We start from the raw sequence: 115,343 nt of genomic DNA, 5'->3' as shown, positions 1-115,343 counted from the left end.
ATACATACAAATAAGTGGTTTTTTTGAATTTAAAATTCTGAATTTTCTTTTAAGTTATTAGGGGGCAATGGGATGGTTAAATATTCGAAAATTTCTAAGTGGATTCTTGGTGTTGGATTAGTGACAATAACATGTAATGGTTTGCAAATTCAAGCAGAGACAAAAGAGCAAAATGTGAAGAACGTATTACAAATGGAGCCGGTAGGAATACAGAAATCTGTTGATGAATTGGCGCACCCTTCAAAAGTACAAGAAAATGCATCTTTTACAAAACGGTTAAAATTAGCGGATTTATCACAGCGCCCACTAGCACCAACCGATAATATTAAACCGTTAGCTGAAGAAAAAAAGTATTCAATGGCTGAGTTAAATCAATTAAATAATAAACAATTAACTGATCTTCTTGTGACAATTAAATGGTATCAAATTCCGGAATTATTTCAGTTTAATAGTGATAGTCTTAAATTCTATCAAGATGATAGCCGAATGCAAGCAATTATTAATAAACTAGCAGAACAAGGACAAGCTTATACGAAAGATGATTCAAAAGGGATTGAAACATTAGTAGAAGCTCTACGTGCAGCATTTTATTTAGGTTTTTACCATGATGAATTAAGCAAACTAAATGAGCGTAGCTACCATGATAAGTGTTTACCAGCTTTAAAAACAATTGCAAAAAATCCAAATTTCAAACTTGGTACATCAGAACAAAATAAAATAATTGCATCATATGGAAAATTAATTGGAAATGCATCAGCAGATGTTGAAACGGTTTTATATGCAGGTGAAATTTTTAAACAATATAACGATAATCTTGCAACTTTCATTGAAGACCGAACAAAAGGAGACGCTATATATGAGTTGATGAAGGGAATTGACTTTGATATTCAGACGGATATGTACACGACTGGAAAAGAGCCAAAAGATACGATGTGGTTTCGGAATATCGATAACTTTATTAATGAAGTAAATCGTTTTGCACTACTTGGTACAGTAACAAATAAAAACGGATGGTTAATTAATAATGGAATTTATTATGCTGGCCGATTGGGCAAGCTTCATAGCACGCCGACAAAAGGACAACAAGTTGTTACAGATGCAATGCGAATTTACCCATATTTAGGAGAGCAATACTTTGTTGCGGCAGAACAAATTACTACAAATTATGGAGGAATAGATGCGAATGGAAAAACTGTAAATTTAGATCAAATTCGAGAAGAAGGTAAAAAGAAATATTTACCGAAAACGTATACGTTTGATGATGGAGCAATTGTCTTTAAAGCTGGGGATAAAGTTAGCGAAGAGAAAATTAAACGTCTATACTGGGCGGCAAAAGAGGTGCGTTCTCAATTTTATCGTACAGTTGGTAGCGATAAACCACTTGAAAGTGGACATGCTGATGATGTGTTAACGATGGTTATTTATAATAGCCCAGATGAGTATCAATTTAATCGTCAACTGTACGGATATGAAACGAATAATGGTGGGATTTATATTGAAGGGACAGGAACTTTCTTTACATATGAACGTACACCAGAGCAAAGTATTTATAGTCTGGAAGAATTGTTCCGCCATGAATTTACGCACTACTTACAGGGAAGGTACGAAGTTCAGGGATTATGGGGCCAAGGGGAAATGTATCAAAATGAACGTTTAACATGGTTTGAAGAAGGGAATGCAGAGTTCTTTGCAGGTGCAACTCGATTAGATAGTGTAGTACCGCGAAAAAGTATAATTGGCGGGTTATCTAACGATCCTGCAAAACGTTATACAGCATCACAAACGTTAAATGCGAAATATGGAACGTGGGATTTTTATAATTATTCGTTTGCGCTGCAATCATATATGTATAATAAGCGCCCAGAAATGTTCGATAAAGTACATGATTTAATTCGCGCAAATGATGTTTCAAGTTACGATGCATACCGTGCTACATTAAGCAAAGATAATAAGTTAAATGAAGAATATCAATCTTATATGCAAATGCTTATTGATAATCGCGATAAGTATACGATTCCACAAGTATCAGATGAATATTTAACTCAACATGATCCAAAATCGCTTTCGGACGTTACTTCAGATATTACGAATGAAGCGAAATTAAAAGATGTGAAAGTAACAAAGAATAAATCACAATTCTTTAATACATTTACACTACAGGGAACATATACAGGAAGTGTGGCTAAAGGAGAAGTTGAGGACTGGAAAGTGATGAATGAAGCAACAAATGATATGTTGAAACGTCTTTCAGGAAAAGAGTGGACTGGATATAAAACATTGACTGCTTATTTTGTAAATTACCGTGTAAATAATGCTGGGCAATTTGAATATGATGTTGTGTTTAGCGGAGTGAATACGGAAGAAGGTACGGCTGTAGAAAAAGAACCAAATAATTCATTTGAAACAGCAAACCCACTATCTTTGAATATTTTGTTAAGAGGAACCTTGAGCGATCAAGATCAGGGGGATAAATTTGTTATTGATGTAAAGGATCAAAAAGATTTACAAATTTCTGTTACGAACGAACAAAATCTTGGACTGAACTGGGTATTATATTCTGAATCAGATTTAAATAATTATGTAGCTTATGCAACAAAACGTGATGGAAACAAATTGCTTGGAAATTATAATGCAAAGCCAGGGAAATATTACTTAAGTGTATATAAGTATGGTGGTGGAACAGGGAATTATACGGTACAAGTAAAATAGTTTACTATAGTTTGTTTTGAAAGGCTACTTATCGCATTTTTTAGCGAAATAAAGTATGTAATGTTAAACATTAAACTAAGCCAACATATCCCTGTTCTAATTATAGAACAGGGATATGTTGGCTTTATATTTTCAAATTAAATAACCTCATTGGATTTTGACAAGAAAATAATTAATATAGATTTGAATTCTCATTCGTAAAGCATGTTTTAATCTTCTTAATGCTCTTTCATTTTTGTCTCAATGCTTGTTTTCAAATCAGTTGATACTTGATTGAAATACCCCAAAACGATCTCCCTAATATCATCGGATATAACTTTCAAATCACTAGCTAAGTTTTCAGCGAGATGTTCTTTTTCTATTGGCTGTAACTTCGTATAAAATTCACCAGCCTGCGTAAAGTCATCCTGTTTCATTATAGAAGTTCTTTCAAGTTTACCTTCAACGTACCTTCCTTCACCGGTTGTAATTTGATTAGCAGGTGTCCAATCTTGCTGCTGGTTAATCGTTAATTTGCGAAATTCTGGACCAATTCTTCTTCTTTGTGAATCACTGTAAATGTTAGCGCGCCCTTGCAGCATTTTATCATCTGATAGTTCTGCACCATCCAGTAAATTAGAAGGAGAGAATGCGACCTTTTCTACTTGTTCCATAAAATTTTCAGGATTTTTATTTAATACCATTTTCCCGACTGGTATGAGAGGATACGTCTGTTCATCCCATACTTTTGTGTCATCTAAAGGATCATAAGAAAGATGCGCTTCATCTTTCGGATCCATGAGCTGGACGTATAAACCATACTCCACTGGTTTACCATTTTCAATTGCATCATATAAATCTTTCCCGCTATAATCAGGATTTTCGGCAGCTAGTTTAATTGCTTCTTTACTAGTAATGTACTGTACACCTTCAAACGGGTACCAATGATACTTTACATACTTTCGATTACCTTCCGCATTTCTCCATACATATGTATTAACACTATGTCCTGGAATGTGGCGAAGACTTTTGGCCGTACCATTATTAGAGTATAAACGGACAACAAAATGAATAGATTCAGGTGCTTTAGCGACAAAACTCCAAAATCTATTAGGGTCTATTAAGTTATTTTTAGGTGAAGGCAATAATGCTTGAATCGTTTCAGGGAAACGCATTGGATCACGGACAGAAAAAACAGGAATGTGATTACATAAAAGGTCAAAAATGCCTTCTTTTGAATAAAATTTTGTGGAAAAACCGCGTACATTTCTAGCAGTATCCGGTGTTCCTTTCGTACTAACAGCTAACGAAAATCGAACCATAACAGGAACTTTCTCATTAGAATTTTGTAAAAAACTTAATTTAGTATGTTCAGACATCGAATATATCGTTTGAAAATAACCGAACGCACCAAATCCTTTTACATGAACAGGTCTTTCTAAAATTTTTTCATGAATAAATTGTTGTAATGACTCATGCAGTACACTATCTTGCTCTAGTACAGGTCCACGTGAACCAACTGTTTGAGAGTGAAATTTAGCTGGTTCAGTAAGTTCTCGATGTTTATTAAAGTCTTCTTCTAATAATTCTTTCCTATGTTTATCATATTTTTCATTCATCGATATAGCCTCCAAATTTTTTCGTCGATTGTTACTAAATATGATTTTATAGTCTCGATTATGTATGACATACAAAGTTCAAAGCAGTAACATACCGCTAGATGAAAAAAACACATATGTAGTGGACCTGTTGAAATAGAAGAAATTATGGAAAAATGAATATCGGGAAGAGAAAGCACACGTTTTAATAAAAAATGTGGAAGAAAACCACTATTAAAATTTCAATCTTAAAACTTAATTTATAAACGATTATATAGAGAATAAACGTTAAAAAAGGAAAAATAACTAGGAGGAATTTAACATGTCGGATTGGTTTCAATTAGATAAAGAATATATGATGTCTACATATTGTCGGACAGAGGTTGCAATGGAAAGAGGAGAAGGATGTAAACTATATGATGTAGATGGTAAAGAGTATTTAGATTTATTTTCTGGCGTAGGAGTAAATGTACTAGGATACAATCATCCTAAAATTGTACAAACGACAATGGAGCAAGTTGTGAAATCGTTGCATTTACCGTTTCATTTCTTAAACCCAGTTGCAATTGAGTATGCAAAGAAATTAGTAGAGTGTACTTTAAAAAGCGGAAAAGTCTTTTTTACAAACTCTGGTACGGAAGCGACAGAAACGACATTAAAATTAATTGATAAATATAGATCTATTGCGAATGAAGAGCGTGACGGAGTAGTTGTGTTAAAAGATAGTTTTCACGGGAGGACGTTAGGGGCACTACATTTTACGAGACAAGAAAAGGTATATCAAAATTTCCCTAAAACATCTATTCCTGTATACGAAGTAGAGCGTGAGAATATAGACCAATTAGAGGAGACCATTATTAAAGAAAAACCAATTGCGATTATGCTAGAGCCTGTTTTAGGCAGTGGGGGAATTTATCCTTTATCAAGTAAATATTTGCATGGTGTTCAAAATTTATGTGAAAAATATAATGTACTTCTTGTCGTTGATGAAGTTCAAAGTGGTATGGGTCGAACGGGAAAACTATTTGCTTATCAAAATTTTAATATCACACCGGACATTATTCAAATTGGTAAAGGAGCAGGAGGTGGGATACCGCTAGGAGGGATTATTGTAGGTGAAAAGTTATGTGATGTATTTTCACCAGGAGATCACGGGACAACGTTTGCTCATTCATCAATGGGAACAGCTTTAGGTTTAACGGTATTAAATACATTACTTGATGATGGGTTAATGCAAGAAGCTTATGAAACGTCACTATATTTGAATGACAAACTGCAAGACATTCAGAAAGAAAATTCTTATTATATACAGGAAGTGCGTCATGCTGGCATGATGTTTGGAATTAGTCTGAATGATACGAATGAAAATGTGAAGAAATTACAGGTTGAGCTAATGAATAAAGGAATGTTAGTCGATGTAACAAAAGGGAATATTATTCGATTACTTCCGCCGTATATTATTACGAAAGAGGAAATTGACGCATTTATGAATCAGTTTATTATTTGTTTAGATAAAGTTGCTGCTGTAGTAAGTGCTTAAAAATTAAAGCTATATTTTATATAAAGTGCACTCTAATTGTTGGGGATAGTTTACAATTGGGGTGCATTTTTTATAGTTGAATTTTGTAAAATACAGTCGTTTGTATATGATAACGGAAAAATAGAAGGAATTTCGTTATATTTGAGTGGTGAAGAAAAGGGAAAGTAAGTATAAAGATAGTAGATAAAGCGGGTGGTTTAAATAACTAATGATAGAACGTTTTGAAAATAATAGCATACGAATATATAAATAATAAGAATGAGGTGATATATTGGAAAATAATGATATTCAATTTACTTCTTTACAAATGAGAACGGATAAATATGGTTGGGCTAGTATTCAATATACAAATAAAAAGCAGGCTATCTTATATACTCAAAATAGAGGAGTAGAATGGGATGTTGTCAATCCTCTTAATTCAATTGTATTATTTGGGTATCCGATAAACGCTCGAAGCTCTTGGGCATATGGTTTAACAAAAAAGAATGACGATTTATTGCCAGCTATATTTTATACAGTTAATAGAGGAGAAAGGTGGAGTGAGTTTATTTTACCGGTTGAAGAAGATTGGGAGAAATCGACTGATGTTCAAGTACAATTGCATGCTACGAATATGGATAGTATATGGATTGTATTATCTAGAAAGCTTGCATCAAATAAATTTGAACATAATTTATACTATTTGAAAACGAAAGGGAAAGTTTGGAAAGTAATAAAAAATATAAGTATTAGTGATAGTATTTCAGGGATAACATTTATAAACGATCTAATTGGGTTTATTTCATTACAAAAACATTATGAAACATCAACGGTATTTAAAACAATAAATGGTGGGGAAAGTTGGCATCCTATAAAAGATATTCCAAGTCTTGAAGGAATTAATAATGGGACTGCTATGGCTTATAAAGCAATCTATAAAAATAACTTATTAGTAATACCAACTAAAAAGAATGATGATGTATTTTTAATGAATTACTCATTTGATAAGGGGAATTCGTGGCATATTTCAAATAAAACAATAAATACTAGTAAAGTGGCTGTTTCGTTTTTAAGTTCCTATTATGGCTGGGTTATAAATAGTGAAAATGGAAGTGTGTATCAAATAATAAAAAAAGGAGCAAAATGGATTAAAGTATCAAGTAATCCATTGTTAAAAAATGTATTTTGTTTGCATTTTTTTAATCGGCGTAAAGGTTGGGCGTGTAATAAAAAAGAAATATTTACTACAAAAGATCGCGGTATAACATGGAAAAAGGTAGTATATAAAATTAATAATATTGATAAATTTATTTAAAAAAGTCCTAAAGAAATTAGGACTTTTTTTGTTTTTTATGGTGAGAGTTGTAACAAACAATGATAAGAGAAAGGAGGTAAGTGCAGAATTATATTTTTAAAAATAGACGTTTGTTTTCACACAGTATAATTCACTTTTGAATATGTTAATAAAGTAGCAAATTCATAGGAAATGGTAATACTTAATATTTTATGTCACATGATGTGTAAAGGGGGCGTGTAATGAAATCGTTAACGGTTATTATTTTGTACAGTGAAAGAGAGCAAATATTAGAAGAGTCAATTCAATCTATATGGAAGCTAAATCCTCTTGAAATTATAATTTTAGTTCCTAACGATAGAAGTAATTTGTATGAAATAGCAAAGAAACATAAATGTCATATTGTTTTTATGGACAAATATAATAAGCATTATGATGGATATGGAGCTTGTATAAAGGCAGCAAAAGGAGAAGTTTTATTATTTTTAGATGGCAATTTTTCGTTATCCACAAATGAAATGCAGAGATTTATTGAGCCAATTGTTACAAATCAAGCCGATGTAGTTTTAAATAAAATAGATAAATTGATAGAAATAGGTAAATGTCCAAATATGGATATTGTATGGAGAAAAATGTTAAATGAAATTTTAAGTCGACCAGATTTAAAAAGCAATTCAATACTTTCGTTACCATATGCGCTTACGAAGGAAGTAGTGGAAAATATCGGCTTTAATTATATGGAAGATATCGTTCTATCTCATATGAAGATTGTGAATCAAGGGTGGCGGATTAACGATCAATATGCAATCAATACGTTATCTAAAGATGAGACTATAGAGGAAGGAGGATATTTAATAAAAAAAGAGTTATCCAAAAATGAAAAAGAGAAAGTAGAAAGATATTTACGCGGTATAGCTAAATGGATAGAGAAAAAAGGAAGAAGAGTAGGGTTTACTGATGCAGGAAAAAGAAGAGATATTGTTCAAAAACTAGGTGAATGTAAGCGATACCCTTCCTATCATCAAGGGTGGGGAATGCATTCTTCAATTTATGATGGGAAGCAACTTTCTGTCATTATACCAGTACAAAATGAAGAAGAGACTATAGAACAAGTAATACTTGAGGCGAGAAAAATAGAACCACTAGAAATCATCGTCGTTGTAAATGGTTCGACAGATCAAACGGCTAATATTGCTAAAAGACTTGGTGTTACTATTATTGAATATAACGAACGACTTGGTCATAATGTTGGACGTGCTATTGGAGCGCTTGAAGCTACAGGAGATATTCTTTTATTTATTGATGGTGATTTTAGTGTTTCAGGAAGTAATTTGCATCATTTTACAAAAGCAGTTTCAGCTGGTGTAGACATAGCATTAAATGATTTGAATCCGATGTTACACCCTCCGTTTTATGTTGTAGACGTCGTAAAATATATGCTTAATTTAGCATATAATCGTCCAGAATTAAGCAATGGCTCATTAGTAGCAATTCCACATGCTATGAGTAGATCATGTTTAGATGCAATAGGCTGGGAAAGCTTACTATGCCCTAGTCTTGCACAAGTAAAAGCAATATTACAAGGGTATAGAGTAGAATGTGTACATTACGTTGATGTTGTAAAACCGAATAGAATTCGTTTAATGGAGAATGTAAGTCACAATGGGCATCCTCCGGCAGTATTAAGAATCATTGGTGATCACGTTGAAGCTCTCTCTTACTTGATAGAACAACTTGAAATGGATGGAAAGGGTGATTAAACTGTTAGACCAGTATAAAATAATTAACATTTCATATGAACAATTATGGCAAATGGATTTTCAAATTACAGAACCATTTATACTCAAGGTTGATTGGGATAAAGTAACGTATGAATTTTTAATTCGTATTAAGCCCGATGCTTCTAACACTATTGTTTTTGGATCCGGAGCAGGTGGGTTTCAAGAACAGCCAATTGGTCCACCTATTTTTCATCGACATTCTTGGATGGATGAATTTGAAGATACTGTTATATATTATAATGACCCTACGTTATATCTTGGAAAATTATCTTTAGGTTGGGGACAGGGAGAGTTAAATAGATTTTATTTACAAGATATAGCAAATATTTTAGAAATAGTATTTGTAAAGTTAAAAGTTGATTCGAAAAATGTGTTGTTTTATGGCAGTTCTGGGGGAGGATTTATGTCTTTAATTTTAGCTGGATTCGTTAAGGGCTCCACAGCTTTCATTAATAATCCTCAAACAAATTTATTAAAATGGATACCTGTACCAATAAATCTAGTTTTCGATTTGTCTTATCCAAATTTATCAAGAGAAGAAGTTGAAGAGAAATTTGGTGAAAGAATTAATGTTGTGAAATTTTTTAATCACATTAAATATGTACCGAATATTTATTTTTTGCAAAATTTCGCGTGTGAATTTGATGTGCAAAATCATTTGCTACCATTTATTTCCGAATTAGAGCAACTTGATAAAGACACGGAAGTAAATCAAATTATAATTGACTTATATTTTGATAAAAAAGCAGGGCATGCAGCTGTAGGGAAGAGTGAAACAATTGAATATATAAAAAAAGTAAAACCTAATCAGACTGTAAAAGAAGAACAAAAAGAAGTGGACCTATCAGTTGTTATAGTTTTAGGAGAAGAAAAATCAAAATTGAATCAAATTTTAAATAAAGTGCAGCATATAAAACCACTAGAAATTATTATTGTAGCTGATGATAGAATGAGTGCGATACAATCTATACCAACATTTGTTGAAAGTAACGTTGTTGTGATTGAGGAGAAAAGTAAATGGAAAGCACCAGTTCATGGGGCAAAAGTCGCCAATGGTGATGTAGTCTTATTTTTAAATGGAGAAGATGTTATTTTTTCGGTAGAATTAGAACGATTTATAGAACCGCTACTAAAAAAGGAACAGGATGTAATTTTAAATAATATAGACTCGGTTTGTTTTGAAAAGATGAGAGTAGAATGGCCAAGCATTGCTATGGTGTATAGAAAAATAGTAAACGATGTATTGGGGCGTATGGATTTAAAATATGATTCGATGTTATCTATGCCATATGCTATTACTAAAAAAGCAATTGAAGACATTGGATATGATATCTTGCAGAACCCTATTCTGTCCCAAGTAACTCTTATTGAGAAAGGGTGGCGACTACAATCCTCGTCAGCCATCACTAACACCTCCTTGAATAATATGCCTGCAAACAAAACCTCTTTCTATAAAAATGGATTAACTAAATTAGAAGTATATGAGATTAAAGAAAATATAAAAGCTTTGGAGAGTTGGTTACAACGAAAAGATGATAGAGGTAATTATACAGATGGAGGAAGAAAAAGAGAAATTATAGAGCAGTTAAAAAAACAAAAGAATTATTCACGTTTCCATAAAGGATGGGGAATGAATTCCTCTATTTATAATGGAAAACAGTTATCAATTATTATACCAGCACAAAATGAAGAATCAACGATTAAAGAAGTTATTCTTGAGGCAAGAAAAATTGAACCGAAAGAAATAATTGTTGTCATTAATGGGTCAACAGATCAAACAGAAGCAATTGCTAAGCAATCAGGGGCAACAGTAATTGTTTATAAAGAAAGATTAGGGCATGATGTAGGACGGGCAATTGGTGCACAAGAAGCGACAGGAGATATACTTCTCTTTATTGATGCTGATTTTGCTATTCCAGCAAAAGATCTTCATCCGTTAACACAAGCTGTTGCGGATGGTGTTGATATGGTTTTAAATGATTTAAATTTAAATCTTAGATTTCCTCTATATATTGTAAGTTTATATAAATATATGTTGAATATTGCTTGTAACCGTAAAGATTTAGGGGTAGGATCTACAATTGCTGTTCCCCATGCTATTAGTAGAAAATGTTTAGAGGGAATTGGCTGGGACACTCTTCACACAGCGTGTGTTGCACAAGTAAAGGCAATATTAGAAGGGTATAAAGTCGAATGTGTCCATTTTGTAGATGTAATGAAACCAAATCGTATTCGGCCACAAGAGCATTTTGCGACGATAGGACATCCACCAGCTGTATTGAGAATTACTGGGGATCATTTAGAAGGACTTTCATATTTATTGAAGAATAAGGATTTTAAAGATTTATTTTAAAAGGTAAATTTGTCTATTGAATGAGTAACTTAAACATTTCATTTATGCAACTTGACGATATTTAGTATTGCAATGAAACTAAAATCAAAAATTTTTATTATTTTTAGCTCAGGTACAAGTGAAGAGCATGTTTCACTGACTGATAGTAAATGAACAAGTAACTAAAAGGTAAAGGCTTCTTTATATATATGAAGAAGCTTTTATCTTTTTTATTTTAAGTATGGAAGGTAAAGAGTAAATAAAGTTGTAACGGTATTTTTATTTTTGGATAAATTGATATTAGATATAAGAAAGGAGGGAATATCTTGTCTTGCATCAATAAAAGTTGTTTTCATATTTCTTTAGAAACTAAAGTCAATCCAAATGGTGGGGCAGAAATATTCGTAAGGTGCAATGATGAATGTTTATCTAATTTTAATGTAATACCGTTTATTGCATGTGTTTCTATTTCAGTAAAGGATGATTTGAGTTTTTTAGTTGATTTAGATAGTTTAATAAAACGTTAATTTTCTATGCAGTTAATAATAAAATAACATCTAATTTATAAGACTTAGTAAGAGAGTCGTGTCCGAATTTAATTAACTGCATATATTGTTAAAAGAAAGGAGGGAGAGTTATGGCATGTACTACGAATAATGTTTGTTTAGATGTGTGTCTTAAAATTACAATTACCCCTGGTAGTGGAATTGATGCAGTAGTCGATTGTGGAGGCACATGTGGGACAAGTCCTACTATTGTAATTAGTCCTAGTGGATCAATTGTTATTACTTTACCATTAGTTGCATGTTTCTCAATTGCACTAAAAGATGATTTAAGTGTTGACTCTTCATTAACAAGCCTCTATTTTCAAACTTCTTAAGAAAGATACAGAAATGAAAAGCCTGCCTGCTACTTTTCTTTTGATCTAATGTAAAAATAAAAAAGATGGTTACAACCATCTTTTTTATTTTGCTATATATTTAAAATGAATTCATATATTATTTGGTGGTAAGAATATACAATTAAAAGCATTCAGTGTTTCTTTTTTGTTCGATGAGGTAAGAAATTGCTTCTATATGATCACCAATGATTTGTTGCGTTGCTAATGAAAGGTAGCCTTCCTGCGAGAAGTGTTTTTCTGGTCGAACTCGATTTATCTTGTCAACGTCGATAGAATGAACATTTTGTACATGCAATCCTGCTAAAATTGTTTTAACTTGACTTAAGGTTGGTGAAAGAAGAGAATCAAACCCAATTGTATCAATGCATTTTCGACTAAAAGCATGAGGGACAGCAGTTGTGGAGCCCATACCTAAATCTTTTCGATTACATGCTAAATTAACAACATGCTTACATGCAGTTACGATAGTATAAGGAACACGATACATGTAGTAGTGCTCTAATTTATTTAAAGCTAAATCGGTTCCATTTTGAACAGATTGTATAAATGGTAATAAATCAGAACTAGGAATTAAGAAATCACCATCAATAAATAATAATATATCACCTTTTGCAAAATATGCACCAACGGCACGTCCGGTATCAATGCCGAGTGCTTCTTTGTAAGTAATAACTGTTGCACCGCAATTCTTCGCCAATTCCTCTGTTTTATCTGTTGATCCATTAACAATAATGATGATTTCTAAAGGTTTTAATTTCTGCACCTCAAAAATGATAGATTCTATCGTTTTTTCTTCATTTTGAACAGGGATAATGATGGATAATTGTTTATTTCCATAAGTATTTGAATAAAACTCTTTACCTGTAATTATTTTGGATATAGCTCTTTGTTCGCCGTTTTGAAGTTCTAAAATAATATCCCGCCTTCGATTATTATCAGTATAGTTTCCTCTTGAATTTTGTAATATATTTACCCAATTTTCAATTGCTTCTAGGTGATAACGAATGAGTTGTTTTGAGGGGAAGGAGGGAATTTGCGGTATAGAAATTTTAAAATGATTGCTAATGCGAAATTTATTTTTAATAATTTTCATTTGTGCCAATATCGGATTTAATAAACTTTCTGGAGTAATTGCATCAAGAATCTCTTTTGTTATTGCATAGGGAGGAAATAATAGTGAGTTAACATGTAAATCTGGACGATGAAAAAAATGATTCGTAACTTGCTGCCAAATCATTTCTATAGTTGGCTTTTGCTTTTGATAAAAAAAGTCATTTAAATTGTTTAATACTATGTCAGCTGATTCGTCTAGTAATGGTTGAAGAAATTGTGTAAGTAAGGAAGATTGGATAATGTAATTTGCATCTAAAAATAAGAGGTACTTACCCTTTGCTTTTTTTGCACCAATTACATAACAATTATTTGATTCTGTCGGTTCTTCTAGTGTGATAATTTTACAATTGTAAGATTGTGCAATATCAATGGAATCATCGATACATCCGTTAATAGTAAGGATAATTTCTAAAGGCTGTAGTTGTTCACAGGCTTTCAAAATTTCAGGTAAAACTTTTATGTTATGCTGTATACGAATAATAATAGAAATCGGATTTTTACACATAAGTAGTCTCCTTTTGAATCAGAGGTAGTTATTAATAAGGTTAGATAAAATAGGAGATATATATTTTATTATATACGTAACGACTATTTAGTTTTATCAGACTTAGAATTTTCATTACTTGAATTGGAACCTTTATTTATTCCAGACGCGAGTAAATTATTGAGAACGCTCAGGTCTAATTGCATAGGGATTGAGTTTTTGGATGTAGTTTTCTCATTTTCTTTTTTTGTAGTTAATATAGTCTTTATATTTTTTATTTCTTTATATTGTTTTAAGGTAATGAAAAATCCAGAAATAATGAAGAGAAAAGAAACAGTAGCAAGTAAAAGCATTATTTCCAACATAAAATAGCCTCCTTTAAATCTATAATAATACTATAGTTGAATGTAATAAGACAAAATTCGAGCTAATGAGTTCACTTTTTAAATATATGCAAATCTTTAGTAAAAGTTACTAATTTCTAGGTTAAAGGAAGCAATTACAGAAACGTATAGATATAAATAAATTAAAATTTCATTTGTAGTGTAAAGGTATGTGTTATATAAGCTGAACGTCATTCTATAACAAGTTAAACAGGGTTTAATTTTATATAAAAAGAGCATTTAATTGGACAAATAATTAATTATGTGAAATAATAATAACAGATAAGGAGACGTTGCTTTTCCTTAAGTGCTTCGAATTAATTTTATTCAATAAGAGAAGGTGTGCTTAAAGAAGTTAAATTAAATAAGGAGCTGTTTTATTATATGCAACAAAATAATGATTTAAATTTTGAACCTCAAGACGTTAATATTGTTAATCCTAAACAAGCCAGGAAAGCAGTAATTGCTACTGGTATAGGGAACGCAATGGAGTGGTTTGACTTCGGATTATACGCGTATTTAGCGGTAATTTTAAGTCAATTATTCTTCTCTGGTGTTGATAATAGTGGATTGCAACTTGTACTTACATTCGGTACATTTGCAGCAGCCTTTCTCGTTCGACCAATCGGAGGTGTATTCTTTGGTAGAATAGGAGATAAGTACGGCCGAAAAATCGTGTTAAGTACTACTATTATTTTAATGGCACTTTCTACATTATTCATCGCATTACTACCAACCTATGAACAAATTGGTGTATGGGCACCAATACTACTTTTAGTTGCCCGAATGATTCAAGGCTTCTCTACAGGCGGCGAATATTCAGGAGCAATGGTTTATATCGCAGAATCTTCTCCAGATAAAAAGCGTGGTATACTCGGTAGTGGTCTTGAAATTGGAACACTCTCAGGTTACATTGCTGCATCGGTAATTGTTACCATTTTGACGTTATTGTTAACAGATGAGCAAATGCTCAGCTGGGGATGGCGTATTCCGTTCTTAATAGCTGCACCAATTGGTTTGGTCGGTTTATACTTACGCCGTCATCTAGATGAATCTCCAATCTTTGAAGAGATGGAAAAAGCACAAGAGGAATCTGAAGACAATGAACAATTTTCATTCATGGATATTATTAAATATCACAAAAAAGACTTCTTATTAAGCACAGTAATTGTCGCCTTCTTTAATATTACAAATTATATGATTCTTTCGTATATTCCTTCTTATCTAACTCAAGTACTTAAAGTCGAAGAAACAACAGGCTTATTAATTATTTCTATTACGATGGCACTTATGATTCCACTAGCACTATATTTCGGTAAATTAAGTGATAAAATTGGTAATAAACGCGTTGTGCAAATTGGTTTACTTGGTTTAACTGTATTTGCAATTCCAGCATTTTTACTAATAGGTAACGGACATATTGCAGCTATATTTGCAGGTATTTTCGTACTAGGTTTCTTCTTAAGTGTATATGAAGGAACATTACCTTCATTATTACCATCACTCTTTTTCACTGATGTACGTTATCGAGCACTTTCGATCTCATTTAATATTTCTGTATCGATATTCGGTGGAACAACACCGCTTGTATGTTCATACTTAGTTCATGCAACTGGTAACCCGCTCGCACCGGCATTTTATTTAGCAGGTGTAAGTATTATTGGATTAGTTGTATTTAGTGTACTATTCGTTACAACTTCAGGGCGTGCGCTAAAAGGTTCATATCCTACAGTAGAAACGAAAAAAGAAGCACACCAAATCGCTAAAGAAGACCCTGAAGAAACACTTTGGTGGCATGAAGAGTCATTAGAAATTGAAGCAGGGAAGAATGCTTCCATTTAAAAAGCAACGTAGAAGTACAAAAAGACTCCTATGAATATAGGAGTCTTTTTGTTACGTTATTTCTTTCATTTCTTCAAACTTTTTTGATATGCATAAAGCTTATGAATCTCTTCCTTAAATTCATGTAGAAGTACAGTGTTTGCACTATTTGAATAACGCACCGTATTATAAGTATCTATAATAATATCACTTTGAATATTTACATCTTCTTCATCGTTTATTCTTTCTAGCCAAGCCTCAACAGTTTCTCCCCGTTTTCTATTTAAAGGAGGGGTTAACTTACTCTCTAGCTTAAAAATTTCCTTCCGAATTTCGTTATGTGGCGGTTTATTTCGTTTAAAACGATTTTGGCTCATTCCTTCTTTATCAGTAATGATAGTAGATTCGAAGGCGGGCATATTTGGTAAACTTAAATGTTTTCGTTTTTTTACTATTTTCCAAACGACGTAAATAGCGATAGCTGTACAGACTATTATTGTAGTGCTATTTATGAGTATTGGATCAAAATCAGGAATTTTTTTTCCGTCTTCAATTTTTGGTTTTAAGAGATGTCCTTTATTTGCCCAAACATCTTCAGTATCTTTTAATTCCGCTGCTTTAATTAATGGCATTAAAGCATAGCCGAAGCCTAATGCGACTACTTCCGTTATAAAACCAAAAATAAGTCGAATGAAAGGAAATACTTGAACAATTAATATACTCATTAAGCCAATCGTAATGATAGAAGAAAAACGTAATAGTTGTTGTTTGCGATTTGCCCCGGTTAACCAAAATGTAATCATAAGATGCAAGGCTAACATTAATAGTTTCCACAACGGTGGAAAGGGTGCATAAAATATAGCTGAAACGACAAACCATACAATACCACCTAAAGATTTTTGAACTGGATATCCAGGTCCGACCACATGTACGATAAAGAAAAATAGTGGTAATATGATTGTGCCAAATAGAGAAAAAGGTAAAAATAAAGAGAAAAGAACGATTTGAAGAACTAAAAGTATTACAAATCCTGTTGTTTTTTTCTGCATAAATTTATGAATAAGAAATACTCCAATATAGCCTGTTGTTAAAAATATTGCAATACTAATTAGTTCATCTCTTTCTGTTAATAATGAAAGCAGAAGGAGCAGAATGAAATCATGAATGTGATATAGCCAAGTTTTCAACTGGTTCCACCATCCCTTCACTAGTAATGAGAAACGTTGGCTGCGAGAGAAGAGGGAGTTCATTTCTTTGTAAACCAATGTATATCATTGTAGACGATCGTTCTCTTTTTCTCTTTACATAATGAAGGAATCCTTGTTTCGGAAGTAACGTACTATCATCTGAAATACGGGCTAATTCTTCTAAAGCTTTTGCATATTGTGTTTGTCCTTCATTTAACGGTACATGTAATGCACCGCCTTCTGCTAATACACTAATAAACAATTCAAACGGAATGTGGTGCTTCGTTGCATACTGGAAAATGTATGTTCCATATGAAATAAGTTCTTCTACATTATCTTTCCAACCAAATCCACGATCGGCAGCTAAAGAAAGACAAATCGTCCAACTATAATTTTTTACAGGTTCATATTGCTTCGCCTGTAATTGTTGCATTTTAGCAGATGCCTTCCAATGAATAGAGCGGAAAGACTCACGCTCATATCGCTTTACACCGATAATAGATGTTTCATCATTGTAAAAAGAAAAATTCGTTCGATAAGATCCATTCAAAAGTTGCTGAAGTTCTTGCAAACCTGCTACTTCTTTAGGAGAAGGATACACAATAATTTCAGTCCTTAATTTATCAAAAACAGGTAAATGTACAGTTAATAGATGAAATGGATCTTTTAATACACATTCAAATTGTTCAATTTGAAACACACCACGCTTCGTGGCGGTTAATGTTACCCCCCATTTTTGTGCCGAATGTGCAGGTTGTGAAAATGGGAAAGAGAATAACGTTTTTGATATTTGTTCAATGCCTTGCTCTTTATGCGGTATAAGGGACGAATTTAAATGAAAGTAACAAACACCATTAACGATTGGTATGCTGGCTCCATTTTTTAAATGAATAAAAAACTGTCCAGATTCCTCAGGAAAAATCCGTGTAGTTTGTTTCTCATTTATGATTTGAAACTTCTTCTCTATGAAAGCGACATATTTATAAATAAAAATCGCAAATAAATAATAGAAGAAAAAGAGAAACATAAGCATTCGTTGCGGGAAAAAGAATGTGAAAAGTAATGCGATTGGAACGGTTAGTTGAATAATATGGAGTTGAAAAAATAAAGGCACAGTTACAACACGCTGTCCATTCATGCTTGTTCAATCTCCACAGGTACGTCAACTTCTTTTAAAATACTTTGCATAATATCATTCTTTGTCGTACGCAGGGCACCTTCCATTGATAAGACGATACGGTGATTCCAAACAGAAGGAACTAACAATTGTATATCTTCTGGTGTGCAATATTCTCTCCCGTGTAAAAAGGCTAAAGCTTGAACAGCACGTACTAAAGCTAATGTGGCACGTGGGCTTACACCGTTAGCGATATAATCATGATTTCTTGTAGCATGAGCAAGTTTAATAATGTAATGTTCTAACGGTTCCGAAACAAATATTTCTTTTACTCGTTTTTGAGCTTCTAAAATATCTTCTAATGAGATGACAGATGTGACACTTTCTAATGGTAAATCGTTCCGAAAACGTCGCATCATTTGTAACTCATCTTTAGGAGTTGGATGACCGATTGAAATCGTCATTAAAAAGCGATCAAGCTGTGCATCTGGAAGAGGGAAAGTCCCTTGTGATTCAATTGGGTTTTGCGTCGCAATAACAAAGAACGGTTTCGGAAGAGGAGTTGACTGCTTCTCCAGCGTCACTTGTCGTTCTTCCATCGCTTCTAACAAACTCGACTGCGTTCTCGGCATTGCACGGTTAATTTCATCTGCTAGCAAAATGTTTGTCATAACTGGTCCAATTCTTAATTCGAATTCGCTTGTTTTTGGGTTGAAGTATTCAATACCTGTTACATCACTTGGAAGTACATCAGGGGTAAATTGAACGCGAGAAAAACTACCACCAATACTTTTTGAAATGGTTTTCGCCAGTAACGTTTTCCCAGTACCAGGCACGTCTTCGAGTAGTACATGTCCATCAGCAAGAAGTGAAACGAGCAGTAGATCAATAACATTTTCTTTACCAACAAACACAGATCCGATGTTTTCTTTCAATTTATTTATCATATGTACCATTCCTTTCATTATAAAAGAGCTAATATTTCTATATTTTAACAAATTATTCAGAAAATTGGTATGATTTTTTAATTCAAAGAAATGGATATTTAATTATTAAATTACTCTTGCATATTTTGGAATATAATTATACAATATCGATATACGATGTATCGTGAGTCGATATATCATATATCGATGTATCGGAGGTAGTTATAATGAATGCGAAGGCGCAAAAATATATTCCGTTAACTGAGGCGACATATTACATATTATTGTCACTCGTGAAGCCGTTGCATGGCTACGGAATTATGCAAATGGTAGAAGAGATGACAAATGGGGAAGTAAAGCTCGGCCCTGGTACTTTATATGGAAATACGACGAAATTACTAAAAGAGAAGTTAATTGTTGAAGTTGCCTCTACAGACAGAAAGAAGTGCTATGAGTTAACGCCGTTTGGGAGAGAAGTGTTAGAGCTCGAGTATAACAGATTGCAGAGATCTGTAAGGAATGGAAATAGTATATTAGGGGAGTGAATGAGAGATGGAGACAAAGAAGATGTTCAAACCTTTTGCGATATGGAGCTTGGAAAAAGAAGAAGCTTTTTTAAGAAAAATGCATCAAAAGGGATGGGCTTTACAAAAGTATAATGTAATGTATACGTTTAAGAAAACTGAACCAAAAGATGTAGTATATAAAGCGGATTTTAGACTGGATTATAAAGATTCAAAAGAAAAACAAAAAGAATATATTGAAATATATGAAATGTGTGGATGGAAACATGTAACGAGTTTTGCGAAGTGGAATTATTTTTGTAAAGAAGTAGACGAGGAAAATGAGTTACCTGATATTTATTCAGACAAAGAAACGAAGATACAAAAATTTGTTGAATTGATACAGTTCGTTGCAATTATGTTTGTAATGTTAATTCCAGTGTTTTACTTATGTTTTCTTGGAGTATCAGAATCAGGATTATATAAAGGTATGGTTGGGTTTTTAGTTTGTATATATTTATATGCGTTTATTAATTTATTTAGGAAGATTAAAAAGTTAAAAAATGAAATATTGTAACAAAGATTGGGTTTATTAAAGAAGATGGTTGTAATTGAATGGAAATCATCTTCTTTAATTTCTATATATCCTTGTTTTGTTGGATATTTTTTATATAATAAAATATTGTATATTTAAGGCATAGAACTAACAGTTACAAAGATGATACCAGTAACAATACCTAAAAAAATCATAAATGAAGAAGTAATTAATAATAACGAACTAGCAATGAATATCACTTTATTAGATTTTTGTTTTTTATAAAGGAAATAAAGTAAAAGACCACAAATAGTAGAAAGTATCCATATAGCTAAACCGTAAGAACTCGAGATTTTCTTCCAATCGGAAATCCAAAAGTAAAAGATGATTATGTGACAAGTTAATAGTAGAAATGTTGATGGAAGCATTATCTTTTTATTTAAAATCATTTGTTTCACCTCCCTTATATAAATATTACTAAAATGGTGTGGAATTTAACATATAATAAGGAAGAAATACATTTTTAATTAACGTATTAAACGAAAAAATCCCTTATAGAAAAATCTATTTCTACAAGGGATAATCATATTTTTATTAGAAAGACTGATTTTGCGCAGGTTTAATAAATTGTTCAGGGTTTTCAACAAGTCCGCATACAGCACATTGGACACGGTATGTAGGTCCTTGATAAGCCATATGAAAAGCATTCATCGTTTCATTTGTGTATTCTTCTTCCACTTGACCAGTTTGTGGATTTATTTTGACTGGTTTTACTTGTTGCTCAAGAATATTAAAGCGAGTACGGTTCGTTTTACAACTTGGACATAGCATTGGTTCCATATGTATACACCTCCATTTGTATCATTTCTTAAAATCTTTAATTTTATGCAAGCAAAAAACTTTCTCAATATAAATAGGTGTTTAATGTATTTAAAATTCAGAAAAAATAAAATATAATAAAAGTACGAACTGGTTATGTCCAAACCAAATCTCCTGTTTTATGCCAATAAGCTGGGGGGCCGAGAAATCGGCCTCATTTTTTTTTGCTCATTACTACAAGGAACAAGGTTTTTATGAGACTTTTGTCGAAATTTTAGGGATAGATACAAAGGGGGATGTAAAATGAATTTGAAAATGAAGTACATCATTTTATATGTAGAAAAGTTTGAGGAATGTTTAAAGTTCTATAAAGATATTTTACAGTTACCTATAAAAGCAGAGCACGGCACATATATTGAATTTAATACTGGAACTACCATTTTAGCGATGAATACGCGGCAAGATGTGAAAGAATTAACAGGACTACCGCTTACAGAAGGTGAATTACAGTCTTCTCATTTCGAGTTAGGATTCGTTGTTGAGAATGTACAAGAAACGATTGAGCAATTTAGAGAGCAAGGTATTAAAATTTTAGTGGAGCCAATTGTAAAACCGTGGGGACAAACAATTGCCTACATTGCTGATCCAGATGGAAATTATATTGAAATTTGCAGTTCATTAGAATAGAGGGAGAAAGAGAGATGGGATTTCCGAAACTAGAAACAGAACGTTTATTCTTAAGAGAACTCACACTATTAGATGCAGAAACGATGTTCCAATATTTTTCGAAAGAATCAGTTATACGTTATTTCGGAATGGATTCTTTCCAAAATATTGAGCAAGCGAAAACAACGATTCAAACGTTCAAAAATCGTTATGAAGAGGGCAGTGTATTTCGCTGGGGAGTCGAGAAAAAAGGGACGGGCCAATTAATCGGAACGTGCGGATTTCATTTAATTAATAATCATCATAAACGAGCTGAAATTGGTTATGAATTAGATGATACATATTGGGGACAAGGATATGCATTGGAAGCATTACAAGCAATTTTAGCTTACGGATTTGAAATACTGCAACTAATAAGAATCGCAGCGATTGTATATGTAGAAAATAATGCTTCTCAAAAGTTATTAATAAAAGCAGGATTTCAAGAAGAAGGATTCCTTCGAAAACATATGATTCAAAATGGAGTTGCTCATGATACCATTTTATATTCTTTATTAAAAGAAGAGTGGAAGAAGTAATGAGTACAAACGAACTTATAACGATTATGAAGAAGCATAGGGAAAATAGATTCATTTTAGGTATAGATGGTTTAAGTCGATCTGGAAAAACAACATTCGTAGCCAATTTAAAAGAAAATATGAAACAAGAAGGCATTCCGTTTCGTATTTTCCATATTGATGATCATATAGTGGAGCGTAATAAACGATATCATACTGGATATGAAGAATGGTATGAGTATTATTATTTACAATGGGACATTGAATGGCTAAGGCGGAAATTTTTTCAAAAGCTACAACATGAAACAAAATTGAAATTACCTTTCTTTCATGAAGAAACAGATATATGTGAAATGGAAAAAGTACAGATTCCTATTGTAGGCGTAATTGTTATTGAAGGAGTTTTTCTGCAGCGAAAAGAATGGAGAGATTTCTTTCATTATATGGTCTATTTGGACTGTCCAAGAGAGACAAGGTTTCTACGTGAGAGTGAGGAGACACAGAAAAACCTTTCAAAATTTGAAAATAGGTATTGGAAAGCAGAGGATTATTACTTAGAAACGGAATTGCCGAGGGATAGGGCGGATTTAGTCATTGAATGATTTGAAAATAGAAGGTGAATAGAATGAATATTTTATGGGATTTTGATGGGACGTTATTTGATACGTATCCTGCATATACAATGATGCTTTCTGAAATATTAGGTGACTCAGTAGAAAAACAAGAAATATACAAAAACTTAAAAATATCATACTCTCATGCAATTCAGTATTATAATATTTCATGCGAGCAGGAAGAAAAGATTAAAGTTTTGAAGGAGAAATTCACGCCAAAAGATATGAAACCTTTTGCAGGTGTCGAAGAGGTTTTGAAATTTGCAAATAAAAATGTGATTATGACCCATAAACATAGGGAAGGGGTTATGGGCATTTTAAAATATTACGGCTGGGAAAAATACTTCGTAGATATGGTTACAATTGACGATGGCTTTCCTCGAAAGCCAAACTCTTTAGCTTATAATCATCTGCATAAAAAATACAATATTGATTTAGCTATTGGAGATAGAGAATTAGATTTATTACCTGCAAAAGAATTAGGTATTTCAACATGTATGTTTCAAGGTAATTGTGATGTAGCGGATTATTCTTTATCACATTACTCGGAGTTTTTTAAGGTAGTGAGTGATAGAGAGTTTTCTTTATAAAAAAAGTTATTAATAAAGACTGTATCTTTCATTTTAAAGGTACAGTCTTTATTTTTTAGAGCTATTATATACCAATTGCCGTGGATTAAAGAATGATTGTATATCTTTAGTAAAGAAATAGTCAGATTAGTTGTTAGATAGAAATAGACAGATAAAGTGATAGTGTCCGTTTTATCTGCTTTTTATCATAACCAAATTATGGTTATTCATGCTAATATAAACTCATAGCTATATAGAAGGGGTGGGATTAGTATGAAAACAGAAATAGTTCCTAAAAAGAAGTACAGTATAATAAGCTATATATCTTTACTCATCGGCATTTTGTGTTTTCTATTCGTTTTTATAACGCCAACAAGGATAGCGAATGCAGGTAATATAGTTGGAGATTATATTACAATTGCCCTGACAGGTGTAGGGATCATGCTTTCAATAATCACAATGACGAAAAAAACAGAGAAGAAGGGGATTGCTATTCTTTCATTAATACTGTCCTCATCATTTTTTATATTTTGGATCATAGCGATTATCCTATTGTTTACTGGTCAAATTAGTTTTGCGCCGTAATGTGTAATAAAAAGAGTCCTTCTCGTATGAAGGACTCTTTTTACTCGGTATCTTCAGGTTGATATTCTAAAATATCCCCCGGTTGGCATTCTAATGCTTTACATATTGCTTCTAAAGTTGAAAAACGGACTGCTTTTGCTTTTCCATTTTTCAAGATAGAAAGGTTAGCCATTGTAATTCCAACCTTCTCCGAAAGCTCTGTTACACTCATTTTTCTTTTCGCTAACATTACATCAATATTAATAATAATTGCCATATTATTCACCTCAGACCGTTAAATCATTTTCTGATTTTATATCTATAGCATCTTTTAATAGTCTTTGGAGAACGGCAGCAAAGACCGCGATTACCATTGAAGCAAAAATCATAATCATTCCGATAATAATAATGCCAGGGGCGTCATCTCTCTCTGCCACGAGATAGAAAAGTGGCATACTTAATACATATAATACACTAATTGCCAATGCGCTGTACTTAATATTTTTTAAAGCTTGAACAGATAACTCTGAGAATGCGTTATTTTTATCAATATAGTTTAAAAGCTTAAATGTTTGGTACAGTGCGAAGTAATAAGGTATTGCTGTTGCATATAAATTGATAAATACAAGATATTTAATATATGCAATATCTGGATATAATTCTGCAGCGAAAGCTCCTATTTTAGGGACTAAAAAAATGCACATAGCAAGAACGGGGATTCCGATCAGAATCACAACGGTCTTTAAAAAGAGTGTGGATCCTTGTTTCATAAAAAGCACCTCATTTATTTAATATCTTATTAATTTAACACGAAATTTATTGTTTAACAATAAATTTTTATTTATTTTGATCGAGGATTTATTGTTAAACAAGTAATTAATGAAAAGGATGTTAAATCTTTTTTATAAGATAGATGATACATACCGATATTTAATAAAGGAAAGAAAGGGAAAGTAACTATTGTTAGCTTTATGAGAATTGGGAACTAATAAAACATATGTAGGTTTTGGTATGGAAAAGGAAATAGTGTGTATTTAAAATGAATGCAAAGTTTATGGAGGAACAATCATGTTGAATTATGGTGTGAAGATGAAAAAGTTGCTATTAGTGGCAGCTATAATAGTAAGCGTATTAAGTACGGAAAGTATGATGAATTATCATGCGGCCAAAGCTAAGGTGAAAAAAATAGAACACCAGCCTAAAAATATAATTATGATGGTTATGGACGGAACGAGTTCAACGGCGACAACATTGGCTCGCTGGTATAAAGGGGCACCGCTTACGTTAGATCAAATTGTAACAGGAGGAGTTCGTACGTTTTCGGCGGAATCAGCTATTACAGACTCAGCGCCAGCAGCAACAGCATTAGCAACTGGAAATAAATCAAATTCAGGATATGTAGGTGTATTACCTTCTATTGTAAGTTCGCCTAGCTTAGAGCCAATAAAAGAAGAGGACAAGTTACGGCCGGTCGCAAACGTATTAGAGGGGGCAAAACGTACTGGTCGTGCAACTGGAATTGTTGCTACATCTGAAATTCAGCATGCTACTCCGGCGGGATTCTCGGCTCACCATGTCAATCGCAAGCAATTTGACGTAATTGCGAAGCAGCAAGTATATCAAAATATAGATGTCGTATTAGGCGGGGGAAAAGCAGCGCTGCTACCTATGCAAAGTAATGGAATCCGAAAAGATGGTGAAAATTTAGTGAAGGTGATTCAAGACAAAGGATACGATTTCGTTGAAACGAAAGATGCGTTATTGAACTCCAAATCTAATAAAATTTGGGGCTCTTTCTCACATCATGCTCTTGCGTTTGATATGGATCGTATAGCAACAAACCCAGAACAACCAACACTTTCTCAAATGACAGAAAAAGCAATTCAAACATTATCAAAAGATAAAGATGGCTTCTTTTTATTCATAGAAGGTAGTAAGCCTGATTGGGCAGCCCATGCTAATGATCCAATTGGGATGATTAGTGATGTATTGGCATTTGATGAAGCGGTAGCAAAGGCGTTACAATTTGCAAAGAAAGATGGGGATACGATGCTCATAGCTTTAACTGATCATGGTAACAGCGGTATCTCTATAGGGAATAGAAATACGACAAAAGGATACAATACTACACCGGTTTCTGCATACATTGATTCATTGAAAAAGGCGAAAATGACACTTGAAGGAACTATAAATAAACTGAAATCTGATTTATCAAATGTAGAAGATGTAGCTAAACTATACGGTTTGGATAATCTAACTCATGATGAAAAAGAAAAATTAAAAGCGGCAAAAAAGAAAATGGATGTAGGACGAATTCTTACTACATTATTGGCTAATCATGCAAATATCGGCTTTACGACAGGAGGACATACAGGTGAGGATGTATTTTTACATTCTTATGGACCTCAAAAACCAGAAGGCTTAATCCAAAATACAGACATTGCGAAGACGATGGCGAAAGCGATGGGCTTTAACTTAGAAGAAGTAACGAATAAAATATTTTTAGAGAGTGAACAAGCCTTTAAGAAAATCGGTGCAACTGTAACAGCCGACAAAACCGAAGGAGCAAACCCGTTACTCGTAGTAAAACGTAATAAAGTAGAAGCACAATTATTTGGTAACAAAAATATAATTCGTATCAATGGTAAAGGGTATGAATTAGGAAGTATTATTGTAGAGAGTAATGGAAAGTGCTATGTACCAGAAGAAGCAATTCAACTATTTGTAAAGCATTCTCGTTAAAAAATTGCCAACCAGTTAAGCTAACTGGTGGCAATTTTTTGTGTTTATTCTAAATATAAGGGTTCGGATTGTTTTGGAAAGTTTTCCAGATGAGACTTGTATAAATGTGAAAGGGGAGTTATATTTTTTCTTACATTAAAAAATTTCGTTTTGTAGAATAGAGAATTTATACATATAGTAAAGTCTAATGTGTTATCAATTAATATTTACGAAAAATATATTAATACTTTAGAATTTCTTTAATTTTCATTATTTTTTATTTAAGGTTATCCGTTATATTTATAATGTATTTATTTCAATTTATTGTATTTCAGCGCAGTTTTATATAATTATAAAGCAATCATCAAAATAAAATCTCCACTAGAGTAAATTTATTATTTTTTTTGCGAAAATTATTATGCAGCTAAGAAAACTGTAGTTTATTGAATTAGAAATATATTAGAATTTAGTTGAAGAAAGAGAGAGGGAATAAAATGAATATAGTGCACTTACGTCCTAAACAGCGGTCTAAGTATCGCATTATGCTAGGGAAGTGGTATTACTCTACAAAGAGGTACATTCAGTGGTTAGCAGACGGAAAAACATATGCAAAAAGGTTCCAACAAGAAAAGCTACCTTGTACAGCAATTCAGCACCAAACGATATTACTTCGTAAGCTCAAAGATGTAGATATGTGGTATCAACAGAATAAGGTTGTTAATTTGAAAATTGCTGTTAAAAAACTAAATGATATCGTCATTAGACCGGGAGAAACATTTTCTTACTGGCGTTTAATAGGTAAGCCAACGAAGAAAAAAGGGTATGTAGAAGGTATGGTATTACACTACGGATCTTTTCAAACAGGTATTGGAGGAGGTCTTTGTCAGCTTTCGAATTTAATATATTGGATGACTTTACATACACCACTGACAGTAACCGAACGATATCGTCATAGCTTTGATGTCTTTCCTGATTCTAGGCGAACTCAACCGTTTGGGAGTGGGGCGACTTGTTCCTATAACTATTTGGATTTACAAATTAAAAATGAAACGGACCAACCGTATCAACTTCACCTTTATATGACAGATGAACATTTAGTTGGTGAATGGAGAACAGTCTATCCGCAACTTTATCAATATGAAGTGTATGAGAAAGAACACTCAATTCAACCTGCATACTGGGGCGGTTATATACGACATAATGTGATTCAACGTAAAGTATATAATCTACAGAAACAGTTAATAGAAGATCAATATGTAACAGAGAATCACGCTATAATGATGTACGAACCACTATTAGCTTGTAATAATGAGAATAGTGAGTAATATGGTAACCCATAGATTAAATAGTATAGAGAATATTTAATTCTTATTTTTACTAAAAAAGTTCACTGTTATTTATAGGTGAGTTTGTTTTTCTATCGTATGTATTTCACCCTTCATAAAAAATATTTCTCAACATTTTATTTGTTGAAAAAGATTGAATATTCGTATTATAACGAATATTATGTTGTTATCGGCAAAAAACGATAATTTGCAGACACTGGGGAGGAAATACATTGAAAAAGAAAAAGAAATTAAAACCATTAGCGGTATTAACAACAGCAGCAGTACTAAGTAGTACGTTTGCTTTTGGAGGTCACGCAGCGCATGCTGAGACACCAACATCATCTCTACCAATAGATGAGCACTTAATACCGGAGGAGCGCTTGGCTGAAGCGCTAAAACAACGGGGGGTAATTGATCAATCTGCATCGCAAGCTGAGACGTCAAAGGCTGTCGAAAAATATGTTGAGAAAAAGAAAGGGGAAAACCCTGGGAAAGAAATTTTAACAGGAGATAGTCTTACGCAAGAAGCTTCTGATTTTATGAAAAAAGTAAAAGATGCAAAAATGAAGGAAAATGAACAGGCGCAGCAGCCTGAAGTAGGCCCAGTAGCTGGACAAGGTGCAGCATTGAACCCTGGGAAATTAAATGGAAAAGTACCTACTACATCAGCGAAGCAAGAAGAATACAATGGAGCTGTTCGAAAAGATAAAGTACTTGTTTTACTTGTAGAATTTAGCGATTTTAAGCATAACAATATTGATCAAGAGCCAGGATACATGTATTCTAAAGACTTTAATCGTGAACATTATCAAAAAATGTTATTTGGTGATGAACCATTTACTTTATTTGATGGATCGAAGATTAACACATTTAAGCAATATTATGAAGAACAATCTGGTGGTAGCTACACAGTTGATGGGACTGTAACAGAATGGCTTACTGTTCCAGGAAAAGCATCAGATTATGGTGCTGACGCGGGTACTGGGCATGATAACAAGGGGCCTTTAGGACCAAAAGATTTTGTGAAAGAAGCATTAAAAGCAGCGGTAGCAAAAGGAATCAATTTAGCAGACTATGACCAATTTGATCAATACGATCAAGATGGTGATGGAAATAAAAATGAGCCAGATGGCATTATTGATCATTTAATGGTTGTACATGCTGGCGTTGGTCAAGAAGCTGGCGGCGGTAAATTGAAAGATGATGCGATTTGGTCACATCGTTCAAAACTAGGTTCAAAACCATATGCAATTGATGGCACGAAATCTTCTGTTTCGAACTGGGGCGGAAAGATGGCTGCATATGATTATACAATCGAGCCTGAAGACGGGGCAGTTGGTGTGTTTGCACATGAGTATGGCCATGATTTAGGCTTACCAGATGAATATGATACAAAGTACTCAGGACAAGGTGAACCTGTTGAGTCATGGTCTATTATGAGTGGTGGTAGCTGGGCTGGAAAAATTGCAGGAACAGAGCCAACGAGTTTCTCACCACAAAATAAAGAATTTTTCCAAAAGAATATGAAGGGGAACTGGGCGAATATCCTTGAAGTAGATTATGACAAACTTAGCAAAGGAATCGGTGTTGCGACATATGTAGATCAAAGTACTACAAAATCTAAACGACCTGGAATCGTTCGTGTTAACTTGCCGGACAAAGATATAAAAAATATCGAATCAGCGTTTGGTAAGAAGTTCTATTACAGTACAAAAGGAAATGACATTCATACAACACTTGAGACACCAGTATTTGACTTAACAAATGCAAAGGATGCTAAGTTCGATTATAAGGCATTTTACGAACTTGAAGCGAAGTATGATTTCCTTGACGTATATGCGATTGCAGAAGATGGAACGAAGACACGCATTGATAGAATGGGCGAAAAAGATGTAAAAGGCGGCGCGGATACAACTGATGGTAAGTGGGTTGATAAATCATACGATTTAAGCCAATTCAAAGGAAAAAAAGTAAAACTGCAATTTGAGTACTTAACAGATATTGCAGTAGCTTATAAAGGGTTTGCGTTAGATAATGCAGCATTAACTGTAGATGGAAAAGTTGTTTTCTCTGATGATGCAGAAGGTCAGCCAGCAATGACGTTAAAAGGCTTTACTGTGTCTAACGGATTTGAACAGAAAAAACATAATTACTATGTAGAGTGGAGAAATTACGCTGGTTCTGACACTGCGTTACAACATGCACGTGGCCCAGTATTTAATACAGGAATGGTTGTATGGTATGCGGATCAAAGCTTTACAGATAACTGGGTAGGCGTTCATCCAGGTGAAGGGTTCTTAGGAGTAGTAGATTCTCATCCAGAGGCAATTGTAGGGACATTAAACGGACAACCTACTGTGAAGAGCAGTACGCGTTACCAAATTGCCGATGCGGCATTCTCATTTGATCAAACACCAGCATGGAAAGTAAATTCACCAACTCGCGGTATCTTCGATTATAAAGGATTACCAGGAGTGGCAAAATTTGATGATTCTAAGCAATACATCAACAGCATTATTCCTGATGCAGGACGTAAGTTACCGAAACTAGGACTGAAGTTTGAAGTGGTAGGCCAAGCTGAAGACAAGTCTGCAGGTGCAGTGTGGCTTCATCGATAAAATAAGGTAAAACGAAGAGGAGCTGCGATAAGTCGGTGAAACTGACTTATCGCAGCTTTTTTCTTCTTGTGAAAAAACTTGCTGTTTTTTTATGTACTTATTGGAAAAATTCGAAGTTTCTTTTATAAATAAAATACTCCGCCTGTCCAATTATAGAAGCTATTTTGGGCGTAAGTAATTTGTAAGTAATGAGTAAGAAAAAAGAGATTTTCATAGTATATAATATTTATTATAGCTACTTTTAACACCTGATACTAATAGTGTGCTATAATATGAATTAGCAACAAAAAGGAAAGGAATTAGAACAATGACCTTAGAAAATACTAAAAATTTAAAAAAACAAGTTGCTCCTTTTGAAAAATCAACGATTAAAAAAAGTGTTTGGCAACTGATCAACACAATCGTGCCATTTATTATTTTATGGTACCTTGCTTATAAAAGTTTGTCAGTTTCTTATTGGTTAACATTAGTTCCAGCACTGTTAGCCGCTGGATTTATGACAAGAATTTTCATTATTTTTCATGATTGCACCCATTATTCGTTCTTTAAAAGTCGACGTGCAAATAGAATAGTTGGAACGTGTATGGGTGTTTTAACATTATTCCCATTTGATCAGTGGGGGCATGAACATTCTATTCACCACGCTACGAGTGGTAATTTGGATAAGAGGGGTACAGGGGATATTTGGACGCTTACAGTTGATGAATATGTAGCTGCACCATTTAGACTTCGTTTAGCATATCGCTTATATCGCAATCCATTCGTTATGTTTGGATTAGGTCCGATTTATGTTTTCTTGCTTAAAAATAGATTTAACCGAAAAGGTGCAAGGCAGAAAGAACGTATGAATACTTATTTGACGAATATTATAATTGTTGCTGTAGTAGCTATACTTTGCTGGGCAATTGGGTGGCAATCGTTTCTGTTAGTACATGGTACTATATTCTTAATAGCAGGTTCAGTAGGGATTTGGCTGTTTTACGTACAGCACACATTTGAGGATTCTTATTTTGAAGAGGATAAAGATTGGGAATATGTGAAAGCGGCAGTGGAAGGAAGTTCTTTTTATAAGCTTCCTAAAATTTTGCAATTCTTAACTGGTAATATTGGATTCCATCATGTTCACCATTTAAGCCCAAGGGTACCTAACTATAAACTAGAAGAGGCACACAATAATACGCTTCCGTTAAAAAATGTACCAACGATTACGCTTGCTACAAGCTTACAATCACTACGTTTCCGTCTTTGGGATGAGAAAAGTAACAATTTTGTTAGCTTTAAAGATGTCAAAAATATAATTAAAAATAATGTTTCTGTTCGAGTGAAATCTGAACTATAATTGCATCGTATATAAAACTCCCCTTAATCATTTTCGATTTAAGGGGAGTTTGTGTTTAAAGAGTAGATGCCAGATAAGAGGAAAATTTACATAATTCAAATTGTAATTGAAGCAGATTAGGAATTGCTCGTACGTAAGTACAAATATAAGATGACAGTAAATGCATTATGTTAACAAATTCATAGTAAAAGGGGGGATCGTACAACATTATATCCAAAAATAAGAAAAGACTTGAACGAAAATTCCATTCATTTTTCTTGGTGTTCCGCATTCCATACACTTAAATAGGACGCATATTCTAATTCATCTGGATTCTCATGTAGCATAGAAATGAATTCTAATTTGTTTCCATCACAATCTAGAAAGTATACACTTGCAGCAGGCACCCACCTTTGGACAATTGGCTCTTGATTTCCTGTTCCTTGACTTCCTATCACTGCTATTCCACGTTCCTCTAACCACGCTTTAGAAGTCATTAAAAACTCTAAATTTACACCAAAAGCAAAATGTCTCGGCTCAAAGTCTTCAATGTTATGTACTTCCCATAGTCCAAGCATTTGTTGTTTATTTTCTCCGACCCAAAAGAAAGCCACTCTTCTTTTGGAGAGTTTTCTTGCTAACGTTAATCCTAGCTTGTTTTGATAGAAATTTATTGCCTTCTCTAAATTTCTTACATGTAAATGAGTTTCGTATATGTTCTGTATTATTATGATCATTCCTTTCTTTCTTTATTGGTAACTACCAATTGAATAGTGAATATAATTCTAAAGTTGAAATATGTATAAGCCTAGTAATGTACATCTATATCCGATATACCTATTTGCTATTATATTGAAATGTGATAAATCCCACTGAGGTAGTAAGTGTTTAAATGAACACTCTACTACTTTTGTAGGAAAGGGGATATATTCATTAAATTCAGATGAAATCATATTAAAATGATGAAAAAAGACCACACATGAAGTGAAACGCCATGTGTAGTCTTTTATGTATAGTCAAATATTACGAAGTCTCGCTAATTTTAGTTTCACTATGAGTGTTAGTAGAATTTCTTTTCTTAACTTTAAAGTGATAGTAAGTGTAGCAAAAGATGATAAATGGGACAGTGCAATAGATTCCAAGTCGTTGTTCTGGGATAAAAATAAGACTGATTAATATAATGCCATACAATCCAAAACCAAGAATTGGTACGAGTGGATAAAGTGGCGTTTTAAATTTTAAGTCTTCTAATTTTCCGCCGTCTGCTAAATAATGTTTGCGGAAAAAGAATTGAGAAACACAAATTGACATCCAAACAATAATGGTAATGACTCCGGAAATTGAAATGAGCCACAAGTAAACAGTTTCAGCAGCTACTACACTTGTCAAAAGAGAAAAAGCAGAAATAGCTATTGTCATGATTAAAGCGTTGAGAGGAATCCCACGTGATGATAATTTCTTTAAAAATGCTGGAGCCATTTCGTTTTTTGATAAAGACCAAAGCATTCGAGTAGCAGCGTATAGTCCTGAGTTTGCGACAGAAAGAACAGCAGTAAGAATAACAAAGTTCATAATATCAGCTGCATATGGAATACCGATATTATCAAAAACAGCAACGAATGGACTCTTTGTTAATCCAGCTTCTTCCCAAGGAATTAAAGCAACAAGAACAAAGATTGCTAAGACGAAGAAAAACATTGTGCGCCATATAATATTTCTAATAGAACGAGGTAAAGTTTTTGCTGGATCTTCACTTTCACCTGCTGCGATTCCGACAAGCTCTGTACCTTGGAAGGAATAATTGACTGTAACCATTGTTAATAGAATAGCTGCAAGTCCATTCGGAAATAAACCACCATGATTTACGAAATTTGAAAGAAGTGGAGCTGGTTCATCGCCTTTTAAATCAATAAAACCGAACATAGCGGCGCCACCAAGAATTATAAAAGCTATAATGGCAGATACTTTTATACTTGAAAACCAAAATTCTGTTTCTGCATAACTACGAGCAGATAATGCGTTAATAGTGAAGATGGTAACGCCAAATATTAAACACCAAACCCAAACAGGAATATCAGGAAACCAGCGCTGCATTGTAATACCGGCAGTTGTAAATTCAAGACCGGTCGTATTCGCCCAGCTTAACCAATACAACCATCCGATTGTAAAGCCAGTTGCAGGATTGATGAATTTAGTAGCATATTCCTGAAAAGAACCTGAAACAGGCATGGCTACAGCAAGTTCACCAAGACATAGCATAACGAAATACATTAATAATCCACCAGCAATAAAGGCAAGTACGGATCCACCAGGTCCAGCCTGACTTATAATAAAGCCAGATCCGTTAAATAACCCGGTTCCAATCACACCACCGAGTGCAATCATGAATAAGTGTCTACTTTTCATCGTACGTTTTAATTCATTGTTTGTATTGCTTACTTGCGCCATTGTTTTCCTCACTTTCGTAGTTGATAGAATAACGTTTGATGTTTTTCCGTATTATGGAATGTATTCCGTGATGTGAAATCTTGTTATAATTTTCAGATAATTAAAAAGAAAAGTCAATATTTTTTTGTTTGCGTTTTCAATTCGTTGTTAGTGATATGTTTTTATTGTTAGAAAATTAAATAAATAGATTGATTTCATTTCGAATGTTTGCTAAATTGATAGTTAATTAAGCGTACTAACATATTACGAGTAAAGTTGAGGCGAGTTATGGTACAGTCCATTGATCGAGCGATAAGTATTATTAAATTATTGAATTCTACAAATGAAAAAGAGTATTGGGCTATTTCTGATATAGCTGATGGAACACATCTCCCGGTTAGTACAGTACATAGATTACTTAACTCTCTAATGGAGCATGGGTTAGTTACACAAATTACAGAGACAAAACAGTACAAAATTGGACCAATGTGGATGGAAATAGGGTTGCGTCAATTGGAGAAGGTAGACTATAGATCTGTTGCGAGAGAAGTGATGAAACGTTTGGCTTCTGAAGTGGAAGAAAGTGTCTATTTGAATATTCCAAACGGAACACATTCTATTATCATTGAAAGAATTGATAGTCCTTTAAAAATTCGAGTTATCGATAATCTAGGAGAACAAATTCCACTTTCAATTGGTGCTGCAAATAAAACGATGCTTGCCAATATGAAAACGAATGAAATGGAACATATTGTAGAGTATTTACTTCCTTCATTACCAGAACAAAAGCAAATTCTTCTTAATCAAATAAAGCAAATAAAAAATGAAGGATATGCTGTCAGTTATGGTGAAAAAACAGAAGGGACAGCTTCAGTAGCTGCACCTATTATCGGATTTAATCATAAAGTAGTAGGAGCATTAAGTGTTGGGTTAATTAGTCATCGTATTAATGATGATCGACTATCTTTTCTTATTAGCAAGGTAAAACAAGCGGCTCATGAAATATCAATAAAAATCGGCAGTACATCAGAACTATAATTTTGATAGCTGTCGTCATTTTTTATTCATATACTGGAATTAGTTTTCATAATGCGGAAAATAGGGGGATTTATATGTCAAAGTGGCAATCAAAAGAACAATTGGTTCAATTATTAAGCAGTCTTGTTGAAATTCCTAGTATTACCGGTTCAGAAGCTGAAGTAATATTGCCAGACTTTGTTGTGGAACAATTATCTGACTTACAGTATTTCAAACAAAACCCGCACCATTTGCAAAAAAATCCGACAGGGGACGGACGATATTTTGTTACAGCACTAGTAAAGAAAAGCGATAGTACAAAAAATACTGTAATTCTAGTAAGTCACTTTGATGTTGTAGATGTACAAGATTACGGAATGTGGAAAGAAGATGCATTTAATCCTAAAAAGTTAACATCTATGTTTTATTCTCATAAAGATGAACTTCCAGACCATGTACGTGAAGATATAGAACATGGAGAATGGCTGTTTGGTAGAGGAACAATGGATATGAAATGCGGCCTCGCATTACAAATGGCAATGATTGAGCAAGCTTGCGAAGAAAGATTTGATGGGAATGTTCTTTTATTGGCTGTACCAGATGAAGAAGTAAACTCTGTAGGGATGAGAGCTGCTGTTCCAAGATTACTAGAGTTAGCAAGAGAACATGATTTAGAGTATAAAACGGTACTAAACTCAGAGCCTATGTTTTCAAGACATCCTGGTGACCAAAATAAGTATATTTACACTGGCTCTATTGGTAAAGTGTTACCTGGTTTTCTTTGCTACGGAAAAGAGACACATGTAGGTGAACCTTTTGCAGGGTTAAATGGGAGTTATATGGCTTCATTAATAACAGCAGAATTAGAGTTAAACACAGACCTTTGTGATATTGTAGAAGGGGAAGCGAGTCCTCCGCCAACTAACTTACTTCAAAGGGACTTAAAAGAGGATTATTCTGTACAAATTCCGCATCGTGCAGTTACATTATTTAATTTGTTTTTATTAGAAAAATCAATGACAGATGTAGTTTCATTGTTACGTCAAAAAGTAACGAAAGTAGCAGAGAAAATAGAAGAGTCGTATGAAAAACATGCATATCGTTTTTCTAAATATAATCCATTTATACCACCTAATCTCAAAGTAAATGTATTAACTTATGAAGAGCTTATCACATATGCAATTGAGCAACATGGACGAGAAAAAATAAATCATATTCAATCTAATATTATAAAAAATAGAGGAGATAAAGATGATCGTGCGGTAACCATTGATTTAGTAGATAAATTAGCGATTTTATGTAAAGAAAAGGCACCGATGATTGTACTTTTCTTCGCTCCGCCGTACTATCCAGCTGTGAGTTCACGCAACAATCCTTTAATAAAAGAGGTAGTTGTAGAAATGGAAAAGTATGCACACTACAATCATAAAATTACATTTGAAAACCAAAATTATTTTGGGGGGATTTCAGATTTAAGTTATGTAGGCTTGCAGTATCCACTGGATTCAATGAGTTCGCTTGTAGACAATATGCCATTATGGGATAAAGGTTATTCAATTCCGCTTCAGGAATTAGAAGAGTTTGATGTTCCAGTATTAAATATGGGGCCGGTAGGAAAAGATGCACATCAATGGACAGAACGTCTAGATGTAAACTACGCATTTGAAACGCTATTAGATATGTTACCGAAGTGCATTGAAAAATTATTAGTTTCTAATAAAATTACACAATCATAGTAGGGAATAGGTAAGGGATAAAACAGAACCTGTAAAGAAGATTTGAATGAAATTATTTTAATATAATTAAAACTGAAACGACCAAACTCAATTATATATGAGTTTGGCCGTTTATCATGTAGTGAATTTCTAATTAAATTCATATGAATTCATAGCTAACGCGATCTCTTTTACAGTTTTACTTTTTAGTTTGACCAGATAGTTCAACAGACTTTTGCGTACAACGCTGCATAGCTGAAATAATCGCTGTTCTCAGTCCTTTTTCCTCCAATGTTGCTACAGCTTCTATTGTCGTTCCGCCAGGAGAACAAACCATATCTTTCAATTCACCTGGATGTATTCCTGTTTCTAGTACCATTTTTGCAGAGCCTAACACAGCTTGAGCAGCGAATTTATATGCTTGATTTCTTGGCATACCATCTAGTACAGCAGCATCTGCCATCGCTTCTATAATCATATATACATAAGCTGGTGAAGAACCACTTACGGATGTGACAACATCCATTAATTTTTCACTTACGATCTCTGTTTGACCAAAACTATTGAAAATGTTTAGTACATCTTCTAAATCTTTTTCTGTCACCATTTCATTCGGGCATAATGCAGACATTCCTTCTCCAACAAGAGCAGGAGTATTAGGCATTACCCTTACAACCTTTACTTTTTTATTAAAGGCATTTTCAGTACTTTCAATACTTTTCCCAGCAGCGATCGTAACGATGATAGCATCGTTTTTGATTATTTCTTTTATTTCATTAATTATTGACGCGTATAGGTCTGGTTTGATTGATAAAATTAAAATATCAGCATTTTTAGCTACTTCATTGTTGTCGGTAGTTGTAGTTAGCCCATATTTTTCACTAGCATTTTTTAAATTAGCAGTGTTTAAATCTGAACAAATAATTTGATTTGAAGACACTATATTTTTGTTTATCATTCCGCCAATCATAGCCATTCCCATATTTCCGCAACCGATGAATCCAATTTGTTTATCCATAATAACTCAATCTTGCTCCTTTTATAATCAATTATATCGGTTTGATATTATTTTCTTAGAATAAGAATAACATCCCTGTGCAATATAAAGAAACATTCTAAGAGAATATATTCCTTTTTGCAACACTAAAAGATAAAAATTAATTATATTCGACATTATGTAAATATATACACTATAATGTAAGGTTTTATGTTTATGAATATGAGTTAAACTTATATCATTTTGTATTTTCATTCAGTAGGGCGATAATTTCATACAAATAACTTGCGGCTCTATTTATTTTTAAAAATACCTCTTGACACCGAATCGAACTATATCGCATAATATAAAAAAATTAGATTGAAAATCGTTGAAGGGAATTAGTACATATGTCTTCTTGCGAAAGAGAGTGGAATTCACCGGCTGAAAGATTCCTCGTATAGAATATATCGAACCTATCCCTGAGTCTTAAATGAAAGTTTAGGCGTTCGCCTGCGTTATAGGCACCAAGTGGATATCTATGTATATCAATTAAGGTGGTACCGCGGAACAATGACCGTTTCGTCCTTTTTATTTTATTAAGGGCGAAGCGGTCATTTTTATTTTGCTCTTAAATACCTCATTGCAGCATTGATGAGAATAGATATAGTTACAAAGTGAATGAAGTGTAATTTATAAAAAACTTTGATTTTAGACTTGGGGGATAAAAAAGTGAAAAAACAACGAGTTGTTGTAAAGATTGGGAGTAGTTCCTTGGCAGATAGTCACGGAGGCATCTCTACAGAACAGCTTTCAGATCACGTTGCCGCATTGGCTCGGTTGAAAGAAGAGGGGCACGAGGTTGTGTTAATTACATCTGGAGCCGTCGCTGCAGGTTTTTCAGCGCTAGGATATCCTAGCAGACCTGTAACGATTAAAGGGAAACAGGCTGCAGCAGCTGTCGGACAAAGTTTGTTAATGCAGGCGTACACGGAGGAATTCCGTAAATATGGCATCGTTACTGCGCAACTTTTGCTGACGAGGAGTGATTTTTCTAGAAAAGAACAATATAGTAATGCTTACGCTACGTTAGGAGAATTATTAAACCGCTCCGCTCTTCCAATTATTAATGAAAATGATTCCATCTCTTTAGAGGAGCTGACGTTCGGTGATAATGATATGCTGTCAGCTTTAGTAAGCGGGCTTGTTTCGGCGGATATGCTTATGATCTTTACGGATGTGAACGGGTTATATGACAAAAATCCTCAGAAAAATCCGGATGCAAAAAAATATTATTTTCTTCCTGAAGTTACGGAAGAAATTTCTTCTCTTGCAGGAGATGCTGGCTCAAAACTTGGGACTGGCGGTATGAAATCAAAAATCGACGCTGCAAAGACAGCGCTCTCTCTTGGTGTGAGTGTATTTATCGGAACAGGACGTGGACAGGAAAAGTTTGTAGATGTTTTGAAGGGTAAGGGTGATGGAACGTATGTTGGTAATGCTCCTCAAAAAGAAATGAAGATGAACAAGCAATGGATTGCCTTACATTCGCTTGTTAGCGGACAAATTGAAGTAGATGCTGGGGCAGCTACTGCCATCATTCAGCATGGTAAGAGTTTACTTCCAGCTGGTGTTACGAATGTATCAGGATTTTTCCAAGTGGGTGAAGTTGTAGAGGTTGTAACGCAACAAGGGCGCGTAATAGGAAAAGGACAATGCACATATAGTGCAGAGGAACTAAGAGATGTAAAAGGTATGCAAAGCCAAGATATTCAAGTAAGAGGCGAGAGACATAGTTATGAAGTCATCCATAGGGATCATTGGGTTTCACTTTAAAAAGGAGGAAATAAAAATGAATGAAGTGTTGGCAAAGGGGATAAAAGCAAAAGAGGTTGCTAGAGAGCTTGTGCTTAAATCTACAGAGCAAAAAAACGAAGCACTTTCCGCAATAGCTGATCAGTTAATATTAGAAACAGCTTATATTTTAGAAGAAAACAAGAGGGATATTGAAGAAGGTAAGGCAAAAGGATTTTCTGATTCACTCCTTGATCGTCTTCTGCTAACTGAAAATCGTATTATTGATATGACAGAGGGGATTAAGCAGCTAATTGAATTACGTGATCCTGTAGGAGAATGTGTAAGTGCATGGGAAAGGCCAAATGGACTATCTATTCAGGAGATGCGCGTACCACTTGGTGTTATAGGCATGATTTATGAGGCAAGACCGAATGTAACAGTGGATGCAGCTACAATTTGTTTGAAGACAGGAAACGCAGTCATATTACGTGGTAGTTCTTCTGCTATTCATTCTAATAAGGCCATCGTTGCCGTTATTCACAGAGCGCTCAAACTAACAAGCTTACCTCAAGAAAGCGTACAGCTTATAGAAGATACAACGCGAAATAGCGCGAAGCAGTTGTTTACAATGAAGGATTATCTAGACGTTCTTATTCCAAGAGGTGGCAAACAATTAATCGATACTGTTGTGAGAGAAGCGTCTGTTCCAGTACTTGAAACAGGTGCGGGAAATTGTCATATATTCATTGATGAAACAGCAGATAAACAAATGGCGTTTAATATTATTATAAATGCAAAAACACAGCGTCCATCTGTATGTAATGCAATTGAGACGATTGTACTTCATGAGAATTGGGCAGAGCAATATGGTAGCGAGTTGTTTTCTTCCTTGAAGGAAAGAGGAGTGGAGCTACGTGGTGATAATAAAGCAGTGGCGATTGATTCTTCTATCTTACTTGCGACAGAAGAAGACTGGGAAACTGAGTTTTTATCTCTCACACTAGCAGTGAAAGTGGTTTCCACTGTTGAAGATGCGATTCATCATATAAATACGTATGGATCTATGCATTCTGAAGCAATTATTACTGAAAACGAGGAAAACGTCAGCAAGTTTTTTACTTCTGTAGATGCCGCGGCACTTTATCATAATGCATCGACTCGTTTTACAGATGGATCCGAATTTGGATTCGGAGCGGAAATTGGTATCAGTACACAAAAGTTACACGTAAGAGGACCAATGGGGCTTCCAGCATTAACTTCTACAAAATATGTGATTCGTGGAAATGGGCAAATTCGAAAATAATAATAAAAGACACTCAATTGGCTTGGGTGTCTTTTATTATAAAAATTAATTACCATACAAATAGCCCAACGAGCATAGCACTTAATAAAGAAACAGCCATCCCGCTAACAAGAAGCTTCCAAACATTTTTACCGATGACTGATGATTTTTCTCCGCCAAATAATGAATTGTAAGTTCCGTAAATCATACCTACTGTACTAAAGTTAGCAAAAGAAGCTAGAAATGTCGTTGCAACCGCAACCGTATGCGGTTGTAGCGACTTTAAGTTTGATTTTAAATCCATCATTGCAACAAATTCATTCGTCGTTATTTTGATCCCCATTAATTCAGCTACATACATAGCATCACTGCCTGATAAACCGAGTAAAAATGCAAAAGGACTAAAGATAATGGAGAAGATTTTTTGAATTGTTAACCCCGTTACAAAAAATCCTAAAATCCCATTTAAACATGCTGTTAAAGCTACATAACCAATTACCATAGCTAAAATAACGATAACCATATTCATCCCAACTAACATACTGTTTGAAATAGTAGAAAAGAAATCCTTTTTTTCATGTTTTGAAGGTGTGTAAACAACGTCTTCTTCTTTCGAAACTTCCACAGGATTTAATACATTGGCTAAAATTAATGCGTTAATACAGTTTAATGGGATTGCGCTGAAAATATATGTTGCTGGAACCATTGATAAATAAGCACCAAGAATGGATCCGCTAACGCTACTCATACTCATAATTCCAAAAGTTAATAATCGATTTTCTTTTAAAACAGATAATTGATCACGAACAACCGCAAGTGCTTCGGTGTTTCCTAAAAACATCATTTGAATCGAAAAGAAACTTTCTAACTTTGGTAAACGAGAAATCTTTGAAATAACTGCACCTACTTTATCAATAATCCAAGTTAAGATTCCGAAATAAGAAAGAATATCGAAAAAAGTAATAACAAAAATGATAGGAAGTAACGCACTAAAGAAGAAATCAATGTGCTGACTTTCCATAGCTGAAGGAAATGCAAATCGAATACCTTCATTCGCACATGCTAGTAGCCAACTGAAAAATGACGCAATTTTATTAATGATAATACTGCCGAGCTTTGTGCCTAACATAAACCACGTAATAAAAAGCTCCAATAGGATGAGAATTACAATCGGTCTCCATTTTATATGTTTTTTATTAGGCGAACATAAGAAAATGATTAATATGACAACGAAAATCCCTAACATATTCAATATGAAATGCATGTCAACAACTCCTTGAGAGTTATTATTTGTATATAAAAAAGCATCTATTCTTCCAAATTTGGATTATGATTAGAAGTTATGAAGCATGTAAGTTATGTTAGGAATCAATGTATTTTAATTTGCTTTATTTTGAGCAATCGCAGTAATTATCGAACAATTAGCTGTTTTCAATTGTTTTGTTGGATATTAAACGTATGCGATTTTAAACATCGTTTATTCCGCATTAACGGGCAGTAAGATTTTTACCTCAAAATTCAAGGAAAGCAAAGAAGTGAGGTGGGGATGGGCTGCCCGCAAAATCACGATTGGTAAGAGCTGATTAAAATTTCACTTTATAAATAAGAACGGTGAGTTGGCCATGAACCTTGAAGTTTCCGAAGCTGTATAATTTGTCCTGTATGATAAGCATCATGCAAAAGGATATTCATATATTGTTGCCAAACTGGTAGAGAAGGACTTAGTTGATCTAGTTCTGCTTCTTGAAGGGCGGTTAATGAAGATTGTAAGGCATCATGTACTTGAAGCGTTCGCTTTACGGTTTGCTGCCAAGCGGCATCATCATTAGGTCCACCTTGGATAAACGTCTCATCATTATTTTGTGGAGCAACAAATGTGTCGTCTTCATGTAAACGGGAAAGTAGGCGTTCTTTAAAGATTAATAAATGGTTCACATTTTCCCAAATCGTATTACTGGCAGCACCTTCTGGTTGCCAACATGCTTGTTCAACCGTAAGATTCTTTAACGCTTCTGATATTGGTGGGTACCATTCTTCTTCGTAAAAAACTTGTTGGACTCCATTTTGCAACATTTCTTTTCTTCCCATTCGTATAGCCTCCTGTTCATTTTTCTTAATAAAACCAATTCTCTTTTCTCTTCAATAAACCTTTTCTATAGTTGCACAAGAGGGTGAAAGACAACTTATAACAGAGCCATTAAAAAACTTCTTTTTAATATGATACTTAATAATCAAGGCTTTAATTGAGTCAGAATGAAAAAGAGTATAAACCTTTCTCTATTTGCTCATGGATTAGAGTTTTTTTGAAGTCGCAAAATAATTCTAAAAATATAGAAGGTTAAATTCGATAAAAATAGAATTTGATATATAGCAAACAAGGAGGGGATAAAAATGGAGGTCTATCACATAACGAGTAGAAAGAGGGAAACTTATAACGTTCAAGTGAAATATTCGATACTTTTCGAATGTGCGCTTGGCATTGCAGCAAGTACTCATAAGAGGTTAATTGATACACTTGAAAAGAGTCAAAATGAATGGGAAGAAATTAAGAAATCATTAACAGAAGAAATGAGAGAGCACTTACAATTTGTCGAAGAAAATAATACGTGGAAAGCATTGCTTCAGTTGTTGTATGAAGAAGACATACAGGGTGTATCGCAGTTTCATGCTAAAATCGATTCACTTTCAGAAGAAGATTTGAAGTATACATGTTTACCGTTTTTAGGGGAGAAATATGAGAAAAAAAGACGTTTAGCCGCAAGTAGAGATGGAACTGCAATACATGAACTAAAGGAATTAACACATGATCATCAGTTTTTCTCTACGTACATTCGCTTTATATGTGATGTAGATGTACAAGTGCTGAAATCTCATTTAATCGCTGTAATGACAGGGTGGTATGAGAGTGTAATTAAGAGTGAGGAAGAAGAAATACTTTCTATATTAAAACGAGATTATGAAGCAAAAAATGAAATGAATAAAAAGATGAAGCCGGAAGAGTTTGTCGAGTGGGCGACTGGCGGAGTGAACTATATGCCAGAGCCAAGTGTTCATCACGTACTTCTTATTCCGCAAATGACGTACAGACCGTGGAATATTGAAGCAGATATTGATGATACGAAAGTATTTCATTATCCAGTTGCGAATGAAAGTATTCATCCTGAAGATCCGTATGAACCGAATTATTTTTTAGTTCAAAAATATAAGGCTCTTGGAGATGAAGCGAGATTGCGAATTGTAAAAATGTTGTTTGAAAAAGAACGTACATTACAGGAAATAACGGAAAGATTGCAACTCGGTAAATCGACTGTACACCATCATTTGAAATTGTTACGTGCAGCGAAGTTAGTTGATATACATGACGGAAAATATGTATTAAGAAAGAAAGCAGTACAGTCTTTAGCGAAAGAATTAGATATGTTTTTGAATAGATAATTAACAACGAGAATGTACATAAAGGGAGGAATATAAAAGAAAAGTTGGTGTGTGAAATTGAAAAATATATTGAAAAATCGTTCGTTCTTTTTTATGTGGATTGGTAGTGCAATCTCTGAATTAGGAGGGGCTTTCGGAACGTTATGTAATTCAATTCTAGTATATGAGTTAACAGGATCAGAAATGGCTTTAAGTAGTATGTGGTTATTATATTTCATCCCATCACTCATATTGCAATTAATAAGTGGCCCATTTATTGATAAATGGAGCCGGAAGTGGATTATGATATTTTCACAATGGATACGAGCGTCCGTATTTTTATTACCTTTGGTGATGCTAGTTTCGGGTAGTATAGAAGTTTGGCACATTTATGTTGTTCAAATTGTAGTGGGACTTATTACACCACTTTATACACCTGCAAGTCAAGCAATTACACCGAGCATTGTAGGGAAAGAACAACTTCAAGATGCAAATGCGTACATTGATGGAATGACTCGCCTTATGATGTTTCTTGCGCCAGTATTAGGCGGAGTAGTCATTCATTTGATTGGAACAGAACTTACATTATCTTTCGTATGCATATGTTTATTTGTTAGTGGCACTTTCTTATTTTATATAAAAGAAAATAGAACGTCGCAACCTATTCGGAAAACGTGGCTAGAACAGTTTTTTCACGGTTTTACATATTTTTTCACAAAACCAATCATCGTTTGGCTCGGTATATTTCTTACTTTCGTGCAGTTTGGAGTAGGGGTAACGATGGTCACAAATCTTCCTTATATAAAAGACGAGCTGTCAGCGGGATATGCAGAGTACGGTTATTTCATGGCAGGTTTTCCACTTGGCTACGTAATTGGCTCAGTATTAGTCGGAAAAGTAACATATAAAAGCCGGCGTATACTTATGCTTGGAGGATTGTTTATAGGGGGACTCACATACATTTCATTAGGATTCAATCATAGTATTATCATTGCAATAATAATTGAAGTAATAGCAGGGATTTGTATTGCATTTTTCAATGTTCATAACACGACAATATGCCAACAAACCGTCCCAAATAATATGATAGGACAAGTATTTTCAGTGCGTTTATTTTTTATACGATCCGCTATGCCATTAGGTGTGTTAGTAGGGGGGATATTGAGTGAAATGTGGGGAGTAAGAGCGCTATATGTAATCATCGGTGCAATTATATGTGTTACATCTTTAATAGGGATGTTACTTCCATATTTCAAATTTTTAGATGAGGCGATAGAAAAGAAATCAGCATAATTCAAAAAATTAAAACTTTACAATTGAAAATAATTATCATAATCAATTATAATAGAAGAATACTAGTATTCGTATAACAAAGAGGGAGTGGGATATATGTTTATCGAAACGAAAACATTTACAGTAAAAGAAGGTACATCAAATATAGTTGTAGAACGTTTCACTGGAGAAGGTATTATTGAAAAATTTGAAGGCTTCATCGATTTAAGTGTTCTCGTGAAAAAAGTAAGACGCGGCGACGAAGAAGTTGTCGTAATGATTCGCTGGGAATCTGAAGAAGCATGGAAAAACTGGGAAACAAGTGAAGAACACTTAGCTGGACATAGAGCGGGCCGTGGTAAACCAAAGCCAGATCATATTATTAATGTGGATCATGCAGTTTATTATGTGAAATCATCGAAATCGGCTTATCAACAGTCGTAATATATAAGTAGAGGATACATGTTGTAGAAGCAATCATGTATCCTCTTTTTTATGACTGGGGGGATGGGAATGATAGGAAATCTTTCATTCATTTAAAAAAACGTTCTAGGCTATGGAGAAAAGTATTAGACTTATAAAGCATAGTCTTAGACGGAACGCTTGAATATCTTACCTTTCATATTTAAGTGTTATGAAAATGAGTCTACATACCCTCTGCTTAAAAGGAGATGAGTGAATGAAGTTAAATCATTTGAATTTATGTGTTGATGATTTATCAGAAGCGAGACATTTCTTTGAAACATTTTTTGATTTTCAATTTTTAGAGCAAAAGGGAAAGGCATTATTAGTAATGAGTGATGAGAGTGGATTTATACTGGTGCTAAGCGACCCCAAAGCATTTAAGGGGAATAAGGAAGTGATGTATCCAGAAGCTTTTCATATTGGTTTTTTAGTGGATACTTCAAATGAAGTTGATCAAGCGTATAATCGTTTAGTAGCAGGCGGCATTGAAATAGATAAGGAACCTTATTCGATGCGAGGTAGTAGTTATGGTTTTTATTTTACAGTATTTAATGGCTTATTAATTGAAGTGTCTTGTCTTGATTATAGAGAAGGTAAGAAAGTTTCAAAGCTTAATAGCGATCAACAAGAGTAATCATTTGAAGGTGTATAAAATTTAAGTATGTATCATATTAGAAGACGGATTAAGAAAGTTTCACTGTAAAGTAAAATAGACAGACTAATAAATAGTCTGTCTTTTCACATTAATTCTTCACATCATCATAAAGTTCAAGTGCCTCTTTCACATTCAATCCATTTTTCACAATGCCATGTATTGCTTGGATCATCGCAGCTGGGTGCTCGGATTGCCATATGTTTCGGCCCATGTCTACTCCAATTGCTCCTTCTTGCAATGCATTGTACGTAATGTTTAATGCGTCTTCAATTGAATCTAGTTTTGGGCCGCCCGCGATGACGACTGGGGCAGGGCATGTGCTCGTTATTTTTTCGAATCCTTCGCAGTAATACGTTTTAATAATATCAGCACCCATTTCAACACATACGCGGGAAGCAAGTGCTAGAAAGCGAGCTTCACGTTTTTGTAATTCCTTTGCGACTGCGGTAATGCCGAGTACTGGTAGGCCGTAATCATGAGCTTCAGAAACTACATTTGCGAGATTTGTAACAGTTTGTGTTTCATAGTCTGATCCGACAAAAACAGAAACGCCAACGCCAATTGCGTTTTGCTTCACTGCTTCCTTCACAGGTGTAACAATTGTTTCATTCGCTAAATCTTTACCGACGACAGTAGCGCCACCAGATACACGCATAACCATCGGTGTGTTGCAGTTTTCAGGAATGCAGGAGCTAAGTACACCGCGTGTTAAAAAGAGGGAGTCTGTATAAGGAAGTAAGTTTTTAACTGTTTCAAGTGGTTGTTCTAGTCCGTGAATTGGTCCTAAGAAATAACCGTGATCTATTGCTAACATAACCGCTCTACCATCAGGTAAAATTGTATTTAATCGATTTTTAAATCCCCAAGTCATTCAAAATCACTCCTTCGTTAATGTTGGATTTTCCGTTTGTACCGTATCTTTATTTGGTAAATGTGGTGACTTTATAAAAACAGCTTTAAAAGGTTTGTCAGAATGGTTAATCAGATAGTGAGATTCATGAGGGCGAACTTGCAGGACATCACCTTGTTTAATCGGAACTCTTTCGTTATTTACATAGAAGTCTATTTCACCTTCTAACGCATAAAAAACTTCTTCACACGTTGTATGGTAATGATTTTGAAATTCTTGCCCAGGCTGAATGACAACAAGACCAAGATCAATATTCGGGCCTTGTATTAAATATTTCGGCCCGTTATCACCGAAGCGATAGGAGAAATCATTTTCATTCGCTTTTAACATACAGTTCACTCCTTTATGTAAATGAGTTACAGTGCACCAGGTGCAATCCACATATGTGTTGTAAGTCCTTTATCAGCTAAAGCGAGCTGACTGCTATATACGGTTTTCCATGTTTCATAGAATTCTTTGTATAGCTCGTGATTTTCAGTGATTGGTTCAAATGTATTTTCCCACTGTACAAATTGTTCGGCAGTCTCTTCCATAGATGAATATATGCCAGCACCAACTCCAGCAGCAATCGCAGTTCCTAAAGCAGCTGCTTCTTTCACAACAGGTACTTTTACAGGAATACCGAGTACGTCTGATAGAATTTGTGGCCATAGTTTTCCTTTAGCGGCACCGCCAGCAAAAATAACTTCAGAAGGGAATGTGCCAGTTAGATTTTTTATTAATTTTAAGTTTCCAAGTGTAATGAAGGCTGCATTTTCTTCAATAGCACGAAACAGTTCTTTTTTTCCGCATTTGTCAGCGTCTAAACTTAAATTTAAGAATGAAGGTGCGGCATGACGCCAAGAAATGTAGTTCATAACGTTTGAAAAAGTAGGGATAATGCCATGTGAACCGACAGGTACGTCTTTCGCTTGTTCTTCTAGTAATTCATAAGCATCTACACCAAGTTTATCAGCAAGTTTCTTTTCTTCTTGGCAAAAAGCGTCTCGAAACCAGCGCATAACGAGACCTGGGAAAAAGGCGATTGTTTCATATTGCCATAGGTTCGGAACGACGTGACAATTTACTCGAATCGCAGCATGTGGATCTGTTATTGGCTCAGTAACATTCACTTCTTGTTGCCAAAAGCTACCCCCGCATATTAACGTTTGATTTGGTTTCACGATTCCTGTTCCGAGCGATGCCATTTGAGCATCTCCACCCCCGGCGACGACAGGAATCCCTTCACGTAATCCAGTTAATGCTGCACACTCTTTTGTAACGTTGCCAATTACTGTACCAGCTTCATTTACTGTTGGTGAAAATGGCAAAGATAGACCGCACTCCTTAGCGACATCGTTATCCCACACTCTATTTTGTAAGTCAAAAATACCTGACGTACATCCGTTTGAAGGATCGATTTGCAGCACTCCGCTTAATTTATATAAGATCCAATCGTTTAACATTGTAAAAGAGTGAATAGTATTATAGACGTCGGGTTCATGTTTTTTTATCCAGAGTAGGCGTGGTAAAGCACCTAATGAAAAAGTCTGACCAGACTTTGTATATAAATCTTTTTCAAGATGTGACCGAATTTCTTTTAATTCACTAACTTCGACGGATGCGCGCCCATCAACATTTGCACACGCCCATATTTCTTGCCCATCTTGATCATATAAAACAAATCCTTCTCGCATACTTGTAGCGCTAATAGCAAGAATAGAAGAGGCAGGAGTGTTGTTTTTTTGAAGCACCTCTTTCGTACATTCTTGTACTAGCTTCCAATTTTCTACTACATCAAAGTTCATAGAGCCTGGATAACGAAGGTCAGATTTGTGAATCCATTCTTTTTGACTTACTGCAATTTGATTACCATGTAAATCAAAAAGAACTGCTCGAATGCTCCCTGTACCAGCATCGAAAGCTAATAAATGGGACATTAACAATCACCATCCTTTCGTAATAAGGAGAGGGCAGTTTCCTCATCGGTAATTAATGAATGAATAAACTTTCCTTTTAAGGCACCATAAATTGCATCTATCTTTTCAGTACCTCCAGCAACACCGACGACATGCTTCATATTGCGCAAAATAGAGAGGGGCGTGCCAATTAGACGATTGTGATGCGAGAGTTCTAATAAATCGCCATTTGTATTATAAAACTGTCCTAAAATATCGCCAGCACCGTTTTGACTACGAATATATGTCATCTCACGTAGTGTTAATTTTTCTTCTTTTACAATCGTAGCGTCTTGAGATAATCCCCCAATACCGACAACAGCCGTATGAGCAAGTGAAGCGACTTGAAGCATATCTTTTACACTCGGTTCTGATAGAATACTTTGTGCCATTTCGGTTGTAGACGCTAGAAACGGCGTAGGGATAATGTGAAGTTCGCCTTGCATGTAGTGTAAATAGTTTTGTTTTCTCGGGAGATAGTGATTTACCCCGCCTGTGAGCGTTACGATTGAAAGGTTGATAGAACTTTCAAAATGAATGTTTTCTAGCATTTTGCTAATTGTTTCTCCCCAGCCAATACCGAGTAAATCGCCTTGCTGGAGATGAGTTTCTAAATATTGTGCAGCAGCTTTTCCGAGAGAAGCGTGATAATTGTTTACTGGGGTAGGGATAATAAAAGCATCTTTTAAGTGAAATTTTTTCATTAGGTCACGCTCAATACTTAAACAGTGCAAACCAGTCCCTTTTACGTGAAATGTAACGATACCTTCACTCCGCGCTTTATCTAATAACCGGACGACTTTATTTCTTGAAATATGAAGAAGTGACGCGATCTCCTGTTGTGTTAATTGGTCTTTATAATAGTACCAAGCTACTTTAGTTAATAAATTTTCTTCAAAGTTCAGCTGAGTCATACTCTTCATCCCTTTCAACAATTGACCACAGCTTAAACATATGTACCATATATTTTGTTTATTCCAGTTGAAACGATTAATAGTACGTAGAAAAAAGTGTTCTAGATATAAAAAAAGGAATATACAATGCTACAAAACAAGTAGAACAAATAATCATTTTCTCAAAAAATGTTCTGGATAAAGGCAGGTGACATCATGTGGAGAACGTACCTTTATTACAAGTAAAGAAAATGAGTAAGGCGTTTTTAAATCAACTTGTATTAAAAGAAGTGAACTTACAAGTAGAGCGCGGAGATATATACGCTTTAGTGGGGGGAAATGGCGCCGGGAAATCAACATTAATGAAAATATTAACGGGGTTATATTCGTATGATGATGGAGAGATGTATGTAAAAGGAAGGAAGCAACAGTTTTCAAATCCATCAGAAGCACACCGAAAAGGTATTTATTTAATACCGCAAGAACCACTCATTTTTCCGCATATGACTATTGAAGAAAATATATGTATCGGGTTAAAAGAAAAGAAAAAGAAACTAAAAGTACAGATTCAGCAATTGATTAGCAGCTTAGGATGGGATATTGACCTTAATAAACTAGGAGGAACATTATCGATTGCGCAACAACAGTTAGTAGAAATCGTTAGAGGATTAATAAGAGAAGCTGAGATTCTTATTCTAGATGAGCCAACATCGACATTAACAACACACGAAATTAAGAGTCTTTTTGTGTTGATGAAAAGTTTACAAGAAAAAGGAATTGGGATGATTTATATTACGCATCGTTTTCCAGAAATCTTTGAAATTGCCAACAAAGTAGCAATACTACGTGATGGAATGGTTGTAAGCCAAGGTGATGTATGTGACTATACATATGACATGCTGATGGAGGGACTATTGCCAAAAGGATATAAACAGAAAGAGAAAATAGAAGTAGTTCAAGAGACAGTAAAGACGAAAAAAATATTAGAAGTGGTTGATATAAATGGTCACGCATTCGAAAATATATCATTCACTGTACATGCGGGTGAGGTTGTAGGTGTTGCTGGCATTATAGGATCTGGCAGAACGGAATTAGCAGAAGCGATATTTGGATTGAAAACTATAAAATCAGGGTCTATCTTATTGGGTGGAAAATCAATTGATACGTGTTCTTTGCATAAAAGGCTAGACGAAGGACTAGTTTATGTGCCAGAGGATAGGGCGAGGAATGGAATTTTCTCAATTGCTTCTGTTAAAGAAAATATTGCAGCAGCAAGTTTATATCAAAATAATCGCTTTTTTATAAATCAAGAAAAAGAAAGCGCTTTAGTTAATTCGTTTATAGAACAGTTCCGAATTGTTGTACAGAATATGAATAAAGAACTGGCATCTTTATCAGGAGGTAATCAGCAGAAGGTCGTGCTTGCGAAGTATCTTGCATGTAATCCTAAAATTATTATTCTTGATGAGCCGACTCGCGGAATTGATGCGAAAGCAAGGCTTGAAGTGTATGAGACGATAAAAAAAATGAAAAGGGAAGGACTCGCAATTTTATTAATCTCTTCAGATGTTGAAGAAATTGTCCAATTAGTAAACCGTGTATATGTAATGAGAAATGGGCGATTTGTTTCTCATATGGAAAAAGAACAACTGAGTGTGAATGAAGTTACACGCCTTGCATACGGAGGTGTAGCGGAATGAAACATATGTTAAAAATGCATGAAACGTCTATCATACTGTTACTACTAATTTATATAGCTATTGTAGGAATGATAAACCCTAGTTTTATTCAATTTAACTCGTTATCTTTACTGATGAAATCAAGCGTTATTTTAGTCGTGCTAGCAATCGGTCAATCGTTCGTCTTATTTACGAAAAATATAGATGTATCAGTTGGTTCAAGCATGGGGTTAAGTGCAGCAGTTTGCGGAATGATGTTAACGAATGGGTATAGTACATTCTTGTCGATATTTGTAGCTATTATACTTGGGGCCATTATTGGTTTCGTAAATGGTATTGGAGTTGCGAAGTTTCGGGTACCAGCCATTATTATGACATTAGGCATGTTAGGAATTATTAGAGGTACAATGTTAATTTTCACAGGCGGGAAGTGGATTGAAGATATTCCAAACGATTTTAAGCAGCTGTCATCTATCATCATTCTTGGTTTACCTATAACTGTATGGTTCGTTCTTATTATTTTACTACTACTATACTTCTTTTTAAGAAAAGTGCCATTGGGAAGATACTTTTATGCGGTAGGTGATAATGAAGATGGCGCGAGGCTTATTGGTATACCTGTAAATAAAGTGAAGATATATGCGTTTATGATTTCAGGCATAAGCGCTGCGCTCGCTGGTTGCATATTTGTTATGAATATCGGTTTCGTGCCAAATCAAACAGGTACAGGATTAGAATTACAAGTAATCGCAGCTGCTGTACTAGGAGGAATTCAGTTAAAAGGAGGAACAGGATCTTTATTTGGAGCTGCATTAGGAGCGTTATTTTTAGAAACAATAAGTAGCTCACTCGTCTTTTTAAAAATACCAGCATTTTGGAATAATGCTATTTCAGGTTTTTTATTATTACTTATCATCATATTAGATAGTGTTATGAAAAAGTGGAAGGCAGAAAGGAGGATGAATCTATGAAGTATGTATATAGATGGGAAGGGGTTCTAATTGTATTACTTCTTGTAGAATTCATCCTTTTTAGTTTAATAAATAGTGATTTCTTAAATATTAGTAATCTCCTTTTTAGTACAAATGATTTCCTATTTATCGCAATTGCGGCGATACCAATGACTTTTGTTATAGTAACAGGAGGAATTGATGTATCGATCGGCTCAATAATGGGGCTCACTTCAATCTTAATCGGTGTACTTTGGATGAACGGAATACCTATTTTGTTTGCTGTTATAATCGCCCTAATAATTAGTTGTTTAGCAGGCGCTTTAAACGGACTCATTATAAAAATGACGGATGTAGAACCACTCGTCGTTACACTCGGAACGATGTTTTTATACGGGGGAATTGCCCTCGTCATTTCAGGAGGGGCAGGTGCTTCTGGGTACGAAGGAATAAGCGGTTTACCTGACACATTTGTACAACTGGCAAATGGTAGTTTTATAGGAATACCGAATTTATTATGGCTACTGATCGTATTAACAGTTTTATGTACTGTATTATTTCACCGAACTATATACGGGCGCCATGTAAAATTAACAGGTGCGAACGAAAATACAGCAAAATACACCGGGATTAAAACGAAAAAAGTAGTCATTATTGCTTACATACTTTCAGGGTTAGGAGGTGGATTAGGAGGCGCTTTCTTAACTGCCTACTTCGGTTCCGCACGTGCTGATATGGGAAGTGAAACAATTTTACCAATCATTACAGCAGTCGTCTTAGGCGGTACACTTATTACAGGCGGAAAAGGAAGCATTATTGGTACTTTACTGGCGAGTATTTTCATTGGGCTCATGCAGTATGGCTTGCAAATGACGGGTTTAACAAATGAACAATCCAATGTAGTAATAGGTATTATCCTTATTCTTTCAGTTATTATGAGACATTTCAAATTACATCAATTCTTAGCGGAGAAAAGAAAGAATTTGCATAAGGGGGAAATGTCATGAAGAGAAAACTGGGGATTGTATTGATTGTATGTATTTGTTTAATCGGTTTAATTGCGTGTTCTAGCCAAACAGCAGATAAGAAAAAGGTTGATGATGTGAAATTTGCATTTATTCCGAAATTAACAGGAGTTGGTTTCTTCACATCGGGTGGTGAAGGGGCAAAAGAGATGGGAGATAAGTTAGGCGTGCAAGTGAAGTATGATGGACCGTCTGAAGCGAGTGTTTCAGGGCAAGTTAAATATATAAACAATTTCATTAATCAAAACTATGATGCGATTATGGTTTCATCTACGTCAGTGGATGGGTTATCGCAATCACTGCAACGTGCTAAGAAAAAAGGGATGACGGTGTTAACATGGGATTCTGATGTGAATCCGAAAGATCGTTCTTTTTATATCAGCCAAGGAACACCAGACCAACTTGCTAATTTATTAATAGAAATGACTTCAAAGCAAATTGGAGATAAAGGAAAAGTAGCCTTCTTTTATTCTAGCCCGACAGTAACGGATCAAAACCAATGGGTAACGAAAGCGAAAGAAATTATTAAAAAGAAATATCCGAACTGGGAAATTGTAACGACGCAGTACGGTGAAAATAATGCGCAAAAGTCTTTGTCAGTAGGAGAGAATATTTTAAAAACGTATCCTGATATTAATGCAGTCATTTGTCCAGATGCAACGGCACTTCCGGCAATGGCACAAGCAGCTGAAAATTTAAAAATGGATAAAAAGGTTGTCGTAACTGGCTTCTCTACACCAAACGTTATGCGTGATTACGTAAAACGAGGAACAGTAGCACAATTTGGTTTATGGGATGTAAAACAACAAGGTGCTCTCGCAACGTATGTAGCAAATGAAATTGTTGTAAAAGGGAAGAAGTTAAAAGTAGGGGATAGCTTCGAAGTAAAAGGAATTGGAAAAGTGAAGGTAGAGCCAAACTCCATTCAAGGATATGATTATGAGGCAGAAGGGAATGGAATTATCGTATTACCAGAACGAGTTGTATTTACGAAAGATAATATTGATAAGTATAATTTTTAGTAGACAAAAAAACGTCCGAATATATCGGACGTTTTTTTATTTCTTCATTAATTATGAACAGTTTCTTTTTCGTTTAATCCAAGTGTACGACCAGTAGAAGTGTGAAGATCTTGGAACAATCTTGGATTTTCAGTTAGTGAAATGCCATATGAAGGAATCATTTCTTTTATTTTTTCTTCCCATTCTACCATGCGGCTTGGGAAACATTTTTCTAATACTTCAAGCATGACGTGAACAGCAGTAGAAGCACCTGGTGATGCGCCTAGTAATGCGGCGATTGAGCCGTCAGCTGCACTTACTACTTCTGTACCAAATTGAAGTGTCCCTTTACCACCAGCATCAGTATCTTTAATTACTTGTACACGTTGCCCAGCAACTACAATATCCCAATCTTCACTTTTCGCGTTCGGAATGAATTCGCGTAATTCTTCCATACGTTTTTCATGTGATAACATAACTTGCTGAATTAAGTATTTTGTAAGTCCCATTTCTTTTACACCAGCGGCTAACATCGTTAAGACGTTATTCGGTTTTACAGAACCGATTAAGTCAAGATTTGAACCTGTTTTTAAGAATTTAGGTGAGAAGCCTGCGAATGGTCCAAACAGTAAAGCTTTTTTATTGTCTATATATCTCGTATCTAGATGAGGTACAGACATTGGCGGAGCACCAACCTTAGCTTTACCGTACACTTTCGCATGATGTTGCTCTACAACTTTTTGGTTTTTACATACCATAAATAGTCCACTTACCGGGAATCCACCGATATGTTTTGATTCAGGGATACCAGTCTTTTGAAGTAGAGGTAGGCTACCGCCACCGCCGCCAATAAAGACGAATTTAGCAGTATGATGCTCAATTTTACCACTATTCATATCGTGTACTTTTACTTCCCACAAACCATTTTTCGTGCGCTTAATATTTTCGACACTATGCTTGTAGTTTAGCTCGACATTTTTTGTTTTTAAGTAATCAAATAACATACGTGTTAATGCACCGAAGTTAACATCTGTTCCAGAGTCAATCTTCGTTGCCGCCATCGGTTCATTAGATGTGCGGCCTTCCATAATGAGTGGAAGCCATTTTTTTAATGTTTCAGGAGCATCAGAAAATTCCATTCCTTGAAACAGTGGATTTTTTGAAAGCGCTTCAAAACGGTTTTTTAGAAACTCAACATTTTTTTCCCCTTGTACTAAACTCATATGAGGTAGTGGCATAATAAAATCTTGTGGATTACGAATTAATTTGCTCTTTACAAGATATGCCCAAAATTGTCTTGAAAGCTGGAATTGCTCATTCACTTTTACAGCCTTACTAATATCTATAGATCCGTCAGCTTTTTCGGAAGTATAGTTCAGTTCGCATAGCGCAGAATGCCCTGTACCTGCATTATTCCATTCGTTAGAGCTTTCTTCCCCGGCACTTGCGAGTTTTTCAAAAACTTTAATTTCCCATTCTGGTGCTAATTCTTTTAGTAATGAGCCTAACGTTGCACTCATAATTCCTGCACCAATTAAGATAACGTCTGTTTTTTGCTGCATGTTGCTCATGATAATCTCTCCATCCCCTATATTGGCAAAAAAGTGTAGGTGTTTTCTATGTCTAAGCCGTAAAAGAGAAACACCGCCTAGGCCCCACCTAGGTGTATACCTTTTTTGTCTCAATTATATAACCATCTCATACTCTATTATAATAATTAATAGACTAAAATATCTAGTGTTATCTGATAATTTTAAACTATTTAACGTTTTATTCGCTAAAAATCTTATTTAACAAGCTCTTTTAAGGTGATAAATAGAAAAAAATTACAGTTTGAAATTATCTCGAAAAAGCTTACGTATCCTTAAGTGACTAAATCGAGTACCTTTTTATAGGATTATTCTTTCTATAATGGTAAGATTATTCTGAAAAATAAAAAGGAGGGACTCTAATGTGCACAAAAGAACAAATTTCAAACTTATTTCGAAACTTTTCAATAAAGGAATGTAAAGGGTCAAGTGATTTATATGAATATTTATCAATGAAAATTGCTGAAGATGAGGAAGTACTTACACTATCGTCCTATGCTCAGGTAGGTCAACCAGTCCCAAACTTACTATTAGGTGCAGTACATTATTTATTGCTAGCAGGGAAAGAACATCATTTAAAAACGTATTATAGTAGTTTAGTTGAAAATGCTGATACAAATTTAGATAAAGCTTTTAATCATTTTAAAGATTTCTGTAAAGAGTACCGAGAAGAAATCATTACTTTGTTACAAACGAAACTCGTTCAAACAAATGAAGTAAGACGGTGCGCATACTTATACCCAAGTTTCTGCTACATATTTAACAAAGTGAAGAAGCCGTTAGCGTTAATTGAAATTGGGACAAGTTCTGGGTTGCAACTGTTCTGGGACCAATATAGTTATTCGTACGGGACGGATGAAATGTACGGAAATATAAATTCAAATGTGCATGTAACTTCTGAAATAAGAGGGACGAATGTGCCGCATTTTCTAAAAGAAAGCCCATCTGTCGTAGAAAGAATTGGACTGGACTTACATGTGAATGATTTACATAATAAGGAAGATTATTTATGGTTACGTGCTTTAATTTGGCCAGAACATAAAGAAAGGCTTGAGATGTTTGATCAAGCTGCATCTTTAGTGAAAAATGAATCTGTCCAATTAATAGAAGGAGACGGTGTAGAGCTATTATCATCTATTATTGAACAAATAAGTGAAGAAGCTGTTATTTGTATTTTCCATACACATGTTGCAAATCAAATACCAGAACAAGTAAAACATAAGTTAGAAAAACAAATACAAGAAATTGGAGCAAAACGTGATGTATTCCACCTGTATAACAACATGTGGGATCGTGACCTTCATATTGATTATTATATTAACGGAAACGAATATCGTGAAACGGTTGGAGAAACAGAAGGGCATGGGAGATGGTTTAGCTGGAAGATTGGAAATGAGACGCTTATTTAGATTAATAGGGGCGCCCTCACTTGTAAAAGATGGGTCCATAGGCTCAAGCATTGACTAAATGGTTAAGGAATAAATGTATTAGTAACATACGAAAAATGCTTCGGAGAAATCCTAAGCATTTTTTGAATTACATTTAAACCCCATAATGGATCATGTACTTCTGTTCTGCTGCAGCTTGTACAATTTTTGAAGCTAACTCATTCAGCTCATCAGATTTTCTGAAGAACTTTGAGGATGTAACTGTTTCATAGAAAATTGCTAATGATTCAGGCGGGATAATTGTAATACCACAATAAGCTAAACCGTATTTCTGATTTTTGACTGTATGGAAGTAGGTTTTCATAATTGATAAATTTTGATTTAAACTACTGATAATATCATCATCAACAGATATACAATGATATTTCTCTGGTGTATAATCTTCGTAATTTTTTTGAGAAGTAAAATCGTCAATTATTCCAAAATCATGGACACATGCCATCATTATCATCCTTTCAACTTTAATAAAGTGAGTTCTATTAAAGTAAAATCGTCATTTTGTTTACGTATAATAGAAATGATTATGTAGTTCATTAGTATAGTACTTCATAAAACATCTTCGTTTCTTCTTCGTGAAGACAGTTTACTTATCGGTAAACTCATCGGGAGCCCAAGTGGCGATTTCATTCCCAGGTGCAGCGACTACAAGCCATTCCTCACATAGGACACCAGCTTGCCAACATTCATAATAATCATGAAAACCATTTAAAAAAATAATTTGTCCACTCTCTAATGTAATAATTAAATGAGGGCTTTCTAAGCCAAGTTGTATATCGGTAACTTTTTGTCTTCTTATCTTACATATTCTTTCATATTCTTCTTTCTCAGAATAAACTTCAAATTCATCTTCATTTAATGGGTAGCTTTTTTGAGGTTTATTAAATAAACACCATTTGGATTCGATATTGATATATAATTGTCCGTCATAATAAACTGAGTCGTGAAAGTTTGTGAAATGAATCTTTATAGCGCCTGGAGAAATACCAAATTGTAATCCATCAACTTGTGATCCGATGAATAGATTTTTTAACACTTTTTCAGCGTGAATTTTATCCTCTGTATTCATTATTGAATTCCTCCTTTTCATAAAAATATACCTTATATTTTTATTGTAATAAATAAATTTTCATGTAAAATGAACCTTTTGTGAAAAACGAGCGAATATAGTGTGAAGGATTATGAGAGGGGAACGGAGCTTTGGATGAATTACAATTAAAAGAATGGCTATATAAACGAAAGTATGTTATCTAAAAAAGACCTTGAGAAAGTGTTACTTTCGATTGCTGAATAGATATTTAGTAAAAGAAGCAACTAATAATTATATTATGTAAACTCTTTTTGTAAAACACCCATAAAAAAATGGATGTTTTATATTTTGATATATTAGGTGGAATATATAGTTTAAAAAAGCGGAATACTTTGCGGAAAGTTAAAGACATTTTTCGCAAAGTATTCCGCTTTTACTTCCATTAATCGGTCAAAGTTGCAACTGAAGTATGCATCTGGCCAATTTTTAATGGATAGGTCAGGAGTATTAACATAGACACCTTTTGTAAATGGAAGCATTGCTAAGCGGAAGTCTTCAACCCATCGAATACTTCCACCAGCACCTTCTGGCTGTTCCCAAGTAGCGAATATTGGCATGTTTGATAGTGCTTTTCGGTAAAAGTAAGCAGTTGCCTCATTTGGCACCTCAACAACAGCACCGCCTAATCTGTGGAAAAATACGGAGGTGGTGGAAAAGGGTAAGTTAAATCGTAATTTCTATTTGATTGCCTTCTGGATCGCCTATTACACTTTCATAATAGCCATCTCCAGTAAAACGTGGTCCATTTGATAAAGGATAACCAGCATCTTTTATCACCTTTGTTAGTTCATTCACACGTTCTTCACTACCGACAGAAAAAGCCATATGAGTATAGCCGGTTATGTTTAAATTAGGCTTATTTTCAATCCCTTTTTTACGCATAAGTTCAAGTCTTGCTCCAGATTCGAACGTAATAAAATAAGATTCAAATTGTTTCGTTTTATTATGATATAAAGAGTTTGCTTTACCATTAAAGTATTTCATATAAAAATCACGCATACATTCTAAGTCATTTACCCAAATTGCAATATGTTCAATTTTCATAGGTTTCACCAATCCTATCTGTATCAATTAGGCTTCCACTGTATTAAATTTGCATTTGCATTGCAACAATTTTGCTTCGCTATTAAAGCTAGTTGTTAATTTTTGATTATGTACGTACATACAATATGTAATTAAGTGAATGACCATCATAGTAATTACAGAAAAGGGTGAATGAAGCATATGAATCAATTTGAGCAAATGATGTACGTTGGTGTCATCATGTCTATTGTACTATCCGTAATGATTTTAGGGTCCTTATATTATAATCCTCGACTTTCGTTAACTGATTATCCGAAAGATATTCAAAAAGTAGTTTTTCCAAAATCGATTCATGAAAAAAAGCAAACCATTTATTTTAATATTGTATATAATACTATTCTTTTCGGTACTCCTTTCGTTTCTACATATATACTACATAAGCATGAAAAGTTAATGTATATGGATGCCTATTTACACACTTTTGGTATTTTAATGATTTTCAATTTAGTAGATTTACTTATAATTGATTGGCTAATTTTTTGCTGGATTACTCCAAGGTTTGTTGTGATTCCTAGTACGGAAGGTATGAAAGGATATAAAGATTATAAGTTTCATTTAAGAGGGGCTATTGTCGCTACTCAAATTTTAGCAATCGTAAGTTTATTTTTGGCGGGAATTGCCACAACTATTTAGTGTGAAGAAGGGCATGGAGCTTTTATAAAAGATAAGGAGATTTATAATATATAGAATTAGAAATGAGAATTTGATAGTATTGGAGTAAGGAGTTTTAATAACAGTATATTAAACAATATTAATATACTGTTGCAAATGTTTTGATATTATGTAAAATTATACAATTTTACGGAGGCATTTGATAAAATTCAAAAAAATTTAATGGAGGCTAATATGAAAAAAGTAATTGGCGCAGCAACAGCAACTGTTTTTGGATTGGGAGCGTTTACCACAACTGCTACCGCAGAAACAATCGTAACAGCAGATGTACTTAACGTACGTGAAAAACCGACTACAGAATCAAAAGTGGTCGAAAAAGTAAAGAATGGGCAAGAGTTAAAAGTCATAAATACCGAAGATGGCTGGTCAAAAATTGAGTTGAATGGTAAAGAAGTGTTTGTAAGTTCGGAGTTTACAAAAGATGTATATCATGTAACGGCGAATTTGTTAAATGTACGTACTGAAGCAAACACAGATTCAGAAATTCTTGGCAGACTAAAAAAAGATGATGTAATTGAATCAACGCATCAAGTAAAAGACGGATGGCTGCAATTTGAGTATAAAGGAAAAACTGCTTATGCAAACGTTTCTTTCCTATCAAGTACAGCACCAACTGAAAAGAAAACCGAAGAGAAAACGAAGCAAGTAGCGAAAGTACAAAAATCAGTTAAAGAAAAGAAAGAAGTAAAGACGCAGAAAGTAGCAAAAGCGAAAGAAACAACGAAAGCACAAGAAATAGTAAAGCCTAAAGAAGAGGCAAAAGTAGTAAAAGTTAAAGAAGAACCGAAAGCGCAAGAAATAGTAAAACCTAAAGAAGAGGCAAAAGTCAAAGAAGAGGCAAAAGTCAAAGAAGAAGTAAAAGTTAAAGAAGAAGAAAAAGCGCAAGAAATAGTAAAGCCTAAAGAAGAGGCAAAAATCAAAGAAGAAGAGAAAGTGCAAGAAATAGCAAAGGCTAAAGAAGAAGAAAAAGCGCAAGAAATAGCAAAAGCTAAAGAAGAAGAGAAAGCAAGAGAAATAGTAAAAGCTAAAGAAGAAGAGAAAGCGCAAGAAATAGCAAAAGCTAAAGAAGAAGAGAAAGCAAGAGAAATAGCAAAAGTTAAAGAAGAAGAGAAAGCGCAAGAAATAGCAAAAGCTAAAGAAGAAGAGAAAGCAAGAGAAATAGCAAAAGCTAAAGAAGAAGAGAAAGCAAGAGAAATAGCAAAAGCTAAAGAAGAAGAGAAAGCAAGAGAAATAGCAAAGGCTAAAGAAGAAGAGAGAGTAAGAGAAATAGCAAAGGCTAAAGAAGAAGAAAAAGCAAGAGAAATAGCAAAAGCTAAAGAAGAAGAGAAAGCAAGAGAAATAGCAAAGGCTAAAGAAGAAGAGAGAGCGAAAGAAGTATCTAAAAACAACATACAGTCTGCTAAACGTGAATTAACGGTAGTAGCGACAGCGTATACTGCTGATCCAAGTGAAAATGGTACATATGGTGGACGCGTATTAACTGCGATGGGGCATGATTTAACGGCAAATCCGAATATGAGAATTATTGCAGTTGACCCGAAAGTAATCCCATTAGGATCTAAAGTATGGGTAGAAGGCTATGGAGAAGCGATCGCTGGTGATACTGGAAGTGCAATTAAAGGTAATCGTATTGATGTTTTAATGGGTTCAAAAAGTAAAGCTATGAATTGGGGAAGACAAACTGTTAAAGTGAAAATTTTATAGTAACTATAATGATCCAAATAGAAGTCAGTTCTCTTTATTGAGGCTGGCTTTTATTTTTTTAGTAGAAGGATAATAGGATTTTTAAAGGGCTTATTACTAAACCTGTAACAAAACATAAAAATTGTATGATGTTTAGAAAATAAAACTATTAAGAATGAGATAAGGAAGTAGAGAAGAGAAGAGTAGAGTAGTATGTTGAAAACGAAGGATTAACGTATAATGAAATGTATAAATTGGATCAAATTGTTTACTAAACACTTTCAATCATAATAGTGTAATTAAGTTCAAAGGATAGGTGTATTTCATGAAAGAAGTAAGAGAATATATTGAAACAAAGAAACAAGGTGTATTAGAGTTGCAAATAAAAGAAACTGAAGAAAAGTTAGGTGCTGCTTTCCCAAATCAATATAGGGATCTTATTAAATTAGTTAATAATGCTGAAATAGGGGAATGGATACTATATCCGATTAAAGATAATAGAAATGTAACGAAAACTTGGGATGATATAGTTAGACAAAATGTTGACATGAGAGATGAGTATATGCCAGAAAACCTTATCATAATTGGTGACGATGGTTCAGGGGATAAATTGTGCTTTAAAATAAATAATGGAAAAATGGATGATAAAATATATATTTGGTATCACGCGGATGACGAAATGGAAGAAATATCTCCGAGTTTAAAAGAATTTATTATGGAAACTATTCAGGAAGACGATGTTTTTTAGTCTTAATTATTATCATTTTGTGAATCATTCTTATAAAAGGCGAGGATAGAATATGACAATAGAATTATATGGCGCACATTGTAATGAGCGGAAAGGGTATAGAGTAATTGAAGGAAGAGGTTCATATAATCATTACTTTGGCGGTCAAGATTGTAATTTGCCAGTATGTAAGTTATGCGGTGAGAAGATGCATCAAATTCTCTGTTTTGATTTAAAAGATGGGAGACTTGCTGAACTTTAAAGTAATGAACTAAATATTTTACCATTCGTTTCATGCTTGAACTGTGCGATGGTGTGGGAACCGCAATATTTTCAGTTAAGTGATGGAGGTAAAACAGTTCAAATCATAAAGCAGCAAAATACAGAAGAATGGATAATGGAAGAGGAAGATAAGTTACCAGTTTCATTACCAAAAACAACGGTAAAGCTTATAAATATGAAAAATGAAGATATACCTACAGATGAAGATAGTTACTGGGAAGCTTTTGACTTGTTCGGTTCTGAATATGTATGTAGATTATTAGGGGCACCATTATATGCGGATCTTCCAGAGCATTTGGCGTGTCCAACTTGTTCTAAAGAGATGAAGTATGTTGCTACAATTACACAAGATATCGAGGAACGTGAACTTATTTCAGTAGTTGATTTCCAGTTTGGGGAAATGAATATATACTATTATTTATGTAAAGATTGTTCAATTATAAAAACGGAAACACAAAGTACATAACAAGACTAACATATTATATTAGTCTTGTTTTTGTATCGCAACATCATTAAGAATCGCATCAAATATATCTTTTTGCGTAAAGTTATCTGTAAAAATAGTTTCTCTGGCAACCTCAATTGTATCGTGCGGATTATACCATTTTTGGAGGGAATCTTCACCAAATTCATATCGTTTGTCCCTTGTGTTATGTCGTCTAATAGTTTCCTCTAATGATAAATCAAAGTAATATGCAAATGCATTTTCATCAAAATAACGAATTAATTCTTTTAACATCTCACCATACCTATGACTGTTCAATATACCTTCTAAAATAACAAATTCACATTTTCCTTTTCCGTACTTCGTAATTTCAAATAGTAAATCATGTGATAAATTACCCATTGTGTCGTGTACTCTAAGCATATCTCTACGTACAACATCCTGTGATACTAAAAGTGTTCCTTGTCCGAAATGTTCTTGTAGTTGTTTTGCAATCGTTGTTTTACCACTTGCGGAGTTTCCTCTAAGAATGATTAAAGTGGATGTAAGTATAGGATTAGACATAATGTATTTCCCCCCAACAGCATTAATTATATAGAAAATTTTAACAAATAAAGTGAGGAAAGTGTATAATTAATATGATGGATATTTAAGGAGGGGGTAAGATGGGAGATATATTAAAAAATGCACAACCTATATGGAAACGGACTTGGTTTCGTTATCTAGGGGCATTTTTTATTGTTCAGTTACTGTTTACCCCGCATTAAAGGGCAGTAAGACCCCCACCTCAAAATTCAGCGAAAGCGAAGAAGTTAGGTGGGGGGATCAACTGCCCGTAAAAGCCCGATTGGTTCAACTAATAATCAGTGGGGGATGAACAAAACCCCCACTGATTAAAGTTTCACTTTATTTTGTGTGAAATCACTGCGTGGGCGCCAAACTTTAGGCCAGGCGGAGAGTTTTTTAATAGAATATTAAATTCTCAATTTTTCACTGAATGGTTCACACTCTATACAATCCCGCAACTTAACGTATTTACAGCATTTTTTGCGATTACATTACTACCATATGCATTAGTAGGTGCAATGAAAGATGTAACAGCAAGAAAAAATATAAAGAAATAATAGAGGTATAATATGCTTTTTCAAAAAGAAGGTTTATTGATTAGATACGTAATGGAAGATGATGCATCTATCATTTCTAAATGGTTAACGGACCCAGCAGTCCTGCGGTATTACGAAGGACGAGATAATCCGCAATCTGTAGAAAAGGTGCTTGATCATTTTATACATAGTCCAAACAGTAATGAAAAAAGATGTTTAATAGAATTTGATACCATTCCGATTGGTTACATACAAATGTACCCAGTGGATTCAGAGTGGAAAGCGTTATATGGCTATAAAGAATCACAAAATGTATGGGGTATGGACCAATTTATCGGTGAACCAGCCTATTGGGGAAAGGGAATTGGAACAAAACTCGTTCAGGCAGCAATTACATATATTATGGGTGAAATGGGAGCAGAAGCAATTGCAATGGATCCGAAAGTAAATAATGAACGAGCAATAAAGTGTTATGAAAAAAGTGGATTTAAAAAAGTAAAGATTTTAAAGGAACATGAGTTGCATGAGGGGAAATTAGAAGATTGTTGGATGATGGAATATAAACAATAATAATGGCTTATACAAATAAAGGGGGATGTGTGAAATGAAAAAAGCATTAATCGTAATTGATGTGCAAGCGGGAATGTATACAGCTGGAATGCCAGTACATAATGGGGGGAAGTTTTTACAAACATTGCAAGAGCTTATTAGGGAATGTCGTTCAAATGATATTCCAGTTATTTATATCCAACATAACGGTCCTAAAGACCATCCGTTAGAAAAAGGTACGGATGGATGGCGAATCCATGCGGCCATCGCTCCGCAAGAAGGAGATAATATAGTTGAAAAGACGACTCCAGATTCATTCCATAATACAAACTTAAGCGAAGTGTTACAAGAGAAAGGAATTGAACACGTTATTCTTTCGGGAATGCAAACAGAGTATTGTGTAGATACGACAACGCGCAGAGCATGTAGTGAAGGGTATAAAGTAACGTTAGTGAGTGATGCGCATAGTACATTTAATACAGAAGTGTTACGTGCTGAAGATATTGTGAAACATCATAACGCAGTATTGGGAGCGTTTGCGGATGTTGTTGCAGTAAAAGACTTAAAAGTGGCTGCCTCTAAATAAGAGGCAGTTTTTATTAGAAAAAATAGCGTCAAATATTGTTAGTAAGTCGGTATTTTGAAATAATCACTTATATAATTTCACGTACCATAATGAAAAAATACAAAAAAGGAGCACCACATAATTAAAAAGGGCGCTCCTGCATTAAAACGTTACTTTTTCTTATCTTTATCCAATATATTTTGTTCTTCAGCAAACTCTGTACCATATGCAAAGCGGCGATTAATACGAATGTTATCATTGTTGTGCCTTGTATGAGAGTTAGAGAAGCGATGAACGATTACTTCAGATAAAGTGAAGACGATGGCAGAAAGGATACTGCCCCATGCAATTTGCATATAGTTGTCTAATAAAATATTACCGAAAATCCATACGCTTAAATATGTTAATAAGAAATCCGACATAATGGCACCAGTATTGCCAATTCGATTTAAAATAATTTTATCAACGAACATGTAGGATACGATTGTAACAAAGAGACTGAATGAAATAATTTGAACAAACGTTGCAGGGAAAAATAAAGCAAGCCCAATGCTAAATGCGATAATGCACGATATAAACTTGATAAGCACTACTGTGAAATCATTCAAAATTTACACCTCCGATTTATACATAGTTTTTCAATAAATTCTGGAGTTCATACATTGTAACGGATTTATTTACATAAAACTTTTTCATGTTCGGAATTTAGTCTAAATATTATAAAAACAATGAAAAAATGTTATAGTAAAATGAGAGTGTATGACATTTTTAGGTAAGGGGGAATCCAAGATGTGGATTACTTCAGAAGTAGAAATTCCAGATGAGTTAATTGATCACCTTGAGCAAGGAAAGTTAGTATTATTTGTTGGAGCGGGAGTTTCTATGAAAGGGAAATCAAACTTACCGAATTTTGATGATTTAGTTGATGAAATTGCAAAAACGTTATATGTCGAAAAACGTGAAATAACAGAGCCACATGATTATTATCTTGGCAAAATTGCGAAAACAAAAGATGTACATCAAGTCGCAAGAGATCTCGTTCATATAGAGAAATCAAAACCGAATCCATTGCATTATGCAATTCCAAGGTTATTTCCTTTAGATACAGATATCCGCATTGTAACAACAAATTTTGATCAACATTTTACAACTGCAATTAAAGAAATAAATAGAGATATCAATGTTTATTACGCTCCAGCTTTACCGACTGGGAGAGCTTTTAAAGGTCTTGCTTACATACATGGTAATGTAGAACAAGAGAAAGAGGCTTTAATTTTAACAGATGGTGATTTTGGAAGGGCTTACTTAACGGAAGGGTGGGCGAGAAGGTTTTTAGTTGATCTATTCTCAAATTACACCGTTTTATTCGTTGGATATAGTCATAATGACCCAGTAATGAAATATTTAGCAACTGGTTTACCACCAAGTACAAGACGATTTGCTTTTGTCGCACAAGGAGAAAATACATACCACTGGGAACATTTGGGGATAAGACCAATTGTGTATCCGAATAAGGTGAATAATCATCAATCCCTTGTAAAAGCGGTAAAACGCTGGGCTGAATTAATGGGTGATAATTATATTACGAAAAGAATGCGTATTCGGGATATTGTAACGGTTCCCCCGTCAGTAGAACAGGAACAATTATCATACATAAAGCAATCGATTAAAAAAATTGAAACAGTACGTTACTTTGTGGAATTTGCTCATGATTATGAATGGGTCGAATGGTTAGAAGCAGAAGGTAAATTACAAAATTTGTTTATGCTTACGCCAAACTATAATGAAGTAGATGAATTACTTGCAGAATGGTTAGTGGAACAATTTCTTTTTAGTCATCAGAAAGAATTATTTCAATTAATTTATAAAAACTATTCTAAAATATCACCGTTATTATGGAGAACAATTTGTAACTACTTAAACGAAACGAAGAGTAAGATGGACCCGTTGTTGTTTGCAAGGTGGACACTCCTTTTATTAGAAACAGCTGAAAAAGATAGTAGCTCTATAGAAAAGATTTCTAAGTTACTGCAAAAATGTTCTTTTCCTGAGCATAAAGAAATTGCCTTATTGTTACTAACTTTTATTTTAGACGGAAAACTGAAGTTGAAACGTGTAAGAAAATGGGGAAATGATACGCAAGAATCAATAGAACTCGAGGAATCGAGTCGCTTACCAGTATCTACATTTTCTCATGTGGAGCAAATTTGGAACGAAAAGATGAGGCCATATATCGCTTATTATGCTGTTCCAATTATGATGATTGGATTAGAAAAATTGAGAATGTTGTCGTTAAGACAAACGGCACTGAAAAAAAGAAATAAGGAAAATGTAGTGAAAGAGTTTCATCAAAATGATCTTGCATTTTTAATACGAATTGTAAAAGAGTGTCTAACTTATTTATGCGAAAACAATGAGAAAAAAGCGGATTATTATATTACAGAAATGATAGAAGCAAATAGCGTACTTCAAAAGCGAATTGCAATTGATGCGATGAATAAAAATATTTTTGTTCGTGTAGATGACAAAATGAAATGGTTGTTACATGAAGGACTTCTTTTAGATTTCACTTATAAACACGAAGTTTTTCAACTTTTAAAAAGGCATTATGCACATTGTTTAGAAAAAACAAAAGAAGAAGTCACTCGAACTGTAATAAAGCATCTTACAGAAGAGCGGGTATTTGATGCATGTCTCGTATTAGACTTATTATTCAAGTGTGATTCGAATAGCCCATCTACGGCAAATGGGTATGAGTTAATGAAGCAAAAGCATCCTCATTTTCATTCTGAACGATACAGTGTACAAAAGAAAGAGGATACAGCAGAAAGCATTACTTGTAATGTAACTGCTGACGGATTATTGCAGCTGAAAGATGTTGAAATTATGAAGCAAGTTCAGCAATTTTCGCAAGATGGTGTTTTTGAACAACGCCATTTTTTAGAGATGTTATCAAAAGCATGTAAATTAAACACAGAGTGGAGTATTTCATTTGCATACCAATTAGTAGGAGTGCAAGAAATAAGTAATGAATTATGGTTTGTTTGTATTAGAGAATGGCGAAATAATCGAGGATTGACGAATGAGCAAATCCAAAAAATTATTCCGCTATTGCAGAAATTTGTTAGAAATACTGCTTTTCATTGGTTAATTAGTAGTTTTCTATATGAAATTAGTAATCGACTAGAAGAATTAGAAGAGAATAGTATACGTGTTGTAAAACGATTTGCATTTTCAGTGTTTCCTCAAGTTATGAAGAGTGATACAGACTTTAAGCTTGGGAAACAAGATTTTTATAATGAATCAATTCAGCATCCAGTTGGAAAAATGACGGCTGTATTATTAAAGTTGTTATCATATGATCATTTATACGATCGTAATGTATATGAATATTTATTTTTATTTGAAGAACAAGTAAGAGTTAATTCGGAACGAACAAACTTTATGTTTGCTCGTTTAATAGCAGATATTACATTCCTATATCATATTGAAAAACAATGGTGCCGAAAATATTTGTTACCATACTTAGATTTAAAAAAACAAAATGAGATTACGGAATATGCATGGGCCGGCTTATGTTACACGCAAATAAATCTACCTTTATTTACAGAAATGAAGCGATTTATTAAGTATGCGATAGAACATTTGGAAGTATTACATCCGCATACGAGAGAAGCTTTCTTGAAGTGGCTTAGCTTTGTATTTATTAAATGTGTACTATATTGGGATCAAAAAACAGATTGGTTATACCCGTTACTCATACTAGAAAATGAAGAAAATAAAATTAAGTTTATGCAGTTTTTATGCTATTACGTCAAAACATTAAGTGTAAAAGAACAACAAAAATTTTGGACAGCTTGGCTCAGTGTATTTTTGCGAGAACGACCAAAAATGGGTGAGATAACTGCAAGAGAATATGTAATGCTTTTACGTATTATTTTATACATGGATGAAATATTAGAAAAAGGATTATGTATTATGTCTCGTGCATTTTCAAGTGTACATGGTAAATGTGCAGGTGAGGAAATGAAGCAGTTATTGATTGAAATGCTTCATAAAAAAGAAAGTATGAAAGCGCATAAAGAAATATTTGCAAATGTGTTTTTTATTTTACTACAAACATGTCACGAAGCCGTTTTATTTGAAAAAGAAATCATAAAAATAAAAGAATTATTAGTTCAGTATGAAGTAGAGGAATATGTTTTACATTTACTAGAAAATGAAATAATTCGCATAGGAATTGTAATGGGTGATTTACAAAAAGAATTATAGGACGAAAGTGGAATTTTAAAAAATATATAAAAAGTTGTTGACAGTGTTTTGAAAAGCGTTCTATAATACGAATCATACTTATTCAATTTCAAAAACATTTGAATAAACAAAGTGCAATGAAGAGATCACAGTAGTGGTTAGTCTTACTGTAACAGAGAGCTGGTGGTTGGTGTGAACCAGTACAGGGATAATCATGAATTACAGTCTTGGAGCATCTTTTTCGTAATAAAGATAGTTTGTCTTTATGAGGAAAAAGCGGTCAATTGATCGTTAACAGTGAAGAGAGGTAGACGGAAAGTTAGTCTACAACTAGGGTGGTACCGCGATAAATATCGTCCCTACTGATTTATTCAGTAGGGACTTTTTGTATTTTAGTGGTTCAACTTGAAAATTAAATAGTCATGCATTGAAAGGAAAAGCAGTAGTTGTTGTTTCCCTGTAACAGAGAGCTGGTGGTTGGTGCAAACCAGTACATAAACAAGAGCGAATTACAGTCCTGGAGCATCTTTTTCGTAGTAAAGATAGTATTGTCTTTATGAAGGGAAAGACGGTCAGATGATCGTTAACAATGAAGAGAGGTAGACGAAAGAAGTCTACAACTAGGGTGGTACCGCGATAAATATCGTCCCTACTGATTGGATCAGTAGGGCTTTTTTGTACAAAAAAGTGGGTTTTTAACTAGTAGTTCATGTCTTTGTAAGAATTATCAGTTTAAAATAAGAAGAGGTATCGATTCCACTATGAATTTGTATAATTAGTCAGTTCAGAAAATAGAGAATTTTTTATTCTCTTACTATACTTTTAAAACATTAGAGGAGGATTTCCAAATGGCAAATCATGAATTAGATCAATTACGTAAACAGGTAGATGAAATTAACTTACAACTATTACACCTTTTAAACAAACGTGGTGAAATTGTTCAAAAAATTGGAGAGCAAAAGCAAGTACAAGGTACGAAACGCTTTGATCCAGTACGTGAGCGTGAAGTACTTGATATGATTGCAGAGCATAACGAAGGACCATTCGAAACATCAACAGTTCAACATATTTTCAAAACGATTTTCAAAGCAAGCTTAGAGTTACAAGAAGATGATAACCGTAAAGCGTTACTAGTATCACGTAAAAAGAAACAAGAAAATACAATCGTTGATGTAAAAGGTGAATTGATTGGAAACGGAACACAAACGTTCATCATGGGACCTTGTGCAGTAGAAAGTTTAGAACAAGTTCGTCAAGTAGGGCAAGCGATGAAAGACCAAGGCTTAAAATTAATGCGCGGTGGTGCATTCAAACCGAGAACTTCTCCATATGATTTCCAAGGTTTGGGAGTAGAAGGACTTCAAATTTTACGTCAAGTAGCAGACGAGTTTGACTTAGCAATTATTAGTGAAATTTTAAATCCGAACGATGTTGAAATGGCATTAGACTACGTTGATGTAATTCAAGTTGGCGCACGTAACATGCAAAACTTCGATTTATTACGAGCTGTAGGTAAAGTTAACAAACCAGTATTATTAAAACGTGGATTAGCAGCAACAATTGATGAGTTCATTAACGCAGCGGAATACATCATTGCGCAAGGTAACGATCAAATTATTCTTTGTGAGCGCGGTATCCGCACATACGAAAGAGCAACACGTAACACATTAGACATTTCTGCAGTACCAATTTTAAAGAAAGAAACACATTTACCAGTTATCGTTGATGTAACACATTCAACTGGACGCAGAGATTTATTATTACCAACAGCGAAAGCGGCACTTGCAATTGGCGCAGATGCAGTAATGGCTGAAGTTCATCCAGATCCAGCAGTTGCATTATCAGATTCTGCACAACAAATGGACATTCCAGAATTCCATAGATTCATGGATGAGTTAAAAGGTTTCAAAAATAAATTATCTTAATTCCATATCATATATGCGTTGAAGAGGAAACAGTAGTGCTTATCTCACTGTTAAAGAGAGCTGATGGTCGGTGTGAATCAGTACAAAGGTAAGCATGAATTACAGCCTTGGAGCATCTTTCCCGACAACTTTTGGAGGGTAAGACGGTCAAACGATCGTTAAAGAAGAAGAGAGGTAGACGAAAGAAGTCTACAACTAGGGTGGTACCGCGATAAACATCGTCCCTACTGAGCGCTCAGTAGGGACTTTTTTGTACAAAAAAATAGTAAAGGAGCAAGAGAAATGAGATACATTACAGCTGGAGAATCACATGGACCGCAGTTAACAGTTATTTTAGAAGGTGTACCAGCAGGTTTGACACTTACGGCGGAACATATTAATAAAGAATTATTAAGAAGACAAAAAGGTCATGGACGCGGAAGACGTATGCAAATTGAAACAGATACAGTTGAAATTGTAAGTGGTGTTCGTCACGGGATGACACTTGGATCACCGATTACGTTAATTGTAAAAAATGATGATTTCAAACATTGGACGAAAGTAATGGGTGCAGAGCCAATTTCGGAAAAAGAAAGTAAAGACATGAAACGTACAATTACAAAACCACGTCCCGGACATGCAGATTTAAATGGAGCAATTAAATATGGTCATCGTGATATAAGAAACGTATTAGAGCGGTCATCTGCAAGAGAAACGACAGTTCGTGTAGCTGCTGGTGCAGTTGCAAAACAAATTTTAAGCGAATTAGGCGTGGAAATTGCAGGGCATGTTCTTGAAATTGGTGGAGTAAAAGCAAAACATATTTCAAACTTATCGATTGAAGAAATTCAAACAATTACTGAAAACTCACCAGTTCGATGTTTAGATAAAGAAGTAGAGCAAGAAATGATGAATGCGATTGACAACGCAAAAAGTAGTGGAGATTCAATCGGTGGTATTGTGGAAGTCATTGCAGAAGGTATGCCAATTGGAGTTGGTAGTTACGTTCATTACGATCGTAAATTAGATGCAAAACTTGCTGGTGCAATTATGAGTATAAATGCATTTAAAGGTGCTGAAATCGGCGTAGGTTTTGAAGCGGCACGACAACCAGGAAGCAAAGTGCATGATGAAATTCTGTGGGATGAAGAAAAAGGATACACGAGAAAAACGAATAATGCCGGTGGTTTAGAAGGCGGTATGACAACAGGTATGCCAATTATCGTAAGGGGCGTGATGAAGCCAATTCCTACTTTATACAAACCGTTAGCAAGCGTTGATATTGATACGAAAGAAGCATTCCAAGCGAGTATTGAAAGATCTGATAGTTGCGCAGTACCAGCGGCGGGTGTAGTAGCTGAATCTGTTGTGGCATGGGAACTTGCAGATGCACTAGTCGAACAATTCGGAAAAGATCGTATGGAATTATTAAAACAAAACATTATGCAACACAATAACTACGCAAAAGAATTTTAATAAAAAGGTGGGTTTAACTTGCAAGTAAAAGATCAACTATCATCATTACAACCATATAAACCAGGTAAATCACCAGAACAAATGAAAGAAGTGTACGGAGATCATTCGTTTGTGAAATTAGCATCGAATGAAAATCCATTTGGTTGTTCATCAAGAGTTTTAGAAGAGTTGCAAAACTCTTGGTTGGAACATGCTTTATATCCTGACGGAGGTGCTACAACGCTCCGTCAAACAATTGCAGATAAGTTGCATGTGCAAATGGAACAAGTACTTTGTGGTAGTGGTTTAGATGAAATCATTCAAATAATAAGCCGCGCCGTATTACGAGCGGGAGATAACATTGTAACAGCAGGTGCAACATTCCCGCAGTACCGTCATCATGCAATTATAGAAGGTTGCGAAGTGAAGGAAGTTGCGTTAAATAACGGTGTATACGACTTAGAAGAAATTTCTTCAGTAGTAGATAACGATACAAAAATTGTATGGATTTGTAACCCGAACAATCCAACAGGCACATATGTGAATGACCGAAAATTGACTCAATTCATTGAAGGTATTAGTGAAAATACGTTAATTGTCATTGATGAAGCGTACTATGAATACGTAACAGCAAAAGATTTCCCTGAGACATTACCGCTTTTAGAAAAACATAAAAACATTCTTGTACTTAGAACGTTTTCTAAAGCATACGGATTAGCTTCTTTCCGCGTTGGATATGCGATCGGACAGGAAGAGCTAATTGAGAAATTAAATGTCGTACGTTTACCATTTAACGTATCTTCATTAGCGCAAAAAGCAGCTACGATTGCTTTTGGTGATAACGAGTTTATTGAAGAAATAGTTCGTGTGAATACAGAGGGATTACAACAATACGAAAGCTTTTGTAAGGAAAATGAAATTCCATTTTATCCATCGCAAACAAATTTCATCTTCTTGCCAGTTGAGAATGCAGGAGAGATTTATGAAGCTTGTGCACATGCAGGGTTTATTATTCGTCCATTCCCAAATGGTGTCCGTATTACAGTTGGAACAAGGGAGCAAAATGAAGGGGTGATTTCAGTGTTACAACAACACTTTGAAAATAAAAAAAGAAAGTCTCGAGATGAGGAAAATGCGTAAAAAGGTAGTATTAATTGGAACTGGTTTAATCGGAGGCTCTCTCGCATTAGCAATTAAGAAAGAGCACGATGTAACGATAACAGGTTATGATATATTTCAAGAACAAGTAGAGCGTGCAAAAGAATTACATGTAGTAGATGAAATAGCAATTAATTTACAGCATGCATGTGAAGAGGCACATTTAATTATTTTTGCTTCTCCAGTTGAAGAAACGAAGAAGCTATTACACAAACTTGCGTCATTCCGTTTACGAGAAGATGTTATAGTGACTGATGTTGGTAGTACAAAAGGCACGATTATGAATGAAGCAGAAACTTTATTTTCAAAGGAAGTATCTTTCATTGGTGGACATCCAATGGCAGGTTCTCATAAAACGGGAGTTGAAAGTGCAAAAGCGCATTTATTTGAAAATGCATTTTACATTTTAACACCTATGCATCATGTGCCAAATGAACAAGTGGAAGAGTTAAAAGATTGGTTAAAAGGAACGGGATCACATTTCCTTGTTTTAAATACAGAAGAACATGACTATGTAACAGGGATCGTTAGTCATTTCCCGCACCTTATCGCAGCAGGTTTAGTGAAGCAAGTAGAGAAACATGCAGGAGATAATCCGCTCATTCATCAGCTAGCTGCTGGAGGGTTTAAAGACATTACACGTATCGCATCTAGTAGTCCGAAAATGTGGAGTGATATTGTAAAGCAAAATCGAGAGCATTTAATGGTATTATTAAAAGAGTGGATCTCTGAAATGGAAGATTTATATAAAACAGTTTCTACCGGAGATGCAGGCGAGATTCAAAACTATTTTGCAGATGCGAAAGAATACCGTGATTCTTTACCAGTAAGAAAGAGAGGGGCAATTCCTGCCTATCACGACTTATACGTCGATGTATTAGATAAGGTGGGGGCATTGGCTCATATTACGAGTATTTTAGCGCGCGAGGAAATTAGTATTACGAACTTGCAAATATTAGAAGCGCGTGAAGGACTGCTTGGGGTATTACGTATTAGCTTCCAAAGGGAAGAAGATCGTATGAAAGCAAAGCTAGCGCTTGGAGAAGAAGAATACCAAACTTATGAAACAATTTAAATGAGAAGGTGAAAAACGTGAAAGAAAGAACAATACAACCTGTTAATAACGGATTGAATGGCAATATTACAATCCCAGGTGATAAATCCATTTCACACCGTGCTGTTATGTTCGGTTCTATTGCAGAAGGGAAAACAACAATTAAAGGTTTCTTGCCCGGTGCAGACTGTTTAAGTACGATTTCATGTTTTAAAGAAATGGGAGTAGAAATTACGCAAAACGGTGATGAGGTTACTGTAGTTGGTAAAGGATTAGAAGGTTTACAAGAACCGAAAGCTGTATTAGATGTTGGTAATTCTGGTACAACAATCCGATTAATGTCAGGTATACTAGCTAACACACCATTTTTCTCTTGCGTACAAGGTGATGAATCTATCGCAAAAAGACCGATGAAGCGTGTAACAAACCCATTAAAACAAATGGGCGCAAACATAGACGGCCGAGAAGAAGGAACATTTACACCGTTAACAATACGTGGTGGAGATTTAAAAGCAATTGAATATATTTCTCCTGTTGCAAGTGCACAAGTAAAGTCAGCTATTTTACTTGCAGGTCTTCGTGCAGAAGGTGTAACAGCTGTTACAGAACCACATATTTCCCGCGACCATACGGAAAGAATGCTTGAAGCATTTGGTGTTAAAGTAACTCGCGAAGGGAAAACAGTGAAGCTGTCAGGTGGACAAAAATTAACAGCAACAGACATTCAAGTGCCAGGTGACGTATCATCAGCAGCATTTTTCTTAGTAGCAGGTGCAATCATCCCAAATAGTAAACTAGTATTACAAAATGTAGGGATGAATCCAACCCGTACCGGTATTATTGATGTTTTAGAAAAAATGGGTGCTACGTTCACTGTAGATCTAATTAACGAAGGGGCATCGGAACCAGCTGCAAATATTACAATCGAAACATCTTCATTAAAAGGAATTGAAATTGGCGGAGATATTATCCCTAGATTAATCGATGAGATTCCTGTAATCGCATTAGCGGCAACGCAAGCAGAAGGAATTACAGTAATTAAAGATGCACACGAATTAAAAGTAAAAGAAACAAACCGTATTGATACAGTCGTTGCTGAATTAACGAAACTAGGAGCTCGCATAGAAGCAACTGATGACGGTATGATCATTTACGGAAAATCAGCTCTAAAAGGCAATACAGTAAATAGTTATGGTGATCACCGTATCGGAATGATGCTTGCAATTGCTGGTTGCCTGGCAGAAGGAAAAACAATTATTGAAGATGCAGAAGCAGTAGGTGTATCATATCCTACATTCTTTGACGAACTTCAAAAATTAGATAAATAAAAAGGATGGAAAGCAGATACGTGATGTATCTGCTTTTTTTGTTAAAACGTCCTTGTAGTTTCACTTACCGAACTATAATAGTAAGAATTATGATACAATTCAAACAGGGAATGGAGGAGAATTATATGAATGTCATACAATTAAAAGAAGATAAGTTCAGAGAAGCATTACGTTTATCAGAATACGCTTTTCAATATAAAGTAGATGAGGAACGATTACAGCAGCAACTTACAAAGATGAAGGAAAGTCATGAAGTATACGGTATTATGGAAGGTGAGGACTTAGCTGCAAAACTACACCTCATCCCGTTTCATATTTACATAGGTAAAGAAAAATTTAAAATGGGTGGCGTTGCAGGAGTAGCGACGTATCCAGAGTACAGAAGAAGTGGGTATGTAAAAGAGCTACTTCAACATTCACTTCAAACAATGAAAAAAGATGGCTTTACAGTCTCTATGTTACACCCATTTGCTGTTACATTTTACCGTAAATACGGCTGGGAACTTTGTGCGAATCTTCTCGTATGTCATTTGACAAAGAGTGATTTAGTTATGAAAAAACAAGTGAATGGTACTGTGAAACGTTTCAATAAAGAAAATCACCCAGAAGAGGTCGAGAAGCTTTATGAAACATTTGCAGAACATTTTTCTGGTATGCTAGTTCGCAATGAAAAATGGTGGTTACAAGCTGTTTATGAGGATTTAACATTAGCAATTTATTACGATGAAAATAAAAGTGCAGCCGGCTATATGTTATATAAAATAGAAAACTATAAAATGACAGTAGATGAATTTGTTCCACTGCATAATGAAGCACGAAATGGTCTATGGAATTTTATTTGCCAGCATGATTCTATGATTAAAGAGCTTGAAATGACAGTAAGTGAAAACGAACAGTTGTTATATACATTGCAAGAACCACGTGTGAAAACAGAAATAAAACCATATTTTATGGGAAGAATTGTAGATGTAGAGCAGTTCTTAAAACAGTATGAGTTAAACTGGAACAATGTACAACAAGAAGTCATTTTACATATTACAGATTCATTTGCACCGTGGAATAATGTATCGGTGAGACTTGCAAATTATGAAATAGCAATTATAGAAGAACCAATGGATAAAGGGATCAAGCTAGATATAAATGCACTATCTACAATACTGCTTGGATACAAACGCCCATTAGAACTAAATGAATTAGAATTAATTAGCGGAAGCGAAGAGGAAATACGGGCATTTGAGAATGTAGTACCAGTGCGCAAGCCGTTTATTTATGATTTCTTTTAATTTGCATATAAGATGGAGTTGTTTCGAACAAAATTTTGGGATAGCTCCATCTCATTGTATTAATTTTTGTCGGTAAGTTGATATATCCTGAAAATCGCTGATATAATTTTATTCACATACAAGAGAATAGAATCGCAACTATACGTTGTCACGCACTTGACTTTTATTCCCTGTAATTTATAATTAAAAACGGAATGAATTTTCATTCCTGAAAATAGAGGTGGAAAAAATGGCTAAAAACAAACAAGAGGATATTTTTGATGCTGCGATGCAACTTTTTGCAGAGCGTGGTTACGATGGTACGACAATTCCAATGATCGCTGAAAAAGCAAATGTCGGTGCGGGTACTATTTATCGCTATTTTGAAAATAAAGAGGCGCTTGTTAACTCATTATTTTCAAAAAGTATGTTACAGCTTTCTGAAATGATAAAAACGGATTTTCCTGTTGAAGCAAATATTCGTGAACAGTTTAGTCATACGTATAACCGTTTATTTGAATTTGCGAGAAACAATGTGGATGCTTTTTTATTTACAAATTCTCACTGTGATAGTTATTTTCTTGATGAGCAGAGTAAGAAAATATTTGACGATTTTATAGGCTTCTTTATGAATATTATTGAAGATGGAATCGCAAAAGGTTTGCTTCGTCCATTGCCTCCAGTTGCTTTAATTATTATTGTATATCAACCGTTAGAAAAATTAACGAAAGTAATTGCAACAGGGCAATTAGAATACTCGAAAGAGTTAGTAAAAGAATTGGAAGAAAGCTCTTGGAACGCTATTAGAATCATTTGATTCTATAGCTTTATAAGGACAGGAATGAATATTCATTCCTAAATAGAATTAAAAAATGAGAGTAGGAGAGGGTATTTGTGCAACTAAAGGAATGAATATTCATTCCGGAAAGACTAGTTTAATAGAGTTTACAAAATAATGTAATAGAATAATAGGAATGAATATTCATTCCGTAACTAACGTAAATTTTAATCGCGGGAGATGATGCAAATGAGCAAGCTGAAAAATTGGAGAAGTTTATCTTTTCTATTATGGATAGTTATTACCATTACAATGATTGTAACGATGCCTAATATGGATAAATTAGTGAAAGAAAAAGGGCACATTACGATTCCTAATACAGAACAAAGTAGTATTGCTGACAAAATGATAAAAGAAATGGATAAAGACGGGACAGAAAAGTATGACATTATAGTTGTTTTTAATAGTGACAGTAAAACAGCTTTAACGACTGAGCAAAAAGAGGAAATAATAAAAACAATCAACGCTTTGCAAAATGAAAAAGAACAATTAGGAATTAAAGAAGTTGTTTCACATTTAGATAATAAAGAATTAGAGAAACAATTAGTTTCTAAAGATAATACGACTATTTTAACGCAAATATCGATAGATAAAAAGCATGGTGAAATATCGAAAGTTACAAATAACCTTCATAATAAAGTGAAAACGAAAGGGGTAACAACGTACTTAACAGGAAGTGATTTAATAGCAGGAGATTTCCTTACATCTTCTCAAGAGGGAGTGAAAAAGACTGAAGTTATTTCAATCATTTTCATTCTTGTAATATTAATCATTGTATTCCGTTCACCTATTGTTCCAATTGTTTCTCTTCTTACTGTTGGGGTATCATATTTAGTTTCAATGGGGATTATTGCTCATTTAGTAGATCAATTTAATTTTCCATTTTCTAACTTTACACAAGTGTTTGTCGTTGTTGTCCTGTTTGGGGTTGGAACAGACTATAACATTTTATTATTTACGAGATTTAAAGAAGAATTAAGTAAACAAGAAAACGCATTTTTGGCTACGAAAGAAACATTTAAATCGGCAGGGAAAACCGTTTTATATAGCGGGATAGCAGTACTAATTGGTTTTGCATCTCTTGCTTTAGCGAGTTTTAAACTATATCAATCTACTTCAGCGGTAGCAATTGGTGTCGCAGTTTTATTACTAGTATTAACTACGTTAAATCCGTTTTTTATGGTGCTTTTAGGAAAAGGGATGTTTTATCCCGTTAAAACATTTAAAGGTCATGAAGACAGTCGTCTATGGGGATTCTTTGCGAAAAACTCAGTAGTGAGACCATTTGTAGCTTTAATTATTGTATTCGTGATATCAATTCCTTTCATATTAAAGTATTCTAATACACTTAATTACAACGATTTATTTGAAGTAGACAATAAATATGAGTCGAAAATGGGGATTAACGTAATAGAAGAACATTTTCCACCTGGTTTTTCTTCACCAAGTACGTTAGTCATTCAATCGAATAACAAGTTAGATGAGGCGAGTTCGCTTCAAACTTTAGATGAACTAACTGATAAGATTTTGAAAGTAAAAGGTGTTTCAGAAGTATATTCACCGACACGTCCAACTGGTGATAGGATTAAAGAACTATATATAAATAAACAAGCGGGTGAACTAAATACAGGTTTAGGAGATGCCAATGGTGGTATAAAGGAAATTAATGATGGATTAACTACTGCGAAAGATAAGATGGGTAATAAGGACTCAAATAGTCTTGCGAACGTTCAAAAGTTAATTGATGGAACAAATGAAGCGAAAAGTGGTGTATCAGCATTAGGAACAGCTTTAAATCAACTATCCAATGGCATAAATGACGGAGCACAAGGTGCGCGGCAAATTGAGAGTGGGTTAACTTCAGTAAATGAAAATATAAGTGTATTATCTCAAGCAACTTCACAACTTCATGCTGGCTATACACAGTTAGAAAAAGGTTTAAGTTCTTACGATCAATACTTCGGAAGTATTTCTCAAGCGATTGACGGTGCGAAGAAAGGTTATGAACAAATTGAAATGTTAATGACCAATTTCATTCAAACGAAACCAGAATTAGCAAATGATCCTAACATTCTGCAGACGATAGGAATTGCTAAAGAGGCTCAAAAGCAATTAGGTGGGCTTTCAAATGAATTAAATAAATTGAAAGCGCAGCATAATGCGGCGATGGGATCATTTAAAGAAGCGAATCAATCGTTATTGAAAGTGGATAATGGCTTAAAAGAAATGAACAATGGAGTTACTAAGTTACAAAAAGGAGCAGCTGATCTTAAAAATGGATTAAATGAAGGTGCTTCAGGTTCAAAACAAATTGCGAACAAGTCATCTGAGTTACAAACCGGATTAACGAAAATAAACGATGGGCAAGGTCAGCTATTAACCGGACTGAAAGACTTGCAAGAACAGATGGGTCAATTACAATCCGGACTAATTAAAAGTACAGAAGGCCTTGAAAAGGTAAGTAATGGCCTAGGGGATGCTCAGAAATATTTAGGAGAACTGAACGAATCAAAAAGCTCTGAGAAATTCTATATTCCAAAAGAAGTTTTGGAGGGAGAAGATTTCCAAAAAGCTTTGAATACGTACATGTCACATGATAGAAAGACTGCTAAAATGACAATCATTTTAGACGTAAATCCGTATTCAAAAGAAGCGATGCCAATTATTCAAGAAATCAATAACACAATAGATGGTACTTTGAAGGGGTCGGAATTAAATCATGCGAAAACAGCAATCGGAGGAACGACAGCTAGAAACGTTGATTTAAAAGAAGTAACTGGGCAAGATTTCTTACGTACAGCTACAATTATGTTAATTGGAATCGCGATTGTATTAATTGTGATTACACGTTCATTATTAAACACCATCTTTATTATTGGATCGTTACTATTAGCTTACTTTGCATCATTAGGGATAAGTGAACAAATTAGTACGCATATTTTACATGTAGATTCATTAAGCTGGAATGTTCCATTCTTTAGTTTCATAATGATTGTCGCTTTAGGAGTGGATTATAGTATTTTTGTAATGATGAGATACAATGAGTTAGAAGGGGACCCAGCGACGAAAATTGTAACTGCTTCTCGTCATATCGGAGGAGTCGTATTATCAGCGGCACTTATTTTAGGTGGTACATTTGCTGCATTAATCCCTTCAGGTGTATTAACGCTTATACAAGTAGCATCCGTAGTTGGCGTTGCGTTGTTACTATTAGCTATCATTGTGATGCCAATATTGTTACCTGCTTTAATAGGTTTAACGAGTAAAATGAAGAATTATGCAAAGAAATTAAGTGAAAGAAAATAAAAGAATCCCCTTTTAAAAGTAACTGTTTCAGTTATGGGAGAGAACATATAAAATAACACACAAATTAGGGATGTAAATCACATATGATTTAGCATCCCTTTTTTAATTGTTATTGCATTGTTTAAGTACTTTTATCTAGTTAAATTGCAAAGGAAGAGAAAAAGAAAACAGTAAAAACACCAGCGCAACGATTGGGGATTACTGACAAAGTATTTGATTTAAAAGATATAACTTACTTTAGATAGTTCACTCAAATAATGGTGGACTATCTTTTTTTAAAGGTAAATGGAAATTTATGTTAAAATAATGATAGAGATTGTGAAAAAAATGTTCTTAAACTAACGGTCAGGTTACTTTAAGAAGGATTTTTCAAAGGAAATGTTGAATATCGTATTTTGAAGGAGTGATTGCAGTGGAGTAAGTAATTTTTTAAATCTTGGTTAAATACTTTGAAGGAAGGGATTTATAAATATGAATACAAAACTAATAATAGTAGAAGGTTTACCTGGATTTGGAAAATCGACCACTGCAAAGCTAATAAATGAAATTCTAAGCCAAAATAAAATTGAAGTTGAACTATTTTTAGAGGGGAATTTGAATCACCCCGCCGACTATGATGGTGTATCTTGTTTTAATAAATTTGAATTCGATAGATTAGTATCTAACAGTGGAGATTTTAAAGAAGTGCTTCTTAAAAGAGTTTTAAAAAAAGGAAGCAATTATTTATTACCATACAGAAAGATAAAAAATGAGTTTGGTGACCAGTTTTCGGACGAATTATGTAATGATATTTTTAAAAACGATATATATGAATTGCCATTCGATAAAAATGTTGAATTAATTGCTGACAAATGGAATGACTTTGCTGAAATTGCTCTAGAAGATAATAAGGTTTATATTTTTGAATGTTGTTTCATACAAAATCCATTAACAATTGGGATGATTAAATACGGTGAACAAAAAGAAAAAATAATAAATTATGTAATGAAAGTTGCAAAAATCATAGAGAATTTAAATCCAATGTTATTCTATGTAGAACAAGATGATCTTGAATTTTCATTTAGGAAGGCATTAAAAGAAAGAAATCCAGAATGGTCCACAGGAATTGTCGACTATTATACGAACCAAGGCTATGGGAAAGAACATAACCATTCAGGGGTAGAAGGAGCGATAAAAGTTCTTGAAGCTAGAAGGAATTTAGAGTTAGAAATATTCGATATGTTAAAAATGAAAAAAGAAAAAATCAATAATACAAAATATGAAATTGACTCATATAGGTCAATGTTAAAAGATAAGTTAACAATACAAATGGTGAAATAGCTTTTTACACTACCTGGTGCTTTAGTTGGAGAAGGAAATGAAAACGCTCAGAATATTTTCTGAGCGTTTTAGTTTGCTATTTATAATGCGAAATGCATACAAATTATTGTGTTATTTCAATTGATAAACATAATGCTCCAATTATAAATGTTTTTTCAAAATGAATCCTCTTTAAAACGTGTATGTAACTTTAATCTAATTAAAAACAAAGGTTTTATTCGAGTTTGGAAAGAAAGGAATAGCAATCAACCGTTGCTATTCATCCAGCTTCTACTATATAATAGCTATAGTCTACAATAATTGAGTCGTAATATGCGATTTTTTAAGACAATCGGTGAGAAAACGCTGAAATAAGCGGTATTAGTAGGAGGACACAAATGATTACAGTAAGTAACGTTAGTTTGCGTTTCGCGGATCGCAAATTATTTGAAGATGTTAACATAAAATTCACGCCAGGTAACTGCTACGGATTAATCGGAGCAAACGGTGCTGGTAAATCTACATTTCTAAAGATTTTATCTGGGGAAATTGAACCATCAACAGGTGACATACATATTACGCCAGGTGAGCGTCTAGCAGTATTAAAACAGAACCATTTCGAATATGAAGAGTTCCCAGTTTTAGAAACAGTAATTATGGGTCACACGCAACTTTACAAAGTAATGCAAGAGAAAAATGCTATTTACATGAAAGAAGACTTTAGTGATGAAGATGGTATGCGTGCTGCTGAACTTGAAGGTGAGTTCGCTGAGCTTAACGGTTGGGAAGCTGAGTCAGAAGCTGCAATTCTTCTTAAAGGTTTAGGTATTGGTGAAGATCTTCATGATAAGAAATTGTCAGAATTAACTGGGGCAGAGAAAGTAAAAGTATTACTTGCTCAAGCTTTATTCGGTCAACCTGACATTCTATTATTAGATGAGCCTACCAACCACTTGGACTTAAAAGCGATTCAATGGTTAGAAAACTTCTTAATGAACTTTGAAAACACAGTTATCGTAGTATCCCATGACCGTCACTTCTTAAATAAAGTATGTACGCACATGGCTGACCTTGATTTCGGTAAAATTCAACTTTATGTTGGTAACTATGACTTCTGGTATGAGTCAAGCCAATTAGCTTTAAAATTAACACAAGATGCTAATAAGAAAAAAGAAGAGAAAGTAAAAGAGTTACAAAACTTCATTGCACGCTTTAGTTCAAACGCTTCTAAAGCGAAACAAGCAACTTCTCGTAAAAAATTATTAGACAAAATTACATTAGATGATATTAGACCGTCATCACGTCGTTACCCATTCGTTGGCTTCACACCTGAGCGTGAAGTAGGAAATGACTTATTAACTGTTGAAGGTCTTTCTAAAACAATTGATGGTGAAAAAGTGTTAGATAATGTGTACTTCACTTTAAATAAAGGTGATAAAGTTGCATTTATCGGCCGTAACGATATTGCGATGACAACATTATTTAAAATTCTTATGGGTGAAATGGAGCCGGATAGCGGTTCATTCAAATGGGGTGTTACAACCTCTCAATCTTACTTCCCAAGAGATAACTCTAAGTACTTTGAGAACAGTGATTACAACTTAGTTGAATGGTTACGTCAATTCTCTCCACAAGATGAGTCTGAAAGCTTCTTACGTGGTTTCTTAGGCCGTATGTTATTCTCAGGTGAAGAAGTTAAGAAGAACGTTTCTGTATTATCTGGAGGCGAAAAAGTTCGTTGTATGTTATCTAAAATGATGTTAAGTGGTGCGAACGTAATCACACTTGACGATCCAACGAACCACTTAGACCTTGAGTCAATCACAGCATTAAATAACGGTTTAATTGCATTCAAAGGTACAATCTTATTCACATCTCATGACCATCAGTTCGTGCAAACAATTGCAAACCGCATTATCGAAGTAACACCAAACGGTGTAATCGATAAAGAGGCTACTTATGATGAGTTCTTAGAAAATGAGGAACTTCAAAAACAAGTAGATGCAATGTACAAAGGTCAATAATATATAATGAAAAAACTCGCTCTTTTTAGAGCGAGTTTTTTTGTCGAGAAAACGTAACATCGCTGGTCGGTCAAATGAATAATTATTCAAATATAATATTAATGAACAGGAGAATTTTTTCATGTATGAAGGGATGTAATGACTTTAAGATTTAAAGAGTTAGTTGAAGAAGGGAAATGTAAGTGGAGTAATATAATCAAATCGTATTATTTTGTCATGTGAAATATGTACCAAATTTGGAGATAGAATAGTTTGCGAATGAGTTTATAAAGGTATATAGTATGGGGTGTCATAATTAGTGGATGAATCTTGGGAGAAAACAGGAAATGTTACAAATTTATTTTGTTAAATAGAAACCAAGGTCAAAATGTCTAGAAAGAAATAGTTGAATAAATACTAGCTTCAAATTATAATTACTAATATTCTTCATATAGTTAAATAAAGATAATCTATTTGAAGAAGAAAATTTGAATAGAGAGACAGACTTATAAAAAAATAAGCCTTGGATGATCAAAAGAGGTGGAGAAATGAAACAGTTCTTATTAAAGAGCAAAAGTGTGTTAAGCAATCATTTTGGATTCTTTCTGTTTGCCGTTATTTTATTGTGGCTCAAAACATATGCAGCTTATGTAACGGAATTCAATTTAGGAATTTCAAACACAATTCAAAAATTCTTGCTGTTTTTTAACCCGCTTAGTTCAGCAGTTCTATTTTTAGGACTTGCATTATTTGCAAAAGGGAAACGATCTTATATTTGGTTAATTATCATTAATTTGTTATTGTCGATTCTTTTATACGCAAACGTAGTATACTATCGCTTTTTCAGTGACTTTATTACGTTCCCGACATTAACACAAACGAATAACTTTGGAGATTTAGGTGGTAGTATTCTTGCGTTGCTACATCTTTATGATCCATTATACTTCTTAGACACGATTATATTAATTGTGTTAGTCGCAACAAAATTTGCAAATCCAAAACCAATTCGTGTTGCGAAGCATAAATTATCTCTAGTATTTGTAGCAGGTATTTTATTATTCAGTGTTAACTTAGGTCTTGCAGAGTCTGACCGTCCTGAATTATTAACAAGAACGTTTGACCGTAATTATATTGTGAAATATTTAGGTGCATACAACTACACAATTTATGATGGAATTCAAAGTGCGAAAGCATCGACAGAACGAGCATTAGCTGATGGCGATAATATGACAGAAGTACGAAATTATTTAACATCAACTTATGCAAGTCCAAATCCTGAGTATTTCGGTAAAGGAAAGGGAATGAACGTAATTTACATTCATTTAGAGTCATTCCAAAACTTCTTAATTGATTACAAATTAAATGGTCAAGAAGTTACACCGTTCTTAAACTCATTTACAAAAGATGCGAATACACTTTATTTTGATAACTTCTTCCATCAAACAGGACAAGGGAAAACATCTGATGCGGAGTTTATGTTAGAGAATTCAATGTTTGGTTTACCGCAAGGTTCTGTCTTTACAACGAAATCTCATAATACGTATCAATCAGCACCAGCTATTTTAGGACAACAAGGATACACATCAGCAGTATTCCACGGTAACTACAAAACATTTTGGAACCGTGACGATATTTATAAATCATTTGGTTTTAATAAATTCTTTGATGCGTCATACTACGATATGAATGAAAAAGACGTAGTAAACTACGGGTTAAAAGATAAACCGTTCTTTAATGAATCTATTCCGTTATTACAAACGTTGAAACAACCGTTCTATACGAAGTTTATTACGTTATCGAACCATTTCCCTTATCCAATCGATAAGGCGGAAGCAACGATTGAACCAGCAACAACAGGTGATTCATCAGTAGATACGTACTTCCAAACAGCACGCTATTTAGATGAATCTGTAAAAGGCTTCATCGATTACTTGAAACAATCTGGTTTATATGATAACTCAATTATTGTTATGTACGGAGACCATTACGGTATTTCAGATAATCATAACGCAGCAATGTCAAAAGTAATGGGTAAAGAAATGAACTCATTTGAAAATGCACAGTTACAACGTGTACCATTAATCGTTCGTGTACCAGGAGTGAAAGGTGGCGTACAACATCAATACGGTGGTGAAATTGACGTTCTTCCAACGCTATTACACTTACTAGGTACAGATACAAAGAATTATGTTCAATTCGGTTCTGATTTATTATCACCAGATCATAAACAAGTCGTTGCGTTCCGTAACGGTAACTACGTAAGCCCAACAGTTACTGCACTAAACGGCAAATACTATGATACAACTACTGGAAAACCTGTAGAATTTACAGATGAAATAAAGAAAAATGAACAAATGGTTCAAAACTCACTAAAATACTCTGACCAAGTCGTGAATGGTGACTTATTACGATTCTACACACCGGAAGGATTCACTCCAGTAGATCGTTCGAAGTATAACTATAACAACCGCGATAAAAACAAAACGAAGGTAAAAACGACTCCGGAAGGGGAAGCTAAATAAATAATAAAAGGCGCTATTCATATGAATAGCGCCTTTTATTTGTAAATATACCATCATTATGAGACAGAACCAGCTGTTGCTTTTTGTTTAGCCTTTCCGAAGAAAACTACGCCGATGATGATAATAATGATAAATGCCCATTTAACCAAAGGGTTACTTTCGAAAAATCCAGCGAACCATTTCTCATCTACAATCATTTTCGCGGCAGTATAAGCTAAAACGGCTGCTCCAATCGTAATGATGACAGGAAAACGATCTACCCATTTTAAAATCAATGTACTGCCCCATACGACTACTGGAATAGACACTAATAATCCGATGATTACTAAAGAAAAGTTACCATGGGCAGCTCCTGCAACAGCGAGTACATTATCGATGCCCATTAACGCATCAGCAATAATAATGGTTTTAATAGCAGACCAAAATCCTTCTTCGGCCTTAATATCATGATCTTTGCCTTCAGCAATTAATTTATAAGCAATCCATATAAGGAGTACACCACCAATTAGAAGTAGCCCTGGTATTTTTAACAACCAAACAACAACTAAGGTAGCGAGGGCTCTAATCGCGATTGCCCCGATAGTTCCCCATATAATAACTTTCTTTTGCTGATCTTTCGGTAATCTTCTTGCTGCTAATCCAATTACAATGGCATTATCACCGGCTAACACTAAATCAATTACAATGATGGCAAGTAGGGCGGACAAATATTCGGCTGAAAGAAAATCCATATACATATCACTCCTTAAGAGTAATATGTGCTAAAGTGTTGATAATATAAAAAATAGGATTGAATTTGTATATTCAATCCATAATTTCTTACTGTATTTTGATATATGTTTTAATTTCGTATAAGTCGCTTTTGTATTCTTTTTTGTTTATCGTTTCGCTTTCTTAATTTTCGATTCATCTTTTTAATGCGGTTTTCTTTTCTATTATCCCAGTTATCACTTCGGATTTTACTAATAGACTTATCTGTCTTAGCACGAAAACGTCTTACTTTTTTCACGAAGGAAAGGGGTATTTTGCCGATAACACCTTGTTTTTCTAACGAATCCTCTTTACCTAGACACCAATCAGGATGAGATAATAAATAGTCGAAATCAAATGTTATCCCGTATTCTTTATCCATATATGTATACCATTCATCTAAAGTACACTTATTTTTTGTATGTAAATATGTTGATCCATCAGTCATAGCACAGCACCAATAGTCAAAATAGCTCCATAGTACCCATTCTTTCGGTACATCTAGTGTTAAAATTACCATTTTTGAATTTGTTCTACCCCAAGCTTTATGATTTCGATTTGGGTAATTATTTGCTTCCCAGACCCAAATAGGATAGTTACCTTCGTAATGAGGCAATCTTGTTTTAGCGACGCGCACCATCCAGTCATATGAATATACATCGTCTGGATCGATGAATTCTTTATTACCTTCTAAATAACCAAGTTTCTTAAATTGTTTCCATGCTTCTTCAGTTTGTACTGTATATACGATCATATGGCACCTACTTATTTAAACTAAATTATAGTATAACATGTGATTTTGAATTTTTATTGATATTAGAGAAGGGGGAGTTTGAGTCGAATATACGAGGAGTAATTCCCAAAATGATAAAAAGACTTGATTCCCAGCTAAAGGAAATCAAGTCTTTTCATTACATACGATTATCATGCCAGAAGTTTAATGGGAAGTGTTCGTTCTCATTATATGCTTCTAATTCATATCCTTTTTCTTTCAGTCCTTTAATAATTCCAGGAACTGCTTTTACTGATTGTGGATGAATATCATGCATAAGAATAACTTCTGTTGGATTTGTAGCACCATGTAACACGTTTTCTACAATTTTAGCAGATGCAGCATCAACTTGCATTTTGTTATATTTCCAGTCTAAAGAATCAATTGTCCAATCCCAAACTTTTAAGCCATTTTCTACAACTTTGTTGCGAAGAGCTTCGTTTAATCCTGGCATAGAGCCGTAAGATGGACGAGTTAATACTGGTGATTTACCTAAAACACCAGCGATTAAGCCTTGGTCTTCCTTCATTTCATCTACGTAATGACCTTCAGTGTAAAGTTTCTTGTAGTTATGAGTCATACTGTGCATCCCAACGTAGTGACCTTCAGCATCTTCGCGTTTTACAAGATCAGGGAAAGCTTTTACGTTTGAACCAATTAGGAAGAATGTTGCTTTTGCATTTTCTTTCTTTAACATATCTAAAAGCTCAGCTGTGTATTTTCCAGGACCGTCATCAAATGTTAAATAAGCGACTTTTCTAACTTGCCCGTTATAATGTTTTGGAGCTTCTTTCGGAGCAAGAGATGTTTGAATCTCACTTACAAGTTGAACAGATTTTGCTTCATCCTCTGTACTAGCTAGAGCAGTATGTACTGATCCAAAAGCTACTTCGTATGTGAATAATACCCCCGCACAAACTAACATAGCCCTTTTTACTAAAGTTGTCATTCGAATTCCATTGTGCATAATTTTCCTTCTCTCTATAAAAGTTCTACTCTACTATATTAGCAATTATAGGTAGGGAAATGCAAAAAAACTTTTTTACAAGTGTAAAAAAGTTTACTCAAAAGTATGCAAGATTTTATATCAATTGCAGTTTTGAAAAATAGGATGAATTTAAACTTTATTATTTAAACTTTAAATCACCAAATCATACTTTCGTATCACTTCGTTTTCGTTCCAATTATTGATTCGAATATTTTTGTTTTTTATTAAAATATTGGTAAAGAAACAATTACATGAAAAAAGGAGTGGGAATATGGATAATTATATTTGCACTACATGTGGAGTGCAGTATCCCGAAAATGAAGAAGCACCTTCTCGCTGTAAAATTTGTAATGAGGAAAGACAATATGTTAATCCAATTGGGCAGTCATGGACAACATTAGAAACGATGCAAAATAGCAATTTATACAAAAACGAAATAATAAAAGAAGAAAGCGGTTTGTATAGCATTACTACTAAACCTAAATTTGCGATTGGACAAACAGCATTTTTAATACAAAGTAAAACTCTAAATGTTATGTGGGATTGCATTAGTTATTTAGATGATAAAACGATACAACGTATATATGATTTAGGTGGTATTCAAGCAATAGCACTTTCTCATCCACATTATTACTCTACACAAGTTAAATGGGCGGAAACATTCAATGTACCTATTTATATTCATGAAGATGATAAAGAGTGGGTGGTTCGTCCGAGTAAGCAAATTAAATTTTGGTCTGGGGAGCATCTGATATTATCGGAAGAACTTACATTGCATCGCTTAGGAGGCCATTTTAAGGGTGGAACTGTTATACATTGGAAAGACGGTAATGAAGGGAAAGGTATTTTGTTATCAGGTGATATTATACAAGTAGTTTCGGATCGAAAATGGGTAAGTTTTATGTATAGTTATCCCAATCTCATTCCATTACCAGCGAATAAAGTTAGAGATATGGCAGAGAAGGTAAAAGATATCCAATTTAGTCGACTATATAATGCATTTCATGGTGTAGTGGAAGATGCGAATAAAGCTGTACAAAGATCTGCTGATCGGTATATAAAGGCCCTGCAAGGAGAACTATTTCATACGTAATAGCTTGTAATTCATCTCTATATTTATATAACTAATTTTATATGAATTTTATACTAAAGTCCTATTGTTTATTAACTAATAGGTCTTTCAACTTAGGAAGTTCACACTAATGAGGGATGTTAAAGGGAATATATGTAACCTATACTAATTACTATAAAGCTTTGGAAAATGAAAAGGAGGAGATTTGCATGAAGAATTGGGTTCAATTTAGAATTGCAAGACCAACAGATAAATTTGAAGAAGTGATAAGTTTTTATGAAACAGGATTAGGTTTAAAACGTATAGGGGAATTTCACAATCATGAAGGATATGATGGGGTTATGTTTGGCTTACCAGATGAAGAGTATCATTTGGAGTTTACTACACATGTTAATGGAAGTCCATGTCCGGCACCGACAAAAGATAATTTACTAGTTTTTTATATGCCTATTAAAGATGAAATTGAAAAGATAGTGAATCGATTAAGTAATATGGGCTATCATGAGGTAGAACCTGAAAACCCGTATTGGATAGAGAAAGGAACCACAATAGAGGATCCAGACGGTTGGAGAATTGTGCTTATGAATGCATCTGAATAAGAAAACTATTTTCATATGAAATAGAGTGTAACAAAATGATTTAGACATAAATCCCTACAGTGTTTGTAGGGATTTTTATATAAGAAATTTTTATTGAGAGAGTTATTAAAATGTAGAAAGTATTTTGGCTAAGAACAAATGTAGTAAACATAATTTATGAAGGAGGTATAAAAGTATGATAGTAAACCATTTTGAAGCGTTTTCTAAACATGTTGGAAATACACATCTTATTAAAAGTTCTTTCGTAGTTTATATCTTATTCTACGCAAAATTGATACCATCAAAAAACTGTATGTTTAACATGTACAGTTTTTTGATGGTATAGCTGTGCAATGTTTAGAAATTTCACATACCGTATTTTAAAAATAAATATAGGAAAAACAAAAAGTAATGTAGAATATATCGTACATACATATATACAGTTAACATAAAAGATAAAGAGGTGGGTATATGTTACTTGAGGAAGTAATGCAGCAACTAGAGGAATATGGAACAGAACAAAATCGAAAAACGTATAAAAACCACGGAGCGAAAGAGCCGTTATTTGGAGTTAGTTTTGCGAATTTAAAATTGTTAAAAAAGAAGATAAAAAAAGATCACGATTTAGCAGTTGAATTGTGGGAAACGAAAAATATGGACGCAATGACATTAGCAACTTATATTTTAGACCCGAAAAAAATAACGACAGAACAGCTTAATAGTTGGATTCAGGATGTTGATTATTACTGTTTAATGGATGTTCTGATGACATCTATATGTACTTCGCCAATTGCAATAGAAAGAATGGAAGAGTGGATAAAGTCTAATGATGAATGGATTGGAAGAGCTGGCTGGTCTTTATTAGCAAATATAGCGATTAAAAATAAAACGTTACATGATGATTTCTTCTCTCCGTACTTAGAAGAGATTAAAGAAAATATACATAATGAAAAAAATAGAAAAAAAGAAGCGATGAATAGTGCTTTAATCGCAATAGGAATTCGTAATGAAGACTTAGAGCGACAAGCGATTGAGATTGCAAGTGAAATTGGAAAAATAGAGGTTGATCATGGTGCAACATCATGTAAAACACCAGATGCAGAAAGCTATATAAAAAAAGCGAGAGAAAGAGCTGAAAAAAAGAAAGTGAAATAAGAAAAGAGGATCGGTTATGAAACCAATTGAAGCAGCACAAAACATAATTACATTACAATTTCCGAATTGTGATGTAGCTTTACTCGGCGGAAGCGTTGCACGAGGAGAAGCGACGAAAACATCTGACCTTGACATTGTAATAGTCGATCAAAGTTTAACTTCTTGCTATAGAGAATCTTTCTATAGTAATGGATGGCCTGTTGAGGTGTTTGTTCATAATTTCGAAACATATAAAACCTTTTTCAAAATGGATTGTGATCGAGGGAGGCCGTCGTTACCACAATTAGTTTCAGAAGGGATTGCCTTAAAAGGGGAACAGGAAATTGTTGAGAAATTAAAAAAAGAAGCGAATGATTTACTACATAAAGGACCAGCTAAATGGACCGAAGAAACGATTAAGCAGAAGCGATATTTTATTACGGATACTTTAGATGACTTTATTGGTGCAACAAAAAGAGAAGAAGAATTGTTTATCGCTAATTTATTAGCCGATTTAGTACATGAATATGTATTAAGAGTAAATGGTAAGTGGCTTGGGAGTTCAAAATGGTTTATTAGAGTGCTAAAAAGATATGATGAGCAATATGCAAACAAATTTGTAGCCGCTTTTGATCATTTTTATAAAACGGGAGGGAAAAATGAATTAATTCATTTTATAGAAAAGACGTTAGAACAGTATGGTGGAAGAGTGTTCGAAGGATTTTCTATTGGTAAATAAAGAGAGGAGAAAAAAATGAATGTACCATATGTTCAATTAAGAGAATTGACACTAGATGATGTAGAAGATCGCTATCAATGGTCATTAGATAGAGATGTAACAAAGCATTTAGTTTTACCAGATCAATATCCTCCGTTCACTCGTGGAGATACGAGAAACTGGATTGAAGCTTGTATAAGCCGAAAAAATGGTTATGAACAAAGGGCAATCGTTACTGAGACAGGTATACATATTGGATGGGTAGACCTTAAAAATTTTGATAAAACAAATAAAAATGCTGAACTAGGAATTGCGATTGGAAATAAAGACTATTGGGGTAAAGGATTTGGAATGGCAGCTCTAAACAGCATGTTACAAATAGGTTTTTCTCAGTTTGAATTGGAGAAAATTTGGTTACGTGTAGATGAAGATAATACAAAAGCTAAAAAGAGTTATGAAAGTGCCGGATTTGTATGCGAAGGGTTAATGAGAAATGATCGATTGAGACAGGGAAAGCTCATTCATCGCTATCGTTACAGTATATTAAAAGAAGAGTATGAATCAAAAATTAATAACCTATAAAAATATTATGTAAATTAAAAAGGGGAAAATAAAATGATTCGATTACTTACAAAAGCGGATGCAAAAAAATATTGGGAGTTGCGTTTACAAGCACTACAAGTAAATCCAGAAGCATTTATAACGACTTATGAAGAAGCAGTACGTCAAGAAAACCCTCTTGAACGAGTTGCTAGTAATCTTTCATCCAACAGTAGTTTTACATTTGGTGCTTTTAATAATGAAAATCGTTTAGTTGGGGTTGTTACTTTATTAACAGAAGAAAAAGACGCATATAAGCATAAAGGACATATCGTTGCAATGTATGTAGATACTGAAAATCGAAGAAGTGGTCTTGCACGTGATTTAATACGTAAAGCAATTGAAAGGGCAAAAGAGATGAAGCTAGAGCAATTGAATTTAGGGGTTGTGTCAACGAACGAACCAGCCAAACGATTATATGAATCAATGGGATTTAAAACATACGGAATTGAAAAAAGGGCTATAAAAATGAATGGTGTGTATAGTGATGATGAACATATGGTGTTGTTCTTTTAAGAGAGGAAGTTTTGTATGAAAGATCTCCATTTAGAAAGAAAAATGGACCCTCAAGTAGCGATTTTGTATGCGACGGTTGCTGATACGTTTAATAGATTGCAAAGGTTAGTCGAAGGTACTGAAGAGAACGAACTATCCTATAAAGGGTCTGAAAATAATGAAAATAGTATTGGGCAGTTACTTCAGCATTTAGCAGTTGTTGATTTACATTGGGTGTATCGTTTCAAGGGAGAAGATGTTCCGCCAGCATTTGAAAATAAATATGGTCCTATATTAAATGAAGTAGGAGAATTACCAAGTTTAAGAAAAAACACATTGCAAGAGTTAATGCAAGATTATGAAGCAGTGCAAAAATTGTTTTATGAAGAATGTATGAAACTAACAGAAACTGATTTAACGCGGGAAGTTTTGTATGAAAAAGGCGAAACTGCGACAATAAGATGGGGAATATGGCATATAGCAGATCATAATCGGTATCATCAAGCTCATATAAGTCGATTGAGGAAATTATACAGAGAATATAAACTACATATTCTTTAATTTTTGAATGAACGAACGCCCCTAAATAATAATTAAAGGAGGCGTTTGTTTTTATTCGTTCGCTTTTCTTCCCAAGCTATCATTAAATTTTTATGATAATCTTTTGGTTTCTCAATAGAAAACCAGTAAATTGAATGTGCAATAGTTGGTAGCCATCTTTTATAGCGGATGCGTATATTTTCATGGTGAGTATAGTGGGTCGAGATTAAAGTAGATTTTGACCCTTGAAAATTTTGATATGTAATGGCCTCGATTTCATACCAATGCACTTTATTCCCATGTAAATCTACTACAATTCCTTCATCATCCTAAAGTGAAATGTAAGTTTGAATGTAGATTTTTCATCGCGTATACTAAAATATAGGTCATAGAGATAAAAAATTAAATACAAGGGGTTTTACAATGAAAGCAATTGTTATAGGAATACTGGCATCATTTTTCTTTGCCTTTACTTTTGTTTTGAACAGGGCAATGGACTTAGAAGGTGGAAGCTGGATTTGGAGTGCATCATTACGGTATTATTTTATGGTTCCAATGCTATTACTTATTGTTATGTATAGAGGGAACTTAAAGCAACTCTTTCAATATATGAAAAACAATCCGAAAGAATGGTTAGTGTGGAGTATCGTTGGATTTGGTCTCTTTTATGCACCGCTTAGTTTTGCTGGAGCGTTCGGACCGGGTTGGCTCGTTGCATCAACATGGCAAATTACAATCGTTGCAGGGATTTTGTTAACACCATTTTTTGCGGTGGATCCACTACATAAAAAACTTCCGATGAAGGAATTAGTAATGTCGGGCATTATTTTATTCGGTGTCGTTCTCATGCAAGTAGAACATGCTTCTTCATTAGGTATTCGTGAAACCGTTTTATGTGTAGTTCCTGTACTTATTGCAGCATTTGCGTATCCTCTTGGAAATAGAAAAATGATGCAAGTTTGTAAAGGGGAATTAGATGTATTTCAGCGAGTACTCGGTATGACATTAGCAAGTTTACCATTTTGGTTTTTATTATCTGGTTACGAAGTATCAACAGGCGGATTACCGTCAAGTAGCCAAGTTTTTCAATGTTTTATTGTAGCAGTTAGCTCTGGGTTAATCGCGACAGTATTATTTTTCTTTGCAACAGATCTTGTGAAAGATGATCCGCAAAAATTAGCAACAGTGGAAGCGACGCAGTCTGGTGAAGTTTTATTTGCGCTAGTAGGAGAGTTGATTTGGTTATCTGCACCAATTCCATCATCATTATCTTGGATTGGTATGAGTCTCGTTATTATTGGAATGATACTTCATAGTTATGTGGCTGTCGTTGTAAAAAAAGAAGAAAAAATAACGGCGTAATGAGATTAGCTCTTTTTATTAAGAGCTAGTCTTTTTTCATAGAAAGGGATGAAAGTATGAATTTACAGTGTGTTAAACAAATTGAGAAAGATTCAATATTAAATGTGCTACAATATGCCGTCGGTCCAAATGAAATAAGCTTAAAGAAAGCAGTAATATTTTATCAAAGTAATAAAGGGACTTTGTACAAATATGAAGAAAAAGCTTGTCTAGGTATTGAAATAATCGGAGAAACTAAAGCACGCATATGTCATATAGCAGTGGCTCCAGATTATCGTCAAAAAGGAATTGCACTGCAAATGATTAAAGAAGTGGTAAGGATATATCAATTGACTTATATAGAAGCGGAGACAGACGATGGGGCGGTAGAATTTTATAAAAGAATTGGTTTTCAAGTTAAAAGTTTAGGAGAAAAATATCCAGGGATAGAAAGACTTCATTGTTACATGGAAAAATAGTATAAAATATGCATATGGAGTATAGTTTGAAAAAATAGGATTTACATTTTTCTTCATTTCAAAAAAACTCTCGCTCATCATTATCTACGATTTTAATAGAGTTTTGAGGCTTCAGTATAATAATATACATATTTTTGTAGTAATGAATATGATTAAGTTAAAAATTAAGAAAAATATGATAATATATTTATATAAAAGTTTAAATTTACGTGGCTAGTGGGGGAACCAATATGAAAATGAATGAAATAGTAGCAAGTACACAATTTCCAAATACAATCGAAACAATAACAAAAGATTTAAAAGCATTAGGAGTCGAAAAAGGAATGACAATTATCGTTCATTCATCACTAAGTTCTATCGGGTGGATATCTGGTGGTGCCGTTGCTGTAGTAGAAGCATTAATGAAAGTTGTTACGGAAGAAGGAACGATAATAATGCCAACGCAATCTTCGGATTTGTCCGATCCGAAACATTGGTCAAGACCACCTGTACCGGAAGACTGGTGGCAAATTATCCGAGATAACGTCCCAGCATTTGATTCACGTATAACCCCAACAAGGGGAATGGGTGAAATAGTTGAATGTTTTCGTACATATCCGAATGTAGTACGTAGTAATCATCCGTTAGGAAGTTTTGCTGCATGGGGAAAACATGCAGTAGGAATAACAATGAACCATTCGTTATCAATGAGCTTTGGAGAAGAATCTCCATTAAGAAAAATATATGATTTAGACGGGTACGTATTATTAATTGGTGTTGGATATGATTCCAATACGTCTGTTCATTTATCCGAGGTGCGTTCTGGTGCATGTGAGTTAATACAAGTAGGAGCACCTATTATAGAAAACGGTGAAAGAGTGTGGAAAGAGTTTGTTGAAATGGATTACGAATCTGAGAAGTTTGTAGAAATTGGTGTGGAGTTTGAGCGAAAAGGAACTGTAAAAAATGGGAAGATAGGGAATGCAACGTGTCGTCTAATGAAACAGCGTGATATAGTTGACTTTGGAACAGAATGGTTTCGTAAGAAAAATTAGTAAGGGATGGTTACAATGAAGGGGAAAAAGGTATTAATTACGAGCGGTGGTTGTCTAGAAAAATGGGATCAAGTACGCGGGCATACGAATATGGCCAAAGGTACAATCGGAAGGATAATCGCAGAAGAACTTCTAGCTAAAGGGGCACATGTTATATATTTACACGGTTATTTTGCGGAGAAACCGAGTGATGTACATAGAGGGTTAGAATTACATCCATTTGAAGGAATCGTTGATTTACAAGATAAAATGAAAAGTATCATATCACATGAAAAGGTTGATGCAGTCATTATGGCAGCGGCTGGATCAGATTGGATTGTAGAGAAAATTTGTGATCAAGATGGTAATGTTCTTAATATGAACGGAAAAATTTCAAGTGATATAGCACCGATTATTCACTTTCAAAAGGCTCCAAAGGTATTAAAACAAATAAAAGAATGGGACCCAGAAACAGTACTTGTTGGTTTTAAACTTGAAAGTGATTTAAATGAAGAAGAACTGTTTGAAAGAGCAAAAAATAGAATGAAAGAAGCAAGGGCGAATGTAATGATTGCGAATTCACCACATTCTTTATATTCGCGCGGGGCTGTGCATTATGTAATTGGACAGGATGGTAAAGGGAAGTTGTGTAATGGGAAAGATGAAACAGCGAAAGAAATTGTCAAAAGCTTAGAGGTATTATGTAATCGTGTCACTGCTTTTTAAAATTAAGTTTTTAGATGAGAATGAATCCGCATAGTAATAAGTAAGCGAAACTTTAATTGGTGGGAATTTTACTTTTACACGAATGTGAAGCGTATACCAATCAAGAGCTATACACAGAATAATTGGTGAGGAGTGGATTCTATGGAACATTTATTAAAGCAAGCTATTAAACTTAGAAATGAAAAGAAATATGCGCAGTCTAAAGAGATGCTTATAGGATTAACAAACTTTACAAAGGATGCAGAAGTACTGTATCAGTGTGCGTGGATACATGATGTAATGGGGCTAGAAACAGAAGCAGTTCCGTATTATGAGCAGGCAATCGCAAATGGACTTGATGGCGAATCGCTTTGCGGTGCTTATATTGGTTTAGGAAGTACATATCGTTGTATAGGGGAATATGAAAAGGCAATTACAGTATTAGAAGCTGGGGTGAAAAAATTTCCAGAGAATGCTCCGATGAAAGTATTTTTATCATTAGCAAAATATAACGTAAACGATCACGAATCAGCGATGAAATTATTACTTGAAACTGTCGTGAAAGTAGAGGAAGTAAAAGAATTTGAACGTGCCATTTCATTTTATAAAGACCATTTAAATGAGGTTTTTAAATAAAGGAGTGAACGTATGAAGGTTACACTATCACGAAGGCGAAAAGGTATTTGGATTGGACTCGTCTCTTTAATTATGCTATCAAACTATTTATTGTATGCCCTTCCAATTGTACCAGTTGCGCCGAAAGAAGTTGTGCTTGGGTCATTATTAGATTGCATGTTTGTCATTCCAATCATCACGTATTTCTTCATTATTCGAAAAAGATACTCGTTAACATATATAGTTCCTGTTGTAATAGCTGGTTATATTTTTGCAAGATTTATTATTCCAAGTGATTATTTACAAGCTTTTTCATTCATCTCTTATATTATTGTTGCGGCTGAAATTGCATTTGTAGGTCTAGAATTATTCCTTCTCTATAAAATTGTTAGAGTGCTTCCTAAAATAATAAAAAAATATAAAGAATATAGAAGAGAAAATTATTCCTTTTCTTATGCAATTGATGCAGCGTTTGACGCTACTATGAAAAGAGGTAAGTTAATAGATGTCATTCTAACAGAGTGTAAGTTAATCTATTATGCGTTTTTATCGTGGCGTGAAAAAGTACCAACAGGTAAATCTGTATACTCATATCATAAAAAGACTGGTGCTATAGGTGTGTATATCATGATTATTCATGCAACAGCAATTGAAAGCATTGGTTTTCATTATTTACTACATCAGTGGAATCCAGTAATAGCATGGATTTTACTTATTTTAAATGTATACGCGATGATTTATTTTATAGCTGAAATACAAGCGATGCGCAAAAATCCACTTGTCGTAACAGAAGAACAAGTAATCATTCAAATCGGATTAGGAAAGAAAATTGTTATGCCATTTACACAAATTGATAATATTGCGTTCTACAAGGGTGAATTGCTAACGGCAAAAGAAGGGAAGCAGGTATTGGATGCAACTGTTATGGAGTTCATAAAAGAACCTGCTACTTTTGAAATAACATTAAAAGAGCCAGTGAAAGCGCAGTTGTTATACGGCTTTTCTAAAACAGTAAGTCGTGTTTACTTAAATGTTGATGAAGAACGAAAATTTTATGATGCGGTTAAGGAAAAGTTAAAACATGAGTAATAGTACTGTTAGTTGCATGAAAACAAATGAGTTTCCGTTAGAAGTGAAAAAATATGAAACATGGATAGTGAAAAACTCTTTCTAAATAAGAAGGAGTTTTTATTATGTACTTGTATAAATCATTATATAAAAAACTATACACTTCTTTATCACTACATAAATAGATATAATTGAGGATAGAACTAGCATAAGGGGAAACAAAATAATGAATAAGTTACTTACATCGAAAATTGAAATTATAGAAAGAAAAATCCGGTATAACTCAACAATAGTAGATCACAATTGCTTATTACTTGAAAAGCAATCACAAAGTATCGTTTTATTTCACGAGGTGCAGTATTCATTTACAATGACTGCAAATGATACTAAGTTAACAATCCCAAAAGGGAGTTATACAATCGCATATTACTGGAGAGATCGTCCGTACAATTTATACGTATGGAGAGATATAAAAGGAAAGTATTTAGGTTCCTATTTTAATATCGTAAAAAACACACAAATAAAAGATGAAGTGGTTTCCTTTGAAGATTTAATCATCGATATTATGGTACTTCCAAATGGAGAATATTTCATATTGGATGAGGATGAATTACCAGAACCATTAGGAAATTTCGAAGGTGGTTATGTGAAGAAAGCTCTTTATGAATTAAAAGAAATCATTCAAAAAGAGCTTCCACCAATAGTTTTGGAGACAGCCAGGGTGCGGAGGAAATAAAATTTAATTACATAAATATTTTGAATGGAAATGAGTAGTCTCAAGTTATATGATCTAACTTTTTTGATCAATCTAAGGTTAGTAGCATATCTCTTGAGATTACTCTTTTTTTGTAGAAATTTCGTCGCTTAGTTATTAAATCGATTTTAAATTTATGAAATAATATTGACTGAATCAAGTTCAGTCGTTTATGATTGAATCAGATTCAGTCGTGGTGAAAACATTGTAGGAGATGACGTATGAAAAGAATATCAAAAGAACCAGATGTAAGACGCCAAGAGTTAATGGATATTGGTTTTGAACTATATATGAAAAATGGTATGAAAGGATTTGGCATAAAAGATGTTGTGAATCATGCAGGTGTAGCAACGGGCTTATTTTATTATTACTTCAAGTCTAAAGAGAATTTTGTTGATGAAGTTTTAAATGACTGTATTGTGAAAAATATGGAGTTAATTGAAGAAATACTTGTTTCAAATGAACGGTCTGTCATGCAAAAGATGAAAGATTCACTAGATATATTTTGGACATTTATTGAAAAGTTAGCACCCTATAAAAATGTGAGTTCGTTTCAGACGGAACAACATTTTCAACTGGAACAGAAATTATTCGCACGTATGCAACCGTTAATTAGACAAGTAATTGAAGAGGGAGTGAAAACAGGGATTTTTTATACTGATAACTCATTATTAGCTTCTGGATTTATTTTATACGGTCTTAGCAGTATTGCTCATTCAGAAGTAAAGTTGAATCTAGATACAAAACATGAAATGGTTAATTTAGTATTAACTACACTACGATACAATCAAAAGGAAGGAGAAAGTTTATGAAAATTATTATCGATGGAAATAATATCTCACAAGAGCAACTTATAAAATGGAAAAGAGAACGGATAAAAAAAGTATTATATACATTAGGACATAAAGAGCTTGAAATAAATGATACAGACGTCATGATAAAACAGCTAACGGAAATAAAGTTGCGATATACATACAATGAAATGTACGAAAAGTTGAAATCAAAACTTAGATTAAGTGCATTAGGTATGCATATCTGTACTCTTTTATCTGGCGATAGACGAAAATTTTCAAAAACTAGTATTTATTTAGACGGGATTACAGCAGAAGTAGCTATACATGGAATTGATAGTTTGATGCTTGAACAATCACGTGAAAATAACAAAGTGAATTTATCTGCTTGTCCTGATCACTATGTACTAAGACCCTTTGGGGAAAATGAATTAGAGGTTATCGAAACTACTGGTAATTCTCCGTTTCCAGTTCAATTTTTCATTGTTTTTGGTGACGAAACCGGATTGAAAACACCGAGAGATAAATCTTATCAATACCAATCAACAGGTGTTGCACGTATGAAAGATGGTACTACTATTGGTGGAGTTCGACATCAATTTAAAGATACTGATACAGGGATAGAAGTAAGTCTAGTTGTTGAGTTCCCAGCCCTTTGTCCTAATAGTCTAATTAAATCCCATCAAATGCATTTAGCGTGTGAGTTTTCTTATTGGTTACAGTGGATTAAAGATCAGAAAAAATAGTAAGTAAACGTCGTTTAAATAAACAAAAGTAAAATGTTCAAACAAATCATATGTATGTTTTAATAAAACCTAGTTGACTTATCGGAAATATTTGTATAATATGTACTTAATTCCATAACGTATTGCTGATTGGAGAAACCAAAGGCATTTTATCAACAGATAAAATGCCTTTGGTTTTTTTATTGCACAAATACTGAATCTGTTCATTTATATGAATCATTTTAAGGGGGGGAAGAAATGACTGTTTCAATTGATGGGGTATCAAAATATTTTTTGAAACAAACTGGTACGGTTCAAGTGCTAGAGAATATTAATTTTCAATTAGAGGAAGGGGATTTTGTTACAGTAATTGGTCCGAGTGGGTGCGGAAAAAGTACATTACTAAAAATTGTTGCAGGTCTAGATAATGATTTTGAAGGTGAAGTTGTTATTGACGGGGAGCCTATCTTAAAAACGAGCAAGAAACAAGGTTTTATTTTTCAAGAACATAGGCTTTTTCCATGGTTAACAGTTGAAGAAAATATAGCGGCAGATTTGTCGTTAAAAGATAAGTATGTGAAAGATAAGGTGAGAGAATGGGTTGAAATCGTTCGGTTAGATGGCTTTGAAAAATCGTATCCGAAAGAAATTTCAGGCGGGATGTCACAACGTGTTGCGATAGCGAGAGCGTTATTAAGAGATCCAAATGTATTATTACTTGATGAACCTTTTGGAGCGCTGGATGCTTTTACTCGAAGTCATTTACAAGAAGTATTGCTAAATATTTGGGAGCAGAAGAAAACAACAATGATATTCGTTACACATGATATAGACGAAGCGATATATCTTTCAAACCGAATCATCATTATGAGTGCAAAACCAGGGAAAATACATAAAGTGATTGAAAATAATTTGCCTTATCCGCGAAATAAAACTTCTCAATCGTTCCAACAACTTCGAACGAAAGTATTACAGCAGTTTGAATATGGAGGGTTGATTCAAACAAGTATATAGGAAAAGGGTGATTTTATATGTATAAAAAATTTAAAATTCTTTCTTTTGCTTTAGCTATATCAGTATGTTTATTAGGATGTGAAAAAAGTACAGCAAGTAGTAAGAAAGAAGATGTAACAATACAAATTGGTATACAGCAAGGGTTAAGCCCGCTATTACTAGCAAAGAAAAAGGGGTGGTTTGAAGAGGAGTTTAAAAAAGAAGGAGTTAAAGTGAAATGGACAGAGTTCCAAAGTGGACCTCCTTATTTTGAAGCAATCGCATCAAACCGATTAGACTTTGGTGAAGTAGGGAATTCTCCAGTCATTTCAGCGCAAGCAGCAGGTATTGGATTTACCGAAATCGCCAATACAAGTTATGCGAGAAAAGGAACTGGAATTCTCGTTCAAAAAGATAGCAAGATTGCGAGTGTAAAAGAGTTAAAAGGTAAAAAAATTGCAGTAGCAAAAGGAAGTAGTGCCTTTAATTTATTGTATCGAGCACTTGATAAAGAAGGGATTGATGCAAAAGAGGTAAATGTCATTCAATTACAACCAGATGAAGCGCAGCCTGCATTTGAATCAGGATCAGTAGATGCATGGGCGATTTGGGACCCTTTCATATCATTACATACGTTAAATAAAGGTGCGAAGGTGATTGCAGACGGTGAAACATTAAATGTCTCTTCACCAGAATTTTTAATTACGAGAACAAAATTTGCGAAAGAACATCCAGAATTAGTTGAGAAATTCCTCAAAGTTTATGAGAAAGCACGTGTATGGCAAGATGCTAACTTAGATGAAGCAATAAAAGTATATACTTCTGTAAAAAAGATAGATGCGGAGATCGTAAAAGAAGTGTTTAATCACGACAAACCAATTTTAGTTCCGGTAACGAAGGAAATAATAGCAGAACAACAAAAGACAGCGGATTTTCAATATAAGCTTGGTTCTATAAAAAAAGAAACTAAGGCGGAAAAAGTTGTAGATAATTCTTTCGTAGAAAAAGCATTGAAAGCGAAGTGAAAAGAGGTTTTGTAAAGTGGAAAATACGAAAGCTGTTATGAAACCAGCGAGTATAACGATTGAGAAAAACAGAGTTAAGAATGTGCGAAAGTTAAATGTAAAAGTTTTAGTAAGGGCAATTACTATACCGGTTATTATATTAATAATTTGGCAGTTAGCTGGCGTATTCGGCCTTGTTTCTAAAACAGTTTTACCAACACCATTAGATATTTTTTTAGCTTTCCAAGAGCTTATTAAAACAGGAGAGTTATTCGGCCATTTAAGTATTAGTGTATTCAGGGCTGCGGCTGGTTTCTTTATTGGTGGGGGCTTAGGAATCATTTTAGGAACGATTGTTGGATTTTCAACGAGAAGTGAGCAATATTTAGATCCATCTGTGCAAATGTTAAGAACTGTACCTCATCTAGCTGTTGCGCCACTTTTCGTATTATGGTTCGGTTTTGGTGAAACATCGAAAGTGTTATTAATTGCAGATGGTGCATTTTTTCCTTTATACGTAAACGCATTTTTAGGTATTAGAGGTGTGGATTCAAAGTTATTTGATGTAGCGAGAGTGTTAGAGTTTAGCAAAAGAAAACTAATTACGAAACTCATTTTACCATCTGCATTGCCTAACCTTTTACTAGGAGCAAGGTTATCGTTAGGTGTTGCATGGGTGAGTTTAGTAGTAGCAGAACTTATGGGATCTACAGAAGGTATTGGTTATATGATTATGGATGCAAGGCAATTTTCAAATACAGATATCGTATTTGTCGGCATAATTATCTTTGCATTTGTTGGGAAGTTTTCTGACTCTCTAGTACGTTTACTAGAAGCGAAGTTTTTAAGATGGCGAGATAATTTTAAAGGTGAGACTGGGAATTAACATATAAATTATTAGGGGTAATTTATATAGAATGTGTTAGTATACGATTCAAAATAAATAAGGGGTGTGTAAAGGCATGGAATTATTATGGTTTATTCCGGCTTATGGAGATGGTCGATATTTAGGAACGACAAAACGAGGAAGAGCAGCTGAATATGGTTATTATAAGCAAGTTGCTGCGGCAGCTGATTATTTAGGATATACGGGTGTTTTACTTCCAACTGGTCAAGGATGTGAAGACCCTTGGGTGTTAGCTTCAGCTCTTGCTGCTGAAACAGAAAAATTAAAATTTTTAGTAGCAGTGAGACCAGGACTAATGTCCCCTACAGTTGCAGCGAGGATGGCATCTACATTTGATAGAATTTCAGATGGGAGACTGCTTATTAATGTAGTAGCTGGAGGAGATCCAGTTGAACTACAAGGAGATGGATTATATCTTGATCATGATGAAAGGTATGAAGCAGCGGATGGATTTTTAAAAGTTTGGAAATCGACATTGCAAGGTGAAACGATCTCTTTAGAAGGAAAACATATTCAAGTTACAGATAGTAAAGTTGTATTCCCACCAGTTCAAACGCCATATCCTCCTATATATTTCGGAGGATCATCAGCTGCTGGAAAAGAAGTAGCAGCTGAACATAGTAATGTATATTTAACGTGGGGAGAGCCGCCAGAGCAAGTAAAAGAAAAAGTAGAAGAAGTAAGAAAACTTGCAGAAGAGAAGGGGCGTACAGTCCGATTTGGCATTAGATTACACGTAATTGTAAGAGAGACAGAAGAAGAAGCATGGGAAGAGGCCGAACGTTTAATTCAATATGTGGATAATGAAACAATTGAGCTTGCTCAAAAGACATTTGCAAGATATGATTCGGTTGGTCAAAAACGGATGACACATTTAAATAAAGGTACGAGAGAGTCGTTAGAGATAAGCCCTAATTTATGGGCTGGTATCGGACTTGTAAGAGGTGGGGCAGGTACTGCACTTGTAGGCGATCCGCATACAGTAGCAGAAAGGATAAAAGAATATGAATCGTTAGGAATTGATACGTTTGTTTTATCAGGATATCCGCATTTAGAAGAAGCGTATGAAGTGGCAGAATTGTTATTCCCATTATTGAAAGACAAGAAGAAAGAAGAAAATAAAATTGTTGGTGAAATGATTGCTGATGCATATGCATTAAAAAAATAGTGAGAAATAAAGTTTCACTTATTTATTGCTTCATTTTGTTTACTGCCTGTTAATAGGGTATAAAAAATCCGCAAGTTATTCGCTTGCGGGTTTTCATCGTAAATTATTAGAAAATATGGTAAAATCAAAGGGTAACTTAAGGTGCGGTTGGTTGTTCAATTATCACTTCTCCGAGTAGGAGGGGGGTGATAATACGTGAGTGAAATAGCGTTGCTACTGCAGGGTGGACTGTTTCTCGTTGCATTGTTAACGTTCGTCGTCGTTTTAATAGACAAGCTCAAAAAATAACAACCCACCTATGCCTATAGAATGTGGGTTGTTTTGTTTGTAAGAAACAAATAGGATAAATGAACAATCCAATCTGCTAAGTTACGTGGACTAGTGTGTAGCCGCACACTAGTCTTTTTTATTTATATACAATTTATAATTGGTTTATGTGATTGTATTGTTCTTTTCATACTCATTATAACACAGTGTCTTTTCATCAAGAAAGGAGACCGTATGTTCTGGTATCTATTATATAGTAGGTGCTTTTTCTTTGAACAGCCCATCCATATACTGTTTTAAACTTTGGACATAAAATTTCTGTGTATTCACATTATTTACACCGACAATGGGTGATGGAAGGTCAAATCTTTTTTCTGATAAATGAACGACAACATCAAAGATGTCAAACAAACGAATGAAGCAAAACAGACCGTCTTTATCGCTAAGTAAAATAAAGTAATGATTTTCACTACTTGTATTTAGCGTATTCCATAAAGAACTTTTGCTTAAATCACGTACAATGCTTTTTTCTTTTAGTTCCACGAAATCTGCATTTGAGAGAATGGTAGAAATATCAATTGCATCTTGATCTTCAAAATAGCCATCAACTGCTTGTACAGCGAATGTATAAGCCATTTTTAATATACTCATTTTATATTTACGGTTATCTAATAGTAATTCACGTTGAATAGAACTCGCTACTTTCGTTACACGTTCCTCTTTCCAAATTTCATTATGTAAGGAAATATCGTGCTTTTTACATAGTTTCATAATTAATGCATTAGAATAAAGAATTTCGTCGCTTACTTCGACAACATCAGTCTCAGCAGCCGCAAGTTCCTCACCGTGCTCATTCGTATAGAGTGGGGAATCAATTTGTCTTTTCATTTGTTCAATCTTAAATTGACTCAATTTATGCCTAATTAAAGGACGATCAATATTTGTTGTCATTTGTTCATGACAAGTATCACAAATTGAGTTTGTGAAATAATATCCACATAATATTTCTGGAATGACATATTGTTCACTAAGTTCTTTCGTATCTTTTCTGCAAATGATGCATTGTGTCATTTTTATCACCTTTACCTGCAAATTTGTATGTAATCTCATTGTAGTGTATTTATTGGTATTTTGGAATATTGTAAAGGAAAATATTATGTGAAATTCATACTTATTTTGGTACAATGAAGAGAAGTGCTAGTTTAAAGGAGGCCATTTTTTTGAAATCAAAAGTGCACTTTTGGACATTAGAAGTGCTAATGGTTGTAGGAATCATATTTATTTGCACAAAAATATCATTTTTATTTCAACCGATTGGTATCTTCATATCAACATTATTTTTCCCAATCTTAATCGCGCTTTTTTTATACTTCATATTTAATCCTGTATTAATCTTTTTGGAGAATAAAAAAGTACCTAGAAATTTAGCGATATTGCTGTTATATCTTTTTATCATAACATTAACTGCGGTTGGCGTTGGAGTAGTTGTTCCTACGATTTCACAACAGCTAATGGACTTAGTAAAAAATATGCCAGGCTACATAAAAGAGGGAAAAGTATACATACAAGAATTATCACATCATAGGTTGTTTGAATGGTTATCTACACAAAACTACGTTTCCATTGAAACAATTGAAAAAAATGCGATTGAATACTTAAAAGATATACCAAATACAATTACGTCGAGTGCAACGGCTTTATTTGGTATTATCACGAACGTTGCATTAGTTGTATTTACTGTACCGTTCATTTTATTTTACATGTTTAAAGATGGACATGCCTTTCCAGGAAAAGCGGTAAGTTTATTACCAGAATCTTACCGTGAAGAGGGGCTTCGTATCATTAAGGAAACGAACGAAACATTATCTGCATATATTCAAGGGCAAGCGCTCGTTTGTATATTTGTAGGTGCGTTTACTTTTATCGGTTATTTAATTATTGATTTACCGTACGCTTTCGTTTTAGGAATTATCGCAGCATTTACAAACATCATTCCTAACTTAGGTCCATTTATCGGGGCAGCACCAGCTGTTATTGTAGGACTGTTCGTATCTCCGATGCAAGCCTTATACGTAATTATTATCGTAACAATTGTACAACAGTTTGAAAGTAATATTATTTCACCACGTATTATGAGCTCGAAATTAAATATTCATCCACTAACAATTATTATTTTAATTTTAGGGGTAGGTAACTTTGCGGGAATTATCGGAATGATTTTAGCAGTACCAGTTTATGCAGTAACAAAAACAGTTGTTTCGAACTTAGTGAGATTGTTTAAGACGAAGAGAAGTAACCGAAAATAGTAAAAACTGAGGAAGATACACCGCTTTTTAAGTGGTGTATCTTTTGTTTATAAATAAATAATTAAAAGTGGGTTGATTTGATTTTATTATATATTTTTTATACATCAAATTCAGTGATAAACTTGTGTGATATAAGCTCTATAAAACTATGTGGAATCCCTCTGAACTATCCAAATCATTTCCTTACAGCGTGCTATCAACATCATAATCGACTCCTTTCAATTCTATATAGTTAAACGATTAAAGGTGAGTGTAGTACTTGCTTCTACGATCTCGAATTTCATCAATAACTTGTTTATATTGTCTTTCTTGTTTTAATTCATTTTGAGATATTGTTTCTTTTTGAATCGTAATCGTTAAAAAGAAAAGGTGAAACTTCATATGTGAATTCCTCCTTTCGAATTGGAATTACAGATGACTACAGTAATGACTTTGTCTTTCTTTTACAGAATTCATAGCCTGATTAATTTGTCGTTCATGAAGCATTTCAGACTCAGAAAATTTATTTTTTTGAATGGTAATGGTTAAAAAGAATACTTTAAATTTCATAAAATAATTGCCCCTTTATAAATGATTTAGAAAAAACGAGTGTAATAAGAAATTATAGGTGACTACAGTAATGACTTTGTCTTTCTTTTACAGAATCCATAGCCTGATTAATTTGTCGCTCATGAAGCATTTCAGACTCGGAAAATTTATTTTTTTGAATGGTAATGGTTAAAAAGAATACTTTAAATTTCATAAAATAATTACCCCTTTATAAGTGATTTAGAAAAGACGAGTGTAATAAGAAGATTGGCGCTCTTTTACTTCGTCCATAATGCTTTGGATGTGTTGTTCACGTAAAATCTCTTTCTGTGAAAGCTTACGTTTTTGAATGGTGATGGTTAAAAAGAATGCTTTAAATTTCATGAATATATGACCCCTTTAAAATATATTTTTAATACATTTGAGTGTAGTATGAACTTTTAATGTCAGTTATTTTATCAGTCAGTTGTTTTAACTGTTGTTTACGATTGATTTCAGTTTCAGATAAAGTATGTTTTTGAAGCATAGTCGTAAAAAAGAAAATATGAAAAGTCATAAATGAATTCCTCCTTTCAAAAAGGAATTACAGGTGATCACAGTAAAGTGCTTGGCGCTCCTTAACATCATTCATAGCTTTTTCAATTTGCTCATTATGAAGAATTTCATCTTTGGAAATTGTATTTCTTTGAATCGTAATACTTAAAAACAATACGCTAATAGTCATTGAATGTTGCTCCTTTCTTAGAAAAATAATGTAAGAGACTAAAAAATCGCGCAAAAAAACCACAGGAAGATACAGTTCTCCTATGGCTGGGCGTGAAAAAGCCACAGGAAAGTATACGACCTCCTGTGGCGAATTTATGAATTAAATGAAATAAATTACGATTTTCAATTCTCCATTAGGGTGGTCGAATTCATATTTAATTGTCCAGAAAACACAGGTGCAGTTAACGCTAAAGTTAATGCATGTAATTGTAATTTCATCATTTCCTTCGACCTCCTTTTAGAATTTTTTTCTTACGTTAGTAAGTATATACAATTAATGGATAATTGTAAACATAAAAAATGAAAATTTTTAATTTTGATTAAAATGCGTATATTTAAAAAGGGATTTGAAAGTAAATATTGTAATTAACGAAATATCGATAAAAATGGGGGATGCTAAATGAAATATATGCATCATAACATAATCGTTATGCTAACAATTTTTTTATTCATTACGGCTTGTTCTAACGGGGAAAGAATAAAAGATATATATGATGTTAGGTCAGATGATTTTAAGAAATATACTGGGACATACGTTGGTAATAATTCAGATGTGGTTGCAATTATTAATCATTTACCCGGTGGTGGAACAGTTCAAAGTATAAGTTTAGAAAAGTTTGGCGGGAAAATAATAATCATGCTATATGAAAACTTCTCATTTGAGAAGTTTTTTTATTTTTACAGGTAAGCAAAACAAGTTGTTGAAGGGCAGGCTGTCATAGAATATGATACATATTATAATGAGGAAAAGTTGAGGGGATAAAAATGCGTACAATTTTACTTTTTCTAAACAACATGTTCATTAGCGAAATCGAGGACATTAGGCAAAAACATGATCCTTTATTTGGATTAATTTCACCGCATATTACAATTGTATTCCCATTTGAAAGTTCGATTTCAAATGATGAGCTGAAATTACATATTATAAATGTATCAAAACCGATACAGAATATAGAAATTGAATTTACGAATCAAATTACAAGTGAAAGAGAATATTTGTTTTTACGAGTTGAAAAGGGGAAAGAACAAATAGAGGAACTACATAATATTCTATATACAGGACCTTTATTACAATTTTTGAAAGAAGACATTCCGTACATCCCGCATGTAACAGTCGGAAGAAAAGAAAGTGCCGAATTAGCTGCTGAAGTAGTGAAGGAGATTCCTAGTTTTCATGGGAAGTTAAATTGTGTGATTGATAGAATAAGCGTGGAGCGAATTGGAGAGAACGGGGAATCAATTATTGAATTTGAAGTGCCATTTCTAAAAAGCTGACAAAAGTCAGCTTTTTATTTCGTAGCATGAAGTAATGCACCAATTGCACCGCTATTACCACCATCTTGTAAAAAGATTGGTGTTTTATTTTGATATTCGGTGTAGCTACTAATAATATGTTGAAGTTGTACGTTATTACATAAAGTCGAACCAATATAAATAATATGTTCAATGTTTTTTGTTTCAGCGAATTGAAGGCTTAATGCAGTAACGACTTCACCGACAAGTCCTTGTACAGTAGCTAGTATATCGGAGCTACTATTATTTGATTCTGTAATGGCTGCTTTTCCGAAGTTACTAGCAGTTAAGTTATTATCGATAGGGGAAAGAATACCACCATAAATATCTCCAACCGTAATATCTAGTTCTTTTCTAGATCCTACTTTTGTTAGAGGGATTATATCTTCAAAATGATCTATATTTGTTAACAATTTTGAGAGTCCCATAATAGTCCCACCGCCAACTCCGGTTCCACCAACGCGAATATATTGTTCATTATAAACATAATGGATAGAAGTACCTGTACCGATATTGGTTAAAATAAAATTGTTTATAGTATGTTGTTCTTCTTTTAATATGAATTGGACACCTGCAAGAGTAGCTTCAAATTCGCTTAGCTCTATTATTTTATATGAACCTGTAAGCAGTTGCTGTAATAGTTTCGATTTACCACCCGTAATACATATTTGTTTTATGCCATTGTTGTTTTTAATCCAATCTATTATTTTATGTTGTTCATGCGAATAAAATTTTTCAAAAGTTAATAGCTTTTTTTTGTTAAAATAAGCTATTTTCGTTAATGTTCCTCCAGCATCGATACCGATAGTACGTTCCATTTTCCTGCTCCTAACTACGTAATATGTTTTCCTATTTACTTAATTGGTTGAGAATAGATATTTCTAACTGATATAAGGAACACTTTAATCTGCTTGATATATTAATAGTTTTTCTATAGTTACAATAGGCTGGTCGTTTACAGTTGCAATACCTTTACCAAGAATAAAACCTCGGCGATTGCGCGTTAGCTCATAATGTAAATCAAGTTTATCACCGGGATATGCTTTTCCGTGGAATTCAATTCCATCTAAAGAGGAGAGGAATCCTAGTCCTTCAGAATTACTTGTATGTACAAATGCACTAAGCTGAGCAAGTGCTTCTACAATTAACATATGAGGCATATGTTTGTGACTATCATTTATAAACCATTCGTTATTTGTAATGAGTTTATATCCTGTAACGAATTCATCTTGTTTTACATTTGTTACTTTATCAATCATTAAAAATGGATAACGATGGGGAAGTGTGTCTTTAATATGCATATGAAAGTACCTCCAATTAATAATACCCCTGCTAAAGTTAAGCAGGGGAGTCGGAATTAATTTTTAACTAATTCATTTACTTTTTCAAGGACGAAAATGCCGCTATTTCTAATGTTTTCAACAACTTGTTGCAACACTTCTTTATCTTGAACGAGTGCAATACGTACGAAGCCTTCTCCGTGAGGTCCAAATGCATGACCAGGTGTAACAACGACATTCGCACGATCCATTAATGCATAAGCGAAGTCTAGAGAAGTCCACCCTTGTGGAATTTCTGCCCAGACAAACATACTACCAGCTGGCTTATCGACATTCCAGCCAAATGTTCGGAATCCATCGACTAAAGTATCTCTCCGTTCTTGATAAATATTGCGGTTTTTCTCACAAAATGCAGCGCCATTTCTTAGTGCTGCAGATGCCGCTTTTTGAATTGGTAAAAATACACCGTAATCGGTATTAGATTTAAATTGAGTAAGTGCACGAACAATTTCTTCGTTTCCAATCATATATCCAATACGGCTACCCGCTAAACTATAACTTTTTGACAAAGAATTGATTTCTACACCAACTTCTTTAGCACCAGGTACAGAGAGGAAGCTAATTGGCTTATTACCATCGAAATAAAATTCAGCATAAGCAAAATCATGGACAACGATAATATTATGCTTTTTCGCGAATGCGATTACTTC

General features: G+C 34.1%; 111 protein-coding genes, 4 pseudogenes and 4 other annotated features (1 of these 119 running past the window's edge). Of the genes and pseudogenes, 76 read left to right on the top strand and 39 right to left on the bottom strand.

Annotated features, from left to right (window positions below; genetic code table 11):
* The first annotated feature begins 72 nt into the window (after nt 1-72).
* Nucleotides 73-2,709 (top strand): collagenase ColA, encoded by a 2,637-nt coding sequence (gene colA / locus ACTL4X_RS14890; protein WP_000241891.1) that lies wholly within the window; start codon nt 73-75, stop codon nt 2,707-2,709.
* A 218-nt stretch (nt 2,710-2,927) separates the two neighbouring features.
* Here the strand turns inward: colA and ACTL4X_RS14885 are convergent, their stop codons facing one another.
* Nucleotides 2,928-4,307 carry a catalase gene (locus ACTL4X_RS14885; protein ID WP_001003610.1) on the bottom strand — a complete coding sequence of 460 codons (1,380 nt, stop codon included), beginning with the start codon at nt 4,305-4,307 and terminating at the stop codon, nt 2,928-2,930.
* Between the two features lie 301 nt (nt 4,308-4,608).
* Here ACTL4X_RS14885 and ACTL4X_RS14880 point away from each other — a divergent pair, with 301 nt between their 5' ends.
* The 6 genes from ACTL4X_RS14880 (at nt 4,609) to ACTL4X_RS14855 (ending at nt 12,092) form a co-directional block, all read left to right on the top strand.
* Nucleotides 4,609-5,826, top strand: a complete 1,218-nt coding sequence (locus tag ACTL4X_RS14880) for an aspartate aminotransferase family protein (RefSeq protein WP_001286473.1) — start codon at nt 4,609-4,611, stop codon at nt 5,824-5,826.
* 271 nt (nt 5,827-6,097) lie between these two features.
* A complete protein-coding gene (locus ACTL4X_RS14875) occupies nt 6,098-7,120 on the top strand; it encodes a hypothetical protein (protein WP_000429610.1) in 1,023 nt (340 codons plus the stop codon).
* Nucleotides 7,121-7,341: 221 nt separating this feature from the next.
* Entirely contained in the window at nt 7,342-8,859 is a 1,518-nt protein-coding gene (locus ACTL4X_RS14870) for a glycosyltransferase family 2 protein (RefSeq protein ID WP_000839308.1), read from the top strand.
* 52 nt (nt 8,860-8,911) lie between these two features.
* Nucleotides 8,912-11,233, top strand: coding sequence for a glycosyltransferase (locus ACTL4X_RS14865; RefSeq protein ID WP_127064234.1), 2,322 nt, complete (start codon nt 8,912-8,914; stop codon nt 11,231-11,233).
* Nucleotides 11,234-11,538: 305 nt separating this feature from the next.
* On the top strand, nt 11,539-11,739 hold the full coding sequence (locus ACTL4X_RS14860) for a hypothetical protein (protein WP_001277646.1): 201 nt from the start codon (nt 11,539-11,541) through the stop codon (nt 11,737-11,739).
* A gap of 110 nt (nt 11,740-11,849) precedes the next feature.
* On the top strand, nt 11,850-12,092 hold the full coding sequence (locus ACTL4X_RS14855) for a hypothetical protein (RefSeq protein WP_000752474.1): 243 nt from the start codon (nt 11,850-11,852) through the stop codon (nt 12,090-12,092).
* Nucleotides 12,093-12,234: 142 nt separating this feature from the next.
* Here ACTL4X_RS14855 and ACTL4X_RS14850 read toward each other — a convergent pair whose 3' ends face one another.
* Nucleotides 12,235-13,731, bottom strand: coding sequence for a glycosyltransferase family 2 protein (locus ACTL4X_RS14850; protein ID WP_000335246.1), 1,497 nt, complete (start codon nt 13,729-13,731; stop codon nt 12,235-12,237).
* Nucleotides 13,732-13,814: 83 nt separating this feature from the next.
* Complete coding sequence (locus ACTL4X_RS14845; RefSeq protein ID WP_000890039.1) at nt 13,815-14,075, bottom strand: hypothetical protein; 261 nt, start codon at nt 14,073-14,075, stop codon at nt 13,815-13,817.
* A 402-nt stretch (nt 14,076-14,477) separates the two neighbouring features.
* Here ACTL4X_RS14845 and ACTL4X_RS14840 point away from each other — a divergent pair, with 402 nt between their 5' ends.
* Nucleotides 14,478-15,935, top strand: a complete 1,458-nt coding sequence (locus ACTL4X_RS14840) for an MFS transporter (protein WP_001186926.1) — start codon at nt 14,478-14,480, stop codon at nt 15,933-15,935.
* Between the two features lie 65 nt (nt 15,936-16,000).
* Here the strand turns inward: ACTL4X_RS14840 and ACTL4X_RS14835 are convergent, their stop codons facing one another.
* From ACTL4X_RS14835 to ACTL4X_RS14825, 3 genes are read right to left on the bottom strand one after another with little or no spacing between them, the layout of a single operon-like run.
* A complete protein-coding gene (locus ACTL4X_RS14835) occupies nt 16,001-17,101 on the bottom strand; it encodes a DUF4018 domain-containing protein (RefSeq protein WP_000860488.1) in 1,101 nt (366 codons plus the stop codon).
* Nucleotides 17,073-18,239, bottom strand: coding sequence for a DUF58 domain-containing protein (locus tag ACTL4X_RS14830; protein ID WP_001014400.1), 1,167 nt, complete (start codon nt 18,237-18,239; stop codon nt 17,073-17,075). Before ACTL4X_RS14830 ends, ACTL4X_RS14835 begins: the two co-directional genes overlap by 29 nt.
* Nucleotides 18,236-19,165 carry an AAA family ATPase gene (locus tag ACTL4X_RS14825; RefSeq protein WP_000608783.1) on the bottom strand — a complete coding sequence of 310 codons (930 nt, stop codon included), beginning with the start codon at nt 19,163-19,165 and terminating at the stop codon, nt 18,236-18,238. Before ACTL4X_RS14825 ends, ACTL4X_RS14830 begins: the two co-directional genes overlap by 4 nt.
* 206 nt (nt 19,166-19,371) lie before the next feature.
* Between ACTL4X_RS14825 and ACTL4X_RS14820 the strand changes: the two genes are divergently transcribed.
* Nucleotides 19,372-19,689: a PadR family transcriptional regulator gene (locus ACTL4X_RS14820; RefSeq protein ID WP_000991882.1), complete on the top strand. Its 318-nt coding sequence runs from the start codon at nt 19,372-19,374 to the stop codon at nt 19,687-19,689.
* 79 nt (nt 19,690-19,768) lie between these two features.
* Nucleotides 19,769-20,224, top strand: coding sequence for a DUF2812 domain-containing protein (locus ACTL4X_RS14815; protein WP_306292317.1), 456 nt, complete (start codon nt 19,769-19,771; stop codon nt 20,222-20,224).
* Between the two features lie 113 nt (nt 20,225-20,337).
* Here the strand turns inward: ACTL4X_RS14815 and ACTL4X_RS14810 are convergent, their stop codons facing one another.
* Together ACTL4X_RS14810 and ACTL4X_RS14805 are read right to left on the bottom strand one after the other, a co-directional pair.
* Nucleotides 20,338-20,631, bottom strand: a complete 294-nt coding sequence (locus ACTL4X_RS14810) for a hypothetical protein (RefSeq protein ID WP_000602672.1) — start codon at nt 20,629-20,631, stop codon at nt 20,338-20,340.
* Nucleotides 20,632-20,776: 145 nt separating this feature from the next.
* Nucleotides 20,777-21,022, bottom strand: coding sequence for a hypothetical protein (locus ACTL4X_RS14805; protein WP_000433602.1), 246 nt, complete (start codon nt 21,020-21,022; stop codon nt 20,777-20,779).
* Nucleotides 21,023-21,304: 282 nt separating this feature from the next.
* Here ACTL4X_RS14805 and ACTL4X_RS14800 point away from each other — a divergent pair, with 282 nt between their 5' ends.
* The 5 genes from ACTL4X_RS14800 to ACTL4X_RS14780 all read left to right on the top strand — a co-directional run bounded on the left by ACTL4X_RS14800 (nt 21,305) and on the right by ACTL4X_RS14780 (nt 23,992).
* Entirely contained in the window at nt 21,305-21,688 is a 384-nt protein-coding gene (locus tag ACTL4X_RS14800) for a glyoxalase/bleomycin resistance/dioxygenase family protein (RefSeq protein WP_001049849.1), read from the top strand.
* Between the two features lie 14 nt (nt 21,689-21,702).
* A complete protein-coding gene (locus ACTL4X_RS14795; protein ID WP_000506640.1) occupies nt 21,703-22,245 on the top strand; it encodes a GNAT family N-acetyltransferase in 543 nt (180 codons plus the stop codon).
* On the top strand, nt 22,245-22,826 hold the full coding sequence (locus ACTL4X_RS14790) for a kinase (protein ID WP_075677222.1): 582 nt from the start codon (nt 22,245-22,247) through the stop codon (nt 22,824-22,826). The genes ACTL4X_RS14795 and ACTL4X_RS14790 overlap by 1 nt, the downstream gene beginning before the upstream one ends.
* A 23-nt stretch (nt 22,827-22,849) precedes the next feature.
* On the top strand, nt 22,850-23,428 hold the full coding sequence (locus tag ACTL4X_RS14785; protein WP_001024236.1) for an HAD-IA family hydrolase: 579 nt from the start codon (nt 22,850-22,852) through the stop codon (nt 23,426-23,428).
* Nucleotides 23,429-23,680: 252 nt separating this feature from the next.
* The gene (locus tag ACTL4X_RS14780) at nt 23,681-23,992 is read left to right on the top strand and encodes a hypothetical protein (protein ID WP_000845548.1); all 312 of its coding nucleotides are present in this window, start codon (nt 23,681-23,683) and stop codon (nt 23,990-23,992) included.
* Between the two features lie 40 nt (nt 23,993-24,032).
* On the opposite strand, the gene ACTL4X_RS14775 is transcribed toward ACTL4X_RS14780, so the two are convergent.
* Both ACTL4X_RS14775 and ACTL4X_RS14770 read right to left on the bottom strand, forming a co-directional pair.
* Entirely contained in the window at nt 24,033-24,248 is a 216-nt protein-coding gene (locus ACTL4X_RS14775) for a helix-turn-helix domain-containing protein (protein WP_000974619.1), read from the bottom strand.
* Nucleotides 24,249-24,258: 10 nt separating this feature from the next.
* Nucleotides 24,259-24,741: a DUF2975 domain-containing protein gene (locus tag ACTL4X_RS14770; RefSeq protein ID WP_016122723.1), complete on the bottom strand. Its 483-nt coding sequence runs from the start codon at nt 24,739-24,741 to the stop codon at nt 24,259-24,261.
* 298 nt (nt 24,742-25,039) lie between these two features.
* Here ACTL4X_RS14770 and ACTL4X_RS14765 point away from each other — a divergent pair, with 298 nt between their 5' ends.
* The 4 genes from ACTL4X_RS14765 to ACTL4X_RS14750 all read left to right on the top strand — a co-directional run bounded on the left by ACTL4X_RS14765 (nt 25,040) and on the right by ACTL4X_RS14750 (nt 31,977).
* Nucleotides 25,040-26,713 (top strand): alkaline phosphatase, encoded by a 1,674-nt coding sequence (locus tag ACTL4X_RS14765; protein WP_078386652.1) that lies wholly within the window; start codon nt 25,040-25,042, stop codon nt 26,711-26,713.
* Nucleotides 26,714-27,186: 473 nt separating this feature from the next.
* Nucleotides 27,187-28,017, top strand: coding sequence for a VanW family protein (locus ACTL4X_RS14760; protein ID WP_001028241.1), 831 nt, complete (start codon nt 27,187-27,189; stop codon nt 28,015-28,017).
* A gap of 233 nt (nt 28,018-28,250) precedes the next feature.
* Nucleotides 28,251-30,638: an immune inhibitor A domain-containing protein gene (locus ACTL4X_RS14755; protein WP_000727440.1), complete on the top strand. Its 2,388-nt coding sequence runs from the start codon at nt 28,251-28,253 to the stop codon at nt 30,636-30,638.
* A gap of 307 nt (nt 30,639-30,945) precedes the next feature.
* A complete protein-coding gene (locus tag ACTL4X_RS14750) occupies nt 30,946-31,977 on the top strand; it encodes a fatty acid desaturase (protein ID WP_000171504.1) in 1,032 nt (343 codons plus the stop codon).
* A 248-nt stretch (nt 31,978-32,225) separates the two neighbouring features.
* Here the strand turns inward: ACTL4X_RS14750 and ACTL4X_RS14745 are convergent, their stop codons facing one another.
* Nucleotides 32,226-32,684: a VOC family protein gene (locus ACTL4X_RS14745; protein ID WP_031312742.1), complete on the bottom strand. Its 459-nt coding sequence runs from the start codon at nt 32,682-32,684 to the stop codon at nt 32,226-32,228.
* A 295-nt stretch (nt 32,685-32,979) separates the two neighbouring features.
* Nucleotides 32,980-34,404 (bottom strand): amino acid permease, encoded by a 1,425-nt coding sequence (locus ACTL4X_RS14740; protein WP_000079991.1) that lies wholly within the window; start codon nt 34,402-34,404, stop codon nt 32,980-32,982.
* Nucleotides 34,405-34,671: 267 nt separating this feature from the next.
* Between ACTL4X_RS14740 and ACTL4X_RS14735 the strand changes: the two genes are divergently transcribed.
* Nucleotides 34,672-35,421 carry an IclR family transcriptional regulator gene (locus ACTL4X_RS14735; RefSeq protein WP_000250758.1) on the top strand — a complete coding sequence of 250 codons (750 nt, stop codon included), beginning with the start codon at nt 34,672-34,674 and terminating at the stop codon, nt 35,419-35,421.
* 74 nt (nt 35,422-35,495) lie between these two features.
* Nucleotides 35,496-37,136 (top strand): M20/M25/M40 family metallo-hydrolase, encoded by a 1,641-nt coding sequence (locus tag ACTL4X_RS14730; RefSeq protein WP_000049571.1) that lies wholly within the window; start codon nt 35,496-35,498, stop codon nt 37,134-37,136.
* 178 nt (nt 37,137-37,314) lie between these two features.
* On the opposite strand, the gene proC is transcribed toward ACTL4X_RS14730, so the two are convergent.
* Complete coding sequence (gene proC, locus ACTL4X_RS14725; protein WP_000360723.1) at nt 37,315-38,133, bottom strand: pyrroline-5-carboxylate reductase; 819 nt, start codon at nt 38,131-38,133, stop codon at nt 37,315-37,317.
* A gap of 340 nt (nt 38,134-38,473) precedes the next feature.
* Nucleotides 38,474-38,684 (top strand) — a binding site (T-box leader).
* A gap of 139 nt (nt 38,685-38,823) precedes the next feature.
* Between proC and proB the strand changes: the two genes are divergently transcribed.
* Both proB and ACTL4X_RS14715 read left to right on the top strand, forming a co-directional pair.
* Nucleotides 38,824-39,927: a glutamate 5-kinase gene (gene proB / locus ACTL4X_RS14720; protein ID WP_000744809.1), complete on the top strand. Its 1,104-nt coding sequence runs from the start codon at nt 38,824-38,826 to the stop codon at nt 39,925-39,927.
* 16 nt (nt 39,928-39,943) lie between these two features.
* Nucleotides 39,944-41,191: a glutamate-5-semialdehyde dehydrogenase gene (locus ACTL4X_RS14715; protein WP_001006608.1), complete on the top strand. Its 1,248-nt coding sequence runs from the start codon at nt 39,944-39,946 to the stop codon at nt 41,189-41,191.
* A gap of 49 nt (nt 41,192-41,240) precedes the next feature.
* Here ACTL4X_RS14715 and ACTL4X_RS14710 read toward each other — a convergent pair whose 3' ends face one another.
* Both ACTL4X_RS14710 and ACTL4X_RS14705 read right to left on the bottom strand, forming a co-directional pair.
* Nucleotides 41,241-42,434 carry a NupC/NupG family nucleoside CNT transporter gene (locus ACTL4X_RS14710; protein WP_000545479.1) on the bottom strand — a complete coding sequence of 398 codons (1,194 nt, stop codon included), beginning with the start codon at nt 42,432-42,434 and terminating at the stop codon, nt 41,241-41,243.
* A gap of 332 nt (nt 42,435-42,766) precedes the next feature.
* Complete coding sequence (locus tag ACTL4X_RS14705) at nt 42,767-43,258, bottom strand: DinB family protein (RefSeq protein ID WP_000532733.1); 492 nt, start codon at nt 43,256-43,258, stop codon at nt 42,767-42,769.
* Between the two features lie 303 nt (nt 43,259-43,561).
* Here ACTL4X_RS14705 and ACTL4X_RS14700 point away from each other — a divergent pair, with 303 nt between their 5' ends.
* The 4 genes from ACTL4X_RS14700 to ACTL4X_RS14685 all read left to right on the top strand — a co-directional run bounded on the left by ACTL4X_RS14700 (nt 43,562) and on the right by ACTL4X_RS14685 (nt 46,955).
* Entirely contained in the window at nt 43,562-44,605 is a 1,044-nt protein-coding gene (locus tag ACTL4X_RS14700; protein ID WP_000454585.1) for an ArsR/SmtB family transcription factor, read from the top strand.
* A 51-nt stretch (nt 44,606-44,656) separates the two neighbouring features.
* Nucleotides 44,657-45,877, top strand: coding sequence for an MFS transporter (locus ACTL4X_RS14695; RefSeq protein WP_000769173.1), 1,221 nt, complete (start codon nt 44,657-44,659; stop codon nt 45,875-45,877).
* Nucleotides 45,878-45,973: 96 nt separating this feature from the next.
* Nucleotides 45,974-46,300: a heme-degrading monooxygenase HmoA gene (gene hmoA / locus ACTL4X_RS14690; protein ID WP_000469498.1), complete on the top strand. Its 327-nt coding sequence runs from the start codon at nt 45,974-45,976 to the stop codon at nt 46,298-46,300.
* 235 nt (nt 46,301-46,535) lie between these two features.
* Entirely contained in the window at nt 46,536-46,955 is a 420-nt protein-coding gene (locus tag ACTL4X_RS14685; protein WP_000773073.1) for a VOC family protein, read from the top strand.
* A 109-nt stretch (nt 46,956-47,064) separates the two neighbouring features.
* Here ACTL4X_RS14685 and lsrF read toward each other — a convergent pair whose 3' ends face one another.
* From lsrF to ACTL4X_RS14665, 4 genes are read right to left on the bottom strand one after another with little or no spacing between them, the layout of a single operon-like run.
* Nucleotides 47,065-47,847 (bottom strand): 3-hydroxy-5-phosphonooxypentane-2,4-dione thiolase, encoded by a 783-nt coding sequence (gene lsrF, locus ACTL4X_RS14680; protein ID WP_000219765.1) that lies wholly within the window; start codon nt 47,845-47,847, stop codon nt 47,065-47,067.
* Between the two features lie 6 nt (nt 47,848-47,853).
* The gene (locus ACTL4X_RS14675; RefSeq protein WP_000909986.1) at nt 47,854-48,216 is read right to left on the bottom strand and encodes a cupin domain-containing protein; all 363 of its coding nucleotides are present in this window, start codon (nt 48,214-48,216) and stop codon (nt 47,854-47,856) included.
* 26 nt (nt 48,217-48,242) lie between these two features.
* Nucleotides 48,243-49,805, bottom strand: a complete 1,563-nt coding sequence (gene lsrK, locus ACTL4X_RS14670; RefSeq protein WP_000018808.1) for an autoinducer-2 kinase — start codon at nt 49,803-49,805, stop codon at nt 48,243-48,245.
* Nucleotides 49,805-50,737, bottom strand: a complete 933-nt coding sequence (locus ACTL4X_RS14665) for a sugar-binding transcriptional regulator (RefSeq protein WP_000192709.1) — start codon at nt 50,735-50,737, stop codon at nt 49,805-49,807. The genes lsrK and ACTL4X_RS14665 overlap by 1 nt, the downstream gene beginning before the upstream one ends.
* Nucleotides 50,738-50,934: 197 nt before the next feature.
* Between ACTL4X_RS14665 and ACTL4X_RS14660 the strand changes: the two genes are divergently transcribed.
* Genes ACTL4X_RS14660 through lsrB form a run of 4 tightly spaced genes read left to right on the top strand, consistent with a single transcriptional unit; the run spans nt 50,935 to nt 55,392 of the window.
* Nucleotides 50,935-52,416 carry a sugar ABC transporter ATP-binding protein gene (locus ACTL4X_RS14660; RefSeq protein ID WP_000432617.1) on the top strand — a complete coding sequence of 494 codons (1,482 nt, stop codon included), beginning with the start codon at nt 50,935-50,937 and terminating at the stop codon, nt 52,414-52,416.
* Entirely contained in the window at nt 52,413-53,366 is a 954-nt protein-coding gene (locus ACTL4X_RS14655; RefSeq protein WP_441394914.1) for an ABC transporter permease subunit, read from the top strand. The genes ACTL4X_RS14660 and ACTL4X_RS14655 overlap by 4 nt, the downstream gene beginning before the upstream one ends.
* On the top strand, nt 53,363-54,352 hold the full coding sequence (locus tag ACTL4X_RS14650) for an ABC transporter permease (protein ID WP_060852014.1): 990 nt from the start codon (nt 53,363-53,365) through the stop codon (nt 54,350-54,352). The genes ACTL4X_RS14655 and ACTL4X_RS14650 overlap by 4 nt, the downstream gene beginning before the upstream one ends.
* On the top strand, nt 54,349-55,392 hold the full coding sequence (lsrB, locus tag ACTL4X_RS14645; protein ID WP_000823660.1) for an autoinducer 2 ABC transporter substrate-binding protein LsrB: 1,044 nt from the start codon (nt 54,349-54,351) through the stop codon (nt 55,390-55,392). Before ACTL4X_RS14650 ends, lsrB begins: the two co-directional genes overlap by 4 nt.
* A 47-nt stretch (nt 55,393-55,439) precedes the next feature.
* Here lsrB and ACTL4X_RS14640 read toward each other — a convergent pair whose 3' ends face one another.
* Nucleotides 55,440-56,942 carry a malate:quinone oxidoreductase gene (locus ACTL4X_RS14640; RefSeq protein WP_000069138.1) on the bottom strand — a complete coding sequence of 501 codons (1,503 nt, stop codon included), beginning with the start codon at nt 56,940-56,942 and terminating at the stop codon, nt 55,440-55,442.
* 380 nt (nt 56,943-57,322) lie between these two features.
* Between ACTL4X_RS14640 and ACTL4X_RS14635 the strand changes: the two genes are divergently transcribed.
* Nucleotides 57,323-58,369, top strand: a complete 1,047-nt coding sequence (locus tag ACTL4X_RS14635) for a DUF2332 domain-containing protein (protein WP_000337441.1) — start codon at nt 57,323-57,325, stop codon at nt 58,367-58,369.
* Between the two features lie 133 nt (nt 58,370-58,502).
* Here ACTL4X_RS14635 and ACTL4X_RS14630 read toward each other — a convergent pair whose 3' ends face one another.
* The 4 genes from ACTL4X_RS14630 to ACTL4X_RS14615 all read right to left on the bottom strand — a co-directional run bounded on the left by ACTL4X_RS14630 (nt 58,503) and on the right by ACTL4X_RS14615 (nt 60,539).
* Nucleotides 58,503-58,853: a hypothetical protein gene (locus ACTL4X_RS14630; RefSeq protein ID WP_001999997.1), complete on the bottom strand. Its 351-nt coding sequence runs from the start codon at nt 58,851-58,853 to the stop codon at nt 58,503-58,505.
* 138 nt (nt 58,854-58,991) lie between these two features.
* Nucleotides 58,992-59,474 (bottom strand): hypothetical protein, encoded by a 483-nt coding sequence (locus tag ACTL4X_RS14625; RefSeq protein WP_001090915.1) that lies wholly within the window; start codon nt 59,472-59,474, stop codon nt 58,992-58,994.
* 335 nt (nt 59,475-59,809) lie between these two features.
* Nucleotides 59,810-60,100: a BBE domain-containing protein gene (locus tag ACTL4X_RS14620; RefSeq protein WP_002041349.1), complete on the bottom strand. Its 291-nt coding sequence runs from the start codon at nt 60,098-60,100 to the stop codon at nt 59,810-59,812.
* Between the two features lie 58 nt (nt 60,101-60,158).
* Entirely contained in the window at nt 60,159-60,539 is a 381-nt protein-coding gene (locus ACTL4X_RS14615) for a VOC family protein (RefSeq protein ID WP_000687536.1), read from the bottom strand.
* A gap of 180 nt (nt 60,540-60,719) precedes the next feature.
* On the opposite strand from ACTL4X_RS14615, the gene ACTL4X_RS14610 reads away from it, so the two are divergent.
* The 4 genes and pseudogenes from ACTL4X_RS14610 to ACTL4X_RS14595 all read left to right on the top strand — a co-directional run bounded on the left by ACTL4X_RS14610 (nt 60,720) and on the right by ACTL4X_RS14595 (nt 64,408).
* Nucleotides 60,720-61,211, top strand: a complete 492-nt coding sequence (locus ACTL4X_RS14610; RefSeq protein ID WP_001071244.1) for a hypothetical protein — start codon at nt 60,720-60,722, stop codon at nt 61,209-61,211.
* 213 nt (nt 61,212-61,424) lie between these two features.
* On the top strand, nt 61,425-62,954 hold the full coding sequence (gene entB, locus ACTL4X_RS14605; RefSeq protein WP_441394913.1) for a cell wall-binding protein EntB: 1,530 nt from the start codon (nt 61,425-61,427) through the stop codon (nt 62,952-62,954).
* 304 nt (nt 62,955-63,258) lie between these two features.
* On the top strand, nt 63,259-63,681 hold the full coding sequence (locus tag ACTL4X_RS14600) for an SMI1/KNR4 family protein (protein ID WP_000665937.1): 423 nt from the start codon (nt 63,259-63,261) through the stop codon (nt 63,679-63,681).
* Nucleotides 63,682-63,733: 52 nt separating this feature from the next.
* Nucleotides 63,734-64,408 (top strand): annotated as a pseudogene (locus ACTL4X_RS14595) (hypothetical protein).
* An 18-nt stretch (nt 64,409-64,426) separates the two neighbouring features.
* Here ACTL4X_RS14595 and ACTL4X_RS14590 read toward each other — a convergent pair.
* Nucleotides 64,427-64,951: a kinase gene (locus tag ACTL4X_RS14590; protein ID WP_000070148.1), complete on the bottom strand. Its 525-nt coding sequence runs from the start codon at nt 64,949-64,951 to the stop codon at nt 64,427-64,429.
* Between the two features lie 101 nt (nt 64,952-65,052).
* On the opposite strand from ACTL4X_RS14590, the gene ACTL4X_RS14585 reads away from it, so the two are divergent.
* From ACTL4X_RS14585 to ACTL4X_RS14570, 4 genes and pseudogenes are all read left to right on the top strand, one after another.
* Nucleotides 65,053-65,154 (top strand): YfzA family protein, encoded by a 102-nt coding sequence (locus ACTL4X_RS14585; protein WP_000502345.1) that lies wholly within the window; start codon nt 65,053-65,055, stop codon nt 65,152-65,154.
* Nucleotides 65,155-65,292: 138 nt separating this feature from the next.
* A pseudogene (locus tag ACTL4X_RS14580) lies at nt 65,293-65,511 on the top strand (YfzA family protein); the annotation flags it as partial.
* 12 nt (nt 65,512-65,523) lie between these two features.
* Nucleotides 65,524-66,060 (top strand): GNAT family N-acetyltransferase, encoded by a 537-nt coding sequence (locus ACTL4X_RS14575; protein WP_000898772.1) that lies wholly within the window; start codon nt 65,524-65,526, stop codon nt 66,058-66,060.
* A gap of 34 nt (nt 66,061-66,094) precedes the next feature.
* Entirely contained in the window at nt 66,095-66,625 is a 531-nt protein-coding gene (locus ACTL4X_RS14570; RefSeq protein WP_000709539.1) for a cysteine hydrolase family protein, read from the top strand.
* Nucleotides 66,626-66,774: 149 nt separating this feature from the next.
* Here the strand turns inward: ACTL4X_RS14570 and ACTL4X_RS14565 are convergent, their stop codons facing one another.
* Nucleotides 66,775-67,212, bottom strand: a complete 438-nt coding sequence (locus ACTL4X_RS14565; protein ID WP_000997702.1) for a YndM family protein — start codon at nt 67,210-67,212, stop codon at nt 66,775-66,777.
* A gap of 181 nt (nt 67,213-67,393) precedes the next feature.
* Between ACTL4X_RS14565 and ACTL4X_RS14560 the strand changes: the two genes are divergently transcribed.
* From ACTL4X_RS14560 to ACTL4X_RS14505, 12 genes are all read left to right on the top strand, one after another.
* Nucleotides 67,394-70,876 carry a DUF4020 domain-containing protein gene (locus tag ACTL4X_RS14560; RefSeq protein ID WP_441394912.1) on the top strand — a complete coding sequence of 1,161 codons (3,483 nt, stop codon included), beginning with the start codon at nt 67,394-67,396 and terminating at the stop codon, nt 70,874-70,876.
* 107 nt (nt 70,877-70,983) lie between these two features.
* Nucleotides 70,984-71,219: a binding site (T-box leader), on the top strand.
* 54 nt (nt 71,220-71,273) lie between these two features.
* Nucleotides 71,274-71,509 (top strand) — a binding site (T-box leader).
* A gap of 194 nt (nt 71,510-71,703) precedes the next feature.
* Nucleotides 71,704-72,780: a bifunctional 3-deoxy-7-phosphoheptulonate synthase/chorismate mutase gene (locus tag ACTL4X_RS14555; protein WP_001273575.1), complete on the top strand. Its 1,077-nt coding sequence runs from the start codon at nt 71,704-71,706 to the stop codon at nt 72,778-72,780.
* 9 nt (nt 72,781-72,789) lie between these two features.
* Nucleotides 72,790-73,009, top strand: a binding site (T-box leader).
* Nucleotides 73,010-73,062: 53 nt separating this feature from the next.
* Nucleotides 73,063-74,235: a chorismate synthase gene (gene aroC / locus ACTL4X_RS14550; RefSeq protein WP_001269424.1), complete on the top strand. Its 1,173-nt coding sequence runs from the start codon at nt 73,063-73,065 to the stop codon at nt 74,233-74,235.
* Between the two features lie 18 nt (nt 74,236-74,253).
* Nucleotides 74,254-75,354, top strand: a complete 1,101-nt coding sequence (gene hisC, locus ACTL4X_RS14545) for a histidinol-phosphate transaminase (RefSeq protein ID WP_441394911.1) — start codon at nt 74,254-74,256, stop codon at nt 75,352-75,354.
* The gene (tyrA, locus tag ACTL4X_RS14540; protein ID WP_025687153.1) at nt 75,347-76,447 is read left to right on the top strand and encodes a prephenate dehydrogenase; all 1,101 of its coding nucleotides are present in this window, start codon (nt 75,347-75,349) and stop codon (nt 76,445-76,447) included. The genes hisC and tyrA overlap by 8 nt, the downstream gene beginning before the upstream one ends.
* 17 nt (nt 76,448-76,464) lie before the next feature.
* Complete coding sequence (aroA, locus tag ACTL4X_RS14535) at nt 76,465-77,754, top strand: 3-phosphoshikimate 1-carboxyvinyltransferase (RefSeq protein WP_025687154.1); 1,290 nt, start codon at nt 76,465-76,467, stop codon at nt 77,752-77,754.
* 125 nt (nt 77,755-77,879) lie between these two features.
* Nucleotides 77,880-79,037, top strand: a complete 1,158-nt coding sequence (locus tag ACTL4X_RS14530; RefSeq protein ID WP_001100928.1) for a GNAT family N-acetyltransferase — start codon at nt 77,880-77,882, stop codon at nt 79,035-79,037.
* Nucleotides 79,038-79,266: 229 nt separating this feature from the next.
* Nucleotides 79,267-79,833 carry a TetR/AcrR family transcriptional regulator gene (locus tag ACTL4X_RS14525; RefSeq protein WP_001107309.1) on the top strand — a complete coding sequence of 189 codons (567 nt, stop codon included), beginning with the start codon at nt 79,267-79,269 and terminating at the stop codon, nt 79,831-79,833.
* Between the two features lie 210 nt (nt 79,834-80,043).
* A complete protein-coding gene (locus ACTL4X_RS14520) occupies nt 80,044-83,160 on the top strand; it encodes an MMPL family transporter (RefSeq protein ID WP_441394910.1) in 3,117 nt (1,038 codons plus the stop codon).
* Between the two features lie 471 nt (nt 83,161-83,631).
* The gene (locus ACTL4X_RS14515; protein WP_001093195.1) at nt 83,632-84,480 is read left to right on the top strand and encodes a hypothetical protein; all 849 of its coding nucleotides are present in this window, start codon (nt 83,632-83,634) and stop codon (nt 84,478-84,480) included.
* 377 nt (nt 84,481-84,857) lie between these two features.
* Nucleotides 84,858-86,483: an ABC-F family ATP-binding cassette domain-containing protein gene (locus ACTL4X_RS14510; RefSeq protein ID WP_000633864.1), complete on the top strand. Its 1,626-nt coding sequence runs from the start codon at nt 84,858-84,860 to the stop codon at nt 86,481-86,483.
* A 527-nt stretch (nt 86,484-87,010) separates the two neighbouring features.
* Nucleotides 87,011-88,984 carry an LTA synthase family protein gene (locus ACTL4X_RS14505; RefSeq protein ID WP_000808770.1) on the top strand — a complete coding sequence of 658 codons (1,974 nt, stop codon included), beginning with the start codon at nt 87,011-87,013 and terminating at the stop codon, nt 88,982-88,984.
* 56 nt (nt 88,985-89,040) lie between these two features.
* On the opposite strand, the gene ACTL4X_RS14500 is transcribed toward ACTL4X_RS14505, so the two are convergent.
* The 3 genes from ACTL4X_RS14500 to ACTL4X_RS14490 all read right to left on the bottom strand — a co-directional run bounded on the left by ACTL4X_RS14500 (nt 89,041) and on the right by ACTL4X_RS14490 (nt 91,473).
* A complete protein-coding gene (locus tag ACTL4X_RS14500) occupies nt 89,041-89,715 on the bottom strand; it encodes a TerC family protein (RefSeq protein ID WP_000346932.1) in 675 nt (224 codons plus the stop codon).
* Nucleotides 89,716-89,825: 110 nt separating this feature from the next.
* The gene (locus ACTL4X_RS14495) at nt 89,826-90,488 is read right to left on the bottom strand and encodes a DUF3841 domain-containing protein (protein WP_000637706.1); all 663 of its coding nucleotides are present in this window, start codon (nt 90,486-90,488) and stop codon (nt 89,826-89,828) included.
* Nucleotides 90,489-90,645: 157 nt separating this feature from the next.
* A complete protein-coding gene (locus ACTL4X_RS14490; protein WP_000551452.1) occupies nt 90,646-91,473 on the bottom strand; it encodes a peptidoglycan-N-acetylglucosamine deacetylase in 828 nt (275 codons plus the stop codon).
* Nucleotides 91,474-91,765: 292 nt separating this feature from the next.
* Here ACTL4X_RS14490 and ACTL4X_RS14485 point away from each other — a divergent pair, with 292 nt between their 5' ends.
* The 21 genes and pseudogenes from ACTL4X_RS14485 to ACTL4X_RS14385 all read left to right on the top strand — a co-directional run bounded on the left by ACTL4X_RS14485 (nt 91,766) and on the right by ACTL4X_RS14385 (nt 108,482).
* The gene (locus ACTL4X_RS14485) at nt 91,766-92,587 is read left to right on the top strand and encodes an MBL fold metallo-hydrolase (protein WP_000371021.1); all 822 of its coding nucleotides are present in this window, start codon (nt 91,766-91,768) and stop codon (nt 92,585-92,587) included.
* Between the two features lie 188 nt (nt 92,588-92,775).
* On the top strand, nt 92,776-93,165 hold the full coding sequence (locus tag ACTL4X_RS14480; RefSeq protein WP_000800667.1) for a VOC family protein: 390 nt from the start codon (nt 92,776-92,778) through the stop codon (nt 93,163-93,165).
* Nucleotides 93,166-93,615: 450 nt separating this feature from the next.
* A complete protein-coding gene (locus ACTL4X_RS14475) occupies nt 93,616-94,299 on the top strand; it encodes a DNA alkylation repair protein (RefSeq protein WP_000923448.1) in 684 nt (227 codons plus the stop codon).
* 16 nt (nt 94,300-94,315) lie between these two features.
* A pseudogene (locus tag ACTL4X_RS14470) lies at nt 94,316-95,076 on the top strand (nucleotidyltransferase domain-containing protein).
* Nucleotides 95,033-95,578 carry a GNAT family N-acetyltransferase gene (locus ACTL4X_RS14465; protein WP_017656504.1) on the top strand — a complete coding sequence of 182 codons (546 nt, stop codon included), beginning with the start codon at nt 95,033-95,035 and terminating at the stop codon, nt 95,576-95,578. Before ACTL4X_RS14470 ends, ACTL4X_RS14465 begins: the two are co-directional and overlap by 44 nt.
* 33 nt (nt 95,579-95,611) lie before the next feature.
* Entirely contained in the window at nt 95,612-96,112 is a 501-nt protein-coding gene (locus ACTL4X_RS14460; protein ID WP_000620314.1) for a GNAT family N-acetyltransferase, read from the top strand.
* A gap of 15 nt (nt 96,113-96,127) precedes the next feature.
* Nucleotides 96,128-96,652, top strand: coding sequence for a DinB family protein (locus ACTL4X_RS14455; protein ID WP_088345552.1), 525 nt, complete (start codon nt 96,128-96,130; stop codon nt 96,650-96,652).
* Nucleotides 96,653-97,054: 402 nt separating this feature from the next.
* Nucleotides 97,055-97,993, top strand: coding sequence for a DMT family transporter (locus ACTL4X_RS14450; protein ID WP_000644594.1), 939 nt, complete (start codon nt 97,055-97,057; stop codon nt 97,991-97,993).
* A 56-nt stretch (nt 97,994-98,049) separates the two neighbouring features.
* Nucleotides 98,050-98,451, top strand: a complete 402-nt coding sequence (locus ACTL4X_RS14445) for a GNAT family N-acetyltransferase (RefSeq protein ID WP_001053116.1) — start codon at nt 98,050-98,052, stop codon at nt 98,449-98,451.
* A 230-nt stretch (nt 98,452-98,681) separates the two neighbouring features.
* Entirely contained in the window at nt 98,682-99,485 is an 804-nt protein-coding gene (locus ACTL4X_RS14440) for an aminoglycoside N(3)-acetyltransferase (RefSeq protein WP_000783347.1), read from the top strand.
* 15 nt (nt 99,486-99,500) lie between these two features.
* The gene (locus ACTL4X_RS14435) at nt 99,501-100,190 is read left to right on the top strand and encodes a phosphopantothenoylcysteine decarboxylase domain-containing protein (RefSeq protein WP_000676726.1); all 690 of its coding nucleotides are present in this window, start codon (nt 99,501-99,503) and stop codon (nt 100,188-100,190) included.
* Nucleotides 100,191-100,331: 141 nt separating this feature from the next.
* A complete protein-coding gene (locus ACTL4X_RS14430) occupies nt 100,332-100,805 on the top strand; it encodes a tetratricopeptide repeat protein (protein ID WP_000400636.1) in 474 nt (157 codons plus the stop codon).
* A 12-nt stretch (nt 100,806-100,817) separates the two neighbouring features.
* Nucleotides 100,818-101,873 carry a hypothetical protein gene (locus ACTL4X_RS14425; RefSeq protein WP_060852026.1) on the top strand — a complete coding sequence of 352 codons (1,056 nt, stop codon included), beginning with the start codon at nt 100,818-100,820 and terminating at the stop codon, nt 101,871-101,873.
* A gap of 205 nt (nt 101,874-102,078) precedes the next feature.
* Nucleotides 102,079-102,588: a DUF402 domain-containing protein gene (locus ACTL4X_RS14420; RefSeq protein ID WP_001037883.1), complete on the top strand. Its 510-nt coding sequence runs from the start codon at nt 102,079-102,081 to the stop codon at nt 102,586-102,588.
* Nucleotides 102,589-102,827: 239 nt separating this feature from the next.
* Complete coding sequence (locus tag ACTL4X_RS14415; RefSeq protein WP_048656711.1) at nt 102,828-103,418, top strand: TetR/AcrR family transcriptional regulator; 591 nt, start codon at nt 102,828-102,830, stop codon at nt 103,416-103,418.
* Nucleotides 103,415-104,143 (top strand): hypothetical protein, encoded by a 729-nt coding sequence (locus tag ACTL4X_RS14410; RefSeq protein ID WP_000691334.1) that lies wholly within the window; start codon nt 103,415-103,417, stop codon nt 104,141-104,143. The genes ACTL4X_RS14415 and ACTL4X_RS14410 overlap by 4 nt, the downstream gene beginning before the upstream one ends.
* A 237-nt stretch (nt 104,144-104,380) precedes the next feature.
* Nucleotides 104,381-105,136: an ABC transporter ATP-binding protein gene (locus tag ACTL4X_RS14405; protein WP_000218576.1), complete on the top strand. Its 756-nt coding sequence runs from the start codon at nt 104,381-104,383 to the stop codon at nt 105,134-105,136.
* A gap of 17 nt (nt 105,137-105,153) precedes the next feature.
* Nucleotides 105,154-106,140, top strand: a complete 987-nt coding sequence (locus ACTL4X_RS14400) for an aliphatic sulfonate ABC transporter substrate-binding protein (RefSeq protein ID WP_060852027.1) — start codon at nt 105,154-105,156, stop codon at nt 106,138-106,140.
* Between the two features lie 16 nt (nt 106,141-106,156).
* Nucleotides 106,157-107,005, top strand: coding sequence for an ABC transporter permease (locus ACTL4X_RS14395; RefSeq protein ID WP_000432128.1), 849 nt, complete (start codon nt 106,157-106,159; stop codon nt 107,003-107,005).
* A gap of 76 nt (nt 107,006-107,081) precedes the next feature.
* Nucleotides 107,082-108,194 carry an FMNH2-dependent alkanesulfonate monooxygenase gene (gene ssuD, locus ACTL4X_RS14390; RefSeq protein ID WP_441394909.1) on the top strand — a complete coding sequence of 371 codons (1,113 nt, stop codon included), beginning with the start codon at nt 107,082-107,084 and terminating at the stop codon, nt 108,192-108,194.
* A 195-nt stretch (nt 108,195-108,389) separates the two neighbouring features.
* Nucleotides 108,390-108,482 (top strand): putative holin-like toxin, encoded by a 93-nt coding sequence (locus ACTL4X_RS14385; RefSeq protein ID WP_001289320.1) that lies wholly within the window; start codon nt 108,390-108,392, stop codon nt 108,480-108,482.
* A gap of 228 nt (nt 108,483-108,710) precedes the next feature.
* On the opposite strand, the gene ACTL4X_RS14380 is transcribed toward ACTL4X_RS14385, so the two are convergent.
* Nucleotides 108,711-109,532 carry an HNH endonuclease gene (locus ACTL4X_RS14380; protein ID WP_000189709.1) on the bottom strand — a complete coding sequence of 274 codons (822 nt, stop codon included), beginning with the start codon at nt 109,530-109,532 and terminating at the stop codon, nt 108,711-108,713.
* 149 nt (nt 109,533-109,681) lie between these two features.
* Between ACTL4X_RS14380 and ACTL4X_RS14375 the strand changes: the two genes are divergently transcribed.
* Nucleotides 109,682-110,767, top strand: coding sequence for an AI-2E family transporter (locus tag ACTL4X_RS14375; protein WP_000837892.1), 1,086 nt, complete (start codon nt 109,682-109,684; stop codon nt 110,765-110,767).
* 240 nt (nt 110,768-111,007) lie between these two features.
* Here ACTL4X_RS14375 and ACTL4X_RS14370 read toward each other — a convergent pair whose 3' ends face one another.
* Genes ACTL4X_RS14370 through ACTL4X_RS14345 form a run of 6 tightly spaced genes read right to left on the bottom strand, consistent with a single transcriptional unit; the run spans nt 111,008 to nt 112,019 of the window.
* Nucleotides 111,008-111,148 carry a YrzI family small protein gene (locus ACTL4X_RS14370; RefSeq protein ID WP_000668497.1) on the bottom strand — a complete coding sequence of 47 codons (141 nt, stop codon included), beginning with the start codon at nt 111,146-111,148 and terminating at the stop codon, nt 111,008-111,010.
* 27 nt (nt 111,149-111,175) lie between these two features.
* Nucleotides 111,176-111,316 (bottom strand): YrzI family small protein, encoded by a 141-nt coding sequence (locus tag ACTL4X_RS14365; RefSeq protein ID WP_000669806.1) that lies wholly within the window; start codon nt 111,314-111,316, stop codon nt 111,176-111,178.
* 52 nt (nt 111,317-111,368) lie between these two features.
* On the bottom strand, nt 111,369-111,509 hold the full coding sequence (locus tag ACTL4X_RS14360; protein WP_000669805.1) for a YrzI family small protein: 141 nt from the start codon (nt 111,507-111,509) through the stop codon (nt 111,369-111,371).
* A 26-nt stretch (nt 111,510-111,535) separates the two neighbouring features.
* The gene (locus ACTL4X_RS14355) at nt 111,536-111,679 is read right to left on the bottom strand and encodes a YrzI family small protein (RefSeq protein ID WP_000668965.1); all 144 of its coding nucleotides are present in this window, start codon (nt 111,677-111,679) and stop codon (nt 111,536-111,538) included.
* 28 nt (nt 111,680-111,707) lie between these two features.
* Nucleotides 111,708-111,851: a YrzI family small protein gene (locus ACTL4X_RS14350; RefSeq protein ID WP_000142710.1), complete on the bottom strand. Its 144-nt coding sequence runs from the start codon at nt 111,849-111,851 to the stop codon at nt 111,708-111,710.
* 27 nt (nt 111,852-111,878) lie between these two features.
* Nucleotides 111,879-112,019, bottom strand: a complete 141-nt coding sequence (locus tag ACTL4X_RS14345; RefSeq protein ID WP_000156193.1) for a YrzI family small protein — start codon at nt 112,017-112,019, stop codon at nt 111,879-111,881.
* Nucleotides 112,020-112,460: 441 nt separating this feature from the next.
* Here ACTL4X_RS14345 and ACTL4X_RS14340 point away from each other — a divergent pair.
* Both ACTL4X_RS14340 and ACTL4X_RS14335 read left to right on the top strand, forming a co-directional pair.
* Nucleotides 112,461-112,691, top strand: a pseudogene (locus ACTL4X_RS14340) (DUF4825 domain-containing protein); the annotation flags it as partial.
* A gap of 134 nt (nt 112,692-112,825) precedes the next feature.
* Nucleotides 112,826-113,335, top strand: coding sequence for a 2'-5' RNA ligase family protein (locus ACTL4X_RS14335; RefSeq protein WP_001259199.1), 510 nt, complete (start codon nt 112,826-112,828; stop codon nt 113,333-113,335).
* Between the two features lie 14 nt (nt 113,336-113,349).
* On the opposite strand, the gene coaW is transcribed toward ACTL4X_RS14335, so the two are convergent.
* The 3 genes from coaW to ACTL4X_RS14320 form a co-directional block, all read right to left on the bottom strand.
* Nucleotides 113,350-114,171 (bottom strand): type II pantothenate kinase, encoded by an 822-nt coding sequence (coaW, locus tag ACTL4X_RS14330; RefSeq protein ID WP_000442505.1) that lies wholly within the window; start codon nt 114,169-114,171, stop codon nt 113,350-113,352.
* Between the two features lie 84 nt (nt 114,172-114,255).
* Nucleotides 114,256-114,654: a 3-hydroxyacyl-ACP dehydratase FabZ family protein gene (locus ACTL4X_RS14325; RefSeq protein ID WP_000547650.1), complete on the bottom strand. Its 399-nt coding sequence runs from the start codon at nt 114,652-114,654 to the stop codon at nt 114,256-114,258.
* 56 nt (nt 114,655-114,710) lie between these two features.
* Nucleotides 114,711-115,343, bottom strand: the 3' portion of a protein-coding gene (locus ACTL4X_RS14320) for an LL-diaminopimelate aminotransferase (RefSeq protein ID WP_000222697.1). The gene runs 567 nt beyond the window's last position; the window shows 633 of its 1,200 coding nt (coding positions 568-1,200); its start codon lies beyond the right edge, outside the window — the gene reads right to left on this strand; the stop codon is at nt 114,711-114,713.

It is taken from the genome of Bacillus sp. RE35, from assembly GCF_052146655.1.
GTDB lineage: Bacteria > Bacillota > Bacilli > Bacillales > Bacillaceae_G > Bacillus_A > Bacillus_A cereus.
This window is presented reverse-complemented; position numbering and strand designations above follow the sequence as displayed.

Excerpts from the sequence above, each read along its gene's own strand:
- colA (WP_000241891.1), top strand. The coding sequence starts at position 73 with ATGGTTAAATATTCGAAAATTTCTAAGTGGATTCTTGGTGTTGGATTA.
- ACTL4X_RS14885 (WP_001003610.1), bottom strand. The coding sequence starts at position 4,307 with ATGAATGAAAAATATGATAAACATAGGAAAGAATTATTAGAAGAAGAC.
- ACTL4X_RS14880 (WP_001286473.1), top strand. The coding sequence starts at position 4,609 with ATGTCGGATTGGTTTCAATTAGATAAAGAATATATGATGTCTACATAT.
- ACTL4X_RS14870 (WP_000839308.1), top strand. The coding sequence starts at position 7,342 with ATGAAATCGTTAACGGTTATTATTTTGTACAGTGAAAGAGAGCAAATA.
- ACTL4X_RS14865 (WP_127064234.1), top strand. The coding sequence starts at position 8,912 with ATGGATTTTCAAATTACAGAACCATTTATACTCAAGGTTGATTGGGAT.
- ACTL4X_RS14855 (WP_000752474.1), top strand. The coding sequence starts at position 11,850 with ATGGCATGTACTACGAATAATGTTTGTTTAGATGTGTGTCTTAAAATT.
- ACTL4X_RS14850 (WP_000335246.1), bottom strand. The coding sequence starts at position 13,731 with ATGTGTAAAAATCCGATTTCTATTATTATTCGTATACAGCATAACATA.
- ACTL4X_RS14845 (WP_000890039.1), bottom strand. The coding sequence starts at position 14,075 with ATGTTGGAAATAATGCTTTTACTTGCTACTGTTTCTTTTCTCTTCATT.
- ACTL4X_RS14840 (WP_001186926.1), top strand. The coding sequence starts at position 14,478 with ATGCAACAAAATAATGATTTAAATTTTGAACCTCAAGACGTTAATATT.
- ACTL4X_RS14830 (WP_001014400.1), bottom strand. The coding sequence starts at position 18,239 with ATGAATGGACAGCGTGTTGTAACTGTGCCTTTATTTTTTCAACTCCAT.
- ACTL4X_RS14825 (WP_000608783.1), bottom strand. The coding sequence starts at position 19,165 with ATGATAAATAAATTGAAAGAAAACATCGGATCTGTGTTTGTTGGTAAA.
- ACTL4X_RS14820 (WP_000991882.1), top strand. The coding sequence starts at position 19,372 with ATGAATGCGAAGGCGCAAAAATATATTCCGTTAACTGAGGCGACATAT.
- ACTL4X_RS14815 (WP_306292317.1), top strand. The coding sequence starts at position 19,769 with ATGCATCAAAAGGGATGGGCTTTACAAAAGTATAATGTAATGTATACG.
- ACTL4X_RS14810 (WP_000602672.1), bottom strand. The coding sequence starts at position 20,631 with ATGATTTTAAATAAAAAGATAATGCTTCCATCAACATTTCTACTATTA.
- ACTL4X_RS14805 (WP_000433602.1), bottom strand. The coding sequence starts at position 21,022 with ATGGAACCAATGCTATGTCCAAGTTGTAAAACGAACCGTACTCGCTTT.
- ACTL4X_RS14800 (WP_001049849.1), top strand. The coding sequence starts at position 21,305 with ATGAATTTGAAAATGAAGTACATCATTTTATATGTAGAAAAGTTTGAG.
- ACTL4X_RS14795 (WP_000506640.1), top strand. The coding sequence starts at position 21,703 with ATGGGATTTCCGAAACTAGAAACAGAACGTTTATTCTTAAGAGAACTC.
- ACTL4X_RS14790 (WP_075677222.1), top strand. The coding sequence starts at position 22,245 with ATGAGTACAAACGAACTTATAACGATTATGAAGAAGCATAGGGAAAAT.
- ACTL4X_RS14785 (WP_001024236.1), top strand. The coding sequence starts at position 22,850 with ATGAATATTTTATGGGATTTTGATGGGACGTTATTTGATACGTATCCT.
- ACTL4X_RS14780 (WP_000845548.1), top strand. The coding sequence starts at position 23,681 with ATGAAAACAGAAATAGTTCCTAAAAAGAAGTACAGTATAATAAGCTAT.
- ACTL4X_RS14775 (WP_000974619.1), bottom strand. The coding sequence starts at position 24,248 with ATGGCAATTATTATTAATATTGATGTAATGTTAGCGAAAAGAAAAATG.
- ACTL4X_RS14770 (WP_016122723.1), bottom strand. The coding sequence starts at position 24,741 with ATGAAACAAGGATCCACACTCTTTTTAAAGACCGTTGTGATTCTGATC.
- ACTL4X_RS14765 (WP_078386652.1), top strand. The coding sequence starts at position 25,040 with ATGTTGAATTATGGTGTGAAGATGAAAAAGTTGCTATTAGTGGCAGCT.
- ACTL4X_RS14760 (WP_001028241.1), top strand. The coding sequence starts at position 27,187 with ATGAATATAGTGCACTTACGTCCTAAACAGCGGTCTAAGTATCGCATT.
- ACTL4X_RS14750 (WP_000171504.1), top strand. The coding sequence starts at position 30,946 with ATGACCTTAGAAAATACTAAAAATTTAAAAAAACAAGTTGCTCCTTTT.
- ACTL4X_RS14740 (WP_000079991.1), bottom strand. The coding sequence starts at position 34,404 with ATGGCGCAAGTAAGCAATACAAACAATGAATTAAAACGTACGATGAAA.
- ACTL4X_RS14735 (WP_000250758.1), top strand. The coding sequence starts at position 34,672 with ATGGTACAGTCCATTGATCGAGCGATAAGTATTATTAAATTATTGAAT.
- ACTL4X_RS14730 (WP_000049571.1), top strand. The coding sequence starts at position 35,496 with ATGTCAAAGTGGCAATCAAAAGAACAATTGGTTCAATTATTAAGCAGT.
- proC (WP_000360723.1), bottom strand. The coding sequence starts at position 38,133 with ATGGATAAACAAATTGGATTCATCGGTTGCGGAAATATGGGAATGGCT.
- ACTL4X_RS14715 (WP_001006608.1), top strand. The coding sequence starts at position 39,944 with ATGAATGAAGTGTTGGCAAAGGGGATAAAAGCAAAAGAGGTTGCTAGA.
- ACTL4X_RS14710 (WP_000545479.1), bottom strand. The coding sequence starts at position 42,434 with ATGCATTTCATATTGAATATGTTAGGGATTTTCGTTGTCATATTAATC.
- ACTL4X_RS14705 (WP_000532733.1), bottom strand. The coding sequence starts at position 43,258 with ATGGGAAGAAAAGAAATGTTGCAAAATGGAGTCCAACAAGTTTTTTAC.
- ACTL4X_RS14700 (WP_000454585.1), top strand. The coding sequence starts at position 43,562 with ATGGAGGTCTATCACATAACGAGTAGAAAGAGGGAAACTTATAACGTT.
- hmoA (WP_000469498.1), top strand. The coding sequence starts at position 45,974 with ATGTTTATCGAAACGAAAACATTTACAGTAAAAGAAGGTACATCAAAT.
- ACTL4X_RS14685 (WP_000773073.1), top strand. The coding sequence starts at position 46,536 with ATGAAGTTAAATCATTTGAATTTATGTGTTGATGATTTATCAGAAGCG.
- lsrF (WP_000219765.1), bottom strand. The coding sequence starts at position 47,847 with ATGACTTGGGGATTTAAAAATCGATTAAATACAATTTTACCTGATGGT.
- ACTL4X_RS14675 (WP_000909986.1), bottom strand. The coding sequence starts at position 48,216 with ATGTTAAAAGCGAATGAAAATGATTTCTCCTATCGCTTCGGTGATAAC.
- lsrK (WP_000018808.1), bottom strand. The coding sequence starts at position 49,805 with ATGTCCCATTTATTAGCTTTCGATGCTGGTACAGGGAGCATTCGAGCA.
- ACTL4X_RS14665 (WP_000192709.1), bottom strand. The coding sequence starts at position 50,737 with ATGACTCAGCTGAACTTTGAAGAAAATTTATTAACTAAAGTAGCTTGG.
- ACTL4X_RS14655 (WP_441394914.1), top strand. The coding sequence starts at position 52,413 with ATGAAACATATGTTAAAAATGCATGAAACGTCTATCATACTGTTACTA.
- ACTL4X_RS14650 (WP_060852014.1), top strand. The coding sequence starts at position 53,363 with ATGAAGTATGTATATAGATGGGAAGGGGTTCTAATTGTATTACTTCTT.
- lsrB (WP_000823660.1), top strand. The coding sequence starts at position 54,349 with ATGAAGAGAAAACTGGGGATTGTATTGATTGTATGTATTTGTTTAATC.
- ACTL4X_RS14640 (WP_000069138.1), bottom strand. The coding sequence starts at position 56,942 with ATGAGCAACATGCAGCAAAAAACAGACGTTATCTTAATTGGTGCAGGA.
- ACTL4X_RS14635 (WP_000337441.1), top strand. The coding sequence starts at position 57,323 with ATGTGCACAAAAGAACAAATTTCAAACTTATTTCGAAACTTTTCAATA.
- ACTL4X_RS14630 (WP_001999997.1), bottom strand. The coding sequence starts at position 58,853 with ATGATGGCATGTGTCCATGATTTTGGAATAATTGACGATTTTACTTCT.
- ACTL4X_RS14625 (WP_001090915.1), bottom strand. The coding sequence starts at position 59,474 with ATGAATACAGAGGATAAAATTCACGCTGAAAAAGTGTTAAAAAATCTA.
- ACTL4X_RS14615 (WP_000687536.1), bottom strand. The coding sequence starts at position 60,539 with ATGAAAATTGAACATATTGCAATTTGGGTAAATGACTTAGAATGTATG.
- ACTL4X_RS14610 (WP_001071244.1), top strand. The coding sequence starts at position 60,720 with ATGAATCAATTTGAGCAAATGATGTACGTTGGTGTCATCATGTCTATT.
- entB (WP_441394913.1), top strand. The coding sequence starts at position 61,425 with ATGAAAAAAGTAATTGGCGCAGCAACAGCAACTGTTTTTGGATTGGGA.
- ACTL4X_RS14600 (WP_000665937.1), top strand. The coding sequence starts at position 63,259 with ATGAAAGAAGTAAGAGAATATATTGAAACAAAGAAACAAGGTGTATTA.
- ACTL4X_RS14590 (WP_000070148.1), bottom strand. The coding sequence starts at position 64,951 with ATGTCTAATCCTATACTTACATCCACTTTAATCATTCTTAGAGGAAAC.
- ACTL4X_RS14585 (WP_000502345.1), top strand. The coding sequence starts at position 65,053 with ATGGGAGATATATTAAAAAATGCACAACCTATATGGAAACGGACTTGG.
- ACTL4X_RS14575 (WP_000898772.1), top strand. The coding sequence starts at position 65,524 with ATGCTTTTTCAAAAAGAAGGTTTATTGATTAGATACGTAATGGAAGAT.
- ACTL4X_RS14570 (WP_000709539.1), top strand. The coding sequence starts at position 66,095 with ATGAAAAAAGCATTAATCGTAATTGATGTGCAAGCGGGAATGTATACA.
- ACTL4X_RS14560 (WP_441394912.1), top strand. The coding sequence starts at position 67,394 with ATGTGGATTACTTCAGAAGTAGAAATTCCAGATGAGTTAATTGATCAC.
- ACTL4X_RS14555 (WP_001273575.1), top strand. The coding sequence starts at position 71,704 with ATGGCAAATCATGAATTAGATCAATTACGTAAACAGGTAGATGAAATT.
- aroC (WP_001269424.1), top strand. The coding sequence starts at position 73,063 with ATGAGATACATTACAGCTGGAGAATCACATGGACCGCAGTTAACAGTT.
- tyrA (WP_025687153.1), top strand. The coding sequence starts at position 75,347 with ATGCGTAAAAAGGTAGTATTAATTGGAACTGGTTTAATCGGAGGCTCT.
- ACTL4X_RS14530 (WP_001100928.1), top strand. The coding sequence starts at position 77,880 with ATGAATGTCATACAATTAAAAGAAGATAAGTTCAGAGAAGCATTACGT.
- ACTL4X_RS14525 (WP_001107309.1), top strand. The coding sequence starts at position 79,267 with ATGGCTAAAAACAAACAAGAGGATATTTTTGATGCTGCGATGCAACTT.
- ACTL4X_RS14520 (WP_441394910.1), top strand. The coding sequence starts at position 80,044 with ATGAGCAAGCTGAAAAATTGGAGAAGTTTATCTTTTCTATTATGGATA.
- ACTL4X_RS14515 (WP_001093195.1), top strand. The coding sequence starts at position 83,632 with ATGAATACAAAACTAATAATAGTAGAAGGTTTACCTGGATTTGGAAAA.
- ACTL4X_RS14510 (WP_000633864.1), top strand. The coding sequence starts at position 84,858 with ATGATTACAGTAAGTAACGTTAGTTTGCGTTTCGCGGATCGCAAATTA.
- ACTL4X_RS14505 (WP_000808770.1), top strand. The coding sequence starts at position 87,011 with ATGAAACAGTTCTTATTAAAGAGCAAAAGTGTGTTAAGCAATCATTTT.
- ACTL4X_RS14500 (WP_000346932.1), bottom strand. The coding sequence starts at position 89,715 with ATGGATTTTCTTTCAGCCGAATATTTGTCCGCCCTACTTGCCATCATT.
- ACTL4X_RS14495 (WP_000637706.1), bottom strand. The coding sequence starts at position 90,488 with ATGATCGTATATACAGTACAAACTGAAGAAGCATGGAAACAATTTAAG.
- ACTL4X_RS14490 (WP_000551452.1), bottom strand. The coding sequence starts at position 91,473 with ATGCACAATGGAATTCGAATGACAACTTTAGTAAAAAGGGCTATGTTA.
- ACTL4X_RS14485 (WP_000371021.1), top strand. The coding sequence starts at position 91,766 with ATGGATAATTATATTTGCACTACATGTGGAGTGCAGTATCCCGAAAAT.
- ACTL4X_RS14480 (WP_000800667.1), top strand. The coding sequence starts at position 92,776 with ATGAAGAATTGGGTTCAATTTAGAATTGCAAGACCAACAGATAAATTT.
- ACTL4X_RS14475 (WP_000923448.1), top strand. The coding sequence starts at position 93,616 with ATGTTACTTGAGGAAGTAATGCAGCAACTAGAGGAATATGGAACAGAA.
- ACTL4X_RS14465 (WP_017656504.1), top strand. The coding sequence starts at position 95,033 with ATGAATGTACCATATGTTCAATTAAGAGAATTGACACTAGATGATGTA.
- ACTL4X_RS14460 (WP_000620314.1), top strand. The coding sequence starts at position 95,612 with ATGATTCGATTACTTACAAAAGCGGATGCAAAAAAATATTGGGAGTTG.
- ACTL4X_RS14455 (WP_088345552.1), top strand. The coding sequence starts at position 96,128 with ATGAAAGATCTCCATTTAGAAAGAAAAATGGACCCTCAAGTAGCGATT.
- ACTL4X_RS14450 (WP_000644594.1), top strand. The coding sequence starts at position 97,055 with ATGAAAGCAATTGTTATAGGAATACTGGCATCATTTTTCTTTGCCTTT.
- ACTL4X_RS14445 (WP_001053116.1), top strand. The coding sequence starts at position 98,050 with ATGAATTTACAGTGTGTTAAACAAATTGAGAAAGATTCAATATTAAAT.
- ACTL4X_RS14440 (WP_000783347.1), top strand. The coding sequence starts at position 98,682 with ATGAAAATGAATGAAATAGTAGCAAGTACACAATTTCCAAATACAATC.
- ACTL4X_RS14435 (WP_000676726.1), top strand. The coding sequence starts at position 99,501 with ATGAAGGGGAAAAAGGTATTAATTACGAGCGGTGGTTGTCTAGAAAAA.
- ACTL4X_RS14430 (WP_000400636.1), top strand. The coding sequence starts at position 100,332 with ATGGAACATTTATTAAAGCAAGCTATTAAACTTAGAAATGAAAAGAAA.
- ACTL4X_RS14425 (WP_060852026.1), top strand. The coding sequence starts at position 100,818 with ATGAAGGTTACACTATCACGAAGGCGAAAAGGTATTTGGATTGGACTC.
- ACTL4X_RS14420 (WP_001037883.1), top strand. The coding sequence starts at position 102,079 with ATGAATAAGTTACTTACATCGAAAATTGAAATTATAGAAAGAAAAATC.
- ACTL4X_RS14415 (WP_048656711.1), top strand. The coding sequence starts at position 102,828 with ATGAAAAGAATATCAAAAGAACCAGATGTAAGACGCCAAGAGTTAATG.
- ACTL4X_RS14410 (WP_000691334.1), top strand. The coding sequence starts at position 103,415 with ATGAAAATTATTATCGATGGAAATAATATCTCACAAGAGCAACTTATA.
- ACTL4X_RS14405 (WP_000218576.1), top strand. The coding sequence starts at position 104,381 with ATGACTGTTTCAATTGATGGGGTATCAAAATATTTTTTGAAACAAACT.
- ACTL4X_RS14400 (WP_060852027.1), top strand. The coding sequence starts at position 105,154 with ATGTATAAAAAATTTAAAATTCTTTCTTTTGCTTTAGCTATATCAGTA.
- ssuD (WP_441394909.1), top strand. The coding sequence starts at position 107,082 with ATGGAATTATTATGGTTTATTCCGGCTTATGGAGATGGTCGATATTTA.
- ACTL4X_RS14380 (WP_000189709.1), bottom strand. The coding sequence starts at position 109,532 with ATGACACAATGCATCATTTGCAGAAAAGATACGAAAGAACTTAGTGAA.
- ACTL4X_RS14370 (WP_000668497.1), bottom strand. The coding sequence starts at position 111,148 with ATGAAGTTTCACCTTTTCTTTTTAACGATTACGATTCAAAAAGAAACA.
- ACTL4X_RS14365 (WP_000669806.1), bottom strand. The coding sequence starts at position 111,316 with ATGAAATTTAAAGTATTCTTTTTAACCATTACCATTCAAAAAAATAAA.
- ACTL4X_RS14360 (WP_000669805.1), bottom strand. The coding sequence starts at position 111,509 with ATGAAATTTAAAGTATTCTTTTTAACCATTACCATTCAAAAAAATAAA.
- ACTL4X_RS14355 (WP_000668965.1), bottom strand. The coding sequence starts at position 111,679 with ATGAAATTTAAAGCATTCTTTTTAACCATCACCATTCAAAAACGTAAG.
- ACTL4X_RS14350 (WP_000142710.1), bottom strand. The coding sequence starts at position 111,851 with ATGACTTTTCATATTTTCTTTTTTACGACTATGCTTCAAAAACATACT.
- ACTL4X_RS14345 (WP_000156193.1), bottom strand. The coding sequence starts at position 112,019 with ATGACTATTAGCGTATTGTTTTTAAGTATTACGATTCAAAGAAATACA.
- ACTL4X_RS14335 (WP_001259199.1), top strand. The coding sequence starts at position 112,826 with ATGCGTACAATTTTACTTTTTCTAAACAACATGTTCATTAGCGAAATC.
- coaW (WP_000442505.1), bottom strand. The coding sequence starts at position 114,171 with ATGGAACGTACTATCGGTATCGATGCTGGAGGAACATTAACGAAAATA.
- ACTL4X_RS14325 (WP_000547650.1), bottom strand. The coding sequence starts at position 114,654 with ATGCATATTAAAGACACACTTCCCCATCGTTATCCATTTTTAATGATT.